The sequence below is a fragment of the Micromonospora sp. II genome (assembly GCF_001709195.1).
In the GTDB taxonomy this organism is placed as follows: Bacteria; Actinomycetota; Actinomycetes; order Mycobacteriales; family Micromonosporaceae; genus Micromonospora; species Micromonospora chalcea.
In genome coordinates this window covers 56089-171431 of sequence record NZ_LYXF01000003.1, presented here as the reverse complement: position 1 = coordinate 171431, position 115343 = coordinate 56089, and the positions used below count along the sequence as shown (strand labels likewise).

The 115343-nt window shown below is 72.9% G+C and carries 108 protein-coding genes, 2 tRNA genes and 3 pseudogenes (2 of these 113 only partly in view); 66 read left to right on the top strand and 47 right to left on the bottom strand.

What is annotated here, in order from left to right; all coding sequences use genetic code 11:
• Positions 1-363: the 5' portion of a hypothetical protein gene (locus A8711_RS00855; RefSeq protein ID WP_083296906.1), read on the bottom strand. It extends 108 nt beyond the left edge of the window; only the first 363 of its 471 coding nucleotides appear in the window; its start codon is at positions 361-363; its stop codon lies off the left edge, out of view.
• A gap of 501 nt (positions 364-864) precedes the next feature.
• Here A8711_RS00855 and A8711_RS32285 point away from each other — a divergent pair.
• A complete protein-coding gene (locus A8711_RS32285) occupies positions 865-1041 on the top strand; it encodes a hypothetical protein (protein WP_166455806.1) in 177 nt (58 codons plus the stop codon).
• A gap of 13 nt (positions 1042-1054) precedes the next feature.
• Here A8711_RS32285 and A8711_RS00845 read toward each other — a convergent pair whose 3' ends face one another.
• A complete protein-coding gene (locus A8711_RS00845) occupies positions 1055-1462 on the bottom strand; it encodes a flagellar biosynthesis protein FlgA (RefSeq protein WP_223201247.1) in 408 nt (135 codons plus the stop codon).
• Positions 1463-1699: 237 nt separating this feature from the next.
• Between A8711_RS00845 and A8711_RS32660 the strand changes: the two genes are divergently transcribed.
• A complete protein-coding gene (locus A8711_RS32660) occupies positions 1700-2104 on the top strand; it encodes a hypothetical protein (protein WP_233607826.1) in 405 nt (134 codons plus the stop codon).
• A 14-nt stretch (positions 2105-2118) separates the two neighbouring features.
• Here the strand turns inward: A8711_RS32660 and A8711_RS32655 are convergent.
• Positions 2119-2325, bottom strand: a pseudogene (locus tag A8711_RS32655) (FmdB family zinc ribbon protein); the annotation flags it as partial.
• Positions 2322-2969, bottom strand: a complete 648-nt coding sequence (locus A8711_RS00835; RefSeq protein WP_069087207.1) for a 5-formyltetrahydrofolate cyclo-ligase — start codon at positions 2967-2969, stop codon at positions 2322-2324. The pseudogene A8711_RS32655 and the gene A8711_RS00835, both read right to left, overlap by 4 nt.
• A gap of 83 nt (positions 2970-3052) precedes the next feature.
• Between A8711_RS00835 and A8711_RS00830 the strand changes: the two genes are divergently transcribed.
• From A8711_RS00830 to A8711_RS00805, 6 genes are all read left to right on the top strand, one after another.
• Entirely contained in the window at positions 3053-5242 is a 2190-nt protein-coding gene (locus A8711_RS00830; RefSeq protein WP_176722723.1) for a diguanylate cyclase, read from the top strand.
• Positions 5243-5251: 9 nt separating this feature from the next.
• Entirely contained in the window at positions 5252-6241 is a 990-nt protein-coding gene (locus A8711_RS00825) for a UTP--glucose-1-phosphate uridylyltransferase (RefSeq protein WP_069087205.1), read from the top strand.
• Positions 6238-7551, top strand: a complete 1314-nt coding sequence (gene glp, locus A8711_RS00820; protein ID WP_069087204.1) for a gephyrin-like molybdotransferase Glp — start codon at positions 6238-6240, stop codon at positions 7549-7551. Before A8711_RS00825 ends, glp begins: the two co-directional genes overlap by 4 nt.
• Before the next feature lie 108 nt (positions 7552-7659).
• Positions 7660-8301 carry a GNAT family N-acetyltransferase gene (locus tag A8711_RS00815; protein WP_030501124.1) on the top strand — a complete coding sequence of 214 codons (642 nt, stop codon included), beginning with the start codon at positions 7660-7662 and terminating at the stop codon, positions 8299-8301.
• A 169-nt stretch (positions 8302-8470) separates the two neighbouring features.
• Positions 8471-9253 (top strand): hypothetical protein, encoded by a 783-nt coding sequence (locus A8711_RS00810; protein WP_176722722.1) that lies wholly within the window; start codon positions 8471-8473, stop codon positions 9251-9253.
• Positions 9254-9446: 193 nt separating this feature from the next.
• Positions 9447-9520 (top strand) — tRNA-Ala (locus A8711_RS00805).
• A 57-nt stretch (positions 9521-9577) separates the two neighbouring features.
• On the opposite strand, the gene A8711_RS00800 is transcribed toward A8711_RS00805, so the two are convergent.
• The 6 genes from A8711_RS00800 to A8711_RS00775 form a co-directional block, all read right to left on the bottom strand.
• On the bottom strand, positions 9578-10273 hold the full coding sequence (locus tag A8711_RS00800; protein ID WP_069087203.1) for a proteasome protein: 696 nt from the start codon (positions 10271-10273) through the stop codon (positions 9578-9580).
• A gap of 122 nt (positions 10274-10395) precedes the next feature.
• Complete coding sequence (locus A8711_RS00795) at positions 10396-10839, bottom strand: DUF3592 domain-containing protein (RefSeq protein WP_069087202.1); 444 nt, start codon at positions 10837-10839, stop codon at positions 10396-10398.
• A 36-nt stretch (positions 10840-10875) separates the two neighbouring features.
• Complete coding sequence (locus tag A8711_RS00790; RefSeq protein WP_069087201.1) at positions 10876-11676, bottom strand: methyltransferase domain-containing protein; 801 nt, start codon at positions 11674-11676, stop codon at positions 10876-10878.
• Between the two features lie 52 nt (positions 11677-11728).
• On the bottom strand, positions 11729-12112 hold the full coding sequence (locus A8711_RS00785) for a hypothetical protein (RefSeq protein WP_176722721.1): 384 nt from the start codon (positions 12110-12112) through the stop codon (positions 11729-11731).
• A gap of 33 nt (positions 12113-12145) precedes the next feature.
• The gene (rox, locus tag A8711_RS00780) at positions 12146-13579 is read right to left on the bottom strand and encodes a rifampin monooxygenase (RefSeq protein ID WP_069087200.1); all 1434 of its coding nucleotides are present in this window, start codon (positions 13577-13579) and stop codon (positions 12146-12148) included.
• 72 nt (positions 13580-13651) lie between these two features.
• The gene (locus A8711_RS00775) at positions 13652-14590 is read right to left on the bottom strand and encodes a helix-turn-helix domain-containing protein (protein WP_069087199.1); all 939 of its coding nucleotides are present in this window, start codon (positions 14588-14590) and stop codon (positions 13652-13654) included.
• A gap of 93 nt (positions 14591-14683) precedes the next feature.
• Between A8711_RS00775 and A8711_RS00770 the strand changes: the two genes are divergently transcribed.
• The gene (locus A8711_RS00770) at positions 14684-15691 is read left to right on the top strand and encodes a saccharopine dehydrogenase NADP-binding domain-containing protein (protein WP_069087198.1); all 1008 of its coding nucleotides are present in this window, start codon (positions 14684-14686) and stop codon (positions 15689-15691) included.
• 55 nt (positions 15692-15746) lie between these two features.
• Here the strand turns inward: A8711_RS00770 and A8711_RS00765 are convergent, their stop codons facing one another.
• The gene (locus tag A8711_RS00765) at positions 15747-16205 is read right to left on the bottom strand and encodes a lamin tail domain-containing protein (protein ID WP_064447599.1); all 459 of its coding nucleotides are present in this window, start codon (positions 16203-16205) and stop codon (positions 15747-15749) included.
• A 289-nt stretch (positions 16206-16494) separates the two neighbouring features.
• On the opposite strand from A8711_RS00765, the gene A8711_RS00760 reads away from it, so the two are divergent.
• From A8711_RS00760 to A8711_RS33085, 3 genes and pseudogenes are all read left to right on the top strand, one after another.
• Positions 16495-18600 carry a cellulase family glycosylhydrolase gene (locus A8711_RS00760; protein ID WP_069087197.1) on the top strand — a complete coding sequence of 702 codons (2106 nt, stop codon included), beginning with the start codon at positions 16495-16497 and terminating at the stop codon, positions 18598-18600.
• Between the two features lie 109 nt (positions 18601-18709).
• Positions 18710-19042: pseudogene (locus A8711_RS33090) on the top strand (alpha/beta fold hydrolase); the annotation flags it as partial.
• A 229-nt stretch (positions 19043-19271) separates the two neighbouring features.
• Entirely contained in the window at positions 19272-19580 is a 309-nt protein-coding gene (locus tag A8711_RS33085) for a hypothetical protein (RefSeq protein WP_369830097.1), read from the top strand.
• Between the two features lie 6 nt (positions 19581-19586).
• Here the strand turns inward: A8711_RS33085 and A8711_RS00750 are convergent, their stop codons facing one another.
• The gene (locus A8711_RS00750) at positions 19587-20051 is read right to left on the bottom strand and encodes a hypothetical protein (RefSeq protein ID WP_069087196.1); all 465 of its coding nucleotides are present in this window, start codon (positions 20049-20051) and stop codon (positions 19587-19589) included.
• A 103-nt stretch (positions 20052-20154) separates the two neighbouring features.
• Here A8711_RS00750 and A8711_RS00745 point away from each other — a divergent pair, with 103 nt between their 5' ends.
• Positions 20155-20610, top strand: coding sequence for a hypothetical protein (locus A8711_RS00745; protein ID WP_124778959.1), 456 nt, complete (start codon positions 20155-20157; stop codon positions 20608-20610).
• Between the two features lie 225 nt (positions 20611-20835).
• On the opposite strand, the gene A8711_RS00740 is transcribed toward A8711_RS00745, so the two are convergent.
• The 4 genes from A8711_RS00740 to A8711_RS00725 form a co-directional block, all read right to left on the bottom strand.
• Positions 20836-21027 carry a hypothetical protein gene (locus A8711_RS00740; protein ID WP_043326835.1) on the bottom strand — a complete coding sequence of 64 codons (192 nt, stop codon included), beginning with the start codon at positions 21025-21027 and terminating at the stop codon, positions 20836-20838.
• A gap of 117 nt (positions 21028-21144) precedes the next feature.
• Positions 21145-21864: a hypothetical protein gene (locus A8711_RS00735; RefSeq protein WP_069087194.1), complete on the bottom strand. Its 720-nt coding sequence runs from the start codon at positions 21862-21864 to the stop codon at positions 21145-21147.
• Positions 21865-21991: 127 nt separating this feature from the next.
• A complete protein-coding gene (locus A8711_RS00730) occupies positions 21992-23224 on the bottom strand; it encodes a DUF4352 domain-containing protein (protein ID WP_069087193.1) in 1233 nt (410 codons plus the stop codon).
• A gap of 75 nt (positions 23225-23299) precedes the next feature.
• Positions 23300-23956 carry a 4'-phosphopantetheinyl transferase gene (locus A8711_RS00725; RefSeq protein ID WP_069087192.1) on the bottom strand — a complete coding sequence of 219 codons (657 nt, stop codon included), beginning with the start codon at positions 23954-23956 and terminating at the stop codon, positions 23300-23302.
• 129 nt (positions 23957-24085) lie between these two features.
• On the opposite strand from A8711_RS00725, the gene A8711_RS00720 reads away from it, so the two are divergent.
• Entirely contained in the window at positions 24086-24355 is a 270-nt protein-coding gene (locus A8711_RS00720; RefSeq protein WP_043326829.1) for a hypothetical protein, read from the top strand.
• 51 nt (positions 24356-24406) lie between these two features.
• On the opposite strand, the gene A8711_RS00715 is transcribed toward A8711_RS00720, so the two are convergent.
• From A8711_RS00715 to A8711_RS00705, 3 genes are all read right to left on the bottom strand, one after another.
• Complete coding sequence (locus A8711_RS00715) at positions 24407-25180, bottom strand: peptidase (protein WP_069087191.1); 774 nt, start codon at positions 25178-25180, stop codon at positions 24407-24409.
• Positions 25181-25182: 2 nt separating this feature from the next.
• Complete coding sequence (locus A8711_RS00710; RefSeq protein ID WP_043326826.1) at positions 25183-26478, bottom strand: VWA domain-containing protein; 1296 nt, start codon at positions 26476-26478, stop codon at positions 25183-25185.
• A 286-nt stretch (positions 26479-26764) separates the two neighbouring features.
• Complete coding sequence (locus A8711_RS00705) at positions 26765-28444, bottom strand: dolichyl-phosphate-mannose--protein mannosyltransferase (protein ID WP_043326824.1); 1680 nt, start codon at positions 28442-28444, stop codon at positions 26765-26767.
• A 92-nt stretch (positions 28445-28536) separates the two neighbouring features.
• Here A8711_RS00705 and rsmI point away from each other — a divergent pair, with 92 nt between their 5' ends.
• Positions 28537-29376: a 16S rRNA (cytidine(1402)-2'-O)-methyltransferase gene (gene rsmI / locus A8711_RS00700; RefSeq protein WP_064447607.1), complete on the top strand. Its 840-nt coding sequence runs from the start codon at positions 28537-28539 to the stop codon at positions 29374-29376.
• 65 nt (positions 29377-29441) lie between these two features.
• Here rsmI and A8711_RS00695 read toward each other — a convergent pair whose 3' ends face one another.
• Positions 29442-30269, bottom strand: coding sequence for a hypothetical protein (locus tag A8711_RS00695; RefSeq protein WP_233514586.1), 828 nt, complete (start codon positions 30267-30269; stop codon positions 29442-29444).
• A gap of 127 nt (positions 30270-30396) precedes the next feature.
• Here A8711_RS00695 and metG point away from each other — a divergent pair, with 127 nt between their 5' ends.
• Positions 30397-32199, top strand: a complete 1803-nt coding sequence (gene metG, locus A8711_RS00690) for a methionine--tRNA ligase (protein WP_043330658.1) — start codon at positions 30397-30399, stop codon at positions 32197-32199.
• A gap of 57 nt (positions 32200-32256) precedes the next feature.
• On the opposite strand, the gene A8711_RS00685 is transcribed toward metG, so the two are convergent.
• The gene (locus A8711_RS00685) at positions 32257-33108 is read right to left on the bottom strand and encodes an alpha/beta fold hydrolase (RefSeq protein ID WP_043326820.1); all 852 of its coding nucleotides are present in this window, start codon (positions 33106-33108) and stop codon (positions 32257-32259) included.
• A 61-nt stretch (positions 33109-33169) separates the two neighbouring features.
• On the bottom strand, positions 33170-34414 hold the full coding sequence (locus tag A8711_RS00680; protein WP_069087190.1) for a hypothetical protein: 1245 nt from the start codon (positions 34412-34414) through the stop codon (positions 33170-33172).
• An 81-nt stretch (positions 34415-34495) separates the two neighbouring features.
• Between A8711_RS00680 and A8711_RS00675 the strand changes: the two genes are divergently transcribed.
• The 6 genes from A8711_RS00675 (at position 34496) to A8711_RS00650 (ending at position 40389) form a co-directional block, all read left to right on the top strand.
• Positions 34496-35401: a TatD family hydrolase gene (locus A8711_RS00675; RefSeq protein WP_064447609.1), complete on the top strand. Its 906-nt coding sequence runs from the start codon at positions 34496-34498 to the stop codon at positions 35399-35401.
• 79 nt (positions 35402-35480) lie between these two features.
• Positions 35481-36350, top strand: coding sequence for a 16S rRNA (adenine(1518)-N(6)/adenine(1519)-N(6))-dimethyltransferase RsmA (rsmA, locus tag A8711_RS00670; RefSeq protein WP_069087189.1), 870 nt, complete (start codon positions 35481-35483; stop codon positions 36348-36350).
• A gap of 84 nt (positions 36351-36434) precedes the next feature.
• A complete protein-coding gene (locus A8711_RS00665) occupies positions 36435-37388 on the top strand; it encodes a 4-(cytidine 5'-diphospho)-2-C-methyl-D-erythritol kinase (RefSeq protein ID WP_064447611.1) in 954 nt (317 codons plus the stop codon).
• 63 nt (positions 37389-37451) lie between these two features.
• Positions 37452-39251, top strand: a complete 1800-nt coding sequence (locus A8711_RS00660) for an ABC-F family ATP-binding cassette domain-containing protein (protein WP_069087188.1) — start codon at positions 37452-37454, stop codon at positions 39249-39251.
• Between the two features lie 97 nt (positions 39252-39348).
• Positions 39349-39804, top strand: a complete 456-nt coding sequence (locus tag A8711_RS00655) for a DUF4383 domain-containing protein (protein WP_043326811.1) — start codon at positions 39349-39351, stop codon at positions 39802-39804.
• A 117-nt stretch (positions 39805-39921) separates the two neighbouring features.
• Positions 39922-40389, top strand: a complete 468-nt coding sequence (locus tag A8711_RS00650; RefSeq protein WP_043326810.1) for a DUF4383 domain-containing protein — start codon at positions 39922-39924, stop codon at positions 40387-40389.
• A 58-nt stretch (positions 40390-40447) separates the two neighbouring features.
• Here A8711_RS00650 and A8711_RS00645 read toward each other — a convergent pair whose 3' ends face one another.
• Positions 40448-41125, bottom strand: a complete 678-nt coding sequence (locus A8711_RS00645) for a TetR/AcrR family transcriptional regulator (protein WP_174534858.1) — start codon at positions 41123-41125, stop codon at positions 40448-40450.
• A 69-nt stretch (positions 41126-41194) separates the two neighbouring features.
• On the opposite strand from A8711_RS00645, the gene A8711_RS00640 reads away from it, so the two are divergent.
• The 9 genes and pseudogenes from A8711_RS00640 to A8711_RS00600 all read left to right on the top strand — a co-directional run bounded on the left by A8711_RS00640 (position 41195) and on the right by A8711_RS00600 (position 49657).
• Positions 41195-42055 (top strand): helix-turn-helix domain-containing protein, encoded by an 861-nt coding sequence (locus tag A8711_RS00640; protein ID WP_069087187.1) that lies wholly within the window; start codon positions 41195-41197, stop codon positions 42053-42055.
• Between the two features lie 15 nt (positions 42056-42070).
• A tRNA-Gln gene (locus tag A8711_RS00635) sits at positions 42071-42142 on the top strand.
• Positions 42143-42218: 76 nt separating this feature from the next.
• Positions 42219-43784 (top strand): annotated as a pseudogene (glmU, locus tag A8711_RS00630) (bifunctional UDP-N-acetylglucosamine diphosphorylase/glucosamine-1-phosphate N-acetyltransferase GlmU); the annotation flags it as partial.
• Between the two features lie 56 nt (positions 43785-43840).
• Positions 43841-44821, top strand: a complete 981-nt coding sequence (locus A8711_RS00625; protein WP_030501163.1) for a ribose-phosphate diphosphokinase — start codon at positions 43841-43843, stop codon at positions 44819-44821.
• Positions 44822-45105: 284 nt separating this feature from the next.
• Positions 45106-45801, top strand: a complete 696-nt coding sequence (locus A8711_RS00620; RefSeq protein WP_013283957.1) for a 50S ribosomal protein L25/general stress protein Ctc — start codon at positions 45106-45108, stop codon at positions 45799-45801.
• A 100-nt stretch (positions 45802-45901) separates the two neighbouring features.
• Entirely contained in the window at positions 45902-46492 is a 591-nt protein-coding gene (gene pth / locus A8711_RS00615; protein ID WP_030501165.1) for an aminoacyl-tRNA hydrolase, read from the top strand.
• Positions 46493-46531: 39 nt separating this feature from the next.
• Positions 46532-47365 carry an inositol monophosphatase family protein gene (locus A8711_RS00610; RefSeq protein WP_069087186.1) on the top strand — a complete coding sequence of 278 codons (834 nt, stop codon included), beginning with the start codon at positions 46532-46534 and terminating at the stop codon, positions 47363-47365.
• Between the two features lie 79 nt (positions 47366-47444).
• The gene (cysD, locus tag A8711_RS00605; protein WP_030501167.1) at positions 47445-48356 is read left to right on the top strand and encodes a sulfate adenylyltransferase subunit CysD; all 912 of its coding nucleotides are present in this window, start codon (positions 47445-47447) and stop codon (positions 48354-48356) included.
• Positions 48356-49657 (top strand): sulfate adenylyltransferase subunit 1, encoded by a 1302-nt coding sequence (locus A8711_RS00600; protein ID WP_030501168.1) that lies wholly within the window; start codon positions 48356-48358, stop codon positions 49655-49657. Before cysD ends, A8711_RS00600 begins: the two co-directional genes overlap by 1 nt.
• Positions 49658-49756: 99 nt before the next feature.
• On the opposite strand, the gene galK is transcribed toward A8711_RS00600, so the two are convergent.
• Positions 49757-50911 carry a galactokinase gene (gene galK, locus A8711_RS00595; RefSeq protein ID WP_069087185.1) on the bottom strand — a complete coding sequence of 385 codons (1155 nt, stop codon included), beginning with the start codon at positions 50909-50911 and terminating at the stop codon, positions 49757-49759.
• Positions 50908-51894: a UDP-glucose 4-epimerase GalE gene (galE, locus tag A8711_RS00590; protein WP_069087184.1), complete on the bottom strand. Its 987-nt coding sequence runs from the start codon at positions 51892-51894 to the stop codon at positions 50908-50910. Before galE ends, galK begins: the two co-directional genes overlap by 4 nt.
• A gap of 177 nt (positions 51895-52071) precedes the next feature.
• On the opposite strand from galE, the gene A8711_RS00585 reads away from it, so the two are divergent.
• The 6 genes from A8711_RS00585 to A8711_RS00560 all read left to right on the top strand — a co-directional run bounded on the left by A8711_RS00585 (position 52072) and on the right by A8711_RS00560 (position 56638).
• On the top strand, positions 52072-53088 hold the full coding sequence (locus A8711_RS00585) for a hemolysin family protein (RefSeq protein WP_233607815.1): 1017 nt from the start codon (positions 52072-52074) through the stop codon (positions 53086-53088).
• Positions 53089-53121: 33 nt separating this feature from the next.
• Positions 53122-54147 carry a tryptophan--tRNA ligase gene (trpS, locus tag A8711_RS00580; RefSeq protein ID WP_043326798.1) on the top strand — a complete coding sequence of 342 codons (1026 nt, stop codon included), beginning with the start codon at positions 53122-53124 and terminating at the stop codon, positions 54145-54147.
• 17 nt (positions 54148-54164) lie between these two features.
• Positions 54165-54752 carry a 2'-5' RNA ligase family protein gene (locus A8711_RS00575; RefSeq protein ID WP_043326796.1) on the top strand — a complete coding sequence of 196 codons (588 nt, stop codon included), beginning with the start codon at positions 54165-54167 and terminating at the stop codon, positions 54750-54752.
• A 56-nt stretch (positions 54753-54808) separates the two neighbouring features.
• Positions 54809-55750 (top strand): YhjD/YihY/BrkB family envelope integrity protein, encoded by a 942-nt coding sequence (locus A8711_RS00570; RefSeq protein ID WP_043326794.1) that lies wholly within the window; start codon positions 54809-54811, stop codon positions 55748-55750.
• The gene (locus A8711_RS00565; protein WP_043326793.1) at positions 55747-56121 is read left to right on the top strand and encodes a GntR family transcriptional regulator; all 375 of its coding nucleotides are present in this window, start codon (positions 55747-55749) and stop codon (positions 56119-56121) included. The genes A8711_RS00570 and A8711_RS00565 overlap by 4 nt, the downstream gene beginning before the upstream one ends.
• A gap of 73 nt (positions 56122-56194) precedes the next feature.
• On the top strand, positions 56195-56638 hold the full coding sequence (locus A8711_RS00560) for a hypothetical protein (protein ID WP_043326791.1): 444 nt from the start codon (positions 56195-56197) through the stop codon (positions 56636-56638).
• A 6-nt stretch (positions 56639-56644) separates the two neighbouring features.
• Here A8711_RS00560 and A8711_RS00555 read toward each other — a convergent pair whose 3' ends face one another.
• The 3 genes from A8711_RS00555 to A8711_RS00545 all read right to left on the bottom strand — a co-directional run bounded on the left by A8711_RS00555 (position 56645) and on the right by A8711_RS00545 (position 60161).
• A complete protein-coding gene (locus tag A8711_RS00555) occupies positions 56645-57007 on the bottom strand; it encodes a VOC family protein (protein WP_043326789.1) in 363 nt (120 codons plus the stop codon).
• A gap of 162 nt (positions 57008-57169) precedes the next feature.
• Positions 57170-58804, bottom strand: a complete 1635-nt coding sequence (locus tag A8711_RS00550; RefSeq protein WP_069087182.1) for a glycoside hydrolase family 13 protein — start codon at positions 58802-58804, stop codon at positions 57170-57172.
• 277 nt (positions 58805-59081) lie between these two features.
• The gene (locus A8711_RS00545; protein WP_043326785.1) at positions 59082-60161 is read right to left on the bottom strand and encodes a LacI family DNA-binding transcriptional regulator; all 1080 of its coding nucleotides are present in this window, start codon (positions 60159-60161) and stop codon (positions 59082-59084) included.
• A gap of 199 nt (positions 60162-60360) precedes the next feature.
• On the opposite strand from A8711_RS00545, the gene A8711_RS00540 reads away from it, so the two are divergent.
• The 12 genes from A8711_RS00540 (at position 60361) to A8711_RS00485 (ending at position 75380) form a co-directional block, all read left to right on the top strand.
• Positions 60361-61614: a maltose ABC transporter substrate-binding protein gene (locus A8711_RS00540; RefSeq protein WP_069087181.1), complete on the top strand. Its 1254-nt coding sequence runs from the start codon at positions 60361-60363 to the stop codon at positions 61612-61614.
• Positions 61614-63257 (top strand): ABC transporter permease subunit, encoded by a 1644-nt coding sequence (locus A8711_RS00535; protein ID WP_043326781.1) that lies wholly within the window; start codon positions 61614-61616, stop codon positions 63255-63257. The genes A8711_RS00540 and A8711_RS00535 overlap by 1 nt, the downstream gene beginning before the upstream one ends.
• A complete protein-coding gene (locus A8711_RS00530; RefSeq protein ID WP_043326779.1) occupies positions 63254-64153 on the top strand; it encodes a sugar ABC transporter permease in 900 nt (299 codons plus the stop codon). The genes A8711_RS00535 and A8711_RS00530 overlap by 4 nt, the downstream gene beginning before the upstream one ends.
• 142 nt (positions 64154-64295) lie before the next feature.
• Positions 64296-66107: a glycoside hydrolase family 13 protein gene (locus A8711_RS00525; RefSeq protein ID WP_069087180.1), complete on the top strand. Its 1812-nt coding sequence runs from the start codon at positions 64296-64298 to the stop codon at positions 66105-66107.
• Positions 66108-66273: 166 nt separating this feature from the next.
• On the top strand, positions 66274-66615 hold the full coding sequence (locus A8711_RS00520) for a hypothetical protein (protein ID WP_043330653.1): 342 nt from the start codon (positions 66274-66276) through the stop codon (positions 66613-66615).
• 277 nt (positions 66616-66892) lie between these two features.
• Complete coding sequence (locus A8711_RS00515; RefSeq protein ID WP_043326775.1) at positions 66893-67963, top strand: BMP family protein; 1071 nt, start codon at positions 66893-66895, stop codon at positions 67961-67963.
• 122 nt (positions 67964-68085) lie between these two features.
• Positions 68086-69741 (top strand): ABC transporter ATP-binding protein, encoded by a 1656-nt coding sequence (locus A8711_RS00510; protein ID WP_069087179.1) that lies wholly within the window; start codon positions 68086-68088, stop codon positions 69739-69741.
• Between the two features lie 173 nt (positions 69742-69914).
• Positions 69915-71102, top strand: a complete 1188-nt coding sequence (locus tag A8711_RS00505) for an ABC transporter permease (RefSeq protein ID WP_369830096.1) — start codon at positions 69915-69917, stop codon at positions 71100-71102.
• A gap of 2 nt (positions 71103-71104) precedes the next feature.
• Complete coding sequence (locus A8711_RS00500; RefSeq protein ID WP_043326769.1) at positions 71105-72385, top strand: ABC transporter permease; 1281 nt, start codon at positions 71105-71107, stop codon at positions 72383-72385.
• A 103-nt stretch (positions 72386-72488) separates the two neighbouring features.
• Positions 72489-73190, top strand: coding sequence for a cytidine deaminase (locus A8711_RS00495; protein WP_069087224.1), 702 nt, complete (start codon positions 72489-72491; stop codon positions 73188-73190).
• Between the two features lie 140 nt (positions 73191-73330).
• A complete protein-coding gene (locus A8711_RS00490) occupies positions 73331-74611 on the top strand; it encodes a thymidine phosphorylase (protein ID WP_043326767.1) in 1281 nt (426 codons plus the stop codon).
• A gap of 88 nt (positions 74612-74699) precedes the next feature.
• A complete protein-coding gene (locus tag A8711_RS00485) occupies positions 74700-75380 on the top strand; it encodes a DUF4272 domain-containing protein (RefSeq protein ID WP_043326765.1) in 681 nt (226 codons plus the stop codon).
• Between the two features lie 6 nt (positions 75381-75386).
• Here A8711_RS00485 and A8711_RS00480 read toward each other — a convergent pair whose 3' ends face one another.
• Positions 75387-76238, bottom strand: a complete 852-nt coding sequence (locus A8711_RS00480) for a putative RNA methyltransferase (protein WP_069087177.1) — start codon at positions 76236-76238, stop codon at positions 75387-75389.
• 3 nt (positions 76239-76241) lie between these two features.
• Entirely contained in the window at positions 76242-76727 is a 486-nt protein-coding gene (locus tag A8711_RS00475; protein ID WP_069087176.1) for a MarR family winged helix-turn-helix transcriptional regulator, read from the bottom strand.
• A gap of 57 nt (positions 76728-76784) precedes the next feature.
• Here A8711_RS00475 and A8711_RS00470 point away from each other — a divergent pair, with 57 nt between their 5' ends.
• From A8711_RS00470 to A8711_RS00455, 4 genes are read left to right on the top strand one after another with little or no spacing between them, the layout of a single operon-like run.
• Complete coding sequence (locus tag A8711_RS00470) at positions 76785-77411, top strand: YitT family protein (RefSeq protein ID WP_069087175.1); 627 nt, start codon at positions 76785-76787, stop codon at positions 77409-77411.
• Positions 77399-77968, top strand: coding sequence for an NADPH-dependent FMN reductase (locus A8711_RS00465; protein ID WP_069087174.1), 570 nt, complete (start codon positions 77399-77401; stop codon positions 77966-77968). Before A8711_RS00470 ends, A8711_RS00465 begins: the two co-directional genes overlap by 13 nt.
• Positions 77965-78378, top strand: coding sequence for a PPOX class F420-dependent oxidoreductase (locus tag A8711_RS00460; protein ID WP_069087173.1), 414 nt, complete (start codon positions 77965-77967; stop codon positions 78376-78378). The genes A8711_RS00465 and A8711_RS00460 overlap by 4 nt, the downstream gene beginning before the upstream one ends.
• A 51-nt stretch (positions 78379-78429) precedes the next feature.
• Positions 78430-79506, top strand: coding sequence for an adenosine deaminase (locus A8711_RS00455; RefSeq protein WP_043326756.1), 1077 nt, complete (start codon positions 78430-78432; stop codon positions 79504-79506).
• Here the strand turns inward: A8711_RS00455 and A8711_RS32650 are convergent, their stop codons facing one another.
• Complete coding sequence (locus A8711_RS32650) at positions 79507-79845, bottom strand: hypothetical protein (RefSeq protein ID WP_223201242.1); 339 nt, start codon at positions 79843-79845, stop codon at positions 79507-79509.
• A gap of 459 nt (positions 79846-80304) precedes the next feature.
• Here A8711_RS32650 and A8711_RS00445 point away from each other — a divergent pair, with 459 nt between their 5' ends.
• The 4 genes from A8711_RS00445 (at position 80305) to A8711_RS00430 (ending at position 85444) form a co-directional block, all read left to right on the top strand.
• Positions 80305-83970, top strand: a complete 3666-nt coding sequence (locus A8711_RS00445; protein ID WP_064447624.1) for a sensor histidine kinase — start codon at positions 80305-80307, stop codon at positions 83968-83970.
• The gene (locus tag A8711_RS00440; protein ID WP_013283992.1) at positions 83967-84371 is read left to right on the top strand and encodes a roadblock/LC7 domain-containing protein; all 405 of its coding nucleotides are present in this window, start codon (positions 83967-83969) and stop codon (positions 84369-84371) included. The genes A8711_RS00445 and A8711_RS00440 overlap by 4 nt, the downstream gene beginning before the upstream one ends.
• A 100-nt stretch (positions 84372-84471) precedes the next feature.
• Positions 84472-84849 carry a DUF742 domain-containing protein gene (locus A8711_RS00435; protein WP_030501200.1) on the top strand — a complete coding sequence of 126 codons (378 nt, stop codon included), beginning with the start codon at positions 84472-84474 and terminating at the stop codon, positions 84847-84849.
• Position 84850: 1 nt separating this feature from the next.
• On the top strand, positions 84851-85444 hold the full coding sequence (locus A8711_RS00430; RefSeq protein WP_030501201.1) for an ATP/GTP-binding protein: 594 nt from the start codon (positions 84851-84853) through the stop codon (positions 85442-85444).
• A gap of 120 nt (positions 85445-85564) precedes the next feature.
• Here A8711_RS00430 and A8711_RS00425 read toward each other — a convergent pair whose 3' ends face one another.
• The 3 genes from A8711_RS00425 to A8711_RS00415 form a co-directional block, all read right to left on the bottom strand.
• Positions 85565-86785, bottom strand: a complete 1221-nt coding sequence (locus tag A8711_RS00425) for an ABC transporter substrate-binding protein (protein ID WP_069087172.1) — start codon at positions 86783-86785, stop codon at positions 85565-85567.
• Between the two features lie 134 nt (positions 86786-86919).
• Positions 86920-89337, bottom strand: a complete 2418-nt coding sequence (locus A8711_RS00420; RefSeq protein ID WP_069087171.1) for a transposase — start codon at positions 89335-89337, stop codon at positions 86920-86922.
• A gap of 40 nt (positions 89338-89377) precedes the next feature.
• Positions 89378-90367 (bottom strand): hypothetical protein, encoded by a 990-nt coding sequence (locus A8711_RS00415; RefSeq protein WP_064447625.1) that lies wholly within the window; start codon positions 90365-90367, stop codon positions 89378-89380.
• Positions 90368-90482: 115 nt separating this feature from the next.
• On the opposite strand from A8711_RS00415, the gene A8711_RS00410 reads away from it, so the two are divergent.
• Complete coding sequence (locus A8711_RS00410) at positions 90483-90824, top strand: PadR family transcriptional regulator (RefSeq protein WP_043326746.1); 342 nt, start codon at positions 90483-90485, stop codon at positions 90822-90824.
• Between the two features lie 48 nt (positions 90825-90872).
• Here the strand turns inward: A8711_RS00410 and A8711_RS00405 are convergent, their stop codons facing one another.
• From A8711_RS00405 to deoC, 10 genes are all read right to left on the bottom strand, one after another.
• Positions 90873-91556, bottom strand: a complete 684-nt coding sequence (locus A8711_RS00405; protein WP_069087170.1) for a permease prefix domain 1-containing protein — start codon at positions 91554-91556, stop codon at positions 90873-90875.
• Between the two features lie 68 nt (positions 91557-91624).
• Complete coding sequence (gene cydC / locus A8711_RS00400; RefSeq protein WP_083296901.1) at positions 91625-93367, bottom strand: thiol reductant ABC exporter subunit CydC; 1743 nt, start codon at positions 93365-93367, stop codon at positions 91625-91627.
• Positions 93364-95043 carry a thiol reductant ABC exporter subunit CydD gene (gene cydD / locus A8711_RS00395; protein WP_069087169.1) on the bottom strand — a complete coding sequence of 560 codons (1680 nt, stop codon included), beginning with the start codon at positions 95041-95043 and terminating at the stop codon, positions 93364-93366. Before cydD ends, cydC begins: the two co-directional genes overlap by 4 nt.
• Positions 95040-96047, bottom strand: coding sequence for a cytochrome d ubiquinol oxidase subunit II (locus A8711_RS00390; RefSeq protein ID WP_069087168.1), 1008 nt, complete (start codon positions 96045-96047; stop codon positions 95040-95042). The genes cydD and A8711_RS00390 overlap by 4 nt, the downstream gene beginning before the upstream one ends.
• Before the next feature lie 11 nt (positions 96048-96058).
• Positions 96059-97306 carry a cytochrome ubiquinol oxidase subunit I gene (locus A8711_RS00385; protein WP_069087167.1) on the bottom strand — a complete coding sequence of 416 codons (1248 nt, stop codon included), beginning with the start codon at positions 97304-97306 and terminating at the stop codon, positions 96059-96061.
• A 103-nt stretch (positions 97307-97409) separates the two neighbouring features.
• The gene (locus A8711_RS00380; protein ID WP_043326742.1) at positions 97410-98315 is read right to left on the bottom strand and encodes a M56 family metallopeptidase; all 906 of its coding nucleotides are present in this window, start codon (positions 98313-98315) and stop codon (positions 97410-97412) included.
• Between the two features lie 9 nt (positions 98316-98324).
• On the bottom strand, positions 98325-98873 hold the full coding sequence (locus A8711_RS00375) for a BlaI/MecI/CopY family transcriptional regulator (RefSeq protein ID WP_069087166.1): 549 nt from the start codon (positions 98871-98873) through the stop codon (positions 98325-98327).
• A gap of 530 nt (positions 98874-99403) precedes the next feature.
• Positions 99404-100228 (bottom strand): aldehyde dehydrogenase family protein, encoded by an 825-nt coding sequence (locus A8711_RS00370; protein ID WP_064447630.1) that lies wholly within the window; start codon positions 100226-100228, stop codon positions 99404-99406.
• The gene (locus A8711_RS00365) at positions 100221-101651 is read right to left on the bottom strand and encodes an aldehyde dehydrogenase family protein (protein WP_064447631.1); all 1431 of its coding nucleotides are present in this window, start codon (positions 101649-101651) and stop codon (positions 100221-100223) included. The genes A8711_RS00370 and A8711_RS00365 overlap by 8 nt, the downstream gene beginning before the upstream one ends.
• Positions 101652-101656: 5 nt before the next feature.
• Entirely contained in the window at positions 101657-102616 is a 960-nt protein-coding gene (gene deoC / locus A8711_RS00360; RefSeq protein ID WP_030501215.1) for a deoxyribose-phosphate aldolase, read from the bottom strand.
• A 136-nt stretch (positions 102617-102752) separates the two neighbouring features.
• Here deoC and upp point away from each other — a divergent pair, with 136 nt between their 5' ends.
• On the top strand, positions 102753-103385 hold the full coding sequence (gene upp / locus A8711_RS00355) for a uracil phosphoribosyltransferase (protein WP_043326733.1): 633 nt from the start codon (positions 102753-102755) through the stop codon (positions 103383-103385).
• Positions 103386-103485: 100 nt separating this feature from the next.
• Positions 103486-104160: a GPP34 family phosphoprotein gene (locus A8711_RS00350; RefSeq protein ID WP_069087165.1), complete on the top strand. Its 675-nt coding sequence runs from the start codon at positions 103486-103488 to the stop codon at positions 104158-104160.
• Positions 104161-104246: 86 nt separating this feature from the next.
• On the opposite strand, the gene A8711_RS00345 is transcribed toward A8711_RS00350, so the two are convergent.
• Entirely contained in the window at positions 104247-105911 is a 1665-nt protein-coding gene (locus tag A8711_RS00345; RefSeq protein ID WP_069087164.1) for a phospho-sugar mutase, read from the bottom strand.
• A gap of 49 nt (positions 105912-105960) precedes the next feature.
• A complete protein-coding gene (locus tag A8711_RS00340; RefSeq protein WP_069087163.1) occupies positions 105961-107982 on the bottom strand; it encodes a serine/threonine-protein kinase in 2022 nt (673 codons plus the stop codon).
• A gap of 203 nt (positions 107983-108185) precedes the next feature.
• Between A8711_RS00340 and A8711_RS00335 the strand changes: the two genes are divergently transcribed.
• Together A8711_RS00335 and A8711_RS00330 are read left to right on the top strand one after the other, a co-directional pair.
• A complete protein-coding gene (locus tag A8711_RS00335) occupies positions 108186-109769 on the top strand; it encodes a methylmalonyl-CoA mutase (RefSeq protein WP_043326726.1) in 1584 nt (527 codons plus the stop codon).
• A 595-nt stretch (positions 109770-110364) separates the two neighbouring features.
• Positions 110365-111624, top strand: coding sequence for an amidohydrolase (locus A8711_RS00330; protein ID WP_043326724.1), 1260 nt, complete (start codon positions 110365-110367; stop codon positions 111622-111624).
• Here A8711_RS00330 and A8711_RS00325 read toward each other — a convergent pair.
• Positions 111581-112582 carry a DUF4349 domain-containing protein gene (locus A8711_RS00325; RefSeq protein WP_069087162.1) on the bottom strand — a complete coding sequence of 334 codons (1002 nt, stop codon included), beginning with the start codon at positions 112580-112582 and terminating at the stop codon, positions 111581-111583. The genes A8711_RS00330 and A8711_RS00325 overlap by 44 nt on opposite strands.
• Before the next feature lie 124 nt (positions 112583-112706).
• On the opposite strand from A8711_RS00325, the gene A8711_RS00320 reads away from it, so the two are divergent.
• The 4 genes in view from A8711_RS00320 to A8711_RS00305 are tightly spaced (at most 42 nt apart) and all read left to right on the top strand, a layout consistent with a single transcriptional unit that may run on beyond the window.
• Positions 112707-113336: an MBL fold metallo-hydrolase gene (locus tag A8711_RS00320; RefSeq protein WP_043326720.1), complete on the top strand. Its 630-nt coding sequence runs from the start codon at positions 112707-112709 to the stop codon at positions 113334-113336.
• A 2-nt stretch (positions 113337-113338) separates the two neighbouring features.
• Positions 113339-114265, top strand: coding sequence for a hypothetical protein (locus A8711_RS00315; RefSeq protein ID WP_069087161.1), 927 nt, complete (start codon positions 113339-113341; stop codon positions 114263-114265).
• A 37-nt stretch (positions 114266-114302) separates the two neighbouring features.
• Complete coding sequence (locus A8711_RS00310; RefSeq protein ID WP_064447637.1) at positions 114303-115043, top strand: hypothetical protein; 741 nt, start codon at positions 114303-114305, stop codon at positions 115041-115043.
• A 42-nt stretch (positions 115044-115085) separates the two neighbouring features.
• Positions 115086-115343 carry the 5' end (the start) of a GNAT family N-acetyltransferase gene (locus tag A8711_RS00305; RefSeq protein ID WP_043326715.1) on the top strand. 705 nt of this gene lie beyond the right edge of the window, so 258 of the gene's 963 nt are visible here — the first part of the coding sequence; the start codon lies at positions 115086-115088; its stop codon lies beyond the right edge, outside the window.

Here is a 115343-nt window from a genome sequence, read left to right as displayed (position 1 = left end):
CATCGCGGCCATGTCCTGCGGCGGAAGCCGGCGGGGCGGCGCCGGCTGGACGTGCACCGGTGGCCGCCAGCCGGGCGGCGGAGGCGTGCTCGGCGGCGGTCCGGCGTAGCCACCGGCAGCCGGGTCACCGGCGGACCGGCCCGGCCAGGGCCCGCCGGCCACCGTCCAGCCGCCGGCCGACTCCGGCTTGGCCCACGGGCTCTCGGTGGCCGCCTCGCGCGACCACGGGCTGTTCGGCCCGGACGCCCCGGAGGTGTCGGCGGCGGTGACTCCCGTTCCAGCGGCGCCGACCCCGGTCGGCTGGCTCCCGGCTTCGCCGGGTCCGGGCGCGTCCCACCCGGCGTGGTCGGCGGGGTGGCTCACGGGTCCGTGTTCGGCCGGGCGGCCCACGGGTCCAGAATCGGCGGGGTCGCCCACAGGCCCTGGGTCGCCCACAGGCCCTGGGTCGCCCACAGGCCCTGGGTCGCCCACAGGCCCTGGGTCGGCCTGGCCGGAGCCCGACCCGCCCGGGCGGGACGCCCCGGCGTCGTTCTCCTCGCCCGCGGCCTGTTGCTCCGGGCGTCGCCAGGTCTCGTCGTCGGGGCTGCCACCGCTCGGCGTCGTCACGCCGTCCGACGCTACCAACGCCCCGGCCGGTCGGCCGCCCGACACCGACACCTCGGCGCGTACCTCTTGCGCGGCGGGGCTCCGACCCGCTGCCGGGCCCGACGAGATCGAGTGGCCGTTCAGGGTCGCGCCCGGTCTGTGTCTGGCTGTTCGGAATCACGGTGCAGTCCGCGCCGGGCTGTTCCCGATCGCAGCCGTGGCGGCGCCGGACGTCGCGGGGTCGAGGTGGCCGCCGTTCCGGCGGTATCGTTGCTGCTCGTGACCGACCCCGGCATCCGGGCACCGCGCGGCGACGACGACCGCGTGGTCGACCTCAGCGAAGACTTCGTGGTGCTGCCCGAACAGACCACCGACGACACCGACCGCGGCTGGGGCGAGCGCCCCGGCGGCAACGACGACTGGCTGCTCGCCGAGCGCCCGCCGCACTGGGACTGACCGCGGCTCCGCGTCACCCGCGTACGACCACGGCGAAGCGGCTGCCCTCCGGCAACCCGACCGCCCGGCGCGCCTGCTCGGGCGGCAGCGCCAGGTAGAGCGCGGAGGACCCGTCGACCGCCCCGGCGGCGCCGACCACGTCGAGCACCAGCGCACGCGGCGCCAGCAGCGTGGGGTCAGCCGACCCGCCGGCGGGCACCACCATCAGATCGACCCGGGCACCTGGACGCAGCACCGCGAGGGCGGCCGGCTCGGCCAGCCGGATCGGCACACCGACCGCACCGGCCGGCAACGCGCGTGGCCCGTCGGGCGGCGGACCGGCCGGCGTCGTCGAGGCGGCCGGGGGAGCCCCGGGTTGGCAGGACGGAGGTGTCTGGAGCACCGCCGCGGCCAGTCCCAGCAGCACCGCGACGAGTGCCACCCGCAGTAGCGTCCGGCGTCGCGGCAATCCGCGCCAGCGGACCGGACGCAACGTCGCCTCGCCACCCGCCACCGCTGCCTCCCACCGTCGGCCAACCTTCCGACCCGCAGGCTAGGGCCGAGCCATCGTCGCCCGCGGCCCCACCGCTTGCCCCTGTGGATAACCCGCCGTCCTGTGCACAACCGCTGCCCGGGCGGGGTCCGGCGCCACCACTTCGGGGAGGTGGTCACATCCGGAGTGGCCGGGGCCGCCAGTTCGGGGAAGTGGCGCTATCTCGGCGAGCTGATGCAGCAACCTCGCCGAGGTGGTGAGCAGCGCGCGAGTGGTCGGGAGCGGGCGCTCCATCGTGCGGGGCGGCCATACGCAACGTGGCCGCCCCGGAAACGGGACGGCCACGAGCGCGAAAGCGTTGGTCAGGAGGAACTGGACGCCGCCGGCGCCTTGCTCGCCGTCGACCCGGAACCCGAACCAGAGCCGGAACCCGAACCGGACGACGACCCCGAAGAAGAGGACGACGACGAACCGGACGAGGTCGAACCAGACGACGTCGAACCGGACGACGAGGACGACTCGGACTTGGCCGGCTTGTTCGCGGCGCTGCTCCCGTTGTCGGACCCGGACGTACGGGAGTCCGTGCGGTAGAAGCCGGAGCCCTTGAACACGATGCCCACCGAGTTGAAGAGCTTTCGCAGCCGCCCCTCACACGCCGGGCACTCGGTCAGCGGGTCGTCCGAGAAGGACTGCACCGCCTCGAGCTGGTGGCCGCACGCGGTGCAGGCGTACTGGTACGTGGGCACGTTCTCCTCCGGATCTTGGCACGGCCTGTTGGCACTCGTGGTATTCGAGTGCCAATGGTGCGTCATGACCCCCGGGTTCGTCCAGCGGAAGCGCCCGGGCCCACACCCGGGACGGCCACCAACCCGTCCGCCGGAGTGATCACACAGTGCACCGGGCGGTCGTGCGGCTGGGCGGGGACCGCCTCGACCAGCTCGCCGTCGTGCAGGAGAGCCACCGTCGGCACGGTGGCGGGCACCCGGGCGAGCGCCCGGTCGTACGAGCCGCCGCCGCGGCCCAGCCGGATGCCCCGGCGGTCCACCGCTACCGCCGGCACCACTACGAGTCCCGCCGCGGCCACTGCGGCGCGGCCCCGGGTCGACGCGGTCGGCTCGCGCATGCCCCGGCCGGCGGCGCGCAGCGACTCCCGCCCGGTGTAGGGGGCCCAGTCCAGGTCCAGGTCGTCGCAGAGCACCGGCAGCAGCAGCTCGGCGTCGGGCGGCAGCGCGGCCCGCAGCACCTCGGGCAGGTCGTCCCCGCCGGGCTCGGAGGCGACCGGCACGTACGCGCTCATCCTGGCCGGTCGCAGCCGGCGTACCAGGGTCACCAGCTCGGCCTGGACGGCGGCCGCCGCGACCGCGCGCTCGGGCGCGGACAGCGACCGGCGGGCGGCGAGCAGCGCGACGCGCATCTTCTGCTTCGCATCGTGCGCTTCATCCGAAAATTCCGGCACGCAACACTCCTGACGCAACGCTTGCCTAATGGTCGCTCTGTGTCAGCATCGCACCAAGGGGCGCGGAACTTCCGGGGGGAAGCTTGACGCTACGCGGGCGGTTGACGGCAGCCTTCCTCGCGGTGGTGCTCGGCCCCGTCCTGCTCGGCGCGCTCTTCGTCGGGGCGACGTTGAGCGCCGTCGACCGGAGCCGCGCCACCGAGCGACTGGGTCTGGCCGCGGCCGGTGTGCGTACCTCGATCGACGCGCTCTGCCAGCAACTGCGCGCGGCGGCCGACGCGGTCGCGCTGGTGGCCGACCCGGTCGCCCGGCCGCGTGCGGCCGACCAGGTGGTCGGCCGGGGGCTCGCCGCCGGCGTGCTGATCGCCGACGCCGCCGGCCGCACCAGCTACGCCACGGCGGGCGGTCCGCCCGGGCGCTGGCAGGACTGCGCGGGCGCCCCCGCCACCCCGATCGGCGCGCTCTCCGCTCAGGTGCGGCTGCGCGACCCGGCCGGCGCCGACCTCGGCGCGGTCGCCGCGGCGCAGCCCGTCGACCGGGCCTTCGTGGCGCGGCTCGCCGCCGTCACCGGCGTCGCGGTCACCCTCCTCGACGCCCCCGGGCAGATCACCCACACGACCGAAGAGCAGGGGGTACGCGCAGCGGTGCTGGCCGCCGCCGGCAAGGCGCGCGGGAACGGCGTGGCCGGGACGGGCGACGGCCGGTACGTGCGCCGGGTGGGCCCGATGCCCGGTCAACCGCTGCCGCTGGTGCTCTCGATTCCCGGCGAGCGCCCACCCGGCCTGTACGGCGCGCTGATCGCGGCGGTGGCGCTGGCCGCCCTGCTGGCCGTGCTGACCGCGTGGCGGCTAGCCCGGGTGACCACCCGGCCGCTGGGCGAGCTGGCCGGGGCGGTGGACCGGGTGGCGCAGGGCGACCTGAGCGCCCGGGTGCCGGTGCGCAGCCGGGACGAGATCGGGCGGCTGGCCAGCGCGTTCAACCGGATGGCCCGGGAGACCGGCAGTTACGTGGCGGCGCTGACCAGCAGCCGGGACCAGCTGCGCAACCACCTCGCCGTGCTCGGCGACACGCTCGCCAGCACGCACGACCTGCAACGCATCCTGCGGGTGATCCTGGACAGCGCGATCGCCGCCACCGGCGCCCGGGCCGGCGCGGTGCTGCTCGTCGACGCCGAGGGCGTGCTCGTCGGCCGGTGCGTCGAAGGGCTGACCGGACGCTGGCCCACGAGCGACCCGGCCGACCCGGCGACGCTGCGGGTCGCGGTCGGCGCCGGGGTGCTCGGCGCGGTCGCCGCCACCGGTGAGCCGCTGCGCGGCCGGTGGACCCCACCCGACGCCCCGACCGGGGAGCCGTCCTGCGAGACGTACGTGGCGGTGCCGTTCGCCACGCCCGGCGGCGCCGAGTCGCGCGGCCCGGACCGGCCCGGCCACCCGCCCGCCGACGGCGACCCGCCCGGCTCGGCCTGCGCCGCGCTCGGCGTGCTCGTGCTCTACGACCGGCTCGGCGGTCCCGAGTTCCACGACGACGACGTGGTGACGCTGCGGACGTTCGCCGGGCACGCGGCGGTCGCGGTGGAGAACGTCCGGGTGCACGAGGAGGCGCAGCGGCTCTCCCTCACCGACCCGCTGACCGGGTTGTGGAACTACCGCTACCTGCGCGAGTCGATCCGCCGGGAGGTGGAGCGGGCGAACCGGTTCGGCCGGATGCTCAGCGTGCTCGCGCTCGACCTCGACCGGTTCAAGCGCGTCAACGACACCTGGGGGCACGCCGCCGGGGACGCCGTGCTGGTCGAGTTCGCGCGCCGGGTACGCGGCGTGATCCGCGAGGTGGACCTCGCGTTCCGGCAGGGCGGCGAGGAGTTCGTGGTGCTGCTGCCGGAGACCGACGCGCGGGGCGCCACGATCGTCGCCGAGCGGCTCGGCGCGGTCGTACGGGACCAGCCGGTGACTGTCGAGGGAAGCACCGACGGGCCGGTGCACGTGCCGGTGACCGTCTCCATCGGCATCGCCGTCTACCCGGACCACGCCGTCGACGGCCAGCAGGTGCTCGACGCCGCCGACGACGCGCTGTACGCGGCGAAGGCCGCCGGACGCGACGGCTACCGGCTGGCCCCCGCGCCCGATCCGGTTCCCACCCAGGAGATCCCGGTGGTGGCCGTGACCGTCAGCCCGCCGGACGGGCTGCCCCGGGCGGGCACGGCGGACGCGCCGGGCACCGTCCAGGGCGGCGCGTCTTCCGGTCCTCACCCGCCGCGGCAGAGCCGTGGCCGATAGTCTCGCGACATGTCGGAGCACTCAGCGAACCCCTCAGCGACCCGCGGTCGCTCCCGCGCGGTCAAGGCCGTGATCCCGGCCGCCGGCCTGGCCACCCGGTTCCTGCCGGCCACCAAGGCGGTTCCCAAGGAACTGCTGCCGGTCGTCGACCGGCCGGTGCTGCAGTACATCGTCGAGGAGGCCGCGCAGGCCGGCATCGACGACATCCTGCTGATCACCGGTCGCGGCAAGACCTCGATGGTCGACCACTTCGACCGCCGGCCCGACCTGGAGGAACGGCTCGCCAAGAAGCCCGAGCTGCTGGCCGAGGTCAAGCGCACCGAGGAACTCGCAGCGATCTACACGGTGCGACAGCCGGAGCAGCTCGGCCTCGGCCACGCCGTCGGGTACGCCGAGTCGCACGTCGGCGACGCGCCCTTCGCGGTGCTGCTCGGCGACGAGTTCGTCAAGCCCTCCGAGCCGCTGCTGCCGGCCATGCTGGAGCTCCAGGCCCGCACCGGTGGCGTGGTGCTCGCCTTCTTCGAGGTCGACCCGGCCGAGACCAGCCGTTACGGCATCGCGTCGGTCGAGCCCGCCGAGTCGGAGTACGGCGACATCGCCGAGGTCGTCAAGGTCACCGGCATGGTGGAGAAGCCCAGTCCGTCCGACGCGCCCAGCAACCTGGCGGTCCTCGGGCGGTACGTGCTCCCGGGGAAGATCTTCGACGCGATCCGGCGTACCGACCCGGGCAGCGGCGGCGAGATCCAGCTGACCGACGCGATGGAGCTGCTGCGTACCGAGGGGGTGCCGGTGCACGCCATCGTCTACCGGGGCACCCGCTACGACACCGGCATGCCGCTGGGCTACCTGCAGACCGTGGTGCAGATCGCGGCCGAGCGGGAGGACCTGGGCGCCGAGTTCCGCAAGTGGCTGGCCGAGTTCGTCAACAACGGCGACGAGACGGTCACGGCGGCGGTCCTCAACGGCATGCGTGACGCGTCCGGCGGTGCCGATACATGACCGCGACGGCCGACGCCGAGGCGGCCGCGAACGAGTTGACGCCGCTCGCCGACTACCTGGGCAGTGTGCTGCGCAGGTTACGCGCGCTGCCTCCACTCGACCTCGACCTGACCCAGGCGTACGGCAACGTGCTCGCCGAGGACGTGGTCGCCCCGCACTCGTACCCCGCCTTCGACCAGGCGGCGGTGGACGGGTACGCCGYGCGCTGGGAGGACATCTCCGGTGGGAGTCGGGGGCCGGGCTACGTCCCGGCCCCCTCCGGTATGCCCGGTGGCCGCAGCATCCGGCTCAACGTCGTCGGTGACCTGGGCGCGGCGAGCTGGCGGCCGGTTCGGCTCACCCCCGGATCGTGCTTCTCGGTCGCGGCGGGCGCGCCGCTGCCGATCGGCGCCGACGTGGTCGTCCCGGTGGAGTGGACCGACCAGGGCATGGCCGCCGTCGAGATCTTCCGCGCCCCCAAACGGGGGTACGGGCTGCGCCGCGCCGGGGAGGAACTGGTCGCCGGCACACTGCTCGCCCGCGCCGGCGCGTACGTCTCACCGGCGCTGGTGGCGGTGTTCGCCGCCACCGGCATCGGGCACGTCGTGGTGCGGCCCAGTCCGCGCGTGGTCATCGTGGCCACCGGCGACGAGCTGGTCGACGTGGGCCGGGGCAGCCAGCCCGGGCAGGTGGTCGACACCAACTCGCACGCGCTCACCGCTGCGGCGGCCGAGGCGGGCGGGCTCGCGTACCGGGTGGGGATCTGCGACGACGACCCGGAGGCGCTGCGCGGCCTGCTGGACGACCAGACGCTGCGGGCCGACCTGATCATCACCACCGGCGGCACCGGTACCGGCCCGGGCGACATGGTGCGCCGCATCCTGTCCCGCCGCGAGGGCGGCCGGGCCGGGCCGGTCACCTTCACAGAGGTGGCCCTCTATCCGGGAACGGCTCTCGGGTTCGGTACGGTCGGCGCCGAGGAGGTGCCGGTGGTGTGTCTTCCCGGTGAGCCCGGCGCGGCGCTGATCGGCTTCGAGGTGCTGGCCCGCCCGGCGATCCAGCTGCTGGCCGGCGCCGAGCCGGTGTTCCGGCCGAGCGTCCGCGCGCACCTGCTGGAGACGGTCTCGTCCCCGGTGGGGCTGCGCGAGTTCCGGCCCGCGCACGTGGCCGAGCGGCGTGGCGGCGGGTACACGGTGCAGCCGCTCGCCGGTGGCCCGTACACGCTCTCCGGCCTGTCCGACGCGAACGGTCTGCTGGTGCTGGGCGAGCGGGTCACCACCGCCGCCGCGGGGTCCACCGTCGACGTGCTCCTGCTGGACCGGCGCCGGTGAGCGCGAGGAGTGAGCTTGCGAGCCCCGCAGTCGCGAGCGAAGGGCAAGCTCGGTGAGCGCGAGGAGTGAGCTTGCGAGCCCCGCAGTCGCGAGCGAAAGGCAAGCCCGGTGAGGTTCTGGCGGGCTCCGGGGTGGCCGGCGGTGCTCGTGGACGGCCCGGTGGTGCTGCGGCCGTACCGGCGCTCGGACGCCGGCGCCTGGTCGGAGATCCGGCGCGCGAACCGCGAGTGGCTGGCGCCGTGGGAGTCGCACGTGCCCGGCGGCTGGTACGAGACCAACTCGCCGGCGGCGTTCCGGCTGGTCCACGCGGACCAGCGCAAGTCCGCGCGCAGCGGCGAGGGCATGCCGTTCGCGGTGTGCCTGCGTGAGGACGGCCGGGAGCGGCTGGTCGGCCACGTCAACATCGGCAGCATCGTGCGGCGGGCGTTCTGTTCCGGGTACGTGGGCTACTGGGTGGACTCCCGGGTGGCCGGCCGGGGCGTGATCCCGACCGCTGTCGCGCTCGCCGTGGACCACGCCTTCGGACCCGGTGGCCTGCACCGGATCGAGGTGAACATCCGGCCGGAGAACATGCCGTCCCGCCGGGTGGTGGAGAAGCTCGGCTTCCGCGAGGAGGCCTATCACGTGCGCTACATGCACATCGACGGCGCGTGGCGCGACCACATCGGATACGCGATGACCGGCGAGGAAGTAGTCGCCGAGGGCGGCTTGCTGGCGCGGTGGCACCGCGTACGTGACAACCGCCGCTGACGCGCCCGCACGGCGCGGCGCACTGTGAACTGGGTCGACGGCCCGTAACCTCAAGTAACTGCAAGCTGCGGCAAGCGCTGCCCGCCCGCATGAAGTGCGCCGTAAACGACGGTCGACGGAACAAGTTGCGGCGGGCGGCGCTCGCCGGAGAACTTTGGTGACGGGAGGGGTGAGGGTGCCCACGTCGGTGCTCCTCGCCGTCCTCGCCGCCGCCGGTCTGCTCGCCCTCGCTCCGGCGCTGGTCCGCCGGTACGACGCCACCGAGCGGCTGGTGGCGGAGCGGGCGCAGTCGACGGCGCGGGTGCTCCAGCGCCAGCGTCGACGGCGCACCGTGCCCGGGCGACGGCCGCTGCACCCGCCGCGCTCCCTCGTGGTGACCCTCAGTGAAGACTCCGACACGGGTAGTCTCGCCCGCCCGGTCTCCGCGCCACCGCTGCGCCGCCGTTCCGGCCGGCTCCGGCCCGTCTCCGCCGTCCCGGCCCAGTCCCGCCGACGGAACTCGCCCCGGCGGCGGCACACCCCGGCGATCTACCGCCGGCGCCGGGTGCTCGCCGCGCTGCTGCTGCTCAACCTGGTGGAACTGGGCGGCGTGGTACTTGTCGGACCCGGGTTCTGGATCAGCGTCTCGGTCACCGGCACGCTGCTCGTTGCGTACGTCGTGCACCTGCGGCAGCGTGCCCTCGCCGAACGTCGGCGGCGGCGCGCGGACGCCCGGGAGGCGGCCTGGCTGGCCGCCCGCCAGGCCGAGGTGCGCCGCGAGCAGGCCCGGCGCGCGGCGGCCCGGCGGGAGGCGCAGCGCCGGCTGGCCGCCCAGCGCGAGGCGGTCCGGCGTACGGCGATGGGGCTGGACCGTCCCGCGGACCTGCCGCCCGCGGCGAGCGGCGGCTCGGTGTCCTACCGGCGGGCGGGTGGCCTGCGCGGACGCCCCTACCAGTCCGGCCGAGGCGCCTGACGCCCTCGCCCGGCGCGGCCCTCGTCGCCCGCGGCGGGCGATCTTGGAAGAAATGGGTCGCTCTGGGAGCCGCTTTCTTCCAAGATCTACGTGGGCGGTGGGGCGGTTCGCGTCGTGGGGGCGCTACCTGTTAGCCTTGTCGCCGGCCCACCCGGTGAAAGCTGGGTGGGACCGACGCCGGTTCGCCGGCGGAGGGGCTGTGGCGCAGACCGGTAGCGCACCTCGTTCGCATCGAGGGGGTCAGGGGTTCAAATCCCCTCAGCTCCACCCAGTTCAAAGGCCGTTTCCCGTGATGGGAGACGGCCTTTTTCGAACCCGCTCGCGTCAGTCGAACAGCTGGTCGAGCGCTTTCTGTTCGAGGTCACGCCAGCGCTGGACGTCCTTCAGCGCCTTGGCGATCTCCTTCTCGTCGAGATGGTGGGCGCCTTCCTCCCGGATGCACGCGACGCTGAACGGCCGGCCGACCGACGGCGAGGTCTGCTCCAGCGCCTCCAGCACCCGCACCACGCCCACCACGCCGTACTCGACGGTGCGCGTGGTCATCCGGAAGTGGGACAGCAGCGCGCCGGCCTGCTGAGCCATCGGCGCGCCGGAGCCGATGGCGTGGAAGCCCACGTCCTCGTAGCGGCCGATGAGCCCGTTCGGGTTGATCTCCACGATCCACGGCCCGCCCTGGCTGAAGCCGGCCGCGAGCAGGTATGCCGACACCCCGCCGCCGGAGCCCTCGCCGGGCACGTCCGGGATGTAGTTCTCGTAGTGCTTCTTGAAGACGGGCAGGACGCGCTCCTGCAGCTCGCCGCCGATGTCCGGCGCTTCGAGGATGGCGGTGGCCGAGTCCTGGAGGAGGGGGCGCAGGTCGTTCAGCACTCCTCGCGCGCCGCTGCCGCCCCAGGCGGCGCAGTCGCCGAGCGGGTGCAGCTTCTGCGCGGGGAAGCTCAGACCGCGGTCGCTCTCGGTGATCTGGGAGTCCGCGCCGATCACCACCCCGTCGCTGCAGACAACGGCGAGTACGACGGTCATGGGGTCCTCCTGTGCAGGGGTGCGGGGTTGGGGCGCGAGGTACCCGGCATCCCGCCTGCCTACACCCGGCAGGGACGTCCGTGTGGCGGCTGACACCGGCCACAAGCCGGCGGTGCCCAGAATCAGACTGGGCGGTCTCGGTGAAGGCGCCACCCGGCAAACCCAGCGCCCGACAGCAGGACGGTGGCGGCCACGAGGTTGAATACCGCGACGCGCTGCGCGCCGTGGTTCTCGGCATCCTCCACCCCCGGCGCGAGGTCCTCGGGGTTGTAGCGGATGCGTACTCGATCGCCCTCGTCGAGCTCGGGGCTGCAACTCGTGCACTCCGCGCTCAGGGGTTCGCCGCTACGAGGTGTGAACTCCACGGTGACCTTGCTGGCGCGTCCATGACGGTCGACGTCGACGACTGTGGCGTCTGTGGTGAGGCCGCGGTTCGCGAGGCCAATCGCGGTCGTGCCGTTATAGAAGGCGGCGCAGCACATGAAGGCGGAAGAAGCGGTGAGGATGATCAACGCGCCAATCAGCTTGCGTTGTCGCGGGTGAAGTTGTTCCCAACTTTCGTCCACGTCGCGATGCTAAGCACCGACGTCAACGGTGATGCGCTACGACGACGGCTCGTGGAAGTAGACGGTGGCCGCGGTGAGGAAGAACGTGACCGCGTACGTGAACCGGCCTGCCTCGACCGCCTCGTCGAACTGCTCCTCGAACGCGCGAGCTTCGGCGGGGTCGAGTACGCCGCGCTGAGCCGCCGTACCGGCCCAACTGCGCAGGCCGAGAACGTTGTCGGCGGCGTTCGGGTTCCGAACCAGCAGCGTCCGGGGCTCGACGGTGACCTCGGCCAGGCCGAGCGTGGCGAGAATGCCGGCGTGCTGGTGAGCCAGGGTGCCGTTGCGGAGCAGGCAGTCAGCCCGGAACCTCAGCACGCGCCGGGCCAGATCCTGGTCGGCGATGTCGAGCACCTGCGTGTCGTAGTCGGGATCCGCGAGAACGATCCGGCCACCCGGGCGGACGACTCTGGCGAGTTCCCTGATCGCCGCGCGGGGATCGTCGAGGTGCTGCACGGTGCGGTCGGCCCAGGCACCGTCGATCGAGTCGTCGAGGAACGGCAGCCGGTGGGCGTCGGCGACGGCGCACCGGGTCAGGCCACGGGCTCGCATGGCGACGGCCATGGTCAGGGAACGATCCACCGTCAGCACGGTGACGTCGTGATCGTCCCTCAGGCGGACCGCGCTCGCCCCGGTGCCCGCACCGACGTCGAGGTAGCGCCGGCCGGACGACGGGCGGAGCAACTCGCGTACCCGCTGCTGGTATGCCTGGTAGAAGGGCTCGCCGCTCAGGCGGTCGAGCACGCCCACCCACGATTTCGGGTCCGGCTGCCGGTCGACATCGGTGAATCCGTGCACGGACTGGAGCCTATTGCGCCGCTGTCAGTTGAACCCGCAGCGCCGACGCGCGTCAGCGGGGCCGCTTGTCCTCGACGTGGACGACGGTCAGCTCATGGCCGTCTCGATCTCGCTTGCTGCGCCCGTACAGACCGACAGCAAGGTCGCTGTCGTCCGAGACCTCGTCCGGGCCGACGTAGGTCAACACGTCGTTGTGATGGCCGTAGACCGCCCAGCCGGGGCCGGGGTCGAGCGTGACGGTACCGAAGTCCGCGGAGGGCGAGCCGACGTGGACGGGGCCGTACTCGCGCAGGATCTCGACGGCCTGTGCGGCGAGGTCGACGCCCGGCGCGGGGTCCGGCAGGACGACGCACGTGCCGTGCGCGAACACGACCCAGGACTTGCCGCTTCCCAGGATGATGCGACGCCAGGTGTCGGCCAGGTTGTCGTCGGACATGAAGCTGATCATTGTCGAGTCCGTGCGCCGTCGCTACCCGCGAACTGTCCCGCCGCCGAACCACCTGGTCAGCGCGCCCTTCAACGTCCGCTGGTCGTCACCCACCCACACCACGTGACCGTCCGGCCGCAACAGCGCCGCGGGCACGTCCAGCTCGTCGCCGGTGCCGGCGACGAGCCCGACCCGGTCGGCCCAGCCGTCCACCGACAGCTTCCCGGTCCCGTCCAGCAACAACCCGCCGCCGGTACGCATCAGCTCGTACAGGCGACCCTGCGGCAGCGGTACGTCGCGCAGCCGCCGCCCGAGGAGGGGATGACCCTCGCCGACGTCGTACCTGACGCTGATCGCCGTGACCTTCTCGATCAGGAAGCGGTTCACCTCGTCGAAGTCCATGAGCTGCGTCAGCACCTGCCGTACCGCCTGCGGTCCGGGCTCGTTGCCGGTCAGCAGCATCTGCGCGCGTGTGTTCGTCAGCACGTCGGCGGCCACCGGGCGCCGCTCGGACTCGTAGGTGTCGAGCAGATCGTCCGGCGCCCACGCGTTCACCTCCGCCGCCAGCTTCCAGCCCAGGTTGAACGCGTCCTGGATGCCGAGGTTGAGCCCCTGCCCGCCCAGCGGCGGGTGGACGTGCGCGGCGTCGCCGGCCAGGAACACCCGCCCGACCCGGTAGTGCTCGGCCAGGCGGGTCGCGTCGCCGAAGCGGGACAGCCAGCGGGGCGAGTGCACGCCGAAGTCGGTGCCCGCGTACGCGGTCAGTTGCCGTTTGAAGTCCTCCAGCGTCGGCGGTGCCGAGGTCACGTCGGCCGCCGGCACGACCACCCGGAACACGCCGGGCCTGCCGGACGGGCCGAGCCCGAACCGCTTCTCGGTGCGGCGTACCTCGGTCATGATCGTGGTGATCTCGTCCGGGGAGGCGGTCACCTCCATCTCGCCCAGCAGCGTGTCGACTGTCGACGGCTCGCCGGGGAATCCGACGCCGAGCAGCTTCCGGACGGTGCTGCGCCCACCGTCGCAGCCGACGACGAACCGCGCCCGCAGCGGCGGCGCGCTCGCGGAGTCGAGGTGGACCGTCACGCCGTCGTCGTCCTGCTCCAGCCCGGTAACCGCACTGCCGCGCCGGATTTCGGCCCCGACCTCGGCCGCGTGGTCGGCGAGCAGCCGGTCGGTGAGCGTCTGCGGGATGCCGAGCACGTACGGGTGGGCGGTGTCCAGATCGGCGGGGGCGGGCTTGTCGATGCCGGCGAAGAACCCCCGGATCGGGTGCTTGCCGCCGTTGTCGAGGAACCGCTCCAGCAGCCCCCGCTGGTCCATCACCTCGATGCTGCGGACGTGCAGCCCGAGCGAGCGCACGTACGGCGGCGGTTCGGGGTCCCGCTCCAGCACGAGCACGCCGACGCCCTGGAGGCGCAACTCGCTCGCCAGCATCATGCCGGTCGGCCCGCCGCCGACCACGATCACGTCGAACACAGCTTCCCCCGTGCCGATTGTCAGGCGACCGTCCCCTCGGGCGGCACGAACCGACCATAGCCGCTGTGCCGGTCAGCCTCGGCGGAACGTCCGGCGGTAGGTGTCCGGCGGCACGCCAACTGTGCGGTGGAAGTGCCGGCGCAGCGTCGTCGCCGTACCCATGCCTGACGCCTCCGCGACGGCGTCGATGCTGTCGTCGGTGTTCTCCAGCAGTTCCTGCGCCCGCCGGATGCGCTGCGTGGCCAGCCACTGCGACGGTGTGGCGCCGGTCGCGGCGGTGAAGTGCCGGACCAGGTTGCGGGTGCTCATGTTCACCTGGCGGGCCAGGTCGGCGACGGTGAGCGGGCGGTCCAGCCGCGCCATCGCCCACGGCAGCAGCGCGGCGAGCGGGTGGTCCTCGCGGGCCGGGACCGGGGTGGTGACGAACTGGGCCTGGCCGCCGGCGCGGTGCGGCGGCACGACCAGGCGGCGGGCGACCGCGTTGGCGACTGTGGAGCCGTGGTCGCGGCGGATCAGGTGCAGGCAGAGGTCGATGGCGGCGGCCTTGCCGGCTGAGGCGAGCACGGTGCCGTTGTCCACGTAGAGCACGTCCGGGTCGACGTGCACGCGGGGGTAGCGGGCGGCGAGCGCCTCGGTGTGCGCCCAGTGGGTGGTGGCGCGCAGCCCGTCGAGGATGCCGGCGGCGGCGAACACGAACGCGCCGGTGCAGAACGAGACCATCCGGGCGCCTGCCGCGTGGGCGGCGCGGACCGCCTCGACCAGATCGGACGGCGGGTCGGCGTCGGTGTCCTCGATCGCCGGGACGATCACCGTGTCGGCGCGGGCCAGGTGGTCCAGTCCGTGGTCGGGCGTGATGGCGAACCGGCCGACGCCGACCGGGCCGGGGCCGCAGACCACCAGGTCGTACCAGGGGTCGGCCAGCCCGGTCGGGTCGCGGACGAAGATCTCGCAGGCCGCGGCCAGTTCGAAGTGCAGCATCCCGTCGGTGGCGGCGAGCGCGATGGTGGCCATGTCCGAAACTGTACGGGCATTGGCGTTTGCGACACTGGCTCGGTGCTCGGCGCCCGGCGAGGATCATTCCAGTCGATCTTCTGAGGGGGCGTCATGCGGGTGGCGGTGTTCGGGGCGTACGGGCACACCGGGCGGTTCGTGGTGGCGGAGCTGCGCGAGCGGGGGTACGAGCCGCTGCCGCTCGGGCGCGACGCCGGGAAGCTGGCGGCCGCGTTCCCGGCGGGGGAGCGCCGGGTGGCGGCGGTGGACGATCCGGGCTCGCTGGACCGGGCGCTGGCCGGGGCGGCGGCGGTGGTCAACTGCGCCGGGCCGTTCGCCTCGACCGCGGGCCCGCTGATCGAGGCCGCGCTGCGCGCCGGGATTCCCTACGTCGACGTGGCGGCCGAGATCGAGGCGAACCGGGACACGTTCGCGCACCACGCCGAGCGTGCCGAGGCGGCCGGCGTCGCGGTGGTGCCCGCCATGGCGTTCTTCGGCGGACTCGGTGACCTGCTGGTCACCGCCGCGATGGGGGACTGGACGGCGGCCGACGAGGCGCACGTCGCGTACGGGCTGAGCAGCTGGCACCCGACGGCCGGGACGGTCGCCTCCGGCGTCGTGTCGCGCGAGCGCCGCGACGGCCGCCGGGTCCGCTTCACCGGCGGGCGACTGGTGTACGCCGACGGCGACCTGCCCCGGCTGGACTGGGAGTTCCCGGCGCCGCTGGGCGTGCGGCCGGTGCTCGGCGAGTTCACCATGGCCGACGTGGTGACCGTGCCGAGTCACCTGGACATCCCGGAGGTGTGCACGTACATGACCGCCGACGCGGCCCGCGACCTGGCGGCGGGGGACGCTCCGGCCGCTGTGGACGAGCGGGGCCGGTCCGCGCAGACGTTCACCGTCGACGTGGTCGTGCGTGCCGGTGACGTCCGGCGGCGGGTGGTCGCGCACGGGCGGGACATCTACGCGATCAGCGCGCCGCTCGCGGTCGAGGCGGTGCACCGTTTGCTCACCGGGCGTACCCGGGCCAAGGGTGTCGCCTCGGCCGGCCGGATCTTCGACGCGCCGGACTTCCTGCGCGCGCTGTCGGACCACCTCACCGTGCGGTCGCTCGCGGCGTGACGGACGGAGACGGCCGGCCCCCCGGATCGGGTGGGCCGGCCGTTTCGCGGCGTGGTCAGCAGCTGGTGTAGCCGCGGCCGCCCTTGCCCCAGCTGCAGCTGTCGACCAGGCTGCCGGAGGGGTTGCGCAGGTAGGCGGTGTCGCCGTCGTTGTTCCAGACGTACGCGGCGCTGCCCCAGTAGCGGTGGGTGCCCTTGTTGGTGCCCTTGCCGGTGTGGATGACGATGCTGTTCCCGGCGGCCACCTTGAAGTCGCCGGTGAACGAGTAGACGTGGCCGGCCTTGTCGCGCACGTAGTAGCCCTTGAGGTTCTGGACCGTCTTGCGCTTGTTGGTCAGCTGGACGTACTCGGCGTTCAGGCTCGCGTTGGAGCGGGTGTCCTTGCCGGGGGAGTCGTAGTACACCTTGGTGATCATGAAAGGCGGCGTGGCGGCCTGGGCCGGAGCGGCGGCGGCGAACGTGCCGGCGAGGGCGATGGTGATCGCCGACGCGATGCCGAGAAGCCTTCTGCGCACGATGTCCCCTTGAGGTCAGAGCGGTGTTGGCGGGCGAGAGCGTAGCGAGGATTCCCGGCCGAAATTGTTCCCACGAGGCGTGTCCGGCGGGTTTCGGACCGGCTGGCGGGTCCGGTGTGGCCGGTCGTCGAACCGGCCCGGTCGGTGGGGTGAGGCCGGGACGCCGGAACGGTTACGCATCCACATATGCCGATTGACAATGTTTGGAATCCAAACTTATTCTCGCGCTGGGCGGGTGCGCGCCCCGCCCTCCCCGTCCACGCGCCCACCCCACCACGAAGGAACCACCATGTTCCGCTCTTTCCGTACCGCCCGATTGCGGGTCGGCCTGGTCGCGGCGACCGCCGCCACACTCGTGGTCGGCACCGCACTGCTGGCGACGAACGCCCAGGCGGCGGCCGGCTGCCGCGTCACCTACACCACCGCCAGCCAGTGGCCCGGCGGCTTCACCGCGAACGTCGACGTGACGAACCTGGGTGACCCGGTAAACGGCTGGACCCTGCGCTGGACGTTCCCGTCCGGCCAGCGGGTCACCCAGGCGTGGAGCGCCACGGTCACCTCCTCCGGCGCCGACGTCACCGCCACGAACGTCGGTTACAACGGCGCGATCGCCACGAACGGCACCGTCTCGTTCGGCTTCAACGGCTCCTGGACCGGCGCGAACACCGCGCCCACCGCGTTCACGCTCAACGGCGTGGCCTGCACCGGCGGCGTCGGCGGAACCACCCCGCCGCCGACCACCACGCCCCCGCCGACCACGCCGCCCCCGACCACCCCGCCGCCCACGACCCCGCCGCCGGCGGGCAACGCGATGGCCGCCGTCGCCGCCATGCAACCCGGCTGGAACCTCGGCAACTCCTTCGACGCGGTCGGCGCGGACGAGACCGCCTGGGGCAACCCGCGGGTCACCGAGGCGCTGCTGGACAACGTCCGGGCGCAGGGCTTCAACAGCATCCGCATCCCGGTGACCTGGAGCAACCACCACGGCGCCGCGCCGAACTACACGATCGACTCCGCCTGGCTCAACCGCGTACGCGAGGTGGTCGGCTGGGCGCTCGCCGACGGCTTCTACGTGGTGCTCAACATCCACCACGACTCGTGGCAGTGGATCAACACGATGCCCACCGACCGCACAGGCGTGCTGAACCGCTACAACGCGCTCTGGACCCAGATCGCCGCCGCGTTCAAGGACTCCTCGCCGAAGCTGACCTTCGAGAGCGTCAACGAGCCGCAGTTCACCGGCAGCTCCGGCGACGCGCAGAACGCCACGCTGCTCAACGAGCTGAACACGTCGTTCCACCGCATCGTCCGCCAGTCCGGCGGAAACAACGCCACCCGGTTGCTCGTCCTGCCGACCCTGCACACCTCCGCCGAGCAGGCCCGGGTGGACGAGCTGGTCAGCACGTTCAACACGCTCAACGACCCGAACCTGATCGCCACCGTGCACTTCTACGGGTACTGGCCGTTCAGCGTGAACGTCGCCGGCGGAACCAAGTTCGACGCGACGGTCCAGCAGGACCTGACCGACCAGTTCGACCGCGTCTACAACGCCTTCGTCACCCGCAACATCCCGGTGATCATCGGCGAGTACGGCCTGCTCGGCTTCGACCGGCACACCGGCACCATCGAGCAGGGCGAGAAGCTGAAGTTCTTCGAGTTCCTCGGCCACTACGCGCGCAGCCGCAAGCTGACCACCCAGCTCTGGGACAACGGCCAGCACTTCGACCGCACGTCGTTCGTGTGGAAGGATCCCGAGCTGTTCGCGCAGATCAAGTCGAGCTGGACCACCCGCTCCGGCACCGCGTCCAGCGACCAGGTGTACGTGCCGCGCACCGGCACGATCACCGCCAAGAGCCTGACGCTCAACCTGAACGGCACCACGTTCCAGGGGCTGCGCCAGGGCACCACCGACCTGGTCAACGGCACCGACTACACGGTCTCCGGCAGCACGCTGACGCTCACCGCGTCGGCGCTCACCCGGCTGGTCGGCTCCCGCGCGTACGGCGTGAACGCCAACCTCCAGGCACGCTTCTCCGCGGGCGTGCCGTGGCGGATCAGCATCATCACGTACGACCCGCCGGTGCTCTCCAACGCGACCGGCACCACCGCCGCGTTCACGCTCCCGGCGCAGTTCCGCGGCGACCAGCTCGCCACCATGGAGGCCAAGTACGCGGACGGCAGCAACGCCGGCCCGCACAACTGGACCTCGTACAAGGAGTTCGACGTGACGTTCGCGCCGAACTACACCGGCAACACGATCGCGCTGAAGCCGGAGTTCTTCGCCGAGGTCAACGACGGTCAGCGGGTCACCCTGACGTTCCACTTCTGGAGCGGCACGAAGCTGACCTACTACGTGACGAAGTCCGGCAGCACCGTCACCGGCACGGTGAGCTGACGGCGACGGCACGGCTCGCGGCGGTGGGCGTCGACACCGCCGCGAGCCGGTCCGGCGGAGTTCCCCGCCGGACCGATGAGTTCCCGGGCCGGCGACGGTCGACAGAGGCATGAACACGCTTACTCTGCAGACGCCCGAGGTCGACCTCGTCTACGACATTCGCACCCCGACCGCCGCCGACGCCGGACACCGTCCGTTGTTCATGATCGGCCAGCCCATGTGCGCCGACGGCTTCGCCACGCTGGCCTCGTACTTCCCGGACCGGACCGTCGTCACGTACGACCCGCGCGGGCTCGGGCGCAGCGTCCGCAAGGACGGCCGCGGCGACGACGTGCCCGAGGTCCAGGCCCGGGACGTACGCGACATCATCGACGCCCTCGGCACGGGACCGGTGGACATGTTCGCCAGCAGCGGCGGCGCGGTGACCGCGCTCGCCCTGGTGGCCGCGTACCCGGACGCGGTGGCCACGCTCGTGGCGCACGAGCCGCCGCTGGTGCAGGTGCTTCCCGACGCCGAGGCCGCCCGGCGGGCCATGGCTGCCTGCCAGGAGGCGTACCAGAAGAGCGGCTGGGGCGCGGGTATGGCGGCGTTCATCGCCATGACGTCGTGGCGGGGCGAGTTCACCCGACGAGTACTTCGCCCAGCCGCTGCCCGACCCCGCCGCGTTCGGCATGCCGACCGAGGACGACGGCAGCCGGGACGACCCGCTGCTCTCCGACCGCGCCGCGGCGGTCACCCGCTTCCGGCCGGACGTGGACGCGCTGCGCGCAGCGCGTACCCGGGTCGTCGTCGCGGTGGGCGAGGAGTCGGCGGACACCTTCACCGGACGCACGTCGGTGGCCGCGGCCGAGCTGCTCGGCGGCAAGGCCGCGGTCTTTCCCAGCCACCACGGCGGATTCCTGGGTGAGGAGATGGGCCACGCCGGGCAGCCGGAGGCGTTCGCGCGCCGGCTGCGGGAGATCCTCGACGGCGCCGCCTGACCGGACTCAGGCGCGGCGCACGTCGGTGACCATGACCGGGTAGGGGCCGGCCGGCATGTCGGCCCCCGCCTGGTCGGCCGGCACCACGTTCTCCATCCGCAGCCGCAGGGTGGCCGGGTCGGCGGTGTCCACCGTGATCCGCCACTGCCATCCGTCGCCGTACCCGGCGCTCAGCTCGACCGCCGCCGCGCCGCCTGCCGTGCCGGTCAGCGTCATCGGCGTCGGCTGCTGGTGCCACGAGTCGCCCCACCAGGCGACGAGCGAGCCCGGCTGCTCGCCGGCGGCGATCACCAGCAGACCGTCCTGCGGCCCGTCGCCCGGATGGCCCCACGAGTACGACACGGTGGTCAGGTGGCCACCGGCGGCGGTCGCGACAATGGCGGTGGCCGGCGACTCGGCGAGCGGATCGGCGGGCATCAGACGGAAACCGCTGGTGCCGGCCCAGGACCCGGTGACGTCAGTGAGAACCATCGCCCCAGGATAGGAACCACCCCCGACACCGCCCGCCGACGCGGATCACGCGGCGCGCCACCGGGCCCGGTCCTCGCCGGCCTTGCGCGTGCACCGCATCAGCGTGCCCTTGACGGTACGGCCGGTCGCGCCGACCGGCGAGCAGAAAGCGCCAGGGTGGACGGCGCCCTGGACGGTGCCGGTGGACGGCCTGGTGGTCCGGGGCGCGCTCGTGGTCCGCTTCGGTGTCGGCTTGGGCGTGGTCCGCTTCGGCTTCGGCCGGGGCGCCGGACGCGCGGTCGCGGTCTGCGGCGACGGCTCGGCGGCCCGCGTCGTCGGCGGAGCGGACGGCGAGTCGGTCGGTGCGGCGACGTTCGAGGGCGAGCCGGACGAGTGGGCGGCAGGGGGCGGATCGGCGCTGCGCGCGGTCGCGGTCGAGGCGGCGCTGATCGACGCGGGCTTCTCGTCCGTCGCGCCGCCGACGGCGGCGATCCCGCCGCCGCAGCAGCACAGCACCAGCACGCCGCCGGACACGAGCACGGCTTTCGTGCCGCCGGAAAGCCGGCGCCACCAGGACTGATTCGGTATCGGCCATGATCTCTGCGGTGATGGCTTGGTCACGCAACTCAGTCTGCTTGCGTCATCAATGATTGCGATTGGTCAACTGGCGCGTTTCGCATCGACGCTCGGCGACCCGTGCCGCCGATCCGTCGAGACACACAAGCCGATCATCGTGGATGACCGGACGCCGAGAGATCTTGGAAGATTTCGGCCCCTATGGCAGCCGTTTGCTTCCAAGATCTGGCTAGGCGGTGAAGTTGTCGTCGGCGTCGCGGGCGTCCTCCTGGATGTGCTCGCCGGGGCGCTTGCCGCGGATCTCGTCCAGTTCCCGCACCCGGTCGGCCTCGGCGTGTTCGTCCTGGTTAAGGTCACCCAGACGGGCCCGGGCCGGACCGGCCAGGTTCTCCAGGTCGTTGTTCGCCCGTTCGACGCTCATGCCGCCTCCCCGGATCGTCGCGTGGCGGCCCTCGCCGCCTGCCACGTCGCGTCCCCGCTGACCCGCACGGCAAACCGCCGCCACCGGATCGGCGTCAGCCCGCATCCGGCCGGCCGGTCATGCGGTCGGCAGGGCCGTGAGCAGCTCCTCGGCGTGCCGCAGCGTGTCGGCCAGCCGGACGCGCGACTCGTCGTCCAGTGGGACCGACCGGGCCTGCCGTACCCGTTCCCGGGCGGCCTCCGGCTCCCCGAGTTGCAGCGCCATCTCGGCCCGGTAGACCAGCGCCTCCACCAGGACGGCGGGGTCGTCGGCCGCGTCGGGCCGGGCCAGCGCGCCGTCGAGGATGCGCGCGGCCTGAGCGGGATTACCGCGCGAGTCGCCCTGCACCACGGCGTTGCCGAGCGTACGGGCGAGCCCGCCCCGGTCGTCGTCGGCGTCGGGCGTCGAGGCCCGGGCCACGAACCGGATCCAGTTGCCGCCCGGATCGACGATGCTGAACCCGGAATGCCCGTCCTGGTTGCGGCGGGGCCGGGGCCGGGTCATCCGGGGTACGCCGGCGACCAGCACCTTGCCGTACGTGGCGCGCATGCCGTCGGCGAAGGCGCGGTGCAGGACGGTCAGGTCGTCGACCACCACCAGGCAGGAGCCGTACGAGTCGGCGGGGTCGAACCCGGCCATCCCGAAGAAGTGCAGGTTGAGGTCCTCCCGGCGCAGGGCCAGGTACGGGTTGGGGCGCTCCTGCCGGTGCGTCACCTCGAAGCCGAGCGCCTGGTAGAAGGGCGCCACGTCGTCAAGTGAGCGGCAGGGCAGCAGCGGGATGGTCGTCTCGTTCGCCATGCTCCGAGCCTGGCCACCGGGAGCGCCCACGCGCACATGGAAATGACCGTTCGGCCGGCGGGCACCGTCCGAACGGTCACCGGGGCCGGTCCGAGACGGACCGGCCCCGGTGCGGGTCAGGCGCGGGTCAGGGCTTCCAGGACCCGGCGGTACGGAAGCGGTGCTTGTACTCGACGACGCCGTTCTGGTCCTTGACGTCGAAGATGAGCTGACCGCTGCGCTTGGAGCCGGCGGGCAGGTTGTTGCCCGAGGTCATCAGCTTGCCGCACCCCGAGAAGGCGCCACCGATGCCGTTCTCCTCGGTGCCGTCCTCGGCCACCCAGGAGAAGTAGAACGGGTTGATCGAACCGGTGCCCTTGGTGATCTCGGCGGTCACGTCGGCGATCAGGAACATGCCCTTCTTCGGGCCGGGCATGATCTCGTTGCAGGCGGAGTTCCGGGTCCGGAAGTTGCCGACGGTGATCTCGATGGTGCCGTCGGTGTCGTTGACGATCAGCTTGTCGCCGGCCGGCATGTTGAAGGTCTTGTCGTCGGTGGTGCCCGGCTGCGGCGTGCCGGTGGGGCCGCCGGTCGGGGTCTGCTCGTCCGGGACGCCGTAGGTGACGCCCGGCGTGGGCAGCGAGTCAACCGCCTCCTGGGCCTTGTTCACGCCGCTGTAGACGGCGAAGATGCCGCCACCGCAGCAGAGCAGCAGCAGGAGCGCCGCGACGATGCCGATCGTGATCCAGACGTTCTTGTTCGACTTCTTGGCCGGCGGTCCGAACGGCGCTCCCGGCTGATACGGCGCGCCGGTGGGCGGGTACGGCTGCCCACCGCCCGGCGGCGGGTAGCCCCCCGGCTGCTGATACGCCGCGCCCGGCTGCTGGTACTCACTGCCCGGGGGCGGGTACGCGGTGCCCGGCTGCTGGTACTCGCCTCCCGGCTGCTGATACGCCGCGCCCGGCGGCTGGTACTCACTGCCCGGGGGCGGGTACGCCGCGCCCGGGGGCTGGTACTCACTGCCGGGCGGCGGGTACGGCGCGCCCGAGGTCGGCGGCGCCGGCGGGAACGCCTGGGTGGGAGCGGGCGGCGGGTACTGCTCACCCGGCCCCGGCTGCGGCGGGTACGGCGCCCCGGAGGCCGGCGGATACGGCGCTCCCGACACCGGCGGCTGCGGCGGCCCCGACACCGGCGGCTGCGGCGTGCCCGGAGGCGGTGGGTAGGGCGCGCCCGAGATCGGGGCCGTCGGCGCGTCCGGGGCGGGCGGCGGCTCGTAGGGGTCGCTCGGCGGCATCGGCGCGGTGGGGAACGCCTGCGTCGGCGGTTCCGGCGGCTGCTGGTTCGGGTCCGGTGACCCGGACGGAGGCTGAGGGTGGCTCACCGTACTCCTTGGGGCGCCTTCGGGATTTCAGTCGGAACGACGGTACAAGCCGGGGTCAACCCGGCCGACAGGGCGTCATCGATGTGGCAGGACGGCGGCGGTGCGGACCAGATCGTCGTCCACCGCGAACCGTCCGGTCACGCGCGACGGCGGGTCGGCCACCGGAGCGGCGGCGAGCCGGGCCGGCTCGATCTCGGCGTGGAACGTGCCCGCCTGCGGGTCGAGCGTGACGCGCGCGTCGGCGAAGCCCAGCCAGGTCCCGACGAGCGGGTGCCAGACCTTGTAGACGGTCTCCTTGGCGCTGAACAACACGGTCGGCCAGGGCATCCCGGCCGGCAGCCGGGCCAGGTCCGCCTCCTCGTCGGGGCGGCACACCTTCCGCCGTACCCCGGGGGAGAGCGGGCGGTGCCGCTCGGCGTCGATGCCGACGGCGCGTACGTCGGCGGCGCGGGCGGCGGCGGCCGCGCAGTAGTCCCGGGTGTGGGTGATCGCGCCGACGACGCCGGGCGGCCAGACCGGGGCCCGGTCCGCGCCGGCCGGCACCGGCGTGGCGGTCAGGCCGAGCGTGGCGAGTGCCCGGCGGGCGCAGACCCGGCCGGCGGTGAAGTCGCGGCGGCGGTGGAGCACCGCGCGCTCGCCCAGGGCGGCTCGTTCGGCCGGGAGCAACTCGCCGGACCAGTCGGCCGGGCCGGCCACCGACACGGCGACCACGGCCGGCAGCAGATCACGCACGTGCGACGGATGACGGAGGCACGCGGTGAACGTACCGTAACGCTGGGGCGTGCGGTGGCGCTGAAGGTGTGTTGCGGGGAGGCAACCGGCCCATCACGACCACGATTCCGAACAGGGAAGGAGCGGCGGATGACGCGTGGCGCGGAGGCACCGGGGAGGCGGGACGGCGAGCACGTGCCGGTGACCCCCGACTGGACCTGCGGCTCGTGCGGTGACGAATGGCCCTGCGCCACGAAACGTCACCACCTGCTGAGCGAGTACCAGGTGGATCGGGCGTCGTTGAGCGTCTATCTCGGCTCCTGCCTGGCCGCGGCCACGCAGGATCTGCGCTCCGTGCCGGTCACCGCGCTCCAGGACCGGTTCATCGGCTGGGTGCCGCGCGGCTCGAGGACGATCTGAGCTCCCGGTGGCCGTCGTGTCGGGTTCACGACGGCCACCGGGAGTGGTCCTTCAGCCGCGGCGGGGCCGCCGGGTGAGCGCGAAGCCCACCACGCCGGCCACGGCGGCGAGCACGCCGCCCACGCCGGTCCACACCCAGCGCGAGCCCGCGTCGGGGAGCCAGCCGGTCAGGTCGGTTTCCTCCTCGGCCACCGGCTCGGGGGTCGGCTCGGCGGCCAGCACGGTGCCGGCCCTGGTGTTCGGCACCAGCGGCGCGGCCAGCTCGCCGTCGTCGCCGGACGCGCCGCCCTCGTCGGTGGCGCCGACGAGCATCTCCACCTCGACCGGCAGGCCGAGGTCGGGCTCGGGCAGGTCGGTGACGGAGAGCCGGACGTAGTAGGTGCCGGGCAGCGGGTCGCCCGACCACGGCTCGGCCCACGGCCGTACCCGGCGCAGCGTGCAGCCGAGCGCCACGCTCGTGGCCGCCGCGTCCGCTGTCGGCGTCTGCGCGCCGGCCGTGCACGCCTGCCGGCGGCGCAGCCCGTCGAAGACGTCGATGGTCCAGGTGGACGCGCCGGTGCTTCGCTTCGGGAATGTGACGGTGGCGGTGATCTCGTGCACCTGCCCGGCGTCGGCCCGGAACGACCAGTACAGGTGGTCGCCGGTCGACGCGCCCACCTGCACCGGCTGCCCTGCGGTGACGGTGGTGGCGGTGAGGAACGAGGTGCCGGCCTTGGTCACAGTGGTCGCGCCGGGTGACGGACTGGGCGCGGCCAGGGCCGCCGCCGGGGTGAGCGCGAGACCGACGGCGGTGGTCGCCGCCGCGGCGCGGATCAGCGTACGCATGCTCAGTTCACCCTCCACGTGTGCACCCACCAGCGGGTGAGCAGTCCGGCGACCAGCCCGGTGAGCAGTCCGGCCAGCGTGAGCAGGAGCAGCAGCACCCAGCCGCGGCCGAGGTCCGGCCCGTCCGGGGCGGGGGAGGCGGCGACCACGTCGACCGTGAGCTCCACCGGCATACCCGGCTGGGTCTGCGTGCCGGGCTTGGCCGCGAAGGAGTTGCTGACCACCAGGCAGACGGTTCGCACGGCCTGCTCCGCGCCGGGGCTCGGCTCCGGGCTCGGGCCGTCGTCGTCCTCCTCCTCGGCGGCCGACCAGCGCAGTCCGGCGGAGACCACGTCGGTGCGCCCGCTTCCGGCGTCGACGCCGCGGACCAGTTCCCGCCCGTCCGGCGCGGTGGCGCGCAGCAGCACGCCGTAGTCCGGGTTGACCGGCCGGTCCAGCGCGACGCTCACCGAGGCGCGCAGCTCCTGGCCGGGCCGCACCGGCACCCGGTACCAGCGGTGCTCGGAGAACGCCTCCCGGTCGCTGTAGACGCCGGGGGCGAGCAGCGGCGCGCCCTGGCACGCCGCGCCGCCGCCGACCACCGCCGGGGTGGCCGTGTACGTGTCCCGGGCCCGGTCGACGAGCTGCTTGATCCGGCCGGTCAGCTCGTCGGCGCTCTGCGCCGCCGTGTAGGTGCCGCCGGTCGCGCCGGCGATGCAGAGCAACTGCTTGCGTACCTTCTCGTCCGGGGCGAGGCCGAGCGTGTCCACGACGAGCCGGGTGCCCTGGGCGGCCAGCTCGCGCGCCACCTCGCACGGGTCGGGCGGGGCGCAGGTGTCCTCACCGTCGGTGATCAGCACGATCCGGCGGGCGGTGCTGCCGGTGCCCAGGTCCTGCGCGGCGGAGCGCAGCGCCAGCCCGACCGGTGTGAAACCGGTCGGTCGCAGCCCGGCGACGGCGGCCTTGGCCTGGGTACGGTCCACCGGGCCGACCGGCACGATCTGCTGGGTGTCCAGGCAGCCCTGCTTCTTGTCCTTGCCCTGGTAGGTGGCGCCGAGCACCCGGATGCCGAGCTGTGTCTCGTCCGGCAGGGCGTCGACCACCTCGTTGAACGCCTGCTGCGCGACGGAGATCCGGCTGCGCCCGTCGATGTCCCGGGCCCGCATCGAGCCACTGACGTCGAGGACCAGCTCCACCTTGGGTGGCTCGGCGACGGGCTCGGAGGTCTCGTCGTCGGCCCCGGCGGGGCTCGGTCCGATCAGCGCGGCGGCCGTCAGCAGTCCGAAGAGGACAATCGTCGATCGTCTCTTGTTGATCACCGGGCGAAGTGTAGTGAGATCCACTTTGGAAGATCATCCGGGTCCGGCGTCCCTCTGCTCCTGCCTGGCGCCGGAGATTGAACCCGTTATGTTCCCGCAGGATGACCCACTGTTAGATGCCGGAGGTGAACCTTTCGGCAGTGGCGTGCCCGTCGCAAATCTGACCGGCCCGCACCCGTTGTGCCCGTGCCGGAGTGTGGTTAAGCTCTGTCTTGCGCGCCCCAATCGCCCGCTTCCCCCGTGGCAGGCGATCGGGGCGCGCTTCTTTGTGCCGGCGCCCGCGCCTCTAGATCCAGCGGCCGTCCAGCCACATCCGCGCCGACCACTCCGCGTACGGCAGCACCCGGCCCACGAAGATCGGGTAGAAGTACGCGAAACAGAGCGCCACCAGCAACACGTAGGCGCCCGCGATGATCCCGCCCACCATCCGCCGATCCCGTAGCTGCTGCGGATCGGGCGGCGCGGCCGTAGCGGTCGTCGCGGTTACCGGCGCCGGAGTGGTGATCGCGCCGAGCACATAGACCACCGCCAGCACCAGGAACGGCACCGCGGGCGCGGCGTAGAAGGAGAACATCGTCCGGCCGTCGAGCGCGAACCAGAACCACGGCAGCAGGCCGGCGGCGATGCTGAGCAGGATCGCGCCCGCCCGCCAGTCCCGCCGGGCCAGGCCGAGCCAGGCGGTCGCGGCGATCGCCGGCAGGAACGACCACCACAGCAGCGGCGTGCCCAGCAGCAGCACCTCCGACGCGCAGCTCGGCGCGCCACAACTGCCGTCCCCGGACCAGTGGAACGCCACCGGGCGGCCGAGCAGCAGCCACTGCCACGGCCAGGACTGGTACTTGTGCGGGTCGTCGAGCTGGGTGTGGAAGCCGTACGAGGCCTTGTGGTATTCCCACAGGTTGTTCAGCGCCCCGATGAACGGGGTGTCGCTCAGCTCCGGGTTGTTCGGGTAGCGCTCGGCCAGGCGGTAGTAGCCCTCGTCGCTGAGCAGCCAGCCCGACCAGGTCGCGACGTAGGTGACCACCATCAGCACGCCGGCCGCGAGCAGCCAGGGCAGCTCGTCCAGCACCGCGTCACGCCACGGACGGCGAACCCCTGCCGAACGGCGGACGCCCACCTCCCAGAACAGCACCAGCAGCGCGAACGCCGGCACGAAGTAGATCGCGCTCCACTTGACCGAGCAGGCACAGCCGAGCAGCACCCCGGCCGCCAGCCGCCACCACGGCCAGTTCCGCCAACCGGACGGAGGCCGCCCGGCCCGCCCCGGGCGGGTCGGGTCGAGCCCGGCCTCCAGGGCCCGCGTCCAGCGCCGTCGCCGGGCGTCCCGGTCGAGCACCAGCGCGCCGAACGCGGCCAGCACGAACAGCAGCAGGAAGATGTCGAGGATGGCCGTGCGGGACAGCACCAGGTGGAACCCGTCGAGCGCGAGCAGCAGGCCCGCCGCGCAGCCCAGCACCGTGGACCGGAACATCCGCCGGCCGATGCGGACCAGCAGCAGCACCGACAGTGTGCCGGCCACCGCCGCGCCGAACCGCCAGCCGAACTCCGGCGACGTCGTGATCAGGTGGCCCGGCACCGAGACGCCGCTGTCCGCGTCCTGGTAGCCGAAGGCCCACTCGCCGATCCCGATCATCCACTTGCCCAGCGGCGGATGCACCACGTACGAGGGGCCGTTGTCCTTGTAGTTCCACTCGACGCCGCGGTCGATCAGCCCGTACGCGTCCTTGGCGTAGTAGGTCTCGTCGAAGACCTTGCCGGGCGGGAAACTGAGCCCCACGAAGCGCAGGATCGCCGCGATCGCCACCACCACGGCTGTGGCCAGCCACGCCTGCCCCCGACCGATGCGGTCGTCGACGGTGGCGAGCCGGCGCCGCACGGCGGCGGGCAGCCCGCCCCCGCTGCCGTCGCCGCGCTCGGCGGTGGAAGGGTCCGGGTTCGCGCTCTGTGCTGTCGACGCACTCGTCACCCGGCGATCGTAGGCTGCGAGGGTGCCCGGTGGCGTCCATCGTCTCCGAAATTGGTACGACCATCGATGAGGGAGCACGCGCCGTGGGGGAAATGTCCGAGGTCGGACGGCTGGTGTTGCTCGGCGCGCCGCTGGGCAACCCGGCCGACGCGTCCGCCCGGTTCCGGGAGGTGCTGGCCGTCGCCGACGTGGTCGCCGCCGAGGACACCCGGCGGCTCACCCGGCTCGCCCGCGACCTCGACGTGACGGTGCCCGGCCGGATCGTCTCCTACTTCGAGGGCAACGAGGAGCGGCGCACCCCGGAGCTGGCCGAGGTGCTCGTCGCCGGCTACACGGTCGCGCTGGTCACCGACGGAGGCATGCCGAGCGTCTCCGACCCCGGATACCGGCTGGTCCGGGCCGCCCTGGACGCGGGCGTGCCGGTCACCGCCGCGCCCGGGCCGAGCGCCGTCACCACCGCGCTGGCGCTGTCCGGGCTGCCCTGCGACAGGTTCTGCTTCGAGGGCTTCCTGCCCCGTACCCCCGGCGCCCGCCGCTCCCGCCTGCGGGCGCTCGCCGCCGAGGACCGCACGCTGGTGTTCTTCGAGGCGCCGCACCGCATCGCCGGCGCGCTGGCCGACCTGGCCGAGGCGTTCGGCGCCGACCGGCCCGCCGCGCTCTGCCGCGAGCTGACCAAGACGTACGAGGAGGTGGTCCGCCGTCCGCTCGGCGAGCTGGCCGAGTGGGCCGCCGACGGCGATCCCCGGGGTGAGATCACGCTCGTCGTGGCGGGCGCGCCGGCCACGCCCGCGGTCCGGCCCGACGACGACACGCTGCGCGCCGCGGTGGCCGAGCGCGAGGCGGCCGGGCTGTCCCGGCGCGACGCGATCACCGAGGTCGCCACCGCGTACGGGCTGCGACGGCGCGAGGTGTACGCGGTGGTGCACAGCTGAAAGGAAGGGCCCCTTCTTAACGCCTGCGGTAGAGGAAGGGCCCCCTTTTAACACCTCACCTCACCTCACCAGGCGGCGGCCAGGAACCCGACGGTGATCAGCGCCGGCCCGGCCAGCGCCAGGCCGACCGCCCAGCGCCGCTGCCGCTCGTCCGCGAGCCGGGTCGCGCCGGTCCACCTGGCGATCCCGGCGGCGCACCCGGCCACCAGCGCCAGCCCGAGCAGCCAGCGCAGGTGCTGTCCGGGGCCGGTGTCCGCGTAGGCGGTCGATCCGTCCGGCCCGGTCATCCGGGCCGGCAGCAGGGTGCCGGTGGCGGTCCGCCCGGCCGGTACGCCACTGACCCGTACGCCGTGGGCCTGGAACCGGTCGCCGTCGGCCAGGAAGATCCCCCGGCAACGCTGGGTGAGCCCGCCGCCCGCGCACTCGGTGATCATCACGGTGCCGCCTGTCGAATGCCCCGCGGCCAGCCAGAACGGCCCCGCGCTCACCCAGGCGAAGAACGCGGCGAGCAGGCTCAACGCCAGCAGCACGGCGAGGCCGACGGGCGGGGTCGGCGGGAGGACCGGGCGGGCCGGCGCCCGCCGGACCGGCGGCCGGGCGGGGAGCGGGTGCGGCTCGTCGCGCAGCGGCGTGCCGTCCCAGTGCACCTCCTCGATCGGCGCCCAGCCGCCCGCCTGCGCGGCCCTGCGCTGCCAGCGGGGCTGCCGCACCGGCACCCGGCTCGGCACCGCGTCCACCGGCGCGCCGGTGGTGGGCTCCACCTCGACCGGCGGGTCCGCCGGGTCGAGCCGGGGCTGCGGCGCGACGGGCGTGCCCGCCGGGGCGGGTCGCGCCCGCCGGGTGGTGGCCGCCGACGGCTCCGGCGCCGCTGGTCTGTTGGTCACGATGTTCATTTCACACCGGTACGCCCGGCTTGCGGTGAAGCTCACGCCGCGTGTCGGCGACAAATCGGACGTACGGCCGGCGCCTGCCGCCCATTGGTTCGCGGCCCGCCCACCGCAATCACTAGGCTTGCTGCTCATGAGTCACGTTCTCGCCGCGGTCGCCTGGCCCTACGCCAACGGCCCGCGCCACATCGGCCACGTATCCGGATTCGGCGTTCCCTCCGACGTCTTCGCCCGGTACATGCGGATGGCCGGCCACGACGTGCTCATGGTCTCCGGCACCGACGAACACGGCACCCCGATCCAGGTGCAGGCCGACGCCGAGGGGGTCACCCCGCGCGAACTGGCCGACCGCTACAACCGGGTGATCGCCGAGGACCTGCGGGCGCTGGGCCTGTCGTACGACCTGTTCACCCGCACCACCACGCGCAACCACTACGCCGTGGTGCAGGAGCTGTTCACCGGCCTGTACCGCAACGGCTACATCGTCCCGAAGGTCACCACCGGCGCGATCTCCCCGTCCACCGGCCGGACGCTGCCCGACCGCTACATCGAGGGCACCTGCCCGATCTGCGGCTACGACAGCGCGCGCGGCGACCAGTGCGACAACTGCGGCAACCAGCTCGACCCGATCGACCTGATCGACCCCAAGTCGAAGATCAACGGGGAGACGCCGGAGTTCGTCGAGACCGAGCACTTCTTCCTCGACCTGCCCGCCCTGGCCGACGCGCTGCGGCAGTGGCTGGACAACCGCGAGGGCTGGCGCCCCAACGTGCTGCGGTTCTCCCGCAACCTGCTCGACGACCTCCAGCCCCGGGCCATCACCCGCGACCTGGAGTGGGGCGTGCCGATCCCGCTGGACGACTGGCGCGACCGGCCGGACAAGCGGATCTACGTGTGGTTCGACGCGGTCATCGGCTACCTGTCCGCGTCCATCGAGTGGGCCCGCCGCACCGGCGACCCGGAGGCCTGGCGCAAGTGGTGGTCGGCGGACGGGGAAGGGAAGGACGCCCGCTCCTACTACTTCATGGGCAAGGACAACATCGTCTTCCACTCGGTGATCTGGCCGGCGCTGCTCGGCGGCTACTCCGGTGAGGGGGCCCGCGACGGCGAGCCGGGCGAGCTGGGCCGGCTCAACCTGCCCACCGAGGTCGTCTCCAGCGAATACCTCACCATGGAGGGCCGGAAGTTCTCCTCCTCCCGCAAGGTGGTCATCTACGTCCGGGACTTCCTGGAGCGCTACGACGCCGACGCGCTGCGCTACTTCATCGCGGTGGCCGGCCCGGAGAGCAACGACACCGACTTCACCTGGGCCGAGTTCCTGCGCCGCAACAACGACGAACTGGTCGCCGGCTGGGGCAACCTGGTCAACCGGTCGGTGTCGATGGCGGCGAAGAACTTCGGCGCCGTCCCGCCGGTCGACCCGGCCGGGCTCACCGAGGCCGACCAGGCGCTGCTGGACACCGCGAAGGCGGGCTTCGCCACCGTCGGCGACCTGATCGCCCGGCACCGGCAGAAGCAGGCCATCGGCGAGGCCATGAAGGTCGTCGCCGAGGCCAACAAGTACCTCTCCGAGCAGGCGCCCTGGAAGCTCAAGGGCGAGGACGACAAGCCCCGCATGGGCACCATCCTGCACGTCGCGCTCCAGGTGGTCAGCGACGCCAACACGCTGCTCACCCCGTTCCTGCCGCACTCCGCCCAGAAGATCCACGAGCTGCTCGGCGGCACCGGCACGCACGCCCCGATGCCGGTGATCGAGGAGGTCGACGACCTCGACGGCGGGCCGTCGTACCCGGTGCTGACCGGTGACTACACGGTCGGGGCGCGCTGGGAGTCCGTACCCCTGGAAGTGGGCCGGCCGCTCGCGGCGCCGAAGCCGGTGTTCCGCAAGCTCGACCCGTCCATCGTCGAGGAGGAGCTGGCCCGGCTGGCCGGCTGAGCACGCGCGCGAACCGCGGCCCCGGGGATCTCCCCGGGGCCGCGATCGTCCGCCGGGTCAGGCGGTCGCCATGCTCGGCTTGCCGATGAACTCCATGATGGCCTTGTTGACCTCGGTGGGATGGGTCCACGGCGTGCCGTGCGGCGCACCCTTCAGCGTGACCAGCTTGGCGTCGGACAGCATGTTCACCAGCCGCTGGCCCGTCACCGGGAACGGCAGCACGTTGTCCTTGTCGCCCTGGATGATCAGCACCGGCACGTCGATGTTCGGCAGGTCACCGCGGAAGTCGGTCTGCCAGGCGTCCACCGAGTCGTGGGTGCCCTTGGCCGACGCCTGCGCGCCGATCTGCCAGTGCGCGTGGTACGCCTCGTCGCTGACCAGCTTCCCCCGGTTCTCACTGGCGTTGAAGAACGCGTCGCAGAACTGGGTCAGGTAGGCGAACCGGTCCTGGATGATCGCCTTCTGGAACCCCTCGAACATGCTCTTGTCGACGCCCTCCGGGTCGTCGGGCGTCTTCAGCAGGTACGGCGCCAACGGGGCCAGCAGGACCGCCCGGTCCACCCGGTCCGACCCGTACGCGCCCAGGTAGCGGGTCACCTCACCGGTGCCCATCGAGTGCCCGACCAGGATCGCGTTGCGCAGGTCCAGCTCGGTCATCAACACGTCCAGGTCGGCGGCGAACGTGTCGTAGTCGTAGCCCATGGCCGGCTGCGCGGAGTTGCCGAACCCACGCCGGTCGTACGTGATCACCCGGTACCCGGCGTTCAGCAGCGGACCGCTCATCTTCTCCCAGGTCGCCCCGTTGAACGGGAAACCGTGGATCAGCACGATCGGCTGACCGGAACCGTGATCCTCGTAGTACAGGTCGATGGGTGCGGAGTTCTCCGTACCGACGGTGACGAAAGGCATGTCGGGATTCCCCCTCAGCGCGGGCTTCTCGGACCCCAACGGCTTCCCGACCTGCCCCCGTCTATTCGTGCCGGGCCGGATAGGGCAGGTCCACCACCCGGTCGTCGGTCAGCTCGCCGCCCGGCGCCCAGACCTCGTACACGCCGCGTTCCAGACACTGAGCGCCGGTGGCGGCCACCGCGTCCGGATCCGGGCGGCGCAGCCGCAACCGCAGCCAGCCGCCCTCCTCCCGCAGCACCAGGCACGGCGCCCCGCGCCAGGTCGCCGTGCGCAGCCGCCGGGCCGGCGTGTCCACCGGGTAGCGGGCCGCCCGGGTCATCGCCAGCACCCGGAACCCGCCCGGCTGGTCGGCCACCGCCTCGTACTCCGAACCCGCGTACGTGCCGACGAGCCGGGTCGAGCGCGGCGCCTCGCCGGTCGGCACGTACTCCTGATCGGCGGCCAGGCCGGGCACCGCGGCGAGCAGGTGCCGCCACTGCGGACCCGCCAGGCGCAGCCAGCCCCGCTGCTCCGCCTGGTAGGTGTAGAGCACCACCTCCACCCCCTCGGCCGGGTAGGCCAGCAGCGTGGCGTTCGCCGGCATCGGCAGATCGGCGAACTCCCGGGTGACGAACTCCGGCACGAGCTGCGCGCTGCTCGGCACGAACCCGGTGCCCAGCACCGGCGGCCCGAGCCGGTCCCGGGGCGGCAACGCCATGAGCCCCCGGTGAGCCTCGCCCACCGGCACGTCGTAGTCGGCCGGGTCGGCGGCCCGCCAGCGCAGCGCGTACGCCACGTCACCGCCCTCGGAGTCGCCCCGCAGCACCGCCATCCCGGCCGGCGTCCGCAGGTGCGCCACGTCGTGCTCCCGGTAGCAGAAGCCGTGCGGCAGCCACCCCCGCACGTAGCCGGCGAGCTGGCGGGCGGAGAGCACCTTCACCATCCGGGTGCCCGGCCGGATCACCGCCGAGGCCCGCACCGCGGCCAACGTCGGGTCACCCGCCGCCCCCGGCTGCTGGCTGAGCCGGTGTACGTACGCCCAACCCCGGTCCCGGTGCACCGGCATCAGCAGCGGCGCGTCCGTCTCGTCGGCCGTCCCTGAGCCCCCGTGCACCGCGTCCACCTCGGTCGCGTGCACGAACCGGCGCCACGGATAGCCGCCCCCGGGCCGGGGACACCACTCGAAGCCGGGCGCCTCGTCGGCGCTGAACAGCTCGTACGCCGCGCCCCGGGCGATCTCCTCGGCCGGGTGCACCCGGCCGGCGTACGTCACGCGCAACCCGGCCCGGTCGGAGGCGGGCCCACCGGCATGGTCGGTGACTGTCACTCCGGGACGCTAAGCCCGCCAGATGTGGGGCGTGTGAACGGCCGGTGGCGGTCCGGGAACGCCGGCCCGCGCCGGTGTGTGATGCTGGCCGCGATGACCGAGCAGACCGAGACCCGCAAGCAGCGCGCCGCCCGCCGGGCCGGGGAGTTCCCGCCCGCACCCGAGCCGCTGCCCGTACCCGTGCCGGACAGCCACACCCACCTCGACATCACCGTCGGCGAGTTCGGCACACCGCCGGGCGGCGCCTCCGGCGACGACCCGGTGGCCGCCGCGATCGCCGTCGCCGCCCGGGCCGGCGTGGACCGGCTGGTCCAGGTCGGCGTGGACGTCGACTCGTCCCGGTGGGGCGCCGACGTCGCCGACCGGTACGCAGCGGTGCTCGCCACCGTCGCGCTGCACCCGAACGAGGCGCCCCGGCTGGCCGACCTGGACGAGGCGCTGCGCGAGATCGAGACGCTCGCCGGCCGGGACCGGGTCCGGGGCGTCGGCGAGACCGGGATGGACTTCTTCCGTACCGGCGAGGAGGGGCGGGCCGCGCAGGAGGAGAGTTTCCGGGCACACATCGCCATCGCGAAGCGGCACGGCAAGGCGCTGGTCATCCACGACCGCGACGCGCACGCCGACGTGCTGCGCGTCGTCGACGACGAGGGCGCCCCGGACACCGTGGTCATGCACTGCTTCTCCGGCGACGCCGACTTCGCCCGCGAGTGCGTCCGGCGCGGCTTCCTGCTCAGCTTCGCGGGCACCGTCACGTTCGGCAGCGCCGCCGCGCTGCGCGAGGCCGCCGCCGTCACCCCGCCCGAGCAGATGCTGGTGGAGACCGACGCGCCGTACCTCACCCCGATGCCGCACCGGGGACGGCCCAACGCGTCGTACCTGATCCCGCTGACCGTCCGTTTCCTCGCCGAGACCACCGGCGCCGACCTGGACACCCTCTGCGCCGCCATCTCCACCAACGGTGAGCGCGCGTTCGGCCCGTGGCGTTAAGAAGGGGCCCCTCCATATCGCGAGGCGTTAAGAAGGGGCCCTTCCTTCCCCTCGGGCGGGGGCGCTTACGCTACGGGGCGTGACCGGACTCCTCGGCCCGGCGGAGATCCGGGAAATCGCCGCGCGCCTCGGCGTCACGCCGACAAAGAAGCTCGGCCAGAACTTCGTGCACGACCCGAACACCGTGCGCCGCATCGTCACCACCGCCGGGCTGACCCCGGACGACGTGGCACTGGAGGTCGGCCCCGGCCTCGGCTCGCTCACGCTCGCCCTGCTCCCGGTCGCCGCGCACGTGCACGCCGTGGAACTCGACCCGGCGCTCGCCGCCGCGCTGCCGGAGACCGCCGCCCGCTTCGCCGGCGAGGCCGCCGGGCGGCTCACCGTCCACCCGGCCGACGCGCTGCGGGTCACCGCCGCCGACCTGGCCGACCCGGCGCCGACCGCGCTGGTGGCGAACCTGCCCTACAACGTCGCCGTGCCGGTCGTGCTGCACCTGCTCGCCGAGCTGCCCACACTGCGGCACGGCCTGGTGATGGTGCAGAAGGAGGTCGCCGACCGGCTCGTCGCCGGTCCCGGCTCCAAGGTGTACGGCATCCCGTCGGTCAAACTCGCCTGGTACGCCCGCTCCCGGGCCGCCGGCAAGGTCCCGCCGAACGTGTTCTGGCCGGTGCCGAACGTCGACTCCGGCCTGGTCGCGTTCACCAGGCGCGAACCGCCCCGGCCGGACGTACCCCGGAAGGCCGTCTTCGCCGTCGTCGACGCCGCGTTCGCGCAGCGCCGCAAGACGCTGCGCGCCGCCCTGGCCGGCTGGGCCGGCGGCGCGGACCGGGCCGCCGCGGCGCTCGCCGCGGCCGGCGTGGACCCGTCCGCACGCGGCGAATCGCTCACCGTGGAGCAGTTCGCCGCCATCGCCGCGTCGGCCCCCGACGGCTCCGCCGCCGAGCAGTAGGCTGGCGCCGTTGCCCGACCCCGCCGAGGAGCTGACCGTGCAGAAGCCGTTCGACATCCGCCCGCGTCCAGGGGAGCGCACCCGGTGACCGAGGCATGGCGACCGGAGGACGAGGACGGGCAGCGGCGCGGGGCCAGCGGCCCGGTCAAGGTGCGGGTGCCCGCCAAGGTCAACCTGCATCTCGGGGTGGGACCGCTGCGCCGTGACGGCTACCACGAGCTGAACACCGTCTACCACGCGATCTCCATCTACGACGAGCTGACCGCCCGGCGCGGCGACACCCTCACCCTCACCATGGAGGGCGAGGGCGCCGGGGAGCTGGCGCTGGACGACACCAACCTGGCGCTGCGCGCCGCGCACGCGCTCGCCGGCTACGCGGGCGTCGCCCCGCACGCCCGGCTGCACCTGCGCAAGCAGATCCCGCTCGCGGGCGGGCTCGCCGGCGGCAGCGCCGACGCCGCCGCCGCGCTCGTCGCCTGCGACACGCTCTGGGGCACCGGGCTGTCCCGCGACGAACTGGCCGGCATCGCCGCCGACCTCGGCTCCGACGTGCCGTTCCTCATCCACGGCGGCACCGCGCTCGGCACCGGCCGCGGCGAGACGGTCAGCCCGGTGCTCGCCCGCCCCACCTCCTGGCACTGGGTGGTGGCGATCGCCGACGGCGGCCTGTCCACCCCGGCCGCCTACCGGGAACTGGACCGGCTACGCGACGCCGGAGCCGCCGGCACCCCGCTGGGCAGCACCGACGCGCTGCTCGCCGCGCTGCGCCAACGCGACCCACGGGTCCTCGCCGCCACGCTCGGCAACGACCTCCAGGACGCCGCGCTGACCATGCGCCCGTCGCTGGCCGAGACGCTCAAGGCCGGCGAGGCCGCCGGCGCGCTCGCCGGCATCGTCTCCGGCTCCGGACCCACCTGCGTCTTCCTCGCCGCCGGCGAGTCCGACGCGGGGCGGATCGCCGCCGAGCTGACCGCCGCCGGGGTGTGCCGGGAGGCCCGCGTCGCGCACGGACCGGTCGCCGGCGCCCGCGTGGTCTGACGCCCCGTACCCTTGACTCAGGCGTCCCGGGCCCCGGGACGCCTGAGTCGTGAAAGGTGGGGAATGGCCAACATCGTCAACCTGGACCGGGTGTCCAAGGGGTACGGCGCCGCCGGGCCGCTGCTCACCGACGTCTCGCTCGGCCTCGACGACGCCGACCGGGTCGGCGTGGTGGGCCTCAACGGCGCCGGCAAGTCGACGCTGCTGCGGCTGCTCACCCGCACCGAGGAACCCGACGACGGCCGCGTCACCCACCGCCGCGACCTGCGCGTCGCCTGGCTGCCACAGCGCCTGGACCTGGCCCCCGACCTCACCGTGCGGGACGTCGTGCTCGGCACCGCCTGGCTCGGCGAGAGCATGGGCGCCGAGCACGAGTGGGCCGGCGACGCGGGCGTGCGCGCCATCCTCGACGGCCTCGGCATGCCCCACCTCGGCCTGGACACGCCGGTCGGCCCGATGTCCGGCGGGGAACGCCGCCGGGTCGCGCTCGCCGCGCTGCTGGTCCGCGACGCCGACCTGCTCGTCCTCGACGAGCCCACCAACCACCTGGACGTCGGTGGCGTCGACTGGCTGGCCCGGCACCTCGTCACCCGCAAGGGCGCGCTCGTCGTGGTCACCCACGACCGCTGGTTCCTCGACGCCGTCTGCACCACCACCTGGGAGGTCGCCGACCAGACCGTCCGGGCGTACGAGGGCGGCTTCGCCGCGTGGACGCTCGCCCGCGTCGAACGGCAGCGCGTGGCCGCCGCCACCGAGGCCCGCCGGCAGAACCTGCTCCGCAAGGAGATCGCCTGGCTGCGCCGCGGCGCGCCGGCGCGCACCTCGAAGCCCAAGTTCCGCATCGACGCGGCGAACGCGCTCATCGCCGACGTCCCGGAACCCCGCGACACCATGTCGCTGCAACGGCTCGCCACCGCCCGGCTCGGCAAGCAGGTGTACGACCTCGAACACGTGCGGCTGCACGCCGGCCCGAAGGAGATCCTGCACGACACCACCTGGCAGGTCGGGCCCGGCGACCGGGTGGCCATCCTCGGGCGCAACGGCGCCGGCAAGACCACCCTGCTACGGATGCTCGCCGGGGTGACCGGCCCCGACGGCGGGCGCTTCGCCGTCGGGCAGACCGTCCGGCCCGCGTTCCTCTCCCAGGAACTCGCCGAACTCCCCGGCCACCTGCGCGTGCTGGAAGCCGTCGAAGAGGTGGCCCGGCGCGTGCAGTTCGGCGACCGGGAGATCAGCGCCGCCCAGCTCGCCGAGATCTTCGGCTTCGACGACCGGCGGCTCTGGACCCCGGTGAGCGACCTGTCCGGCGGGGAACGCCGCCGCCTGCAGATGCTGCGGCTGCTCGCCGGGGAACCCAACGTGCTCCTGCTCGACGAGCCCACCAACGACCTGGACACCGACACGCTCGCCGCGCTGGAGGACCTGCTCGACTCCTGGCCCGGCACGATCGTGGTGGCCAGCCACGACCGCTACCTGATTGAGCGGGTCACCGACGTCGCGTACGGCATGTTCGGCGACGGCCGGCTGGTGCACCTGCCCGGCGGCGTCGACGAGTACCTGGCGCGCGCCGCCGCGGCCGGCGGCCCGGCGCCCGCCGACCTCACCCCGGCCACCGCGGCGCCGGAACGCGAGGGCATGTCCGCCGCCGAGGTACGCACGGCGAAGAAGGAACTCAACCGGCTGGAACGGCAGATCGCCAAGCTGGAACAGAAGGAGGCGGCCCTGCACGAGCAGCTCGCCGCGAACGCCACCGACTACGCCCGGGTCGCCGAGCTGGACGCACAGCTCAAGGAGGTACGGGCCGAGCGGGACCGCACCGAGGAGACCTGGCTGGCCCTGGCCGAGGAGCTGCCGGGCGGCTGACCTGCCGCCGGGGTGGGGGGTGTGCGGCGTCACTGACCGGCGTACGGGACAATCACCGGTGGAACCCTCGTCCGAACGGTCTTTTGGAGACGCAGAGATGGCCCACACCCCCGTCAACCACCCCGCGCGGCCGATCTACCGGGCGATCGGCGGGATCGTTGGTCTGTACTTCGTCGTCTTCGGCGGCCTCGGCGTCATCGCCAGCGCCGGTGGCGATTTCTTCGCCCAGGACGACACCAAGGTTCTCGGCCAGGGCACCAACATGGCGTTCTCGCTGGTGTCGGTGCTCGTCGGCGTGGTGATCCTGGTCGGCACCGCGATCGGCCGCAACCTCGACGTGGCGATCAACCAGTGGCTGGCCTACACCCTGATGGTGATCGGCCTGGGCTCGCTGGCGTTCCTGCAGACCGACGTCAACATCTTCAACTTCTCGATCATGACCGACGTCGTGGTCCTGACCCTGGCGCTGGTGCTCCTGATGGCCGGCATGTACAGCAAGGTCGGCTCCGACGAGGAGCACGAGGCATGGCAGAAGGCCCGCCTGGTGCTCTGATCCCCTCCTCGTACGAAGGCCCGGCGCGCCGCGCGCCGGGCCTTCGGTGTTTTCCGGACGCGAACGGACAACCCAGGCGACAATTGCCCCGAATCAGTCGCACGACTGGAGGGCACCATGGCGCACTTCCCGGTGAACCACCCCGCGCGGCCCCTCTACCGGGTGCTGTCCGGGCTCATCGGCCTCTACATCCTCGTCTTCGGCGTCTACGGCGTCTTCCTGACCTGGGGCGAAGGGCTGTTCGGCCGGGGCAGCAACTGGGCGCTGGGCCTGCGCACCAACCTGGCCTTCTCGCTGGTCTCGGTCGTCTTCGGCGCGGTCCTGCTGGTCGGCGCGTCCCGCCGCACCAATCTCGGCCACTACATGAACCTCACCGCCGGCGTGGTCTTCCTGGTCACCGGCATCCTGATGATGTCGGTGCTGCAGACCTCGGCGAACTTCCTCAACTTCTCGATGTCCACGGTCATCGTGTCGCTGCTGTTCGGGCTGATCCTGCTCGCCACCGGCCTGTACGACAAGGTCGGCACCGCCGAGCACGCCGAGGAGGAACGGCAGCGCCGCTACCACCCGATCGGCGAGCGCTGACGCGGCTGTTGCGCTGACGCGGCTGTTGCGCTGACGCGGCTGTTGCGCTGACGCGGCGTCAGCCCCGGGGGATCGGCCCGGGCTTCGACTCCAGGTGCGACAACCCGTTCCAGGCCAGGTTCACCAGGTGCGCCGCCACCGTCTCCTTGCGCGGCTTGCGCACCTCCAGCCACCAGCGCCCGGTCAACGCCACCATGCCCACGAGCGCCTGGGAGTAGAGCTCGGCGAGCTTCGGGTCGTACCCCCGGATGGAGAACTCGCCCGCCAGGATGTGCTCCACCTGGTGCGCCACGTCGTTCATCACGCTGCTGAAATTGCCGGTCGCCGACATCAGCGGCGACTCCCGGACCAGCACCCGGAACCCGCTGGTCTCCTCCTCGATGTAGGTCAGCAGCGTCAACGCGGCCTGCTCCAGCAGCTCCCGCGGATTGCCCGCGGTCAGCGCCGTGGTGATCCGGTCCAGCAGGGCCCGGACCTCCCGGTCCACCACCACCGCGTAGAGCCCTTCCTTGCCGCCGAAGTGCTCGTAGACCACCGGCTTGGACACCTTGGCGCGCGCCGCCACCTCTTCGATCGAGGTCGCGTCGAACCCGCGCTCGGCGAAGATCTGCCGGGCGATCGAGATCAACTGCTCGCGCCGCTGCGTCGCGGACATCCGCACCCGGGACGGCTTCGCCGCCGGCGCGGGCCGCCGCCGGGCGCGGTCACTGCCGGGAACGTCGGTCACCCGCCCCATCCTGCCAGGCGAGGCGTACGCGGTCCGACCGGACGCCTCGTTGTCGTACGTACGTTCTAAGTTCGGTCCATGGTCGACCCACTCGCCGCCGAGGTGCGCCGCCTGCGTGTCGAGGAGCAGCTCTCCGTCGCCGACATCCGGGCCCGCCTGGGCATCGGCCGCGATCGGGTGTACGCGCTGCTGCGCGGCATCCCGCCGCCTGAGTGGACCCGCCGGCCCCGTGCGCGCGACGACGCCCGCGCTGAGGCGCTGCGGCTGCGCGCGGCCGGCCGATCCGTCAACCAGATCGCGGAGCAGCTCGGCGTGGCGAAGTCGACCGCTTACCAGTGGGTGCGGCACCTGCCGTTGAACCCGGACGACGCGACGGCCGAGCGGCGACGTGCCCATTCACGGGCGATGACGGAGGCGCGCTGGAGCGCGTACCGGGAGTCGCGGGACGCCGCGCAGGCCGCGGAACACGCCAGGTCCGCCGGGGTGGTCGGCGGGCTCGGTGAGCGGGATCTGCTGATGCTGGGCGCCGCGATCTACTGGTGCGAGGGCGCCAAGTCGAAGCCCTGGCGTCGAGCGGTGACGGTCCAGTTCGTCAACACCGATCCGGGGTTGCTGGCCCTCTTCCTCCGCTTCCTCGAAGTGTGCGGCGTAGATCGGACGGTGCCGACCTATCGGGTGAGCATCCACGAGTCAGCGGACGCGGAGGCGGCTGTGCGTTGGTGGGTGAGGCGGCTGCGACTACCTGCCGAGCGGTTTCGCCGCACGGTGCTCAAGCGGCACAACCCGACCACGCTGCGGCGGAACACGGGCGACACCTATCACGGATGTCTCGTGATCACGGTGCCCCGCAGTCGCGAGCTCTACTGGCAGATCGAAGGTATGATCGCCGAGCTGTTCCGGATCACGGACGAGACGCAAGGAAAAGTCGCTGATCCGTAGGTCTTGACATAGCGATGGGGTGTGGGGTAACGGCAACCCGCAGGCCTTTGGAGCCTTGAGCTCCTGGTTCGAATCCAGGCACCCCAGCTCATTCGTCGGATCGCTCCTGGGCGAACGACGTTTGTGTGGCCGGATGCGAATTGTGGCGAGCCGCGTGGTTAGCATGACCGCGAGACTGTCGCCGTCCCGACGGGAGAGCCACGTCGTGTCCCAGCCCCACCTCCGCACCGTTGTCGTGCTCGCCGCCGGTGAGGGCAAGCGGATGAAGTCGTCCCTGCCCAAGGTGCTGCACCCACTGCTCGGCCGTACCCTGCTCGGTCACGTCCTCGCCGCGGCCGGGCCGCTGCGCGCGGACCGCACCGTGGTGGTGGTCGGCCACGGCGCCGACCAGGTCCGGGCGCACCTGACCGACGTGGCCCCGGCGGCGACGCCGGTGCTCCAGGAGCGCCAGCTCGGCACCGGGCACGCCGTCCGCATCGCGCTGGACGCGGTGCCGGACGCGACCGGCACCGTCGTGGTGATCAACGGGGATGTGCCGCTGCTGCGGCCGGAGACGGTTCGGGCGCTCGTCGAGGCGCACGAGGAAGCCGCCGCGGCGGCGACGGTGCTGGCGGCCGAGGTGCCGGACCCGACCGGCCTGGGCCGGATCGTGCGGGACGTGCAGGGGCACCTGGAGCAGATCGTGGAGGAGCGGGACGCCTCGCCCCAGCAGCGCGCGCTGCGGGAGATCAACGCGGGCATCTACGCGTTCGACGCGGCCCGCCTGCGGGAGGCGCTGGGCAAGCTCTCCACCGACAACGACCAGGGCGAGGAGTACCTGACCGACGTCTTCGCGCTGCTGCGCGACGCCGGGGAGCCGGTGGCGGTGCACTGCGCCGCCGACTACGTGGAGACGCTCGGCTGCAACGACCGGGTGGAGCTGTCCGCGCTGCGGCGGCTGCTGCGGGACCGGGTGAACGAGGGCTGGATGCGTACCGGGGTCAGCATCCTCGACCCGCACACGACGTGGATCGACGTGACGGTGACCGTGGAACGGGACGCGGTGATCGACCAGAACACGCAGCTCCAGGGCGCCACCGTGGTCGGCGCGGGCGCGCTCGTCGGCCCGGACACCACGCTCGTGGACACGGTGGTGGGCGCGGGCGCGAGCGTGGTGCGCTCCCACGCGCTCGGCGCCGAGGTGGGGCCGGAGGCCAGCGTGGGGCCGTACGCGTACCTGCGGCCGGAGTCGCGGCTGGGCCGCAAGGCGAAGGTCGGCACGTTCGTGGAGACCAAGAAGACGTCGATCGGTGAGGGCTCGAAGGTGCCGCACCTGTCGTACGTGGGGGACGCGACGATCGGCGACCACAGCAACATCGGCGCGGCCACCGTCTTCGTCAACTACGACGGGGTACGCAAGCACCACACCACCATCGGCAGCCATGCGCGTACCGGAGCGGACAACATGTTCGTGGCGCCGGTGCGGGTCGGCGACGGCGCGTACACGGCTGCGGGTTCGGTGATCACCGGGGACGTGCCGCCGGGCGCGATGGCGGTGGCGCGGGGCCAGCAGCGCAACGTGGAGGGCTGGGTGCTGCGCAAGCGGGCCGGCACGGAGGCCGCGGAGGCGGCGCGGCGGGCCGGTGAGGATGCGCCGGAGTCGGGCGCAGCCGCAAGGGAAGGTGACTGACTCCACGGGGATCGGCGGGCCGTGGGTGGATCGCTGAACCGGGGGCATACTGCAACCGAACACTCCCCGGCCTCACCGCCGCCGGGCACCACCGACATACGGGAGCAGACGGGCCCATGGGCAGCATCGTCGCCGAAAACCGCAAGAGCCTGATGCTCTTCTCCGGGAGGGGTTTTCCGGAGCTGGCCAAGGAGATCGGTGAGGTGCTCGGCGTCGCGCCGACGCCGGCCGACGCGTACGACTTCGCCAACGGCGAGATCTTCGTCCGGTACAAGGACTCGGTTCGTGGTTCGGACGCCTTCGTGGTGCAGTCCGTGACGCACGGCGTGAACACCTGGGTCATGGAGACCCTGATCATGGTCGACGCGCTGAAGCGCGGTTCGGCCAAGCGGATCACCGTGGTGCTGCCGTTCTACCCGTACGCGCGGCAGGACAAGAAGCACCGCGGCCGGGAGCCGATCTCGGCGCGGCTGATCGCCGACCTGCTCAAGACGGCGGGCGCGAACCGCATCCTGACCGTCGACCTGCACACCGCGCAGATCCAGGGCTTCTTCGACGGCCCGGTGGACCACCTGTTCGCCATGGACGTGCTGGCCGAGTACGTGGAGCACAAGTACGCGGGCCGCCCGATGACGGTGGTGGCGCCGGACTCGGGCCGGGTACGTGTGGCGGAGCGCTGGACCGACCGGCTGGGCGGCTGCCCGCTGGCGTTCATCCACAAGACCCGCGATCCGCTCAAGCCGAACCAGGTCGTGGCGAACCGGGTGGTCGGTGAGGTCGAGGGCCGGGTGTGCCTGATCGTGGACGACATGATCGACACCGGCGGCACGATCACCAAGGCGGCGGACATCCTCAAGGAGCAGGGCGCGGCGGAGATCGTGGTCGCCTCGACCCACGCGCTGCTGTCCGATCCGGCGACGGAGCGGCTGAAGAACAGCCCGATCAGCGAGGTCGTGGTGACGAACACGCTGCCGCTGCCGTCGGAGAAGCAGTTGGACAAGCTGACCGTACTGTCGATCGCCCCGCTGCTGGCGCGGGCGATCCGGGAGGTCTTCGACGACGGTTCGGTGACCACCCTGTTCGGTGGCCTGAGCTGAGGAGTGCCGGTCCGGTCGCCGGTGTTCCGGCGGCCGGGCCGATGCCCTGCGGAACCGGCGGCGCGGTGATATGGGGGACTGCCGGAGAGCCGGGAATTCCCTCGGGTAGACTGGTGCGGTTGCCACGGCGAGGGTGCCCGGCGGGCTGCTGACAAGCACCGCACGGAGGCGCCGTCATCGACGCGGTGCTCCGGGCGGTCGTTCATGACCCTAGCCCCAGCGAGCCCCTCGCCCCAGCACCGCCAGACGACAAGCCGCCGCAGCGAAGCATCAGGAGTTTCCCCGTGTCCGAGGTAAAGATCAGCGCCGAGCCCCGTACCGAGTTCGGCAAGGGTGGTGCCCGTCGTACCCGCCGGGCCGGCAAGGTGCCCGCCGTGCTGTACGGCCACGGCGAGAAGCCCAAGCACATCGCGCTTCCGGCGCGGGAGTTCGCCGCCGCGATCCGTAAGGGCGGCGCGAACCAGCTCTTCGCGATCGAGGTCAGCGACGGCACCCAGGTGCTGGCGCTGCCGAAGGCGATCCAGCGTGACCCGATCAAGGACACCTTCGAGCACGTGGACCTGCTGCTGGTCCGCCGGGGCGAGAAGGTCACCGTCGAGGTCCCGGTCCAGCTGACCGGTGAGGCCGCGAAGGACACGCTGATCGTGCACGACCACGACACGCTGTCGGTGACCGCCGACGCGACCAAGGTGCCGGACCACCTGGAGGCGTCGATCGAGGGCGCCGAGCCGGGCACCACGATCACCGCCGCCGACGTCGAGCTGCCGGCCGGCGTCGAGCTGGCCACCGACGAGGAGACCGCTGTCGCCTCGGTGACCGCCGCTCCGACCGCCGAGCAGCTCGAGGCCACCCTCCCCGAGGTCGAGGAGGCCACCGAGGAGGCCGAGGCCGAGGTCGGCGAGGAGACCGCCGAGGGTGCCGAGGGCGCTCCGGCCGCCGAGGGCGAGGAGGCCCCGGCCGAGGCGAAGACCGAGGCCTGACCGGTCCGCAAGGCTGTGCGACAGGCGTCCCCGGTTCCCGGGGGCGCCTGTCGGCGTATCGGGACGGCTGGTCGGGGAAGCGAGCGGGAAGGGGCGTCGGGTGACGGACGAGGCGGGGCCGTGGCTGGTGGTCGGCCTGGGCAACCCCGGCCGGGAGTACGCGAACAACCGGCACAACGTCGGGTTCATGGTGGCCGACCTGCTGGCGGCCCGGGTGGGCGCGAAGTTCGGGCGGCACAAGCGCGCGATGGCCGAGGCCGCGGAGGGGCGGCTGGGGTTCGGCGGGCCGAAGCTGGTGCTGCTCAAGCCGTTGACGTACATGAACCTCTCCGGCGGCCCGGTGGCCGGGTTGGCGCAGTTCCACAAGATCCCGCCGGCGCACGTGATCGCGGTGCACGACGAGCTGGACATCCCGTACGGGCAGGTGCGGGTGAAGTGCGGCGGCGGCGAGGGCGGCCACAACGGTCTGCGTTCGATGTCGAAGTCGCTCGGCACGAAGGACTACGTGCGGGTGCGGTTCGGCATCGGCCGGCCGCCGGGGCGGCAGGACCCGGCTGACTACGTACTCTCGGATTTCTCCCCGTCGGAGCGCAAGGAGCTGGAGTTCCTGGTGGACCGCGCGGCGGACGTGGTGGAGTCGGTGGTTCTCAAGGGCGTGGAGCCGACGCAGAACCTGTACCACGGGGGCTGAGCAGTGGCCGGGGACCGAAGGGCGGGCGACGGGAGCATCATGGGCAGTCCTCCGATGATCGACGGCGGCTTCGCCCGGTGGCTGGCGTCGCGGGCCGGTCAGGCGCTGACGGCGTTGCGGACGGAGATGGGGTTCGCCGACGCGGGCGCGCTCCGGTCGGCCGGGGACAAGGTCTCGCACGACCTGATCCGCACCGAGCTGGCGAAGTGGCGGCCGGCGGACGCGGTGCTGTCGGAGGAGGACGAGGGTTCGCGGCTGGCCTGGACGGCGGAGGTGACGGACGCGGCGTTGTCGCGCCTGAACGCGGACCGGGTCTGGATCATCGATCCGCTGGACGGCACCCGGGAGTACGCGGAGGAGGGGCGCTCGGACTGGGCGGTGCACGTGGCGCTCTGGTCGCGTCACGCGTCGACGCCGCACGGTCTGGTGGCGGGCGCGGTGGGCCTGCCGGCCCAGCACCGGGTGCTCGGCACGGACCATCCGCCGGCGTATCCGCCGATGACAGTGGAGGCGGCCGTGGGTGGCGGCCGGCGGGTCATCCGGTTGGCGGCCAGTCGTAGCCGTCCGCCGGTTTTCCTGACCGATCTGGCAGAGGACGTCGGCGCTCATCTGGTCCCGATGGGCTCGGCGGGCGCGAAGATCGCCGCCGTGGTCACCGGCGAGGTCGACGCGTACATCCACGCGGGCGGTCAGTACGAGTGGGATTCGGCCGCTCCGGTCGCTGTGGCGACGGCCACCGGTCTGCATGCTTCCCGGATCGACGGTTCTGCGCTGAAATACAACGGGGCCGACCCGCGTCTACCGGATCTGCTGGTCTGCCGCAAGGATCTCGCGAGTCGGTTGCTTGCAGCGTTGCAGCGGCATTCCGGGTAACCTGAGCGTTCTTCTTCACGAGTCCGACCTGAAAGGTCTGGAATCCGATGTACGGATCCGTGCGAATCGAGTTCGTGTCATGACGTCCCCCGCCGCGTACCAGGTGTCGCACCTCGACGCCCTTGAGGCGGAGAGCATCTTCGTGATGCGCGAGGTGGTCGCCGAGATGGAGCGGCCGGTGCTGCTCTTCTCCGGCGGCAAGGACTCGATCGTGATGCTCCGGTTGGCCCAGAAGGCGTTCGCGCCGGCCAACATCCCCTTCCCGGTGATGCACGTGGACACCGGGCACAACTTCCCCGAGGTGCTCGACTACCGCGACCAGCGGGTGGCCGAGCTGGGCCTGCAGCTGATCGTGGCGAGCGTGCCGGAGGCGCTGAACAAGGGCCTGGTCCGCGAGTCCGCCGACGGCATGCGCAACCGGATCCAGACGCCGGTGCTGCTGGAGGCGGTGGAGAAGCACCGCTTCGACGCGCTGTTCGGCGGCGCCCGGCGCGACGAGGAGAAGGCGCGGGCCAAGGAGCGGGTGTTCAGCTTCCGCGACGAGTTCGGCCAGTGGGACCCGAAGAACCAGCGTCCGGAGCTGTGGGCGCTGTACAACGGCCGGCACCACCCGGGCGAGTCGATCCGGGTGTTCCCGCTGTCGAACTGGACCGAGCTGGACGTGTGGCACTACATCGCGCGGGAGCGGATTCCGCTGCCGTCGATCTACTACGCGCACGAGCGCGAGGTGATCGAGCGCGACGGCATGCTCTACGCGGTGAACGAGTTCTTCCGGGCCCGCGCCGGTGAGCAGCCGTTCAAGGCCCAGGTGCGGTACCGGACCGTGGGTGACGCCTCCTGCACCGCGGCGGTCCGGTCGGACGCCGACACGGTGGAGAAGGTGATCGAGGAGGTGGCCGCCACGCGGATCACCGAGCGCGGCGCGACCCGTGGTGACGACCGGGTCAGCGAGGCCGCCATGGAGGACCGCAAGCGAGAGGGCTACTTCTGATGAGCGTCGAGACCCTGGCGCCGGCCGAGAGCGACACCGCGCGGCCGATGGACCTGCTGCGGTTCGCCACCGCGGGCAGCGTCGACGACGGCAAGTCGACGCTCATCGGCCGTCTGCTCTACGACACCAAGTCGCTGTTCACCGACCAGCTCGCCGCCGTCGAGGCGGTCAGCGCGGCGCGTGGCGACGAGTACACCAACCTGGCGCTCCTCACCGACGGCCTGCGCGCCGAGCGGGAGCAGGGCATCACCATCGACGTGGCGTACCGCTACTTCGCCACGCCGCGGCGCAAGTTCATCATCGCCGACACCCCCGGGCACATCCAGTACACCCGGAACATGGTCACCGGCGCCTCCACCGCCGACCTGGCGCTGATCCTGGTGGACGCGCGTAAGGGCCTGGTGGAGCAGTCCCGCCGGCACGCGTTCCTCTGCTCGCTGCTGCGGGTGCCGCACCTGGTTCTCTGTGTCAACAAGATGGACCTGGTCGACTGGTCGCAGGAGGTCTACGAGCGGATCGCCGACGAGTTCACCGCGTTCGCGGCGAAGCTCGACGTGCCGGACCTGACTGTGGTGCCGGTCTCCGCGCTCAAGGGCGACAACATCGTCACCCGCTCGGAGAACATGCCGTGGTACGAGGGCCCGTCGCTGCTGCACCACCTGGAGCGGGTGCACATCGCCTCCGACCGCAACCTGGTCGACGTGCGGTTCCCGGTGCAGTACGTGATCCGGCCGCAGTCCACCACCGTCACCGACTACCGGGGCTACGCCGGGCAGGTGGCCTCCGGTGTGCTCAAGCCGGGCGACGAGATCATGGTGCTGCCGTCCGGCTTCACCAGCCGGATCGCGGCGGTGGAGACCGCCGACGGCCCGGTGGACGAGGCGTTCCCGCCGATGTCGGTGACGGTCCGGCTGACCGACGAGCTGGACATCTCCCGCGGCGACATGATCTGCCGGCCGAACAACGCCCCGATGGCCGTGCAGGACATCGAGGCGATGGTCTGCTGGATGGACGAGACCCGCCCGTTGCAGGTCGGCGGCAGGTACGCGATCAAGCACACCACCCGCTCGGCGCGGGCGATCGTGCGTGGCCTGCACTACCGGCTGGACATCAACTCGCTGCACCGGGACGAGACGGTGGGCGAGTTGAAGCTCAACGAGATCGGCCGGGTCCGGCTGCGCACCACGGTGCCGCTGCTGGCCGACGAGTACCGCCGCAACCGCACCACCGGCGGCTTCGTGATCATCGACGAGGCCACCAACCGTACGGTCGGCGCCGGCATGATCGTCGAGGCCGGCTGACCCCTGCTTCGTAAGGAAGGGCCCCTTGTTAACAGCGCGCTGTTAACAAGGGGCCCTTCCTCTACCGCAGGCGTTAATAAGGGGCCCTTCCTTACACCCTCAGCCCAGGCGGGTGACGCCGTCGGCCGGGAGGACCGTGAGCGTGCCGGGGGCGGTGAAGCCGCGCTTCGCGTACGCCTCGGTGACGGCGGCGGCCACCGGGTCGGCGGCCTCGGCGTCGACCAGGGCGAGCACGCAGCCGCCGAAACCGCCGCCGGTCATCCGCGCGCCGTACGCCCCGGCGGACAGCGCCGCCTCGACCGCGGTGTCGATCTCCGGCACGGTGATCTCGAAGTCGTCGCGCATGGAGGCGTGTGAGGCGGTCAGCAGCGGCCCGGTGTCGCGGACCCGGCCGGCGCGCAGCAGCGCGACGGTGTCGAGCACCCGCTGGTTCTCGGTGACGACGTGCCGGACCCGGCGGCGGGTTTCGTCGTCGTCGAGGCGGGCCAGCGCGGCGTCGAGGTCAGTCACGTCGACGTCGCGCAGCGCGGTCACCCCGAGCGTCGCGGCGGCCCGCTCGCAACTGCGGCGCCGGGCCGCGTACTCGCCGTCCGCGTGCCGGTGCGGCGCCCGGCTGTCGATCACCAGCACGGCCAGCCCGGCGGCGTCCAGGTCGAACGGGATCTGCTCGACCTCCTCGGTGCGGCAGTCGAGGAACAGGGCGTGCCCGGCCCGGCCGCGGATCACGGCGGACTGGTCCATGATCCCGGTGGGCGCGCCGACGTAGTCGTTCTCGGCCCGCTGGGCCAGCCGGGGCCACGCCTGCGCGGGCAGGTCCAGGCCGCCGAGGTCGACCAGCGCGGCCAGCACCGCCGACTCGATCGCCGCCGACGAGGAGAGCCCGGAGCCGACCGGCACGTCGGAGGAGACGGCGAGCCGCGCGCCCGGCACGTCGTGGCCGGCGGCGCGCAGCGCCCACACCACCCCGGCCACGTAGGCGGCCCAGCCGTCGACGCCGCCGGGCTCGTCGGCCTCCGCCGCGCCGAACTCGACCGGCTCGTCGTCCAGCTCCGACCAGACCGTCCAGCGTCCGTCCGGGGCGGGCGCGGCGGCGACCACGGTACGCAGCGGCAGCGCGAAGGGCAGCACGAAGCCGTCGTTGTAGTCGGTGTGCTCGCCGATCAGGTTGACCCGTCCGGGTGCCGCCCAGCGGCCGGCCGGCTCGGTGCCGTACCGCTGCCGGAAGCCGGCGGTGGCGCGGTCGGCGACGGTCATGAGGGCTGCCCCGCGACGTGGGCCCGGTAGAACGTCCAGGCGTCGCCGACCATGTCGTGCAGGGTGGGCTTGGCCGGCGTCCAGCCCAGCTCGTCGCGGGCGAGCGCGGAGGACGCGACCAGCTCGGCCGGGTCGCCCTCGCGGCGGGGGGCGACCTCGACCGGCACCGGGTGGCCGGTGACCTCGCGGACCACGTCGACGACCTGCCGGTTGGTGAAGCCGTTGCCGTTGCCCAGGTTGTAGATGCGGTGCCGGCCCGGGGTGGCCGCGTCGAGCGCGAGCAGGTGGGCGCGGGCCAGGTCCTCCACGTGGATGTAGTCGCGTACGCAGGTGCCGTCGACAGTGGGGTAGTCGTCGCCGAAGAGCTGGAGCTTCTCCCGCCGCCCGGCGGCCACGTCGAGCGCGATCGGGATGAGGTGCGTCTCCGGGGCGTGCCGTTCGCCGATGGCCAGCCCGTCGCGCAGGTACGCCCCGGCGACGTTGAAGTAGCGCAGCGAGACGGCGGCCAGGTCGTGCGCGATCGCCTCGGAGGTGAGCGCCATGTCGACGGCCAGCTTGGTCGCGCCGTAGGTGCTGGTGGGGGCCTTGACGGCGGTTTCCGGGATGGGCAGTTCGGTGGGGTTGCCGTAGACGGCGGCGGTGGAGGAGAAGACCATCCGGGGCACCCGGGCGGCGCGGACCGCGTCGATGAGCGCGATCGAGCCGACGGTGTTGGTGTGCCAGTACAGCTCGGGCCGGATCATCGACTCGCCGGCGGCGATGAGGGCCGCGAAGTGCAGCACGCCGTCGTACCCGGCGTCGGGGGTGAGCACCCGGGCGGCCTCGTGCACCGGCAGGTCGACGTGGGTCGCCTCGGGGGCGAGGGCTTCCCGGTGACCGGTGCGCAGGTCGTCCAGCACGGTCACCTGGTGGCCGTGGTCGAGCAGCATCCGGGTCACCACGCTGCCGATGTAGCCGGCGCCGCCGGTGACGAGCAGTTTCACGTCGGTCGTCCTCCTGCCTGGGCCGCGTCCCGCGGCCTTCCCGCGATCACCCTACGGCCGGGGGCGGTGTCGCGGCTGTCGAGTTGAGCCCGCCTCCATTCCATCACAATCCTTCATGACTGAACAGATCCGAACATCGGCCCGAGCGTACGGTGGCCGCTGTCTACCATCCTTCTCATGCGGGAGGGTGGTGGTCCCGGGCCCCGGCGGCGTCCGCCGGGGCGGCTCCGACGCGAACCCGGCCCGCTGGCCCGCACCGTGGCCCGCCTCGTGGTGCGGGCCGCCGACGGCGCCACCCGCCTGGTGACCGACCTGCTCGGCGCCAGCCCGGTCGCCGGCCGGGAGCGGATCAGCGAGGACGAGCTGCGGGACCTGGTCGCGGCGAACACGCTGCTCGACGCCGACGAGCGCCGGATCATCGACGAGGTGCTGCTGGCCGGCGCCCGGCTCGTCCGCGAGGTCATGGTGCCCCGCACCGAGGTGGTCTTCCTCAGCGCGGCGCTGCCGCTGGCCCAGGCGCGGCGACTGGTCCGGGACGACCCGCACACCCGCTACCCGGTGGTCGACGGCACCCACGACGACGTGGTCGGCATGGTGCACCTGCGGGACGTGCTGCTGCGCCCGGAACCCGACCGGCCGCTGGTGGTCGGCGAGCTGACCCGCGAGGTGAAACGCCTGCCGGACAGCAAGCGCGTGCTCGCGGCGCTGACCGAGATGCGCCGGGAGGGCCACCACCTGGCCGTGGTCATCGACGAGTACGGCGGCACCGCCGGCATCGTCACCTGCGAGGACCTGGTCGAGGAACTGGTCGGGGAGATCCGCGACGAGGAGCACGGCCCGCCCGAACCGGAATCCACCGGGCTGCCCGCCGTCGTGGACGGCCGGCTCAACCTGACCGACTTCGCCGAACGTACCGGGGTGCCGCTGCCCGCCGGCCCGTACGAGACGGTGGGCGGGTTCGTGATGGCCGCGCTGGGCCGGYTGCCGGTGGCCGGGGACGAGGTGCCGGTGGCGCTCGACCCGGAAGGCGGATCGGTCCCCGCCGATCCGGCCGGCTGGCTGCTGCGGGTGCTGGCGCTCGACGGCCGGCGGGTGTCCCGCCTGGCGGTCTCCGCCGCGCGGCTGCCCGAGCCCCGGCGTGAGGTGAACAGTCCGCTTCCGCCCGTACCCGCCCGATCCACCGGCCCGTCATGACGGACGCCGGGGCTTGCTGACAGAATTGCCGCCATGTCCGACGTACCCGCCCGCCCGCGCGTCTTCTCCGGCATCCAGCCGACGGCCGACTCGTTCCACCTCGGCAACTACCTGGGCGCGCTGCGGCACTGGGTGGCGTTGCAGGACAGCCACGACGCCTACTACTGCGTGGTCGACCTGCACGCGATCACCGCCGGGCACGACCCCAAGGTGCTCAAGCACCGCAGCCGGGTGGCCGCCGCGCAGCTGTTCGCGCTCGGCCTCGACCCGGAGCGCAGCACGCTGTTCGTCCAGTCGCAGGTGCCCGAGCACCCGCAGCTGGCCTGGGTGCTCGGCTGCATCACCGGGTTCGGCGAGGCCGGCCGGATGACCCAGTTCAAGGACAAGTCGCAGAAGCAGGGCAGCGAGCGGGCCAGCGTCGGCCTGTTCACGTACCCGATCCTGCAGGCCGCCGACATCCTGCTCTACCAGGCGAACGCGGTGCCGGTGGGCGAGGACCAGCGGCAGCACCTGGAGCTGTCCCGCGACCTGGCGCAGCGGTTCAACTCGCTGTTCGGGCGCACCTTCACGGTGCCCGCGCCGCACATCGTGAAGGACACCGCGAAGATCACCGACCTGCAGGACCCGACGGCGAAGATGTCGAAGTCGTCGTCCTCCCCGGCCGGCATCATCGACCTGCTGGAGGACCCGGCCCGCTCGGCCAAGAAGATCCGCTCGGCGGTCACCGACACCGGCCGCGAGATCGTCTTCGACGCCGAGGGCAAGCCGGGCATCAGCAACCTGCTCACCATCTACTCGGCGCTGTCCGGCCGGTCCATCGACGACCTGGTGGCCGCGTACGACGGCAAGGGCTACGGCGACCTCAAGAAGGACCTGGCCGAGGTGGTGCGCGAGTTCGTCACCCCGATCCAGGAACGCACGAACGGCTACCTGAACGACCCGGCCCAACTGGACAAGCTGCTCGCGCGGGGCGCGGAGAAGGCCCGCGTGGTGGCCGACGCGACGCTGCGTGCGGCGTACGAGCGGGTCGGTTTCTTCCCGCCGGTGCGGTTCGAGTAGCGGCCCGGGCGGGACGGGTGACGCAGCCGGAGGCCGGAGGGGTGGCGCGCGACGTGGCGGGCAATGACGCGGCGCCGGGCGGCGCGGACACGATCCAGATCGGGATCGCCGTCGACATCCCCGAGCCGTGGGGCGGGATGCTCACCCGCCGCCGGGTCGAGGCCGGCGACCCGGCGGCCGTCCCCGCGCACGTCACCCTGCTCGGGCCCACCGAGATTCCGGTACGCGCGCTGCCCGCCGTCGAGGAGCACCTGGACCGGGTCGCCGCCGCGCACCTGCCGTTCACGCTGCACCTGCGCGGCACCGGCACGTTCCGCCCGGTCACCCAGGTGGTCTTCGTGGCGGTGGCGGCCGGGATCAGCGAGTGCGAACTGCTGGCCGCCGCCATCAACTCCGCTCCCGAGCTGCGCCGCGAGCTGCGTTTCCCGTACCACCCGCACGTCACAGTGGCGCAGGACGTGCCACCCGAGGTGCTCGACAAGGCGTACGAGGATCTGGCCGACTTCTCCGCGCTGTTCCAGGTGGAGGCGTTCACGCTGTTCTCGCACAGCGGGGCTACCCGGTGGCAGCCCCGGCGCGACTTCCGGCTCGGCGGGGCGAGCTGAACATTCGACCGGCCGGGGCTCCTCCGCCACGGGCGGAGATCAGCGAGGATGACGGGGTGAACGTCTTCGGCCGGATCGAGGCGGCGGTCGGGCGCCGCATCGACGCGGCCCGGGGCCGGTCGTCGGTCTTCGACCACGTGTGGCGGGCCGGGACGCTCTACGCCGACCTGCTCGCCGGGCGGCTCGCCGCCGCCATCGCGTACTACGGCTTCTTCGCCGTGTTCGCGCTCGCGCTCGTCGCGTACTGGGTGTTCGGCGCGGTGCTGCGCGACAACGAGGAGGTCAGCCGCGCGGCCGCCCACTTCCTCGAAGAGAACCTGCCCTTTCTCGACCCGGCGCAGATCGCCGAGAGCAGCAACACCGTCGGCGTGGTCGGCCTGGTCATCCTGGTGTTCACCGGCATCGGCTGGGTGGAGGCGATCCGTTCCTCGCAGCGGCTGATGTACGGCTTCAACCAGCAGCCCGGCAACCTGGTGATGCGGCGGCTGGTCGACCTGGGCGTGCTGGTCGCGGTCTTCGTGCTGCTGTTCGTCTCGGTCGCCGCCGTGGACGCGCTGGAGTCGCTGCTGCGTTTCCTGCTGCGCAGCACCGGCTCGGTGGGCCTGACCACGGTCAGCGCGGTGCTGAGCGTGCTCGTCAACGCCGTGCTGGCCGCCGCGCTGCTGCTCGCAGTGCCCCGGCTGCGGATGAGCCGGCGCCGGCTGCGACCGGCGGTGCTCGCCGTCGCGATCGGCATCACCCTGCTCAACACGGTGGGGCGCTACTACGTGGTACGCACCGAGCGGAACCCGGCGTACACGGTGGTCGCCACCGCCGTGGGCCTGCTGCTCTACCTCTACCTGCTCAACCAGTTGGTGCTCTTCGGCGCGGCGCTCGCCGCTACCAGCCCGTACGGCCGGGTGGTGGACCTGGCCGAGGGCGGCGCCCGGGAGGTGGACGTGGAGGCGGACGTGCTCGACGAGGAAACCGAACCGGGAACGCCGGGAGGGGCGGGATGAGCGCGCGGATCCGGATCGACGCGGCGTCGGCGGTGCCGCCGTACGAGCAGGTGCGCGCGCAGTTCGCGGCGCGGATCGGCGACGGGCGGCTGCCGGTGGGGACCCGGCTGCCCGCGGTCCGGCAGCTCGCGGCGGACCTGGGGCTGGCGGTGAACACGGTGGCGCGGGCCTACCGGGAGCTGGAGGCCGCCGGGCTGGTCCAGACGCGCGGCCGGCACGGCACGGTGGTCGCGCCGGGGCGGGACGACGCCGTCGACCGGTTGCAGCAGGCCGCCGCCGGGTACGCCGCCGAGGCGCGCCGCCTGGGCGTCCCGCCGGAGCGGGCGGTCGCCCTGGTCCGCGCGGCGCTGGACGCCGGCACGCGTGGCTGAGCGTGGTCCCCTGAGCGGGGAGAGTCGAGCCGATGCGTTCCCCGGGCGGATCCCGTCCGACGATGATGGGCCGGTGGGCGCACTCGTGACACTCGACCTGCCGGACGACTCGCCGATGCTCGGCCTGCCGTGGATCATCACGTTCGGCCCGCTCGGCGCAGACGACGAGTGGGAGCCGGTGGTCTGCGGCCCGTACGAGCGGGCGCACGCGCTGGCGCTGGCCGAGGCGGTGGTGGCCGAGGAGCAGTTGATGGCGGTGGTGGAGCCGCTGCTGCCCGCGCTCACGCCGGAGGAGATCCGGGGTGAGATCGCCGCCGCGCAGATCGCCGCCGAGGACGAGGCGGCCGAGATCGACCAGGCTGACCTGTACGGCGACTTCGAGGACGTCATCGACGAGGAGCTGGAACGGGCCGCCGAGCGCGAGCCGGAGCCCGAGCCGGCGAAGGCGCCCGACCGGGAGGAGATCCGGGCCGGGTTCGCCCGGATCGCCGCGCTGCTCACCGCCAAGGGCGGCTGAGGACGCTCAGCGCGGCGGCCCGTCGAGCACGCAGAACTCGTTGTCCTCCGGGTCGACGAGCACCACGAAGCCCTCCGCGCCGGTCTGCCCGACGTCGGCGCGCCGGGCGCCGAGCCCGATCAGTCGCTCGACCTCCGCCGTCTGCCCCTCGTCGGCGACCAGGTCCAGGTGGAGCCGGTTCTTGCCGCGCTTCGGGGTGCCGCTGCCCTGCAACCAGACGGTCGGGCCGGGCCGGCCGGGCGGCGGGTAGAGCTTCGCGTTGCCGTCGTCGCCCTGCGAGACGGTGTAGCCGAGGGCGGCGGACCAGAACCGGGCCATCCGGTCCAGGTCGCTGACATCGAGGGTGTACTGCGCCACGCGTGCGGTCATCCCCTGGTGGTACCCCGGGCTGCCGGGATGGACACCGGCCCCCCGGGAGCGGACTCCCGAGGGGCCGGGACCACCTCACCCCCCACCACAAGGGGTCGGCAGCCCAGCCGCCCGTCGGCGCGGAGCACAACGGACGGCCAGGTCGTTGGCGGGTTACCCGGCTCAGCGCCGTTCGAACCACGCAGCCGCGTCCACCGGCAGGACGTGCCCGTCGCCCCGCTCGGTGAGGTCGGCGCTCGCGACGAGCGGGCGGCCGTGGCCGCTCACCGTCACGTCGGCGCCGCTGATGTTGACCACACAGGTCAGCTCGACGTCCGCGGCGGCGCGGCGGAACGCGAGTACGCCGGGCTCGGTCTCCAGCCAGGTGATGCCGCCGACCCCGGCGAGCGCCGTGTGCTCGTGCCGGATCCGCAGCGCGGTCCGGTACAGCTCCAGCGTCGAGCCGGGCGCACCGGCCTGGGCGGCCACCGACAGCTCCCGCCAGGTCGCCGGCGCCGGCAGCCAGCTCAGCTCGCTGCCGTCGGGCCCGAAGCCGTACGGGGGCAGGTCGCCGCCCCACGGGATCGGCACCCGGCAGCCGTCGCGGCTCTCCCCGGTACGCCGGAACGCCGGGTCCTGGCGCAGCTCGTCGGGGAGGTCCAGCACCTCCGGCAGGCCCAGTTCCTCGCCCTGGTAGACGTACGCGCAGCCGGGCAGCGCGAACATCAGCAGCGCGGCGGCGCGGGCGCGGCGCAGGCCGACCTCGCCGTCGCCGTACCGGGTGACGTGCCGCTGCCGGTCGTGGTTGGACAGCACCCAGGTGGTCGGCGCGCCCACGATCGTGGACTCGGCCAGCGCCGTGTCGATCACCTTGCGGAACGAGTCGGCCGACCAGGTGGCGTCGAGGAAGTCGAAGCTGAACGCCTGGTGCAGCTCGTCCGGGCCGATGTAGCGGGCCAGCCGCTGCGGGGTCTCGGCCCACGCCTCGGCCACCGCCATCCGGCCGCCCGGGTAGCTGTCCAGGATCGGCCGCCAGGCGCGGTAGATGTCGTGCACCTCGTCCTGGTCGAAGTACGGCAGCCGGCCCTTGCCCAGCAGCTCGGACTGGCGCCGGCCGGTGGTCATCGAGTTGAAGCCGACGTCCGGCAGACCCTCGGCCTTGATCATTCCGTGGGCCACGTCGATCCGGAAGCCGTCCACGCCCCGGTCCAGCCAGAAGCGCAGGACGTCCTCGAACTCGGCCCGTACCTCGGGGTGGCGCCAGTTCAGGTCGGGCTGGGCCGGGTCGAACAGGTGCAGGTACCACTGGCCGTCGACCACGCGCGTCCAGGCCGGGCCGCCGAAGATGCTCTCCCAGTCGTTCGGGGGCAGCTCGCCCTGCTCGCCCTTGCCGTCGGCGAACAGGTAGCGCTCACGCTCCGGCGAACCGGGGCCGGCGGCGAGCGCGGCGGCGAACCACGGGTGCGCGCTGGAGGTGTGGTTGGGGACCATGTCGACGATGATCCGCAGGCCGAGCGCGTGCGCGTCGGTGATCATCTCGTCGAAGTCGGTCAGGTTGCCGAACAGCGGGTCGACGTCGCGGTAGTCGGCCACGTCGTAGCCGGCGTCGACCTGCGGCGAGGTGTAGAACGGCGTCAGCCAGAGCGCGTCCACGCCGAGGTCGCGCAGGTAGGGAAGGCGCTGCCGGATGCCCTGGAGGTCACCGACCCCGTCGGCGTTCGCGTCGGCGAAGCTGCGGACGTACACCTGGTAGACGACCGCGGACCGCCACCAGTCGTCGTCGGCGGTCCGTGGCGTGGGGGTGGTGGCGGAGGTCATCGCTGTCGATTCCCGTTCTGTGGTGGCGCAGGGTGTCAGAGCAGAATGCCGCCACAGCCCTGCAAGAGTCAAGCATTCCTTGCGCAAGAAATGACAGCCATCACCCGCGCCGACCCTGCCCCCGTCTCCCGCATCCCGGGACGCCCACCCACCCCCACTGCCGCCGATCCGGTCGATCATGAGGTTGACGGCAGTCTCTGCCCGCTTTGTCCCCGCCAACTTCATGATCGCCGCGCCCTGAGTCGGGCGGGAGGGAGGGGGAGGGGAGTGCGGGGCGTCAGGCGGGGATGGGGAGGGAGGGGGAGGACGGGCTGGCGGGGCGCTGGCGCTTCGGGGGGTCGGCGGGGCGGGTCACCGCGGTCGAGCCGCGTACCACCAGCTCGGGCCGGAACAGGTACTCGGAGTTCGGGGAGGGGTGGCCGTTGATCTCGTCGACCAGGGCCCGCACCGCCGCCACCGCCATGGCGGCCACCGGCTGGCGCACTGTGGTCAGCGGCGGGTCGGTGAACGCCATCAGCGGGGAGTCGTCGTACCCGACCACGGAGACGTCGTCGGGCACCGACAGGCCGCGCTGGCGGGCGGCCCGGATCGCGCCGAGCGCCATCAGGTCCGAGCCGCAGACCAGTCCGGTCACGCCGCGTTCGATGAGCCGGCCGGCGGCGGCCTCGCCGCCCTCGACGCCGAACAGCGACAGCTCGGTCAGCTCGGTCAGCTCGTCGGAGGTGATGTCGGTGAGGCGCCCCATCGCGGCCTTGTAGCCGGCGACCTTGCGCTGCACCGGCACGAACCGGTCCGGGCCGGTGATCAGGCCGATCCGGCGGTGCCCGAGCGCGACCAGGTGGGCGACCGCCAGTTCGGCGGACTCCCGGTCGTCGCAGGAGACGAACGGCGCGGGGATGCCCGGCGCGTACCCGTTGATCATGACGATCGGCAGCGGCCGGGCCAGCAGCGTGCGGTAGCGGTCGTGGTCCGCGGCGGTGTCGGCGTGCAGGCCGGAGACGAAGACGATGCCGGAGACCTGCCGGTCCAGCAGCATCTCCACGTACTCGTCCTCGCGGACGCCGCCTGGGGTCTGCGTGCAGAGCACCGGTGTGTAGCCGGTGGGGGCGAGCGCGGACTCGATGATCTGGGCGAACGCCGGGAAGATCGGATTGTCCAGCTCCGGCACGACCAGGCCGACCAGCCCGGCGCTGCGCTTGCGCAACCGGGCCGGACGTTCGTACCCGAGCACATCGAGGGCGGTGAGGACGGCCTGCCGGGTCTCGGGGGCCACGCCGGGGCGGTCGTTGAGCACCCGCGACACCGTGGCCTCGCTGACTTCGGCCTGTTGGGCGATGTCGGACAGTCGAGCGCGCATGTGCGGCACTTTAGCCCAACGGCAAAGTCTTGCGTACACTTCTGCAAGCCCTTCCATTCTCTGCAACCTCTTGCTAACGTCCCCGCAACATGCGAGAGCAGCGGCGCAGCACCCCTGTGCCGGTCAGCAAGAAATTTCAGAGGTTTCCACTGGCGGGCCGCCCTTCCCCCGGCGGGCCGCCATGACGACAGGAGTACCGATGCGCATCCGTACCGCGGGTGTGGTCGCCGTCCTCGRCCTGGCGCTCGCCGCCTCCGGCTGTGGTGACAGCGGCAGCGACGACAAGCCGGCCGCCGGCGAGTCCGCCAAGGCGACCGGCGGCAAGCTGGTCATCTGGGCCGACGACAAGCGCACGGCCGCCCTCAAGCCGTTCGCCGAGGAGTTCGGCAAGGAGAACGGCGTGACCGTCGAGGTCCAGGCCGTCTCCAAGGACCTGCAGACCAACTTCGTCACCGCCTCGCAGCAGGGCAGCGGCCCGGACGTCGTGGTCGGCGCGCACGACTGGATCGGCAACCTGGTCCAGAACGGCGCCATCGACCCGGTGCAGCTCCCGGCCGAGCAGAAGAGCGGCTTCAACGAGACCGCGATCAAGGCCGTCACGTTCAACGGCCAGCTCTACGGCGTGCCCTACGCCACCGAGAACGTCGCGCTGATCCGCAACACCGAGCTGGCCCCCGAGGCGCCGAAGACGATCGAGGACCTGGTCGCCACCGGCAAGAAGCTCAAGGCCGAGAAGAAGGCCAGCGAGATCCTGTGCCTGCAGTCCGGCCAGAACGGCGACGCCTACCACATCTACCCGCTCTACACCTCCGGCGGCGGCTACCTGTTCGGCACCACGGCGAACGGCGACTACGACCCGAAGGACCTGGGCGTGGGCAAGCCGGAGTCGATCGCTGCCTTCCAGAAGATCGCCAAGCTGGGTGAGAAGGGCGAGGGTGCGCTGAAGCGCTCCATCACCGGCGAGAACTCCATCGCCACCTTCACCGGCAAGAAGTGCGCGTTCCTGGTCTCCGGCCCGTGGGCAGTGGCCGACGCCAAGAAGGCCAACATCTCCTACGACATCTCCCCGGTCCCCGGCTTCGCCGGTGGCCAGGAGGCCCAGCCGTTCGTCGGCGTCCAGGCGTTCTACGTGGCCGCCAAGGGCAAGAACAAGGCCCTGGCCCAGGAGTTCGTCACCAACTACGTGACCAAGCCCGAGCTGGCCGTCGCGCTGTACAAGGCCGAGCCGCGCCCGCCGGCGCTGACCGCCGCCTTCGACCAGGTCAAGGGCGAGGACCCGGACCTGGCCAAGTTCTCCGAGGCCGGCAAGAACGGCCAGGTGCTCCCGGCGATCCCGGCCATGGCCGCGATCTGGGACCCGTTCGGCAAGGCGGAGGCCGCCATCATCGGCGGCGCCGACCCGGCCAAGACGATCACGGCCGCCGGCAAGACCATCCAGGGTCAGATCAAGTAATGAGCGCGCCGCTGTCCGGCCCGGGGTCTGCACCGCAGGCCCCGGGCCGGGAGCCCGCACGCCCCGGGCTCCCGCGCACGTCCCGTACCGCGCGGCAACACGCGCCGATCACCGCGACCGGCCTCGTCGTCAAGGTGGTCCTGCTCGGCCTGGTGGCCGGGATCGCGATCTGGGCGGCCTTCCCGCTCATCGAGGCCGAACACTGGATCGGGCTGGGCATCCTGGTGGCCACCACCGCCGGCCTGTTCTACCTCTACCTGAGCCGCCGGCACATTCCGGCCAAGTACCTGGTCCCCGGCACGCTCTTCCTGATCGCCTTCCAGGTCTTCCCGGTGCTCTACACCGCGAGCACCGCGTTCACGAACTTCGGCGACGGCCACCGCGGCAGCAAGGACGACGCGATCGTCGCCGTGCAGACCTCCTCGGTGAAGCAGGTCCCCGGCTCGACCGAGTACAACCTCACCATCGCCACGAAGGGCGACCCGGCGAGCGGCCCCCTGGTCTTCCTGCTCAGCGACCCGAAGACCAAGGACGTCTTCGCCGGCGACGCGGACGGGCTGCGCAAGCTGGACGCCGCCGACGTCGAGGTGAGCAGCCTCAGCGGCAAGATCACCGCCGCGGACGGCTACACCCTGCTGAACATCGGGCAGGCCAGCAGCCGCAGCGACGCCGTCACCGCGCTCATCGTGCCCACCGACGAGGGCGCCATCCGCTCCAACGGCCTCACCCGGGCCTACGAGGGCAAGGCGATCCGGGCGTACGACGCCGGCTGCGACTGCGTCAAGGACAGCGAGACGGGCAAGACGTGGACCGCCGACGAGGAGTCCGGCTCCTTCGTCGCCGCCGACGGCGAGCGTCTCGCCCAGGGCTGGAAGGTCGACGTCGGGCTGAAGAACTTCAGCACCGTGCTCACCGACCCGAACATCTCCGGCCCGTTCTTCGGCACGCTGGCCTGGAACTTCGCGTTCGCGATCGGCTCCACCGGCCTGACGTTCCTGCTCGGCATGGCCATCGCGCTCGCGCTGCACTCACCCCGGATGCGGGGTACCAACTTCTACCGGGTGCTGCTGATCCTGCCGTACGCCATGCCGTCGTTCGCGATGCTGCTGATCTGGCGGGACATGTTCAACACCGACTTCGGCCTGCTCAACAACCTGTTCGGGCTGGACGTCGACTGGTTCGGCGGCAACTGGTCGGCCCGGATCGCGGTGCTGCTGGTGCAGCTCTGGCTCGGCTACCCGTACATGTTCCTGGTGGCCACCGGCGCGTTGCAGGCCATTCCGCGGGAGCTGACCGAGGCGACCTCGGTCGACGGCGCGTCGCCCTGGCAGTCGTTCCGGTCGGTCACCCTGCCGCTGCTGCTGGTGGCGCTCTCGCCGCTGCTGATCGCGTCGTTCGCGTACAACTTCAACAACGTCAACGCGATCCTGTTCACCACCGAGGGCGGCCCGTTCGCGCCGGACAACCCGACGAACGGCGCCACCGACCTGCTGATCACCTACACGTACCGGCTCGCGTTCGGAGCGCAGGGCGCCGAGTTCGGCCTGGCCGCCACCGTCTCGATCTTCATCTTCGCGATCGTGGCGACGGTGTCGGCGATCAGCTTCCGGCGGACCCGTAAGCAGGAGGAGGTGTACTCGTGACCACAATCGCGCGGAAGCCCACGGCCACCCGCACGCCGGCCCGCCGCTCGCGTGGACGCTGGTTCGCGCAGGTCGGCTGGCGGCACGTGGTGGGCGTGCTGGCGGTGGCGTTCAGCCTCTTCCCGATCCTGTTCGTGATCTCGGCGGCGCTCAACCCGCTCGGCACGCTCTCCTCCACCGAGCTGCTGCCGACCGGCGCGTCGCTGGAGAACTTCACGAACCTGTTCGACCGGACCGCGTTCGGCCACTGGTTCCTCAACTCGCTGCTGCTGGCGGGCGTGGCCAGCTTCGCGTCGATCTTCCTGTCGTCGCTCGCGGCGTACGCGTTCTCCCGGATGCGCTTCGCCGGGCGCCGGGTCGGCCTGCTCGCGCTGCTGCTGATCCAGATGTTCCCGCAGTTCCTGGCGATCGTGGCGATCTTCCTGATCTTCACCACGCTCACCGACCTCTACCCGGCGATCGGGTTCAACACCCCGTGGGGCCTGTTCCTGCTCTACATGGGTGGCGCGCTCGGCGCGAACACCTGGCTGATGAAGGGCTTCTTCGACACGCTGCCGAAGGAGCTGGACGAGTCGGCGACCATGGACGGCGCGTCGCACGTGCAGGTCTTCTTCCGGATCATGCTGCCGCTGGTGGCGCCGATCCTCGCGGTGACCGGCCTGCTCGCCTTCATCGGATCGATCAACGAGTTCATCATCGCCAACGTGTTCCTCACCGAACCCGAGGCGAAGACGCTCGCGGTCGGCATGTACGGCCTGGTGGCCGGCGAGCGCAACAACAACTTCGGGATGTTCGCGGCGGGCACCCTGCTCACCGCGATCCCGACGGTGCTGGTGTTCCAACTGCTCCAGCGCTACATCGTCTCCGGACTCACCTCCGGAGCGGTAAAGGGCTGAGCCTCCTCGGCTCACGCTGCGGCAAGGGCGTCGTGTCGGCGTACACCGGAGCGGTTCTCGGGCGGACCGCCGCGGTCGGGTGAAACCGACCGCGGCGGGTGCCCGCCCCTCTCCCTGTCGGTACGACGCGAAAGGCAGCACCATGTCCCTTCAGCCGCACCACGACGGCTCCGCCACCTACGTCCCGGAGCAGGAGCCCGCGCTCGGGCAGACCGTCCCCGTCTTCGTCCGGGTGCCGGCCGGATCCGGCGTCTCCCAGGTGCACGTGCGCACCACCGGCGACGGCGAGCCGCGCTTCGCCGAGGCGCGGGTCGACCGCACCGACGACGGCGACGTGTGGTGGCGGGCCGATGTCGAGGTCCGCAACCCGGTCAGCAACTACCGCTTCCTGCTCGACGGCGAACGCGGCGCCCGCTGGCTCAACGCCGCCGGCCTGGCCGGGCACGACGTGCCGGACAACGGCGACTTCAAGCTGGTCAGCTACGCCCCGCCGCCGGCCTGGGCCCGGGACGCGGTGATCTACCAGATCTTCCCGGACCGGTTCGCCCGCTCGGCCGCCGCCGACGGCCGGACCGTGCCGGACTGGGCCATCCCGTGTGACTGGGACACCCCGGTCGTCGGCCGCGGCCCGGAGACGCCCCGCCAGTTCTACGGCGGCGACCTCGACGGCGTCACCGAACACCTGGACCACCTGGACCGGCTCGGCGTCAACACCGTCTACCTGACGCCGGTGTTCCCGGCGCGCTCCAACCACAGGTACGACGCGTCGAGCTTCGACACCGTCGACCCGCTGCTCGGCGGCGACGCGGCGCTGGCCCGGCTCGCCGACGCGGTGCACGCCCGGGGCTGGCGGCTGCTCGGCGACATCACCAGCAACCACACCGGCGACGCCCACGACTGGTTCACCGCCGCCGTCTCCGACGTCAACGCGCCGGAACGCGAGCTGTACTACTTCGACCTGCCCGGCTCGGACTACGAGTCGTGGAACGGGGTGAAGTCGCTGCCGAAGCTGAACTGGGGCAGCGCCGAACTGCGCCGCCGGTTCGCCACCGCCGAGGACTCGCTGCTGCGCCGCTGGCTGCGCCCGCCGTACGGGCTGGACGGCTGGCGGGTCGACGTGGCGAACATGACCGGGCGGCGGGGCGCTGACGCGTACACCCACGAGGTGGCGCGGCTGCTGCGCGAGGTGGTGGCCGAAACCCGGCCGGACGGGCTGCTGCTGGCCGAGCACGGCCACGACCACACCGGTGACCTGGACCGCGACGGCTGGCACGGGACGATGAACTACGTCGGCTTCACCGACCCGGTCTGGTCCTGGCTGCGGCACGGCGACGACCCGGTGCCGAACTTCCTCGGCACCCCGGGCGGGGTACGGCGGCGCGACGCGGGCGCGGTGCTCGCCACCATGAACACGTACCGGTCGCTGGTGTCGTGGCGCTCGTACACGCACTCGTGGCAGCTGCTCGGCTCGCACGACTCGGCCCGGATCCGCACCGTCGTCGGCGACGCGGCCCGGCAGGAGGTGGCGGCCGGACTGCTCGCCACCATGCCCGGCACGCCTGTGGTCTTCGCCGGGGACGAGCTGGGCCTGACCGGCACCAACGGGGAGGGCTCGCGTACGCCGATGCCGTGGCACCGGCGCCAGAGCTGGGACCGGCGCACGTTCGAGGCGTACCGGTCGTTGCTGACGCTGCGCCGCGACGAGCCGGCGCTGCGGCACGGCGGCCTGCGCTGGGTGTACGCGGACGCGGACACGCTCGTCTTCCTGCGCGAGGCGCCCACGTCGACGGTGCTGGTGCTGGCGAGACGTGCCCCCGGCACCCCGGTCCGCCTGGCCGGCGTGGGCGCCGCAGAGAACGTCTACGGCAACGCCCCAGCTCTCCACCCCGACGCCGACAACAAGGTGACCCTCCCCGCCGAGGGCCCCACGTTCCAGGTCTGGCGCCTCCGCTGACCCCACGCCCCGCCCCGTCGATCTTGCGGTTTCGGCCCGTGCCGTGCGGCTTTCGCACCGTATGCCGGGGCGGTAACTGCAAGATCGCGGGGGAGGGGTCACGGTATGACGGCAGGTCGGCCGGGTCATTACTACAAAGCGTCGTTGATGGGGGAGGATGGGCCGCGTGGAAGCTCTTCGACTGATTCTTCTCTACGTCCATCTGATCGGTTTCGCGCTGCTGCTCGGCGGCGCGATCGCCCAGTACGTCTCCGGCAAGCTGCGCATCAACGCGGCCATGCTCTGGGGCGCGATCATCCAGATCCTCACCGGCATCGGGCTGTCCGCCCCGCTGCGGGACGGGGACGAGCCGGCCCCGGCGAAACTTGTTACCAAGTTGGTGCTCGCGCTGCTCATCTTCGTCATGGTCTTCTTCTCCCGTAAGCGGGAGACCGTCAACCGCGGCCACTTCCTCGCGATCGTCGGGTTGACGCTGGTCAACGCTGCCGTCGCGGTGTTCTGGCGTTAGTTCGCCGCCAGTCGGGGAAGCTGCGGGAAACGGACGTTCGCGACACCATCGCGCACGCCCACCGGCCGGATAAGTGACCTGCCCCACCCAAGGGTTACACCGGGGTAACGGACGCTCAACAGTCGTGCACGATTGTCGGCCGGTGGGTGGGCGCGGGCGTACGCTCCCGTCCGTAACGTGGGACGCCGGCCGCACATCGCAGGCCGGCGCAAGGGCTGCGCACCGCGCACAACGCGGTGTGCAAGGGGAAGGAGACGTCTTGCGCTCTGTGCGTGGGATGCGGATTGCCTCCGTCATTGCGGCGGGTGGACTCGTGCTGGGCGCTGCCGCGTGTGGTGAGGCTCCGGACGACGACAACAACGCCGGCGGCGACGGCGGCAAGAAGTTCAGCGCCTGCATGGTGACCGACGTCGGCGGCGTCGACGACAAGTCCTTCAACGCCTCGGCCTGGAAGGGCCTGCAGGAGGCGAAGAAGGAGAACGACAAGATCGACATCAAGTACGTCCAGTCGAAGGCCGAGGCGGACTACGAGGTCAACCTGACCGGGTTCGTCAACCAGAAGTGCGACTTCATCCTGGCCGTCGGTGGCCTGATGTCGGACGCCACCAAGGCGGCGGCTGAGAAGAACCCGAACCAGCAGTTCGCGATCGTCGACGCCAACCCGGGTGTGTCGAACGTCTACCCGATGCAGTTCGACACCGCGCAGGCCGGGTTCCAGGCCGGCTACCTGGCCGCCGGGATGAGCAAGTCCGGCAAGGTCGGCACCTACGGCGGCCTGCCGATCCCGCCGGTCACCATCTTCATGGACGGCTTCGCCGACGGCGTGGCGTACTTCAACAAGGCCAAGAGCAAGAACGTCCAGGTGCTGGGCTGGGACAAGGCCACCCAGAAGGGCTCCTTCGCCAACTCGTTCGAGAAGCAGGACGAGGGCAAGAAGGTCTCCGACGCGCTCGTCGCGCAGGGCGCCGACATCGTGATGCCGGTCGCCGGTGGCGCCGGTCTCGGCACCACCTCCGCGGCCAAGGCCTCGGGCGGCAAGTACTCGGTCGTCTGGGTGGACATCGACGGCTGCGAGAGCACCCCGGACTGCTCGGCGATCCTGACCACCGTCGTCAAGAACATCCCGGACGCCGTCAAGGAGGCCGCGCTGAAGGCCGCCAGTGGCGAGAAGCTCCAGGCCACGCCGGGCTTCGTGGGCACGCTCGCCAACAACGGCGTCTCGATCGCCCCGTACCACGACTTCGACAGCAAGGTCCCGGCGGACCTGAAGGCCGAGGTCGACAAGATCAAGGCGGACATCGCCGCGGGCACCATCACCGTCACCTCGAAGGCCCAGCCGACCAAGTGACGGTTCCGCCGGCCGCCGCGATGCGATCATCGGCAGCGGGGGCCGGCGGGCACCAGGTTTGACGATCCGGCCGTCCCGGCGCAACGGGGAAGGTACCCCGAGCGCCGGGGCGGCCGATCAGCTTGACTCCCCCCGACATCCCCACCCGGCGTGGTGGCGGCGCGGCAGGTCGCTACGCTGCACCATCGCTCGCACTCCAGGAGGTTGCGCTGAGACTCGAACTGCGCGGCATCACCAAACGGTTCGGTGATCTGGTCGCCAACGACCACATCGACCTGACGGTGGAGCCTGGAGAGATCCACGCTCTGCTCGGCGAGAACGGCGCCGGCAAGTCGACCCTGATGAACGTGCTCTACGGCCTCTACCAGCCGGACGAGGGCGAGATCCTGGTCGACGGCAAGCCGCTGAAGCTGAAGGGCCCGTCGGACGCGATCGCCGCCGGGATCGGCATGGTGCACCAGCACTTCATGCTGGTGCCGGTCTTCACCGTGGCGGAGAACGTGATGCTCGGCGCCGAGCAGGTCCGGGGGCCGTTCGCCGGCATCCTCGACCGGCGACGCGCCCGCCGCGAGGTCGCCGAGGTGTCCGAGCGGTACAACCTGCGGGTCGACCCGGACGCGGTGATCGAGGACCTGCCGGTCGGCATCCAGCAGCGGGTGGAGATCGTCAAGGCCCTCACCCGCGACGTCGACCTGCTGATCCTCGACGAGCCGACCGCCGTGCTCACCCCGCAGGAGACCGAGGAGCTGCTCGCGGTCATGCGGTCGCTCAAGGCCGCCGGCAAGTCGATCGTGTTCATCACCCACAAGCTGGGCGAGGTGAAGGCCATCGCCGACCGGATCACCGTGATCCGGCGCGGGAAGACGGTCGGCACCGCCGAGCCGAGCGCCAGCCGGGACGAACTGGCCGCGCTGATGGTGGGCCGCAGCGTCCGGCTGACCGTGGACAAGAAGCCGGCCACCCCGGGCAAGCCGGTCCTGGAGGTCTCCGGCCTGGTCGTGGACGACGACCGGCAGGTACGCGCGGTCGACGGCGTCGACCTCACCGTGCACGCCGGTGAGGTGCTCGGTGTCGCGGGCGTGCAGGGCAACGGCCAGACCGAGCTGATCGAGGCGATCATGGGCCTGCGCCCGACGCTCGCCGGCACGATCAGCCTGGACGGCGAGCCGACGCACGGCTGGTCGACCAAGAAGGTGCTCCACGCCGGCGTCGGCTACGTGCCGGAGGACCGCAGCGTGGACGGCCTGGTCAAGGAGTTCTCCGTGGCGGAGAACCTGGTGCTGGACATCTACGACCGGCCGCCCTTCGGCAAGGGCCTGTCGCTGAAGCCCGAGGCCATCGCGAAATCGGCCCGGGAGCGGATCGAGCAGTTCGACGTCCGTACCTCCTCGGCCGACGCCGCGGTCGGCACGCTCTCCGGCGGCAACCAGCAGAAGGTGATCGTGGCCCGGGAGCTGTCCCGGCCGCTGAAGCTCTTCATCGCCGCCCAGCCCACCCGGGGCGTGGACGTCGGCTCGATCGAGTTCATCCACAGCCGGGTCATCCGCGAGCGGGACATCGGCACCGCGGTGATGGTGGTCTCCAGCGAACTGGACGAGGTGATCGGCCTGGCCGACCGGATCGCGGTCATGTACCGCGGCCGGATCATCGGCATCGTCGGCCCGGACACCCCGCGCGAGGAGATCGGCCTGCTGATGGCCGGCATCACCCCGGACGCCGCCACCCCGGACGCCGCCACCGCGACCGAGGGCGGCCCTGGCAACGAGGACGAGGCATGACCAACCCGAACCCCGTCTCGGGCTCGCCGGACAAGGAACCGGCGACCGAGGCGCAGGAGTCGCTGAGCGAGGCCCGGGCGACGCCGACGCAGCCGGCCGGTGACACCGAGCAGACGGTGCCCGCGACCGCGACCGCGAAGAGGCCGGACCCGGCCGGGGAGTCCCGTCCCGGCATGGGCCGGATGTTCCTGGACAACCTCTGGGCCGCCAACACGGTCACCGTGACGGTGCTCGCGGTGCTGCTGGCCATGGTGGTCGGCGCGGTGCTGATCATCGTGTCCGACCCGGAGGTGCTGGCCACCTACAGCTACATCACGGCTCGCCCCACGGACGCGCTGAACGCCAGCTGGACTGTGGTCAGCGAGGCGTACGCGAACCTGTTCAAGGGCGCGATCTTCGACCCGGACGCGGTCGGCTTCACCGCCGTCATGAGCCCGATCTCGGAGACGCTCACCTACGCCGCGCCGCTCGTCTTCACCGGCCTGTCGGTGGCGCTGGCCTTCCGCGGCGGCCTGTTCAACATCGGCGCCCAGGGCCAGGCGACGATCGCCGTCATCCTGGCCGCCGTGGCCGGCTTCGCGCTGCCGCTGCCGCCCGTCGTGCACCTGCTGGTGGCGCTGATCGCGGGCGCGCTCGGCGGCGCGCTCTGGGGCTTCATCCCCGGCATCCTCAAGGCCCGGGCCGGCGCGCACGAGGTGATCAACACGATCATGCTCAACTACGTGGCGGTCTACTTCCTGTCCTGGATCATCGTCCAGAACGGGGTGCAGAACCCGAACCGGTCGGACGCGATCAGCAAGCCGGTCGACTCCACCGCGCAGCTGCCCCGCCTGCTCGGCGACGACCTGCGGGTGCACGCCGGCATCCTGCTCGCGGTGGCGGCCACCTGGTTCATCGCCTGGCTGCTCAACCGCTCCACGCTCGGCTTCGAGCTGCGGGCGGTGGGCGCGAACCCGGACGCGGCCCGCACCGCCGGCATCAGCGTGACCAAGACGTACGTGCTGGTGATGGTGCTCGCGGGCATGCTGGCCGGTCTCGGCGGCTCGACCATGGTGCTCGGCACCACCGCTACCGCGCTGACCCCGCTGGTGATCGCGCAGATCGGCTTCGACGGCATCCTGGTCGCGCTGCTCGGGCGCGTGAAGCCGTGGGGCGTGCTGCTGGCCGCGCTGCTGTTCGGCGCGCTCCAGGCCGGTGGCAACCGGATGCAGTCGTACTCCGGCATCTCGCTGGAACTGGTCACCGTGCTCCAGGCGCTCATCGTCATCTTCATCGCCGCGCCTGCCCTGGTGAAGACGATCTTCCAGCTCCGGGCGGCCCGCGCCGCCCGGTTGCAGACGAGCCTCGCGAAGGGCTGGTGAGCATGTCCACCACCGCTGTCCCCGAGGTCGCCGTTACCGCGGTCGACGAGGGTTTCTGGACCCGTAACCGGAAGATCGGCGTGGTCCTGCTGGCGCTCGGCGTGCTCGCGGCGGTGCTGTTCGGCGCGCTCGCGACCGACCAGCACGCCCGGTTCACGCTCAGCGAGACCGAGGGCGGCGCCGCCCTGGAGATCAACGGTACGGTCGGCGCGATCCTGTTCGGGCTGATCACCGCCGCGGCCGGAGGCGCGCTGCTGGCCGGTGTGCCGAAGCGCTGGTTCGCGCTGCTGCTCGGCGCCGGGCTGGTCGCCTTCGTGCTGAGCTTCCTGTGCTGGCAGGTCTCCGCCGCGCCCGAGGGCCGCAACTTCATGCCGCTGGTCAACGTCGTGCGCGGCACGTTCATCCTGGCCCTGCCGCTGATCTTCGGCGCGCTCGCCGGTGTGCTCTGCGAGCGCTCCGGCGTGGTGAACGTGGCGATCGAGGGTCAGCTCCTGATGGGCGCGTTCTCCGGCGCGCTGTTCGGCAGCATGTCCGGCAGCGTCTGGGTCGGCCTGGTGGCCGCCGCCATCGGCGGCGCGTTCATCTCGTTCCTGCTGGCCGTGTTCTCCATCCGCTACCTGGTCGACCAGGTGGTCATGGGCATCGTGCTCAACCTGCTCGCGGTCGGCATCACCGGCTTCCTCTACGAGCGGCTGATGCAGACCGACGCGGCGAAGTACAACAGCGCGCCCCGGTTCGGCAACTGGGAGATCCCGCTGCTGTCCGACATCCCGCTGATCGGTCCGGCGCTGTTCCGGGGCAACATCTTCCTCTACCTCGGCCTGCTGCTGGTGCTGGTCATCCACCTGGCGCTGTTCCGTACCCGGTGGGGCCTGCGGACCCGCTCGGTCGGCGAGCACCCGACCGCCGCCGACACGCTGGGCGTGAAGGTGCTGCGGCTGCGCTACCGCAACGTGATCCTGGCCGGTCTGGTGGCCGGTGTCGGCGGCGCCTCGTACACGCTGGCGCTCTACTCGTTCACCAAGAACATGATCGGCGGTAAGGGCTTCATCGCCCTGGCCGCGCTGATCTTCGGCCGGTGGAGCCCGACCGGCGCGCTGCTCGCGGCGCTCTTCTTCGGCTTCGCCGACCAGCTCGCCACCTACCTGGGCGCGATCGGCAGCAGCATCCCGAGCCAGTTCCTGGCGATGCTGCCGTACCTGGCGACGATCCTGGCCGTGGCCGGGCTGGTCGGCAAGGTCCGGGCGCCGGCCGCCGACGGCAAGCCGTACATCAAGGGCTGACCGCCCGCCGCGACACCGTGCCCGGCGGGGCGACCCGCCGGGCATCGTCGTCTCCGGCCGCGCCGCGACCGATCGGCGCAAATTGGGCAGAATGGGAGTCGTGATGGAGATCGACTGGGAGCGGCTGCGGGCCGCCGCCACCGAGGTCATGCGGCACGCCTACGTGCCGTACTCGAAGTTCCCGGTGGGCGCCGCCGCGTTCGTCGACGACGGCCGCGTCGTGGTCGGCTGCAACGTGGAGAACGCCGGATACGGCGTGACGCTCTGCGCCGAGTGCGGCGTGGTGTCGCAGCTGCACGCGACCGGCGGGGGCCGGATCGTGGCGCTGTCCTGCGTCGACGCCACCGGCGAGCCGCTGATGCCGTGCGGCAGGTGCCGGCAGTTGCTGTGGGAGCAGGGCGGGCCGGAGTGCCTGGTCGAGTCGAAGGGCGGGCCGCTGCGGATGGCCGAGCTGCTGCCGCACGCCTTCGACGTGGCCGACATCGAGGCGGTGACCGGCGAGCACCCGGTGCCGGTGGTGCCGGACCGGCTGGCCGCCTGGCGGGGCCGGGGCACCGTGTTCGTGCACCCCGACCTCTCGGCCGGACAGCAGGTTTGGACGGCGTACTGGGAGCGGTCCTCCGGCGGCGCCGAGGACGCCGAGACCGGCGTGCTGGAGGAGGGCTCGACCTGGGACGACCCGGCGAGCGCGATCGAGTGGGGGTTGGCGCGTACGCCGCGCGTGGTGGTGGTGGATGCTTCGGGCACTGTCTTCTGGGCCGGTGAGGGTGAGCCTCCGTCGGAGATTCCGGTTCGTTGGGGTTGAGCTGGGGGAATCGGGCCGAGGGTGCCCGGCTCCGGGCGGTCAGGCTTGATCCCTCCGCCGGTCACCCTCGGCCCGATTCCTCGACGGTCACCGTTCGCTGGTGGGTGCGACCAAGCGCGATTACTGATTGGATCTTGTAAGTGAGTGCTTTTACGGCGGTTGACGTCATTCGGGCCAAGCGGGACGGGGGTGTGCTGAGCGAGGGGCAGATCGACTGGGTGGTCGACGCGTACACGAAGGGTCTGGTCGCCGACGAGCAGATGTCCGCGCTGGCCATGGCGATCCTGCTGCGCGGCATGACCGCGCCGGAGATCGCCCGGTGGACCGCCGCCATGATCGCCAGCGGCGAGCGGCTCGACCTGTCGCCGGTGGCCCGCCCGACAGTGGACAAGCACTCCACCGGCGGTGTCGGTGACAAGATCACCCTGCCGCTGACCCCGCTGGTCGCCGCCTGCGGCGCGGCCGTCCCGCAACTGTCCGGCCGGGGCCTGGGCCACACCGGCGGCACGCTGGACAAGCTGGAGTCGATCCCGGGCTGGCGGGCGGCGCTCACGAACGACGAGTTCATCGCGCAGCTCCGCGACGTGGGCGCGGTGATCTGCGCGGCCGGCGACGGGCTCGCCCCGGCCGACCGCAAGCTGTACGCGCTGCGCGACGTCACCGGCACCGTCGAGGCGATCCCGTTGATCGCCAGCTCGATCATGAGCAAGAAGATCGCCGAGGGCACGGGCGCGCTGGTGCTCGACGTTAAGGTCGGCTCCGGCGCGTTCATGAAGAACGCCGACGACGCCCGCGAACTGGCCCGCACCATGGTCGAGCTGGGCGGCGCGCACGGCGTACGGACCGTCGCCCTGCTCACCGACATGTCCACGCCGCTCGGCCTGGCCGTCGGCAACGCGGTCGAGGTGACCGAGTCGGTGGAGGTGCTGGCCGGTGGCGGCCCGGCCGACGTGGTGGAGCTGACGCTGGCGCTGGCCCGGGAGATGCTCCACGCGGCCGGGCTGCCCGACGCCGACCCGGAGGCGGCGCTGCGCGACGGCCGGGCGATGGACGCCTGGCGGACGATGATCCGGGCGCAGGGCGGCGACCCGGACGCGCCGATGCCCACCGCGAACGAGGTCGAGGTGGTCACCGCGGCCGAGGACGGCTGGGTCGCGGAGCTGGACGCGTACGCGATCGGGGTGGCCGCCTGGCGGCTGGGCGCGGGCCGGGCCCGCAAGGAGGACCCGGTGAGCATCCCGTCCGGCGTGGTGCTGCACAAGCGACGGGGTGACCGGGTGCGTGTCGGCGACCCGTTGTTCGAGCTGCGCGCCGAGCACGCCGAGCGGATCCCGGCCGCGCTGGCCGAGGCGCGCGAGGCGGTGCGGATCGCGCCGGACGCGCCGGAGGCGACGCCGCTCGTCATCGAGCGGATCGGCTGAGGGCCATGGTGCCGGGCCGGTCGGAGTCGCTATCCTCCCAGGCCAGGGGGGACCGACCGGCGAGGACCCGAACAGACAGGGACTGACCGTGCGCGTATCCGCCCCCGACCCCCGGGCCGTCCGGGAGGCGAGCCTGGACGAGTTGTCCCGGCTGGGCCTGCCGCTGCCCCCGCCGCAGTTCCCGCTGGTCTGGGAGCCGGGCGACGAGATCGAGCTGCGTCCGACGCCGGAGGTCGAGGCCCGGATCGCGGTGCTGCACGTGATCCTGGCCCGCTGCTTCGGCATGCCCGCGCAGGCGGCGATGAGCTGGCTGCTGGAGTCGCACCTGGTCGATTCGGTGACGCCTCCGGAGTGGCAGTTCGTGATGGGCGGCCGGGGTGACCACAGGTCGTTCGTGCTGCACCACGACGCGCTGTTCTCGCTSGCCTGGGTGCTCGGGCTGGCCAAGGAGCTGGACCCGACGGTGCCGGTGGACGAGCGGCTGGTCGAGCGGATGCCGAACCTGGTGGCGGGGGAGACGTTCGCCCAGTGGCAGGCCCGGATCCTGGCCGCGCCGCAGCACCCCGGGGACGCCGCCGCGCTGCTCGACCTGCACTACTGCCTGGACTGGGCGTACCTGGAGACGGAGAAGGCCGGCGGCGCGCTGCCGGGCCTGGTGGACGCCAACGCGATCGGTCAGCGCCGGTGGGCGCTGGAGTGGGCGGTGGTGCTGCGCGGGCCGTACCACGACGAGCCGCCGGGCTGGGAAGAGGTCGACCTCTCCACCTGAGCCGGGTCAGCGCGGGCGGTGCACGCCGAGCCGGACCGAGAGCGTGACCGGGACCGGCTCGGGCAGCGCGGCGACGCGCGCGGCGAGCCGTTCCGGCTGGGCGTGCCAGGCGCTCGGTCCCATCCCGACGAGCGTGGTGACCTCGGCGCGGGTCAGCGCGAGGCGGGCCCGGTGCCCGGTTGCGGACTCCTCGCTGAAGTGGGCGCCGAGGCTGCCGGCGACCCGGTCGGCTTTGGCCGGGTCCACCCGCAGCAGGTCCAGCGCCTCGACCAGTTCGGCCAGGTGGTCGGCGGCCGGGGTGACGACGAGCAACGCGCCGCCGGGGTCGAGCACCCGGTGGAACTCCGGGCCGTTGCGCGGCGCGAACACGTTCAGCAGCACGGCCACCGACCGGTCGGCCAGCGGCAGGCGCTGCCAGGTGTCGGCGAGCGCGGCGGCGGCCCGCGGGTGGGCGCGGGCCGCGCGGCGCAGCGCCGGCTTGGAGACGTCCAGGGCCAGGCCGGCGGCCTCCGGCAGCGCCGCCAGCACCGCCGCGAGGTAATGCCCGGTCCCGGCGCCGGGCTCGACCACCAGGGGGTACGGGTCGACGCCCGCGACGCGTACCGCTGTGGTCGCGAGCGCGGCGGCGACGGCGTCGTAGTGGCCGGCGGCGAGGAAGTCGGCTCGCGCGGCGACCATCTCGGAGCTGTCCCCGGTGTGCGGGGAACGGCCGGCGAGCAGGTTGACGTACCCCTGCCGGGCGGTGTCGAAGCTGTGCCCGCGGGGGCAGCGCAGGGCGCGGGTGGTGCCGGCGGTGGCGGCGGTCAGCGGTTCGGCGCAGACCGGGCAGCGCAGCCGGGCGAGGATGCGGTCGTCCACGCCTCAGTCCTTCGCTTCCGGGCGGCCGGTGGGGCGGCCGGTGAGGTGGTCGACCACCCGGTGGCTGAGCGTGCCGAGCGCGGCCAGCTCCGCCGGGGTGAGCAGGTCGATCAGGTGCCGGCGTACGGCGGCGACGTGCCCGGGCGCGGCGGCTTCGACGGCCTGGCGCCCGGCCGGGGTGAGCGTGACGACCGAGCCGCGGCCGTCGGTGGCGCACTCCTCCCGGGTGACCAGGCCACGCTGCTGCATCCGGGAGATGTGGTGGGACAGGCGGCTGCGGGACCAGAGCATGCGGTCGGCCAGTTCGCTGAGCCGCAGCCGCTGCTGCGGGGTCTCGGACAGGTCGCTCAGGACGTCGTAGTCCGGCTCGGAGAGGCCGGCGTCCTGCATCAGTTCCCGGGCCAGTTCCAGGTCGAGCAGGCGTCGCATGCGGCGGTAGCCGCGCCACGCGCGGTCCTCCTGCTCGTCCAGCCAACGCGGTTCGTCCACGGACCGATCCTACCGGTGTTGTTGACATGTCACCAAGTTGCGGTCTAGCTTGATGACATGTCAACCAAACTGCCGTCGCGGCTGGTGCGGCTGTTCGCCGGCCTGGGCCTGTTCGGCGTCAGCGTCGCGCTGATGGTCCGCGCCGACCTCGGGCTCGCGTCCTGGGACGTGCTGCACCAGGGGCTCGCCGAGCGCACCGGCCTGCCGATGGGCCTGCTGGTCAACGGCGTGGCGCTGCTGGTGCTGCTGCTGTGGATCCCGCTGCGGCAGCGCCCGGGGGTCGGCACCGTGGCGAACGTCGCGCTCGTCGGCCTGGCCCTCGACGCGACGCTGGCGCTCCTGCCGCCGGTCGCCCCGCTCGCCGGCCGGATCGGCCTGCTGGTCGCGGGCGTTCTGCTCAACGGCCTCGCCACCGCGCTCTACCTCGGCGCCCGCCTCGGCCCCGGCCCGCGGGACGGGCTGATGACCGGCCTGGCCGCCCGCGGCCTGCCGCTCGGCCCGGCCCGCACCGCGATCGAGGTGACGGTGCTGGCCGTCGGCTGGCTGCTCGGCGGCGTCGTCGGCCCCGGCACCCTGCTCTACGCGATCGGCATCGGGCCGATCGTCGCCTGGCTCGTTCCCCGGCTCACCGCGCCGGCCCCGGCCGCCGCCCCGACAGGAGTGACCTCACCATGCCCCGCCTGAACGTCGTCGTCGCCAGCACCCGCCCCGGCCGGGTCGGCCGTCGCATCGGTGACTGGTTCACCGCCGCCGCCGTCCGCCACGCCGGCTTCGACGAGGTGCGCCTGCTCGACCTGGCCGAGGTCGGGCTGCCCTTCCACGACGAGCCGCACCACCCGTCCGAGCGGAACTACGTGCACGAGCACACCCGCGCCTGGAGCGCCGAGATCGACGCCGGGGACGCCTTCGTGCTGGTGATGCCGGAGTACAACTACGGCTTCAGCGCGCCGCTGAAGAACGCGATCGACTACCTCTACCACGAGTGGCAGCACAAGCCGGTGGGCTTCGTCAGCTACGGCATGACCTCCGGGGGCCTGCGCGCGGTGCAGATGATCAAGCAGGTGGTGACCACGCTGAACATGACCCCGGTCAACGACCAGGTGGTCGTCTTCCTCCGGCAGGCGCTGGACGAGTCGGGCGAGCTGCGACCCGACCCCGGCCGCGGGGAGGCCGCCGCGCTGATGCTGGATCAGCTCGCCCGGCTGGCCGCCGCGCTCGCCCCGCTGCGGGTGACCGCATGAGCGCCCGGCTGTGGGAGCTGTTCGGCGAGCGCGGGCGCGGGGTGCTCGTCACCCTGCGCCGCGACGGCCGGCCCCAGCTGTCCAACCTCGACTACCTGGCCGAGCCCGGCCTGATCCGCTGCTCCACCACCGACGGCCGGGCGAAGGTGCGCAACCTGCGCCGCGATCCCCGGGCCAGCTTCCACGTGACCACCGACGACGGCGGGGCGTACGCCGTGGCCGAGGGCACCGTGACGCTCACCCCGCCGGCCGCCGCCATCGACGACGCGACGGTCGACGAGCTGGTCGAGGTGTACCGGCGCATCCGCGGCGAGCACCCGGACTGGGCCGAGTACCGGGACGCCATGGTGGCCGACGGGCGGGTGGTCCTGCGGCTGGCGGTGGAGCGGGTGTACGGCTGGCGGCCCTGAACCGGCCCGGTCCACCGTCGCGCCCGTACCGGGGGTGACTAGGGTCGGAGCATGGTCGCAATCTCGTACGAGGACATCGTCAAGGTCCCGAAGGCGCTGCTGCACGATCACCTCGACGGCGGCCTGCGGCCCGCGACGATCGTCGAGCTGGCCGCCGAGGTCGGCCACGAACTGCCCACCACCGACCCGGCGGCGCTCGGCGTCTGGTTCACCGAGGCGGCGAACTCCGGCTCGCTGGAGCGCTACCTGGAGACGTTCGCGCACACGGTGGCGGTCATGCAGACCGCCGGCGCGTTGCGCCGGGTCGCCCGCGAGTGCGCGCTGGACCTGGCCGCCGACGGTGTGGTCTACGCCGAGGTGCGGTTCGCCCCGGAACAGCACCTGGAGCAGAACCTGACGCTGGACGAGGTGGTCGACGCGGTGGTCACCGGGTTCCGGGAGGGCAGCGCGCTGGCCGCCGAGGCGGGCACCCCGATCCGGATCGGCACGCTGCTCACCGCGATGCGGCACGCCGCCCGGTCGCAGGAGATCGCCGAGCTGGCCGTGCGGCACCGCGACACCGGGGTGGTCGGCTTCGACATCGCCGGCGCCGAGGCGGGCTTCCCGCCCACCCGGCACCTGGACGCGTTCGAGTACCTCCAGCGGGAGAACTTCCACTTCACCATCCACGCCGGTGAGGCGTTCGGCCTGCCGTCCATCTGGCAGGCGATCCAGTGGTGCGGCGCCGACCGGCTCGGCCACGGCGTACGCATCGTCGACGACATCACCCCTGGCAACCCGCCGGTGCTGGGCCGGCTGGCCGCGTACGTGCGGGACAAGCGCATCCCGCTGGAGCTGTGCCCGTCGTCGAACGTGCAGACCGGTGCCGCGGCCTCGATCGCCGACCACCCGATCGGGCTGCTGCGCGACCTGCGGTTCCGGGTGACTGTGAACACCGACAACCGGCTGATGAGCGGCACCTCGATGTCGCGGGAGATGGCGCTGCTGGTGGAGGCCTTCGGCTACGGCTGGAAGGAACTCCAGTGGTTCACCATCAACGCGATGAAGAGCGCGTTCATCCCGTTCGACGAGCGGCTGCGGATCATCGACGAGGTGATCAAGCCGGCGTACGCCGAGCTGATCGGCTGATCACGACTGGCGGGGGTGGCCGGAGAGCAGCGCGGCCACCCCGCGCAGCACCTGACCGGCCCGGGCCGCCTCGGCACCGAGCCCGGTCTGCCGGCGCAGCACGGCCGGCTCGGCGCGCAGCAGCGCGACCCCGCGCCGGAGCAGCACCCGGGGCGCCTTGCGCTGCTCGGCGAGGTCCCGGGCGAGGCGGCGCAGGAACGTCGCGCCGCGTGGGCGGCGCAGCGCGTACGCGCCGGCGAGCACGCCCTGCCGGCGGCACTCGGCCACGATCTCGGCGGCGAAGATCCCCTCGGCGACAAAGATTGGCGATCCGTCGATGTCGAATGGCCGGGTGGCCACCCTGCGGTCCGCGCCGATCGCATAAACCGGCACTTCGGCCTTGCCCTCCCGAGCCAGTCGGGTGATTGTTTGCACCGCCATGTCCGCATCCCAGGACAGTGGGGACTCCCAATCCACCTGTCCGTTCCGACGCGGACACGTAGGGTCGTCGCCGTCCTTGTAGAAGTCGTCCAGGCAGAGCACCGGAAGTCCGGTTCGCTGCGCTATGTATGACTTTCCTGACCCGGAGGGGCCAGCGAGCAGGACAACGCGATGCGGGTGTTCCATTACCTTCAGTGACTCCGGCCAGACGGATAGCTATCAAATTGCATCAACATCTCATCACACCTCCGGTGAGGGACAACCTGGTCTTTCTCTTTGCGGGGCGGCGTGATGGAATCTCGGAGGTCCGACCCGCCGGGTCGGTCGCTCGGCGTTGCCCTCAGGTGACGTCGGGCGCGGTAATGCGAGGGCGGTGACGTGAGCAAACGGCCAACGACGGCGGGCTCCTTCCTGTCGCGGCTGCGCCGGCCGATGAGTCGGCTGCGCGACATGCCGATCTGGTCCAAGCTCGGTCTGATCATGATCGTGCCGACCATCGCCACGGTCGTGGTGGGCACCAGTGGTCTGGTCGACCACCTGGAGACGCTCAACAATGCCAACCGTGCGGGGGACCTGGCCAATCTGATCGGCTACTCGGGTGACCTGATCGACACGGTGCAGGACGAGCGGGTCGGCGCCGTGCTCTTCCTCGGCGCGAAGGAGTTCCAGACCCGGGCGCAGTACCAGGAGGGCTACAACCGGGCCAACCAGCGGGTGGACCAGGCGAAGTCGCCGTACCTGCGGCAGCGTGGCGAGATCGACGACCTGCCGCGCAACTTCGTCGGGCTGCTGGACGCGATCGACACCCAGCTGAAGGACCTCCCGGCGACGCGCAGCCAGGTGCTGAACGGCAAGCTCAAGATCAATGACGCCGACCTGACCTACCGGCAGCTGATCGAGGACCTGCTCGCGATCCGCGACTCCGCCACCCAGCTCGCCGGCGACAACGACCTGAGTGACCGGATGCGCGCGGCGGCCGCTGTCGCCCGGCAGAAGGAATTCCTGACCCAGCGCCGCGTGGTCGTCCACCAGGCGATCACCCAGAACCAGTACACCCCCGCGCTGCGCGAGCAGTTCATCGCCAGCGGCACCGGCCAGTCGCAGGCGTTCGCGACGTTCCAGGCGGTAGCCACCGACCCGGACAAGCTGTTCTACGACCAGACCGTCTCCGGGCCGGACCTGCGCCGGGCGGAGCTCTACACGAGTTTCATCTCGGGCAACAACAGCGGCTCGATGGAGAACGCCCAGTTCGGCGCGGACCAGTGGGACCAGGCCATGGTCGCCAACGCGAAGCTGATGCGGACGGTGGAGTCCCGCCTCGACGGCAACGTGGTCCGGCAGGCCGACGCGCTGCGCTCGGACACCCAGCGCCAGGTGTTCCTGGAGACCGGCCTGCTGCTCACCATGCTGCTGCTGGCCATCCTGTTCGCGTACCTGGTCGCCCGCTCGATGGCCCGCTCGCTGCGCGACCTGCGCCAGGGCGCCCTGGCGGTGGCCCAGTACGGGCTGCCGCAGGCCGTCGCCCGGCTGCGTGACCCGCAGGTGACCGGCCAGCTCACCCCGGTGCAGCTGGCCAACCAGATCGCCGAGCCGCTGCCGGTGCGCAGCAAGGACGAGTTCGGCCAGGTGACCGAGGCGTTCAACGCCGTCCACCTGGAGGCCGTCCGGACCGCCGCCGAGCAGGCCGCCCTGCGGGCGTCCGTCGCGACCATGTTCGTCAACCTGGCCCGCCGCTCGCAGATCCTGGTCGACCGGCTGATCGGCCACCTCGACCGGCTGGAGCGCGGCGAGGAGGACCCGGACCGGCTGGCCGAGCTGTTCCAGCTCGACCACCTCGCCACCCGGATGCGCCGCAACGACGAGAACCTGCTGGTGCTCGCCGGCGCGGACTCCACGCGTGTGCAGCGCGAGCCCGCCGCCCTGATCGACGTGCTCCGCGCCGCCCAGTCCGAGGTCGAGCACTACACCCGGATCGAGTTCGGGGTGATCGACCGGGACATCGAGGTCGCCGCCCACGCGGTGAACGACCTCGTGCACCTGGTCGCCGAGCTGTTCGACAACGCGACCGCGTTCTCCCCGCCCGACTCCCAGGTCATGGTGGAGGCCCGCCGGGTCGGCGACCGTGCCTCCCTCTACGTGGAGGACCGGGGCATCGGCATCAGCCCGGAGCAGCTCCGGGACCTCAACGAGCGGCTGGCCACGCCGCCGCAGGTGGACGTCGCGGTCTCCCGGATGATGGGCCTGGTCGTGGTGGCGCGGCTGGCCGCCCGCCACGGCGTCCGGGTCGAGCTGCGACCGGGCACCGACCGGGGCACCGTCGCCGACGTGACGCTGCCCACCACGGTCCTGGTGCCGCGTGCCCTGGCCGGCCGTGGTCCGGGCGCGCCGGCCCTGCCGCCCGCCGCCCCGCAACAGAGCGGACCGACGCCCGCCTTCGGCGCCCTGGCCGCTTTCGGCAACAACAACCCGCAGAGCCTGCCGCCGGCCCCGCACCCGGGCGCCTCCGGCAACCAGGTCACGCTCGGCGGACGCGCCTTCGACCCGGCGCCGCGCAACGGCTCGGGCACCCCGGCGAACGCCGGTGGCGCTCGCGCCATGCCGGCCTGGTCCGACCTGACCGGCGCCAACCCGGGCGACGGGGACGGCGGGTTCGGCTCCCGGCCCTCGTCCGGTTCCGGGTTCGAGCCGCTGCCCCAGCGGCGCAACCCGGCCGAGGGCGACCCGGGCACCAGCGGCCAGCAGCCGGCGATCCCGCGCCAGCTGCCGAGTAGCCCCGAGGCGCGGCCCTACAGCCCGCCGCCGGTCTCCGCGCCGCCGGTCCCGCCGGTGTCGGCGCCGCCGCTGCCGCCGGTCTCCGGCGCCCCGGCCGCCGGCAACCCGCTGCCGTACCGTCCGGTCTCGGCCGCCCCGGTCTCCGGCGACCCGTTCTCCGGCCGTCCGGTCTCCGCGGCGCCGGTCTCCGGCGACCCGTACACGGGCCGTCCGGTCTCCGCCACGCCGGTCTCCGGGCAGCCCACGTCGGCCGCGCCGGTCTCCGGCCAGCCGGCCGCCGGCTACCAGGTCTCCGCGCCGCCGGCGAACCAGCTGCCGGCGCGACCGGTGACGCCCGGGCCGGGCGTCGGTGCGCCGCCGGTCTGGCCGCCGGTCACTCCGGCCCCGGCCCCCGCGGCGCCGGAACGGCCCACCAGCGGCATGGACATGACCACCGAGCTGCCCCGGGTGCCGCGCACGGAGATGCCGGCCACCGCGCAGCCCGCGACCGGCCAGCCGTCGGCCGCCGGCCCGGCGACGAACCAGCCGGCCGCCACCCCGGCGACCAACCGGCCGGCTGCCGCCCCGGCGGCGCGACCGGGCCCGGCAGCGCAGCAGCAGGGCAACCGCCAGCGGTACGCCGACGAGACGATGGAGCTGCCGATCTTCCGGGAGCTCGAGTCGGCGTGGTTCCGTACCCGCCGGCCCGGGCCCCACGAGGAGGCGGCGGCCCCGGCCCCGACGACGAACGGCGGCGACGCCACCCAGCAGTTCGCCAAGGTGGACACCGCCGGCCGGCCCGTGCCGCAGCCGACACCCGCAACGACAGGTAACGCACCGATGGCACACACTCCGACGGCCGGCGGAGCACCGCGTGACAACGGCGCGGCGAACGGGAACACCCGTCCCGCGTACGGCGGAGGGCTGCCCACCCGGCAGCCGACCGCGTCGCCGCAGTCCTCGCCCTGGCAGACCGCGGCCGACGACGGCTGGCGCGCCGCCTCGGCGGCCACCGAGGTGCCGGTCGCGGAGACCACCCAGAAGGGCCTGCCGAAGCGGAAGCCGATGGCGCAGCTCGTGCCCGGCAGCATCGACAAGCCTTCTGCCTCGGTGCAGCGGCGGACGCCGGAAGGCGTCCGGGGCCTGCTGTCGGCCTACCATCGGGGCGTGCAGCGCGGGCGTAACACCGACAGCAACACGACCGGCCCGGAGGGCACTCCGGGCGGGCAGCAGTCCTCGCAGTCTGGCTCAGGCCCGGTGGCCGGGAGCGGGCAGAAGGAGCAACAAGGATGACTACTACGCAGGATCTCGGATGGCTGCTCGCCAACTTCGCCGACCGGGTGCCCGGTGTGGCGCACGCGGTCGCGGTCTCGGCCGACGGCCTGCTTCTCGCCTCGTCCCGTGACCTTCCGCGGGACCGCGCCGACCAGCTCGCCGCGATCGCGTCCGGTCTGGTCAGCCTGACCCAGGGCGCGGCCCGCTGCTTCGAGGGCGGAGCGGTGTTGCAGACAGTCGTCGAGATGGACAACGGATTCCTGTTCCTGATGTCCATCTCCGACGGTTCGTCGTTCGCGGTGCTGGCGGCGCGGAGCTGCGACGTGGGTCAGGTCGGGTACGAGATGGCCCTGCTCGTGGACCGGGTGGGCGATGCCCTGACGCCGCAGCCGCGCACGGCTGTGGGGATGATGGGCTGAATGACGCGCTGGCCGGTGGGTCAGGTGCGGGAACAACAACGACAGCGACGGATGTCACCGGGGCGAGCCGGTGCCGGGTACGAGGGAGGTGAGCGGCGACATGGCGGATCGTGACGAGCCGACCGGCGCATTGGTCCGGCCGTACGCCGTCACCCGTGGTCGTACCCGTCCCCGGCTCGACATCGCCCTGGAGGCGCTCGTCGAGACGACGGTGCGCGGCCGAGCGGTTGCCACTGGCAATGGTGGCCACGGTCGTGAACACCAGTACATCGCCGCGTTGTGTGACGGACGTGTGCAGTCGCTCGCCGAAATCGCGGCGCGGATGCAGCTTCCGCTCGGCGTGGCCCGGGTGCTCATCGCCGACATGGCGACGGACGGCCTGGTCGCGGTCCACGAGCCGACCATTTTGGACGACTCCGACGACGCGGTGGGCACTGAACTGCTGGAGAGGGTGCTGAGTGGACTTCGCAGGCTCTGACATGTCGCACCGGCCGCCGGCCCCGAGCGGCCGAGTGACGTCGGCGAAGATCGTTATCGCCGGTGGGTTCGGCGTCGGCAAGACGACGCTGGTCGGCTCGGTCTCCGAGATCACGCCGCTGACCACCGAGGCGATCATGACCTCCGCCGGTGTCGGCGTCGACGACACCCGGCAGGTGCCGGGCAAGACGACGACCACGGTGGCGATGGACTTCGGTCGTATCTCGATCGACCGGGATCTGATCCTGTACCTGTTCGGTACGCCGGGTCAGACGCGGTTCTGGTTCATGTGGGACGAGTTGGTTCGGGGTGCGATCGGCGCTGTGGTGCTGGTCGACACCCGGCGGCTCGCCGACTGCTTCGCCGCCATCGACTTCTTCGAGCACCGGCGGCTGCCGTACCTGGTGGCCATCAACTGCTTCGACGGCATGCAGTACCACGATCCGCAGGACGTCCGGGACGCGTTGGCGATCTCCCGCGACGTGCCGGTGGTGCCGTGCGACGCCCGTAACCGGGAGTCCACGAAGCACGTGCTGATCTCGCTGGTCGAGTACGTGCTCACCATGCGGCGCTCGCGGGCCGTCGCACCCGCCTGACCGACGCGCGGAAGCGCCCGGCGGCCTGAGGCCACCGGGCGCTTCTTGCCGTCCGGGGACGGACACGGTACGCGGTCGCCCGGTGACCTCCAGGAAGGAATCGCCGGGCGGCGCTCCGGGTCAGCCGAGACGCGTCCAGCCGCCCCGGTAGACCTGGTAGACGGCGAGCGAGTCGGGTTCCATGCCACCGTGCCGCGCGGCGGTGAACGCGTACCCGCCCGCGATGCCCTGGACCGCCTGCGCCTGGAGCAGCGCCCGCAGGCGGCCCCGGTCCAGGCTCGTCGCCATCCGCGCCGACCACGCGAGGAGCTGGAGGGCGTCCGAGGCGTACGGGGCGAAGCCGGGGCTGCCGCCGTGCCGCTGGGTGTAGCGGGTGGCGAAGTCCCGCCGGGCCAGCTGCGCCGTGGTGGTGGCGGTCACCGCGGAGATGTCCAGGCAGGCCGGGTGCACGGCGTATGCGCCCTCCACGGCGGCGGCGTTGGCCCCCTGCACGGTGTCGTCGGCGACCGCGCCGGCGTCGAAGAAGATCGGGCCGCGGTGCCCGGCGGCGCGCAGCTCCCGTGCCGCGGCGCCGGAGTCCGGCGCGGTGGCCCAGACGACCACGCCGTCCCGCTCGCCACCAGCGACGCGGTCGGCGGCGGCGCGGAAGCGCCGGCCGGTCGCCGGCAGGCGTACCGTGCGGGCCAGGTCGGTGCTGCTGTCCGCGAGCGCCTCCCGCATCGCCCGCACACCCGAGTCGCCGTGCAGCCCGTCGGCGGCGAGCAGGGACACCTTCCGGACCTTCATGGACTCGAACAGCTCCACCAGGCGGCTTGCCATGTCCACGGCGTCCGGCGTGAGCTTGTAGGTGAACGTGCGCTCGTCGAGCGGCAGCACGATGCGGTCACCGTAACCGAGCGAGAGGAACGGCGTCTTGACCTGCTGGGCGGCCGTCGCCAGGGCCACGGAGGTCTCGCCGAGCACGCCGCCGATCAGGGCCTGCGCGCCGGCCCGGGTCAGCTCGGCGGCATGCCGGGCGGCGACCTGCGGGTTGCTGCCGTTGTCCAGGATCTGGAGCCGGACCGACCGGACCAGGTTCCCGACCGGGATGCCGGTGCGGTTGAGCGAGTCGGCGGTGAGCTGCAGGGCCTGCCGCTGGGCGACGCCGAGCACCGATCCCGCGCCGGTCAGCTCCAGGCTCGCCCCGACGATCAGATCCTGGTCGCTCGGCGCGCTGCTGGACGGGCCGTCCTCCGGCCGCTGGCCCTGCGGCGCGCAGCCGGCGAGCAGCACGCTCCCGGCCGCGGCGGCGAGGACGCCCCGCCGGGTGAGCACAGTGGAGTCGAACGCCGGTGTCGCCATTGGAATCGCCTTCCCACCCCGGCGAACAGGCGCCGCCGCTGGTCCGCCGGGTATGTTCCCGGCCGGTCCAGCCCAGCGTCAAATCACCCAGGTGTGGGATGAAACACCCCACTCGTGGGCCTGGCGGACTCTGATCAGGAGCGGTAACCGGCCGAGCGGTACTCGTACTCCCGGTCGTCCTCGCGGTCCCCGGTGTCGCGGGTGAAGTCCCAGCCGCCGGCCGCCTCACGGCCCGGACGGCCGCCCACGGCGAAGCCGCCGATCTCCTGGCCACGCCGCCAGCCCCGGAAGTATCCGGTGGTGTTCTCGGCCAGGCTCGCCGCGTTCCGGACGATCCGCAGGGGACGCTCCTCGCGCAGCGGGGAGCCCGGCACCAGGTTGGCCTGCGGCACCCGCTTCGGCAGGCCGGCCTTGGTCTCCGCGCCGACGGACGGGCGGGCGGCCTGTTCGGCCGCCTGCCAGCCGGTGTCAGCGGTGCTGGACCACTCCAGGTCGGCCTCGTCCCCGTGCCCGACGAACCAGGCGGACTTGGCCTGCGCGAAGATCAGCAGGTCACCGTCGCCGTCGTCGGAGACCGGCGGCGGGCGGTGCTCCTTCGGCGCCGGACGCCGCTCGGGCGGGGCGGTCATGGGCACGCGGCCCGGGTCGCCCTGGTCGACCAGACGCAGCGGCGGCGTGTCCAGCCCGGGATCGGCCTGCCGGCTCATCTCGTCGCGCAGCGCCCGGTCGGCCAGCGGCGGAGGCTCCACCAGCCGCAGCATCGGCGGCTCCTGCGGAAGGTCGTCGGCGAGCCACGGCGGCGTGACCCGGCCCGGGTCGCTCGGCGCGTCCACGCCCCGTCCGTACGGGTAGGTGGTGCCCTCCCGCTCCCGGGCGGTGTCGTCCTCGTTGTTCACGAGCGGCCAGTTCGCCCGGGAACCCGGCGGGGCTGCCTCCGGCGCCGGTGGGCGCGGGGCCGGTGGGCGCGGGGCCGGCACCGGGATGCTCAGGTCGGTGGCGCTGAACCCGCCGGTCGGCGGTTCCTGGTGCGGATTGGTCTTCGGGCGGGGCGGGATGACGGTGCGCTGCCGCTCCGCCCGCGCCTTGTTGATCGCCGCGGTGGTCAGCGTCGGCCGGAACGGCTCGCCGGCCTCGGCCGGCGGCACGGCGCCGCGCGGCGACGGGGCGATCGGGGTGATGCCGGGCGGCGGCGGAGGCGGCGCGGAGATGGGCCGGTTGGTGGGTCCGTCCACCCGCGACGGCAGCGGCGCGCCGGTCGGCTCGGGCCGGGACGGCGGCGCGGAGGCCGGACGGCCCAGCGAGGCAGCCGGAGCCACGGGAGTCACCGGGGCCGGAGCGACCGGCGGAGGCGTGACCGGGGCGGGAGCGACGGGTGGCGGGGCGAGCGGCCGGGGCGTCGTCGTGGCGGCCGGGCCGGAGACCGGCTCGGGCCGGCCGCGGCGCCCGCCGGGAATCGGCTCCGGGCGGCTGCGCCGTCCGGCCGGCTCGGGTGCGCCGGCCGGCTCGGGACGACCACGGTGTGCCGGCTCGGCGGCCGGCTCCGGCTGGACCGGCCGCACCGCGCGCAGGTCGGTGGCCGGGGCCAGCTCGTCGACCTGCTCACCGCGTCGGGCGGCGGCCCGGCGGCCGGTGGCGGGCGCGGGAGCGGTGCGTTCGGCGAGCGCGCCCACGAGCGCGTCGCATCCGGCGTCACAGGTCCGGACCGAGGCGACCGCCTGCCGTACCGTCTCGGCGACGGCGGCGGTGAGCGTCCGGTTGACGGTGGCCCGCCGGGGTGTCTCGGAGATGGCGACCCGCAGCGCGGTCACCGCGTCGGAGATGTCGCCCGCGTCCGCCAGACCCTCGGCGGCCAGCTGCGCGACCACCGCGTCGGCGGTCAGCCCGCCGTCGCGGCCACGGGCCGCGGAACCGGTGAGCATCCCCGGCTCGGGCAGCGCGTCGAGAACCGCGAGGGCGACCCGGTCCGCCGGGTCCGGATACGCGCGCAGCGCGGCCGGGTAGAGCTCGCGGAGCACCTCGCGCAGCGTCACCGCGGCCGAGTGCCGGCCGCTCGCCAGCGCCGCGTGCGCGGCCAGGACCTGCGTGTATCCGGCTAGCTCACGCGGCGCCGGGAGGGTCACCGCGGAGAGCGCGCCGGCCTGCAGCGCGCGGGCCAGCCCGACCGCGCGGCGCTCGGCGGGCGGGGACTGCATCTCCTCCAGGGAGTCGTCGTCGGCGAAGCGCTCGGCGAAGTCGTCGACCGAGTCGTCGTCGGCGATCGCCAGCGGACGGCCGGCGGCGCTCAGCAGCGAGGTGACGATGTGGTCGTCGCTGTCCGCGGCGATGGCCGCGCCGCTCGGACCGCCGGACCGCTCCACCAGCAGCGCGACCAGCTGGGCGTACCCGGCGGCCTCGTCGGCGATCTCACAGACGTGCAGCAGACGGCCTGCGTCGTCGACCACAGCGGACGTCAGCGTCGTTCCGGCCGAAGCCGTTCGGTCGGCCGGATCTGCCGAGGCCAGACCGCAGTACACGCGCACGAGCGCCACGGCGTCGTCCTCCTCCCGGGACACAGGTCTTGCTCTGCCAGAGACTGATGCTCCCCGCTCCGGGTCAGTCGCGCCAGTCCACAACCGCAGAGATCTTGCCGACAATGGTGCGCCAACCCAAACTTGCGGTTTGTGCCCCGATTTTCTTCAGCCGGCGCCGACCCAGGAAACCACCGATTCCGCCGTTGACGGAAGCCCGCAGCGCCTCGTCCAGATCGTCCAGGCTCGAGCCGGCGGAGAGCATGTCCAGCACGGCGGGTAGCCGCAGCGCGTACGCCAGGTCACGGGCGATCTCACCAGCTTCGATGAGTAGCTCGTGGTCCCATGCGTCGTGGCCGCCGCGCAGGTTCTCCACCACCAGGTCGAGTTCGTAGGTGTCCTCGTCCAGCGGGGCGATGTCGGCCGGTTCCAGCCGTTCGGACAATTCATTCCAGCTGTCCAGTTGGGACAGGTCGTTGGGCGCGCCGGAACGGATGAAAGAGACCAATGACTCCGGGGTCTTGAACAGCAGGAGCCGGCCCTTGTGGGTGAGGAAGACCGGCACCTCCTCGTCGCCCGCGGCGTCCTCGTCCTCGTCGTCGTCCTCTTCGTCCTCGGACTCGGCCTTGTCCTCGGTCGCGTCGTCGTCCGCCTCGCCCTTGCGGCGCCCCTTGGCGGCCTTCTCGGCCTTGTCGTCGTCCTCGTCGTCCTCCTCGGCGGAGAGGGCGGCGAACTCCTCGTCGAGGATCACCACCTCCTCGTCGTCCTCGGTCTCGACGACCTGGCGGCGGGCCAGGAAGGGGTCGTCCTGGTCGCGCTCGGCGACGTCGGTCGGGGTCAGCTCGCGCGCCGGCCGGTACGCCCGCAGCGTGAAGCCGGTGCCGGCGGGCAGCGCGATCTCCACCGGGTCGATCCGCACCTCGTCCCAGAGCGCGCGGTCCGCCGGCGGGCGGTCCGCCTCGACCTCGTCGGCTGCGGCGGGCGCGTCGGTGTCGTCGAGCTCGGGCTCGTCGGCGTCGGGCCGTTGGGGCGACTGGCGGGCCACGCTGACCTCCGTGTGCGTTCGGTTGCCCACCCGGCGGCGTCGCGCCGCCGAGTGACTCTGCGCACATACCCTAGTGGGCGAACCGTTGCGGCCGGGAGCCGCACCCCTTGGCGTTCCGGAGGATCGACAAGTAGCGTTGCTACGCATGAAGGCGCAGGCGCTGCACGGACACCTCGACGCGCTGCTGCTCGCCGTGCTGGAACAGGGCCCGCGACACGGCTACGCGATCATCGAGGCGTTGCGTGCCCGCAGCGGCGGGACGCTGGATCTGCCCACCGGCACCATCTATCCGGCGCTGCGTCGGCTGGAGCGGGCCGGGCTGGTGGCGAGCACGTGGAGCACAGTCAACGGCCGGGAGCGCCGCACCTACGAGCTGACCGAGGCCGGTGGCCGGGCGCTGGTGGGGGAGCGGGCCGGCTGGCGCGAGTTCAGCGCCACCGTCGGCCGGTTCCTCGGGGCGGACGAGCCGCCCACGGCCCCGGCCTGAACCCCGCCGGCCGGACCGGTGGGCCGGCCGCTCGGGCGGCCGACCGGCTCAGCCGGCCAACCGCCGCTCGGCGAGCACCCAGCAGCGGGCGGCCCGGACCAGTGCGAACCAGGCCGCGGACACCACCGTCGCCCCGATGATCATCGGGGGCCAGGTGAGCGCGGCGTCCCACAGCCCGACCGACCAGCCGAACAGCGCGCCGCCGGCGGTCACGCCGAGCGCCAGGGCGCCGGTCAGACCGAAACCGATCAGCCGGGCCGGACGGACGAGCCGGGGCGACCCCCACCGGGYGGTGAGCGGGCCGACGAGCAACGCGGCCAGCGCCAGCGCGGCGATCACGCCCCAGATGACGTTCAGCCCGGCGGAGAGCAGCAGGTAGCTCGCCGGCGGCGGGGGACCGCCGCTCCAGCTCGACCCCTGCCAGGTCAGGTCACCGGCGGCGATCAGCACCACCGAGATCAGGAGCGTGCGCAGCGCCAGCCCGCGCAGCGCGCCGGTGGCCAGCTCGGCTTGGAACTCCGGCACGAGCTGCCGGTCGCTGCCGAACTCGGCGACCGCCCGCCGCTCCGCCTCCGCGCGCGGCAGGCCCTCCTCCCGGTACGCCTCGACGGCGTCCTCCAGCGCGTGCCGCGTCTCGGTCAGCAGGTCGGCCTTGAGCCGGTCCGGCCCGTACAGGCGCCCGGACAGCTCGCGCAGCCGGCGGTCGACCACCGCCTCGTCATGGACCCGCATGCGCACAAGCCTGCCATCGGGGGACGGGCTACCGCGTCAGGGAAAACCCCGATCGGATTCAGTGCGCGCTACGGCGTGACCGCCAGGTAGCCGCGTTCGGCCGTCTGCTGCCGCAGCCACTGCTCCCGGTACCACCCGGGGCGTGCCACCAGCTCGTCGTGCCGGCCGCGCTGTACCACCCGGCCGCCGTCGAGCACCACGATCTCGTCCAGCCCGGCCAGGCCGCTGAGCCGGTGGCTGATCAGCAGCACCGAGTGCCCGGCCGGGGTGGCGGCGAGCGTGGAGTCCAGCACCGCGTCGGCGGCGGACGGGTCGAGCCCTTCGGTCGGCTCGTCGAGCACCAGCACCGGCGGGGCGGCCAGCAGCGCGCGGGCCAGCGCGAGGCGCTGCCGCTGCCCGCCGGAGAGCTGCCCGCCCTGCTCGCCGACCACTGTGTCCCAGCCGTCGGGCTGTTCGCGTACCCATTCGAGCAGGCCGGCCGCCCGGGTCGCGGCGACCAGGTCCGCCTCGGTGGCGTCCGGACGGCCGAGGAGCAGGTTCTCCTTGACCGTGGCGTGGAAGACGTACGCCTCGGCGAGCAGGCCGCCGACCACCCGGGGCAGGTGCTCGTCCGGGATCCCGGCCACCGGCACGCCGCCTACGGTGACCCGGCCGGTGTCGGGGCGTACCGCGCCGGTGAGCACGGCGGCGAGCGTGCTCTTGCCGGCGCCGCTCGGCCCGACCACCGCCACCCGCCGGCCGGCCGGCAGGTCGAGGTCGAAATCGGCCAGCGCGGGGGCGGCCCCGGTCCGGTAGCGGACCGTCACGTCGGCGAACCGTACGTCGTGGCCGTCGATCGCGGGCTCCGGCGCGCTCGTCGGCGGCGCCGTGGCGGCGGGCTCGGCCAGCAGGTCGGCCACCCGGGCCAGCCCGGTCCGGAGCTGGGCGCGCTGGCGGGCCGCCGCGACGAGCGCGAGAGCCACCTCCACGGCGGCGAGCGACCCGACCGCGAGGACGCCGACGAGCACCCCGCCGACCCCGGCCCGCAGCGCGACGGCCACCACCGCGGCGGCGGTGAGGCCACCCACGAGTACGCCGGTCGCGTCCACCGCGAAGCCGGTAGCGGCGAGCCGGCGTTCCAGCTTCGCCAGCCGCGCGCCCCGGTTCTCGGCGGCGGCGAGCGCGGCGCCGGTGGCCCCGAACGCGGCCAGGTCGGCGGCGCCGTGGGTGAGGTCGACCGCGTCCACCGCGAGCGCGCCGCGCAGCGGGGCTACCTCGTCGGCGGCGCGGCGGGTGAGTCGGGTGGCCAGCGCGGGCAGCGCCGCGCCGGCCACCAGCAGGCCGATCGCGAGCACACCGGCGGCCGGCGGTGAGATCAGCGCGGCGACGCCGACGGCGAGCACGCTGACCACCGCCGCGGCCGCGCCCGGTACGAGCACGCGCAGGAGCAGGTCCTGGGCCGCCTCCACGTCCGACACCAGGCGGCTCAGCGCGTCCCCGGTACGCCGGCCGGCGTCGCGCCGGGCGGCGAGCGTGGCGAACACCCGGGCCCGTACGTCGGTGATCATGCGGAGCACGGCGTCGTGCCCGGCGAGCCGTTCGGTGTACCGCAGCACGCCCCGGCTGACCGCCAGCGCCCGGACCGCGACGATGGCCACCGTCAGCCGGTCCAGCGGCGGGCGGCCGGCGGCGCTCATCAGCAGCCAGGTGGCGGTGGCCATCAGCGCCAGGCCGGCGAACTCGGTGGCGGCGGCGAGCAGCCCGGCGCCGAGCAGCCGGCTCAGGTACGGCCGGGCCAGGCGCAGCACCGCCCGTTCCGCGCCGGGGATCATCGGGCCACTCCCGGTCCGGTGGCGGTCGGGTGCAGTTCGGTGACCCGGCCGTCCTCGACGCGCAGGATCCGGTCGGCGTCGGCGAGCAGCGCGGGCCGGTGCGCGACGAGCAGCGCGGTACGTCCGGCGACCAGCCGCCGGGTCGCGTCCAGCACGACCGCCTCGCTGGCGCTGTCGAGCCGCGCGGTCGGCTCGTCGAGCAGCACGATCGGCGCGTCCCGCAGGAACGCGCGGGCGAGCGCGACCCGCTGCCGTTGACCGCTGGACAGGCCGTGGCCGCGTTCGCCGAGGCGGGTGTCCAGCCCGTCGGGCAGGGCGTCGACCACCTCGTCCAGCGCGGCGTCGGCGACCGCGGCGGCGAGCACGTCGTCCGGGGTGTCCGGCGCGCCGAGGCGGATGTTGTCGGCGAGCGACCCGGCGAACAGGTGCGCCCGCTGCGGCACCCACGCCAGTTCGCGCCGCCAGGCGTCCAGGTCGACCCCGGCCAGGTCCACGCCGTCGACGGTGACCCGGCCGGAGGTCGGTGCGACGAAGCCGAGCAGCAGGTTGAGCAGCGTGCTCTTGCCCGCGCCGCTGGGCCCGATGACGGCGATCCGGTCGCCGGGCCGGATGGTCAGCGTGACGTCGCGCAGCGCTGTGGTCCGGTCGTACGCGACGCTCACGCCCTCGAAGCGGATCTCGCCCCGGCCGCCCGGCGTGGGACGGCGGGGTTCGGTGGTGGCGGGCGCGTCGGTGGCGGAGAGCGTGAGCGCCTCGTCCAGCGCGGTGAGTCCTTCCATGCTGGCGTGGAACCGGCTGCCCGCCGCACGCAACGGCAGGTACGCCTCCGGGGTGAGCAGCAGCACCAGCAGCGCGGTGGAGAGCGTGAGGCCGCCGCCGAGCAGCCGGATGCCGACCGGCACCGCGACGAGCGCGACGGAGAGCGTGGCGACCAGTTCCAGCACCAGCGCGGACAGGAACGCGATGCGCAGCGTCTTCATGGTGGCCTGGCGGTGGCCGTCGGCCATCCGGCGTACCACGTCGACCTGCCCCTTGGACCGGCCGAACGCGCGCAGCGTGGGCAGCCCGGCCACCATGTCGAGGAAGTGCCCGCCGAGCAGCGACAACCGGCGCCACTGCCGTTCGGTGGCGGCCTGCGCCTGCCAGCCGAGCAGCGCGCCGAAGATCGGGATGAGCGGGATGGTGAGCGCGATGATCAGCGCCGAGCTCCAGTCGGCGAACACGATCCGGGCCAGCACCGCCACCGGCACCGTGACGCTCAGCACGAGCTGCGGCAGGTAGCCGGTGAAGTAGGGGTCCAGCGCGTCCAGCCCGCGCCCGGCCAGCGTGGCGAGCTGCCCGGCCCGCTGCCCGGCGACCCAGGTGGGTCCGTGCCGGCCGACCGCGCCCAGCAGGTCGGCGCGCAGCGCCGCCTTGACCGTCGCGGCGGCCCGCGCCGCCACTGTGCCCTGCGCCCAGCTCACCAGCGCCCGCCCGGCGGCCGCCGCCACGAGACCGGCCAGCGCCGGCCGGTGCAGCCGCCCGTCGAACGCGGTGGCCAGCAGCGTCGCCAGCGCGGTCGCCTGGGCGATCACCAGCAGCGCGGTCAGCCCGCCCAGCGCCGCGAGCACGGCAAGGTCGCGCCGGGCCGCGGGGACCCGACGCAGCAGACGCGGGTCGAACGGGCGGCGGTTCACCAGTACACCGGTGCCCTGCCGTCGATCCGTCCCCGGAACACCCACCAGCACATCGCCTGAAAGCCTAGTAGGGCCGGCACGAGCGGTAACGCGAGCCATCCCAACAGTGCCAGCGTCGGACGGCCGGCGRCCGCCTCGGCCACCGTCAGCGAGGCTGCCGGGTCGGCCGTGGAGACCAGGATCCGGGGCCAGAGCGCGGCCCCGACCAGCGGCGCGGGCAGCGCCAGCGCCGTCGCGGTCGCGGCGAAGGCCACACCGGCCCGGCCCCGCCGCAGCGCCGCGCGGGCCGTCAGCAGCGCGGCCACGAGCGCCAACGGCAGGAGTACGGCCACAGCCGGGCGCGCCACCGCGGCGCGTACCCGATCGGAGAGCACGCCCAGGACGGTGGCCGCGCCGACCGCGACGAGTGCGGCGGGCACCAGGCCGGCGGCTAGCCGGCCGAGGGCCGGGGCCTCGGCGGCGGGCAGCCGGAGCGTGAGGAACGTCGCACCGTGCACCGCCACCAGCGCGAGCAGCGCCAGCCCGGCGGCGGCGACGAACGGGGTGGCGAGATGACCGACACCGACCACGTGCCCGTCGGCGCTCAGCGGCACGCCCTGGAGCAGCCCGCCGAGCACCGCGCCCCAGCCCAGCGCGGCGAGCACGCTGCCGACCACAACCACCCGGTCCCAGCCGGCGCGCGCCGTTCCGGCGACCGGGCGGCTGCGCAACTGCACCCCGGCGGTCACCAGCACCACCCCGGCCAGCGCGGCGAGCACCGCCGGGTAGAAGCCGGAGAGCAGCTCGCCCTCCAGCCGGGGGAACGCGCCGAACAGGATGCCGACGGCCGCCACCAGCCAGACCTCGTTGCCGAGGAAGAACGGCCCGAGCGCGGCGAGCGTGGCTCGGCTGCCCGGCGTCGGGCCGCGCCGGGCCAGCAGCAGGCCGACGCCGTAGTCGTAGCCGCCGAGCACGAGGTAGGTGGCGAAGAAGAGGCCGAGCAGGGCGTACCAGGCGAGTTCCACGGCGGGCTCCCTCAGACGAGCACTGGCTGGTGGTGGGGGTCGGTGTCGGGCGCGGGTGGTCGGCCGAGGGCGGGGTCGTACGCGCCGCGCGCGGCGTGCCGGGCCAGCAGCGTCCAGTTGGTCACCGCGAGCGCGCCGAGCAGCAGGCTGAACCCGATCAGCGAGGCGAGCATCAGCCCCGGCGAGACCGGGGAGACGGCCTGCGCGGTGGGCAGCAGCCCGTACGCGGCCCAGGGCTGGCGGCCGACCTCGCGGGCGATCCAGCCGAGCAGCATCGCCACGAACGGCAGCGGCAGGCCGAGCAGGATCAGCCAGAGCGGGAACCGCAACCGGATGATCCAGTCGCGCCAGAGCAGCGGCAGCAGGAGCCAGAGGGCGCCGAGCGTGAAGCCGATCAGGATCATGAAGCCGAGGCCGACGTTGGAGAGCACCGGCGGATCCCAGTCGCCGGGGCCGAACCGCGCGGTCCAGTCGGCGACGAGCGCGTCGCGCTCCGGCCCGCCGCCGAACTTCGTCGGCTGGAGCTGCGCGACCGGGCCGAACTGGGCGAAGCCGAAGCCCTGGAGCGTGCTGACCGCTAGCGCCGCGGTGACCAGGCCGAGGCGCAGCGAGGTGCGGAACAGCGCGTAGTCGCTGGTACGCCGCAGCAGGTGCCACGCGCTCACCGCGGCCATCAGCAGGCCGCCGGTGACCAGGCTCGCCGAGATCACGTGGCCGAACGCCATGCCGAACGTGGGATTGGTGAGCAGCGCGCCGAAGTCGGTGAGGTGGGCGACGCCGTCGCGGACCTCGTACCCGACCGGGTTCTGCAGCCAGGCGTTCGCCACCATGATCCAGAACGCCGAGGCGTACGCGGTGATCGCCACGCCCCAGAGCAGCGCCAGGTGTACGCCGCGCCGCAGCCGGTGCCACCCGAAGATCCACATGCCGAGGAACGTGGACTCCAGGAAGAACGCCACCAGCGTCTCGATGGCCAGCGGCGCCCCGAACACGTTGCCGACGTAGCGCGACAGCCCGCTCCAGTTCAGCCCGAACTGGAACTCCATCACGATGCCGGTGGCGATGCCGAGCACGTAGTTGATCACGTAGAGCTGGCCCCAGAACCGGGTCAGCCGCTCGTACACCGGTTTGCCGGTGAGGAAGCCGGCCGTCTGCAACCCGACCAGCAGCGTGACCAGGCCGAGCGTGACCGCCACGAACAGGAAATGGATCGAGGTGGTGGTGGCGAACTGGAGGCGGGCGAGGAGCAGCGGATCCACTGTCGTCCTCCCATGGGTCGACTCTCTTGTCGTAGCCAACCTACACGTAGCTTCACTACCTATAGAGGTGTGCGAACCCGGAGAAGTCCCTTAGGGGGCGAGATCAGCTCAGGAACAGGGCGAACGGCAGGGAGACGAGCGTGCCCGCGACGGCGAGCGCCATCGCGCCGAGCACCCGCGGCGGGCGGTCCGCGACGAGCAGCCGCTGCACCCGTACGTCCAGATCGCGGTCGCCGAGACCGAGCGTGCCGGCCGGTTGCACCCGGTGCTCGGCGGCGGCGAACCGGCGCAGCGCGCCCGCCAGCGGCGCGTCCGCGTGCAGCTCCCGGGCCTTGTCGTCGGCGCGCATCTCGACCAGCAACGCCACCCGCGCGTGCGCGTCCCGCACCCACTGGAACCAGGGCAGCGCCCGGCACAACGCGGTGAACGGCAGCAGCACCAGATCGTGCCGCTCCTGGGCGTGCGCCCGCTCGTGGGTGAGCACCGCCGCCAGCTCGGCCGGGTCGAGCAGGTCGAGCGTGCCCGCGCTCACCACCACCCGGGGCCGCACCCCCGGCAGGCAGTACGCCGCAGCGCTCGGGTGGTCGAGCACCAGCGCGCCGGGCACCGTCGGGTCACGCCGGGCCACCAGGTGCAGCAGCTCCCGGTGCCGGCGCTGGGCGCGTACCGCGCCGTGCAGGCTGCGTACCGTCGTGGTGAGCAGCACCACGCCGATGCCGAGACCGACGCCGACCAGGCTGAGGTGCACCGCGCCCACACCGGCCGGAAGCGTGCCGTGGGCCAGGTCGTCGGCCAGCGCCAGCAGCGCCCACCCGGTCGCCCGGTCGTAGACGTCGAGGCCCAGTGCCATCGGCAACCCCATGGCCGACAGGCCGAGCGCCAGCCCGACCGCCTGCCAGCACAGGATCGCCACCCGGGGCGCGCGCCACGTCCAGCGCGCGGCGGCGAGGACCTGCGCGGTCAGCCAGCAGGCCAGAATGGTCGCGGCGAAGTGCAGGGCGTACGCCACGGCGGCCGCCTACCGGTCCGTCGCCTCGTCGAGCGCGGGCCGACCGGGCCGGGGGTCCTCGATCCGGCCGGTCGGTCCGTCCTCGACGGTCGCGGGCCCGGTCGTCCCGGCCTCGGCGGTTGCTGGCCCGGTCGCTCCGGTCTCGGTGGTCGCTGGCCCGGTTGCCCCGGTCTCGACGATCGTGGGCCCGGTCGCTCCGGCCTCGGCGCTGAGCGCGGCGCGGAGCACGTCCGCCTCCGTGCCGGTCACCGAGCGGGCGAAGCGCACCAGCGCGGCGTCCCGGCTGCCGCCGAGATCGAGGGCTTCGAGCATGAGCTGGGCAATGTGCGCCTCGCGGGTGGCGGCGGGGCGGTAACGCCAGGCGCGGCCCTCCCGCTCGCGCTGCACCATGCCCTTGCCGGCGAGCCGGTCGAGCACGGTCATAACGGTGGTGTAGGCCAGTTCGCGGCCGTCCAGGGCGTCGGCGACCTCGCGCACCGTCACGCCGCCCGAGGCGGCTGGTGCCGCGTCCCACAGCACGTCCATCACCGCACGCTCAAGGTCCCCCAGCCGAGTCACCCACCAATCCTACCCCCGGTAGTAGACCCTCTCCGCCGCCCCGGTCCCCGGTTCCRGTCCCCGCCCCGCCCTCCCGAAGATCAACACCAGCTCGGGGAGGTGGTGTGGTCCGAGGCGGGTCGATGCAGCCACCTCCCCGTACTGGTGTCGATCTAGCTCTCCTCGGACGGCCCCGCCAAGATCCACTCCGCCTCGGGGAGGTGGTGCAGTCCCGGGTCGGTTGACGTGGCCACTCCGGGGAAGTGGTGTTGATCTTGTTGGGCGGCGGGGTGAGTGTCGGGGCGTGGCTCGGGTCACTTCGGAGGTTTTGGTGCTGATCCTGTCGGCCTCCTGCGGGGCCTTCGACAAGATCAACGCCAGTTCGGGGAGGTGGTGGCATCCGAGGCGGGTTGATCGGCCCACTTCGCCGTGCTGGTGTCGATCTTGCTCGGGTGGGACCGACGACCGTTCGCGGGAAGAGCGGGAACGGGAAGTGGCGGCAACCCGGGTGGGTGTGCCGCCACTTCGGGCCGGGACCGGACTGCCGTCGGTCAGACGCCCTTGGGGTGCCAGACCGTCTTGGTCTCCAGCAGCGTGGTCATCCGGGTGATGCCGGGATCGGCGTACCAGTCGTGGTCGGCCGGGGCCGGCCGGAGCACCCGCTTGAGGTTCTCCGCGGCCTTGATCTCCAGGTCGGCTGCCAGCTCGGCGTCGGTGACGCCGGTCAGGTCGATCGCGTTGACGTCCATGTGCGCGGCGAGCGTCGGCACGGTCTCGGTCAGCCGGCCGGTGAGGATGTTCACCACCCCGCCGGGCAGGTCGGAGGTGGCGAGCACCTCGGCCAGCGTCACCGCTGCCAGCGGCGCCGCCGGGGAGGCGGCCACCACGACCGTGTTGCCGGTGACGATCGCCGGGGCGATCACGCTCACCAGGCCGAGCAGCGCGGGCTCCTCGGGGGCGGCCACCGCCACCACGCCGGTGGGCTCCGGCGCGGACAGGTTGAAGTACGGGCCGGCCACCGGGTTCGCGCCGCCGTACACCTGGGACAGCTTGTCGGACCAGCCCGCGTACCAGACCCAGCGGTCGATCGCGGCGTCCACCTCGTCGGCCGGTACGCCCAGGGCGACGAACTGCTCGCGCCGGCCCTCCAGCATCTCGGCGACCCGGTAGAGGATCTGACCCCTGTTGTACGCGGTCGCCCCGGCCCAGCCCTTCACCGCGGCGCGGGCGGCCACTACCGCGTCCCGCGCGTCCTTCCGGGAGGCAAGAGACACGTTCGCGGATTGCACGAGATACGACCGTCCCGACTCGCTGCGCGGGAACTTCCCGCCGATGAAGAGCTTGTACGTCTTGCGTACCGCGACCCGCTCAGACATTGAGGTACCCCTCCAGCCCGTGCCGGCCGCCCTCGCGACCGTAGCCCGACTCCTTGTAGCCGCCGAACGGCGACGTCGGGTCGAACTTGTTGAACGTGTTCGCCCACACCACTCCTGCGCGCAGCCGGTCGGCCAGCCACAGGATCCGGGAACCCTTGTCGGTCCAGATTCCGGCCGACAGCCCGTACGGCGTGTTGTTGGCCTTTTCGACGGCCTCCGCCGGGGTGCGGAACGTGAGCACGGACAGCACCGGGCCGAAGATCTCCTCGCGGGCGATCCGGTGGGCCTGGGTGACGCCGGTGAAGATGGTCGGCGCGAACCAGAAGCCGCGCTCGGGCAGCTCGCACGGCGGCGACCAGCGCTCCGCACCCTCGGCGGACCCGGCGTCGGACAGCTCCCGGATGCGGGTGAGCTGCTCGGCCGAGTTGATCGCGCCGATGTCGGTGTTCTTGTCCAGCGGGTCGCCGACGCGCAACTGGGCCATCCGGCGCTTGAGCGACTCCAGCACCCGGTCGGCCACCGACTCCTGGACCAGCAGCCGCGACCCGGCGCAGCAGACGTGCCCCTGGTTGAAGAAGATGCCGTTGACGATGCCCTCGACGGCCTGGTCGATCGGCGCGTCGTCGAAGACGATGTTCGCGGCCTTGCCGCCCAGTTCCAGCGTGAGCTTCTTGCGGGTGCCGGCGACCGAGCGGGCGATGGCCCGGCCCACCTCGGTGGAGCCGGTGAACGCGACCTTGTCCACGCCCGGGTGCTCGACCAGCGCCCGGCCGGTGTCGCCCGCGCCGGTGACGATGTTGACCACGCCGGCGGGCAGGTCGGCCTGCTGGCAGATCTCGGCGAACAGCAGCGCGGTCAGCGGGGTGGTCTCGGCGGGCTTGAGCACGACCGTGTTGCCGGCGGCCAGCGCCGGGGCGATCTTCCACGCCAGCATGAGCAGCGGGAAGTTCCACGGGATGACCTGCGCCGCCACGCCGAGCGGCTTCGGGTCCGGGCCGAAGCCCGCGTGCGGAAGCTTGTCCGCCCAGCCCGCGTAGTAGAAGAAGTGCGCGGCGACCAGCGGCAGGTCGACGTCGCGGGACTCCTTGATCGGCTTGCCGTTGTCCAGCGACTCCAGCACCGCCAGCTCGCGCGAGCGTTCCTGGATGAGCCGGGCGATCCGGAACAGGTACTTGGCCCGGTCCCGGCCCGGCATCGGACCCCAGACCTTCTCGTACGCGGTCCGGGCGGCGCGCACCGCGCGGTCCACGTCGTCGGCGCCGGCCTCGGCGATCTCGGCCAGCACCTCCTCGGAGGCCGGGTTCACCGACTTGAAGCTGCCGCCGGAGGCCGGGTCGACGAACGCGCCGTCGACGAAGAGCCCGTACGAGGGCTTGATGTCCACCACCGAGCGGGACTCGGGGGCGGGTGCGTATTCGAACATCGCGTTCAGTCCAGGGTGAAGTAGTCGGGGCCGGCGTAGACGCCGGTCGTCAGCTTGGTGCGCTGCATGAGCAGGTCGTTGAGCAGGCTCGACGCGCCGAACCGGAACCAGTCCGGGCTCAGCCAGTCGGCGCCGACCGTCTCGTTGACCATGACCAGGTACTTGATCGCGTCCTTGGTGGTCTTGATGCCACCGGCCGGCTTGACGCCGACCTGACGCCCGGTGGCGGCGCGGAAGTCGCGGACCGCCTCCAGCATCACCAGCGTCACCGGCAGGGTGGCCGCGACCGGGACCTTGCCGGTGGAGGTCTTGATGAAGTCGCCGCCCGCGAGCATGGCGAGCCAGGACGCCCGCCGCACGTTGTCGTACGTGGCCAGCTCGCCGGTCTCCAGGATCACCTTGAGGTGGGCGTCCCCGCAGGCTTCCTTGGTGGCCACGATCTCGTCGTAGACCTCGGCGTAGCGCCCGGCCAGGAACGCGCCCCGGTTGATCACCATGTCGATCTCGTCCGCGCCGGCCTCGACCGCCGCCCGCACGTCGGCGAGCTTGATCTCCAGCGGGGCCTGACCGGACGGGAACGCGGTCGCCACGCTGGCCAGGTGCACGCCGCTGCCGCGCAGCACCTCGGCCACGTACGGGACCATCGACGGGTAGACGCAGACGGCGCCCACGTGCGGGCAGCTCGGGTCGGCCGGGTCGGGGCGCAGCGCCTTCGCGGCCAGCGCCCGCACCTTGCCGGGCGTGTCCGCGCCTTCCAGGGTGGTCAGGTCGACCATCCGGATCGCCAGGTCGATCGCCTCGGCCTTGGCAGTGGTCTTGATGGAGCGGGTGCCGAGCTGCGCCGCCCGCTGCTCCGCGCCGACCTGGTCCACGCCGGGCAGGCCGTGCAGGAAGGTCCGCAGAGCGGTCTCGGATCGTCCCAGCTCGGAGAGATCCGACCGGGCCGACGTCGTTGTCGCCGTCATGCCCCGAATAGTACGCACTCGCGAGTCCTGTGATCTTGGTCACGGTGAACGGGTTGCGAGCGTCGTACGTGAGCGGGGTCGCTGGTCGGGCCGCACCCACCGTGCGCCGGTCCACGGAGCGGTAGGTTGAGCGATCGTGGACGTAACCGTCATTGACCATCCGCTCGCCCAGACGCGGCTGACCGCCATGCGGGACGCCCGGACCGACTCGTCGTCGTTCCGGGCGGCGCTGCGCGAACTCACCACCATGCTGGTGTACGAGGCCGCGCGCTCCTTCCCGGTCGAGAAGTACTCGATCCAGACCCCGGTCACCGCCACCGAAGGCAGCCGGCTGGCGAACCCGCCTCTGCTGGTGCCGGTGCTGCGGGCCGGTCTCGGCATGGCCGACGCCGCGCTCGGCCTGCTGCCCGAGTCGTCGATGGGCTTCGTCGGCCTGGCCCGCGACGAGGAGACGTACGAGCCCCGCGCGTACATGGAGTCGCTGCCGCGCGACCTCAGCGGCCTGCCGGTGCTGGTGCTCGACCCGATGCTCGCCACCGGCGGCTCGCTGGAGCACTGCTGCCGGCTGCTCGCCGACCGCGGCTGCACCGACATCACCGTGCTCTGCGTGCTGGCCGCGCCGGTCGGCATCGAGCGGCTGGAGCGCTCCGGCCTGCCGTTGCGCCTGGTCACCGCCTCGATCGACGAGGGCCTGAACGACTCGAAGTTCATCGTCCCCGGCCTGGGTGACGCCGGCGACCGCCAGTTCGGCGGCATGCCCCGTTTCTGAGGCCGGTCCCGGTGCGGAGGGTCGGCCCTCCGCACCGGGAACCGGACTGCCCCGGCGAGTTGGTGCGCGGGGGTGCGGGGAGGCGCTAGCGTTCCGGGCCATGACTGGTGTTGCGCTCGCCGAAGAGCTGCTGCTCCTCGCGTACGACGACGAAACCGGCAAGGCCACCATGCCGCGGATCAGCCTTGACCTGGGCATGGCCGCGGCGGTGCTGGTCGAGCTGGCCCTGGCCGGACGGCTCGCGTACGCGGACGGGAACCTGGCGGTGATCGATCCGGCGCCGACCGGTGAGCCGATCGCCGACGCCGTACTCGCCAAGATCGCCGCGGAGACCCCGCATACACCCTCGTCCTGGGTGCAGCGGCTGCGGCACGGGCTGCGCGACCGGATCCTCACCGACCTGTGCGGGCGGGGCGTGGTCCGGGACGTGGAGGAGACCGAGCTGGACTTCATCCACGTGCACCGCTACCCGGTGGCGGACCCCTCGGTCGAGGCGGACATCCGGCAGCGTCTGGCCGACGCGCTGACCAGCGGGCAGCTCCCCGACGAGCGGACCGCCGCGCTCGCCACGCTCGTCGCGGTGCTGCGCATGGAGCCGGCGCTCGGGCTCACCGGCCCGGCCGCCGAGGATGCCGGGCGCCGCCTGGAGGAGATCGCCGCCGGCGCCGGGTTCTCCGGCTCGGTGAGCCTGGACGACAGCGTGGTGCGCCCGTCGATCAGTCTGGTCATCGCCGCGCTGGGCCAGGCCGTCGACGCCGCCCTGGGCAAGCGGTAAGGAAGGGCCCCCTCTTAACGCCTCCGGTAGAGGAAGGGCCCCTTATTAACGCGAGGCGTTAATAAGGGGCCCTTCCTTACACCCGGTCAGAGGCCGAGGGCGGCGGCGATCTCGTTGCGCAGCTCGGTCACGGCGGCACGCGCGCGCTGCCGGGCCGCCGGCACGTCGCCGCCGGTCACCGGCTCCACCACCTCCAGGTACGCCTTGAGCTTCGGCTCCGTGCCGGATGGCCGGATCACCACCCGGGCCGCGCCGGTGCGCAGGATCACCACGTCCGCGTCGGGGAGCAGGTCGGTCGCCTCGGTCACCGGCTGCCCGAGCAGCGCGGTCGGGGTGGCCGCCCGGATCCGCGCCATCGAGTCCGCGATGACCCGCAGGTCCTCCACCCGGACCGAGAGCTGCTCGGTGTGGTGCACGCCGAACTCGGCGGCCAGCTCGTCCAGCCGGTCGAGGAGCGTACGGCCCTCGGCCTTCAGGCCGGCGGCCAGCTCGGCGACCGTCAGCGCGGCGGTGATGCCGTCCTTGTCGCGTACGTGCTCCGGCGCGACGCAGTAGCCGAGCGCCTCCTCGTAGCCGTACACGAGCGGCTCCCGGCCGCCGCCGGCCCGGACGATCCACTTGAACCCGGTGAGCGTCTCGTCGTAGGGCAGACCCCGGGCCGCCGCCATGGCCCGCAGCAGCGCCGAGGACACGATCGTGGTGGCGTACAGGCCGGTCACGCCACGTCGCATCAGGTGGTCGGCGAGCAGCGCGCCCACCTCGTCGCCGCGCAGCATCCGCCAGGACCCGGCGTCGCGTACGGCCACCGCGCAGCGGTCCGCATCCGGGTCGTTGGCGATGGCGAGATCCGCGCCGGTGCGGTCGGCGAGCGCGACGAGCAGGTCCACCGCGCCCGGCTCCTCCGGGTTGGGGAAGCTGACGGTCGGGAACGCCGGGTCCGGCTCGGCCTGCTCCGGCACCACGCCCGGCACGCCGAACCCGGCGTGCGCGAACGCGGCGGTCAGCACCGCGCCGCCCACCCCGTGCAGCGGCGTGTACGCCACCTTCAGGTCGCGCGGCCCGGTCGGGTCCACCACGGCGGCGGCCTGTTCCACGTACGCGGCCACCAGGTCGTCGCCGAGCACCTGCCCGACCGGGCCGAGCGGCACCTCGGCGAGCGGGCCGACGGCCCGGATGGCCGCCTCGATGCCGGCGTCGGCGGGCGGCACGATCTGCGCGCCGGCGCCCAGCTCACCGCCGAGCTGCGCGCCCAGGTAGACCTTGTAGCCGTTGTCCTGCGGCGGGTTGTGGCTGGCGGTCACCATCACCCCGGCGACCGCGCCGAGCTGCCGGACCGCGAACGCCAGCACCGGCGTGGGCAACGGCCGGGGCAGCAGCAGCGCCGGACGGCCCGCGCCGGTGGCCACCTGGGCGGTGCGCTCGGCGAAGGCCAGCGAGCCGCGCCGGGCGTCGTACCCGATCACCAGCGGGCCCTCGCCGCCCTGGGCGGCGAGCCAGCGCACGAGCCCGGCGGCGGCCTGGGTGACCACGGCGAGGTTCATGCCGTTCGGCCCGGCGCGCAGCGGGCCGCGCAGCCCGGCGGTGCCGAACGTCAGCGGGCCGGCGAACCGGTCGGCCAGGTCGGTCGCCGTGCCGGGCAGCCCGTCCAGGACGGCGCGCAGCTCGTCGCGGTCGGCCGGGTCCGGGTCGTCGGCGAGCCAGCGCTCGGCTCGGACGCGAAGGTCGTCTAGGTCAGTGGTTTCCGCCGCCATTGCCTCTTGATAGCACGGCGGCGGATCACCACTGGCCGTCGGCCTCGACTCAGTTCGCCTCGGTGAGCTGGAACGAGCCGACCATCGCGTCGAAGATCGGCTTGCTCTCCGCGAACCGCGCGTCGGTCGAGGAGAGGTAGAACGAGTAGACCTTGCCGTCCTTGACCACGCCCCGCCAGATGCCGTGACGCATGGACTCACCCTCGCCGCAGGTGTATTCGAGCTGGCCCGCGGTCTGCCCGGCGAGCGGCTGCTCGGAAACCGACACCTCGGTGTAGGGGGCGGGACAGGTCTTGCTCTTGGCGCTGTTCTTGTTCAGGTTCCGCGAGGCGAACTCGGCCCAGCTGATCGAGGTGCCGCCCCACGGCTCGGCGATCACCCGCACCTTGCGGCCCTCGTCCTCGGGGTCGACGTAGTCGACGTAGAGGCCGCCGGTCTGCCGCTGCCAGCCCTTCGGCACCTGGATGGTCACGCCCTTGACGGTCTGCTCCTGCATCTCGGGCGCGGCGGCAGCCGAGTTCGACGGCAGCGTGCCCACGATCGGCGGTGGCGTGTCGTCGCCGCCGCTGGTCAGCGCGATCACGCTCACCAGCAGCACCACGGCGAGGCCACCGGCGGCGGCGAGCTGGACCTTGCGCGGCCACGCCTTGATCCGGCCGAGCAGGCCCTTGGCCGAGCCGAGCGCGCCGCCACCACCGGCGGCCGGAGCGGTGGCCGGCGTGGTCCACGGCTGGCCGGTGCCGGGCACCGACCACTGGTTGCCGCCGCCGTACACCGGCTGGGTGGCGTCGGCGGCACGGCCGTAGACCGGCTGGGTGGTCGGCACCTGCTGGGTGGCGTCCGCGCCGGCGCCCTGGCCGAGCCGGACCGTGGCGTCCGGCGAGATGCGCTGGGTGGCCTCGGGCGCGGGCCCGGACATCGCGCCGGTCGGGGTGTGCAGCGGGCCGGCCAGCGCGTCCGCGCTGGTCTCGTCCAGCGCGGCGTCGCCCGCCGCCGGCTTCTCGCCGGCGGGCCGCTCCCCGCGGCGCAGCGCGGCGAGCCGGTCGGTCAGCGACTCGTCCGGACCGATCATGGCCCGACCGCCGATCTGGCCGCTCGGCTTCGGCTCGGCCGCGATGGCCGGCGGCGTGGTCGGGCGCGGCACCGGCACCACCGCGTACGGGTCGGTGACCGAGTTGACCGCGGTGGCGGTGCTGGTCAGCGGCCCGGCGAGCAGTTCGCGCAGGTTGGCGCGGGCCCGGTGCACGTCCATCCGGCGGGCCGGGTCCTTCTCCAGCAGCCCCATCAGCACGCCGGTGAGCGGGCCGCTGCGCTGCGGCGTGGCGGGCGGGTCCTCGACCACGGCGTGCATGGTCTCGATCGGGTCGCCCTTGTCGAACGGGGGACGGCCCTCGACCGCTGTGTAGAGCGTCACGCCGAGCGAGAACAGATCGCTGGGCGGCCCGAACTCSTGGCCCATGGCCCGCTCGGGGGAGATGAAGTGCGGCGAGCCGAGCACCATGCCCGGCGTGGTGAGCTGCACGTCGGTGGGCATCCGGGCGACGCCGAAGTCGGTGAGCACGCAGCGGCCGTCGGAGCAGATCAGCACGTTGGCCGGCTTGACGTCGCGGTGCAGCACACCGATGGCGTGCGCCACCTCCAGCGCGCCGAGCAGCGCGATGCCGATCTTGGCGACGGCGCGCGGCGCGACCGGCCCGTCCTCGATCACCATGTCGGCGAGGCTGCGGGCGTCCAGCAGCTCCATCACGATCCACGGCCGGCCGCCCTCGGTGACCACGTCGTAGACCTGCACCACGGCCGGGTGCTGGATCGCGGCGGCGGCGCGGGCCTCCCGCAGCGTCCGTTCGTAGAGCGCGTCGCGGTCGCTCGGGGCGAGCCCCGGCGGGAGGACGACCTCCTTGACCGCCACGTCGCGGCGCAGCAATGTGTCTGTGGCCCGCCAGACCGTGCCCATGCCTCCGTTGCCCACCGGGGAGCGCAGCGAGTAGCGACCACCGATGGTGGTGCCGGGCGCCGCGCGTCCAGTGGGGGGACTGGCCGGTCCGCCGCTCCACGTCGGAATCTGAGTCACAGAAAAGCCACCGGGGGATATCGAGGGGGCTGGGACACAACCCCTCTATCTTGCTGGTTCCGACGCCCGATGCGAAACCCGACGCGGCGGGCGTTTACCTACTCGACGGTATGTGGCCGGTTGCTCACCTCCGGTGGTGTGCCGTGGCCAGGTGTGCGGTATCCCTCACCCACCAGGCGGTCAGCGCGTCCTACCATCCGGTAATGAGCGATGCGCGGTCAAGCGAGTCGGGTTTCCCGATCCAGGGCGTCTACACGGCGGCAGACCTTCCGGCGGACCTGGAGGCCCGGCTGGGCGAGCCGGGCGAATTCCCGTACACCCGCGGGGTCTACCCGACGATGTACACCTCCCGGCCCTGGACGATGCGACAGTACGCCGGCTTCGGCACCGCGACCGAGAGCAACGCGCGGTACCACCAGTTGCTGCGCGCCGGGACGATGGGCCTGTCCGTCGCGTTCGACCTGCCCACCCAGATGGGGTACGACTCGGACGACCCGATCGCGCACGGCGAGGTGGGCAAGGTCGGGGTCGCCATCGACTCCATCGAGGACATGCGCACGCTGTTCGGCGGCATCCCGCTGGACAAGGTCTCCACCTCGATGACGATCAACGCGCCCGGCTCGGTGCTGCTGCTGCTCTACCAGCTCGTGGCCGAGGAGAACGGCGTGCCGGGGGCGGCGCTCAACGGCACCATCCAGAACGACATCCTCAAGGAGTACATCGCCCGGGGGACGTACATCTTCCCGCCGAAGCCCTCGCTGCGGCTGGTCGCCGACACGTTCGCCTACTGCCGGGCCGAGGTGCCCAAGTGGAACACCATCTCGATCTCCGGCTACCACATGGCCGAGGCCGGCGCCTCGCCCGCGCAGGAGGTCGCGTTCACGCTGGCGAACGGCGTGGAGTACGTCCGCGCGGCGCTCGCCGCCGGGCTCGCAGTGGACGACTTCGCGCCCCGCCTGTCGTTCTTCTTCGTGGCCCGCACCACGCTGCTGGAGGAGGTCGCGAAGTTCCGCGCGGCCCGGCGCATCTGGGCCCGGCTGATGCGTGACGAGTTCGGCGCGAAGAACCCGAAGTCGATGATGCTGCGGTTCCACACCCAGACCGCCGGCGTGCAGCTCACCGCCCAGCAGCCGGAGGTGAACCTGGTCCGGGTGGCGGTGCAGGGCCTCGGCGCGGTGCTCGGTGGCACCCAGTCGCTGCACACGAACAGCTTCGACGAGGCGATCGCGCTGCCCACCGAGAAGGCGGCCCGGCTGGCGCTGCGCACCCAGCAGGTGCTGGCGTACGAGACGGACCTGACCGCCACCGTCGACCCGTTCGCCGGGTCGTACGTGGTGGAGGCGATGACCGCCGAGGTGGAGGCGGCGGCCACCGAGCTGATGGACCGCGTGTTCGACCACGGTTCGGCGGTGGACGCGATCGAGGCCGGTTTCCAGAAGCGCGAGATCGAGCAGTCGGCGTACCGGATCGCCCAGGAGATCGACTCGGGTGAGCGGGTGGTGGTCGGCCTCAACCGGTTCCAGATCGACGAGGAGGAGCCGTACGAGCCGCTGCGGGTGGACCCGGCGATCGAGGCGGCGCAGGGGGAGCGGCTGGCCCGGCTGCGCGCCGAGCGGGACTCCGGCGCGGTGGAGCGCGCACTGGCCGAGCTGCGTTCCGCAGCCGAGGGCGACGCCAACGTGCTCTATCCGATGAAGGAGGCGCTGCGCGCCCGGGCCACCGTCGGCGAGGTGTGCGGCACGCTGCGCGAGGTGTGGGGGATCTACCGGCCGAGCGATCGGTTCTGACGTTTTCAGGCGGCGGTCCCGTCGGCGCACGCAGGTGCCCGGCGCGGGCCGCCGTCGTGCGTCCGGTAGTGGTCTGAACTGGGCAAACGGGGCCGCTGAGGCGTACCGTTGGTCCCCTCCCGGGCGACGGCGCCCGGCCGGTCACGGCGGGTGGCCGGGCGGTGGCGCCCGGTGCCGCGCGTGTGCGATTCGGCGATTCGGGTAACCGGATCGGATGAACGGGACGGACAGCCTGTGCGGTCGACGGCCGGGCGGTCATGTCACCGTCGGGAGTCTTCCGGCAGCCGACAGTTGTCGCGCAATTGTCCGAGCGGCGGTTAATTGCCGTGACTAATGCGACAATTCGGAACAGCGGCCTGGATATTAGTGGCCGTTGAAACGGTTACGCGTTGTAGGAGGTGGGAGGCGGATGACGGGCTCCGACCGTGATCTACCTGCTGTCCCGCAGATATTCGAGCACTCTCACCAGGGCATTCGTGACGCTGCGCGGTCCGACCGCTACGCGAAAGATGTTGCGCAGCGTCACCGCCGGAGGTCTAGGCTGTCTGCTGTTCTACCCGATGATCCATCCATCTCTAGTGATCGAGAATTCGACGTGACGAGTGCGTTGACGCTGCCTTCCGGCGGCCCGCTGGCGTCGTCCCGGCCCGAGGCGCCGACCGGTTCCCAGCCCCTGCCCTTCGAGCTCGACCATCTCCTCGCGCTGCGCGTGCCCGGCCTGATCGCGACCCGCCGGCACCTCCACTCCCACCCGGAACTGTCCGGCGAGGAGTTCGAGACCGCCGCCCTGGTGCACCGCGAGCTGTCCCTCGCCGGGCTGAAGCCGCGCCTGCTGCCGAAGGGCAACGGCGTCATCTGCGACATCGACGGACGCCCGGACGGCCCGGTGATCGCGCTGCGCGCCGACATCGACGCGCTCCCGCTGGACGACCCGAAGGACGTGCCGTACCGCTCGACGGTGGAGGGCGTCTGCCACGCCTGCGGCCACGACGTGCACACGTCGGTGATGCTCGGCGTCGGCATGCTGCTGGCCCAACTCGCCGACATCGGCCAGCTCGACGGCCGGGTACGGCTGATCTTCCAGCCGGCCGAGGAGATCCTGCCCTGCGGCTCGCTGGAGGTCATCGAGGCCGGCGGTCTGGAGGACGTGGTGCAGATCTTCGCGCTGCACTGCGACCCGAACCTGCCGGTGGGCAAGGTCGGCCTGCGGGTCGGCCCGATCACCGCCGCCGCCGACAACGTCACCGTCCGGCTCACCGGGCCGGGCGGACACACCGCCCGCCCGCACCTGACAGTCGACCTGGTGGACGCACTCGGCCGGCTGGTGACCGAGGTCCCGACCCTGATCAGCCGCCGGGTGCCGGCCAACAGCGGGCTGCTGCTGGTGTTCGGCCACGCCTCGGCCGGCACCCGTTACAACGTCATCCCCTCCGAGGCGTGCGCGGCCGGCACGCTGCGGGTGATGGACCGCGATACCTGGGACGAGGCGCCCAAGATCGTGGCTCAGGTGGTGCGGGACGTGCTCGCGCCCACCGGCGCCACTGTCGATCTGGAATACCTGCGCGGCCGGCCGCCGGTGACGAACGACGCCGGCGCGATCGGCGTGCTCACCGCCGCCACCGCCGCCGCGCTCGGCCCCGACGGCATCGCCGAGACGCCGCAGAGCATGGGCGGCGAGGACTTCTCCTGGTACCTGGAGCACGTCCCCGGCGCGCTCGCCCGCCTCGGCGTGGGCCGCAGCGGGCCCAATGTGGACCTGCACCGGGCCTCGTTCGACGTGGACGAGCGCGCCATCGAGGCGGGCGTACGCCTCATGGTCCAGACCGCGCTGCGGGCACTGGCGGCGGCGCGCTGACCGGAGCGTCGGCCGGACCGGCCGGGCCCGGCGGCATCGGGCCCAGGCCCGGCTGCGGCATCGCGCCCGGGCCGGGCGGCGGCGTCCGCCGGGCCCGCCGGCGCCGCCACAGGAGCAGCAACCACAGCGGTACGCCGATCACCACCGCGAAGGGCAGCACCGCCCCGAGCACGGTCAGCGCGATGCGGGCCGAGGCCCGGAACGCCGTCCACCCGCCGTCCAGCCCGCTGCGGAAGCCCAGATCCGCCTCCTCCTCGGCGGTGCTGGCGTCCTGCCCGAGCAACGTCACGGTGATGGTGGAGAGCGCGGTCAGGTCCGCCAGCCGGCGCTTGCGCGCCTCCAGCGCGGCCAGGTCCGCCTGACGGCTGCCCACCTCGTTCTCCAGCCGGACCAGCTCGTCCACCGAACTCGCCTGGGCGAGCAGCTTGCGGGCGCTCTCCACCCGCGCCCGCTGGGTGGCGATCCGGGCGTCCAGGTCGACCACCTGCTCGGTGACGTCCTCGGTGCGGATCTCCCGGCGCTCCTGGCGGCCGAGGCCGGCGAGCTGGTCGATCACACCGGCGAACTTGTCCGCCGGCACCCGCAGGGTCAGCACCGCCCGGGCCTCGGCGGAGCGGCTCGACCGCCGGTCGCCGCCGACGAACCCACCGGCCGCTGTCACCGCGGTGACCGCCTCCCGCGACGCGGCCTCCACATCGTCCACCCGGATCTGCATCGTCCCGGTGTAGATGATGGACCGCTGGTCGACCCGCAGGTCCGCGCCGCCGGTGCCGCCGGGAGCCGCCTGGTCGCGATCCGCGCCGCCCGCGGCGGGCTGCTCGCGCGCCGCGCCTCCGTCCATGGCCGGCGCGGCCGCGTCGCCGCCGCTGTCCTCGTCCGCGCCGCAGGCGCCCACGGCGAGCGCCGCGACCAGGCCCACCGCCACCAGGGCAAGGCCCCGGAACCGTCGTCCACCCATTCCCCGTACTCCGATCGTCGGCGGCCCCGCCCACCGGGACCGATACCTCGGACGTGGCGCGTGGTCGCGCCGGTTCCGGCAGACTGCGCTGAGGACATCACGATTCGGTATGCGAGGAGTCACGATGCACGTCACCAAGTACTCGCACTCCTGTCTCCGGCTGGAGCACGACGGGGCGGTGCTGGTCGTCGACCCGGGTGGCTTCAGCGAGCCGGAGGCGCTGGACGGGGCGGACGCGGTGCTCGTCACCCACGAACACCCGGACCATGTGGACGTCGCCGCGCTCACCCGGGCGCTGGAGCGGCGGCCGGTGCCGGTGCACGGCCCGGCCTCGCTCGCCGGGGTGCTCGGCGACGCCGCCGAGGCGCTCGTCACCGTCTCGCCGGGGCAGTCGCTCACCGTCGCCGGAGTGCCGGTGCGGACGTACGGCGGGCAGCACGCGGTCATCCACCCGGACATCCCGGTGATCCCGAACATCGGCTACCTGTTCGCCGACGTCCTCTACCACCCGGGCGACGCGCTGTTCGTCCCGGACGACGTGCAGGTGGACACGCTGTTCGCCCCGATCCACGCGCCCTGGTCGAAGTTCTCCGAGGTGGTCGACTTCATCCGCGCGGTCGCCCCGCGCCGGGCGTACGCGCTGCACGACGCGCTGCTCAACGGCAACGGCCTCGGCGTGCTGGACCGGCAGTACACCGCCTTGTCCAAGACCGACTACCGCCGTCTGGAGCCGGGCACCCGGATCGACGTCTGAGCATGGCCGAGGTGCCCGCGGAGGTGATCCGGCAGCTCTACGCCACGCCGCCGGACCGGTTCGTCGCGGCCCGGGACGCCGCCGTCGCGCAGGCGCGGCAGTCCGGCGACCCGCGTACCGCCCGCGAGATCGCCAAGCTGCGCCGGCCCACGGTGGCGGCCTGGCTCGTCAACCTGCTCGCCATCCGCCGGCCCGAGCTGGTCGCCGACCTGAGCCAGCTGGCCGAGTCGCTACGCGCCGCGCAGCGCGACCTGCGCGGCGGCACGCTGCGGGAACTGTCCGCGCAGCGGCGCGCCGTCGTGGGCGCGCTGGTGGCGGAGGTACGCCGTCTCGCCGCCACCGAACCCGCCGCGCCACCGGCCGGGCGGCTGCCGCTGGGCGAGGTGGAGGCGACACTCAACGCCGCGCTGTCGGACACCGAGGTGGCCGAACAGGTACGCGCCGGATGCCTGCTGCGGGCCAGCCACTACGCCGGGTTCGGCGAGGTGCCCCGCCCCCAGCTGCGGCTCGTGACAGGGGGCGAGGAGGCGCCTGTCGTACCGGATCGGGCGGCCGAGCGGGCCGACGCGCGCCGGGCCCGCGACGAGCGGGCGGCGCGGGCCGAACGGGCCGGGCGGCGGCGGACCGCGACCCGGGAGCTGACCCGGGCCCGGACGGACCTGGACCGGGCCGAGAAGGAGCTGGCGGCGGCCGATGCGGCCGAGCGGGACGGCGCCGCGACGCTGGACCGGATCGAGACCGAACTGGCCGAGCTGGAGCGTCGCCGGGCCGTGGCCGAGCAGGAGCTGAGCCGGGCCCGGCTGGCCCGGCGGGGCGCGGAACGGGCGGTCACCGCGGCCCGGCGCCGGGCCGGTGAGGTGGAGGCCGTGTTGGAGGCGCTCGACGCCGAAGAGGGGGATGCCGACACCGGTGACGACCGGGCAGACTGAGCGTGATGAATGGCTACGGTGGAGTGACGGGCGGCCGATGACTCCGGAACAGCTCGCCGCCGCCTGCAAACCGCTGGTGCTCGAACTCGGGGAGGCGTTCGCGCGCTGCCCGTCCACGCTGCGCCGGGCGCGGCTGCTGGGCATCTCCGGGTGGGCCTTCTACATCACCGGACGGGCCGGTGCGCTCGGTGACGTCCGCGCCGAGACCGTCGCCGCGGCGCTGGGCTTCATCGCCCCCGAGGCGGTTACCGACGGCTGGGACGCCGCCGCGCGCACCGTCCCGCCGCTGGAGGTGGCCGCCGCCAACCTGGCCGAGTGCTGCCGGTGGGGCACCGCCCGGCTCGGTGACGGCGCCGAGTCGTCCCGGCTCGCCGCGCTGCTGGGCCGGGCGGTCGAGGCGGCGGACGGCAGCGGCATGCCGCTGTTCGCCGCCTGGCGGGCCATGCCGGTGCCCGATCCGTCGCCGGGCGCCCGGGCGGCGGTCGGCATGCTGCTGCTGCGCGAGCACTTCGCCGGGGCGTACCTGCTGGCGGTACGCGCGGCCGGGCTGACCCCGCTGGAGGCGGTGCTGGCCGGGCCGGAGGGCGAGGCGGGCGCGGCGGCGTGCGGCTGGGCGCCCCCGTACCCGCCGGTCGGGCCGCTGGTGCGACGCCGACTGTGGGCCGAGGCGGTGACCGACCGGCTGGCGTCGGCGGCGTTCCGCGCGCTCAGCACCGCCGAGGGGGCGGAGCTGCTGGGTCTGCTCGGCGCCGCGCGGAAGCGCGCCCGGCGTGGATAAATGGGAGGCGGCCCCGCCGGTCCGGCTGCCAGGATCTGGCCCGTGACGCTCCCCGCCGGCTGGTCGGCCCGCCGCCCGACCCTCGACGACGTGCCCGCGATCCTGGCTGTGGTGCACGCCTCCGACACGTTCGCCGTGGGCTACCCCGACTTCGACGCCGAGGATGTGCGGTCCGCGCTGATCGCGCCGTTCGTCGACCCGGCGCGGGACTCCTGGCTGGTCACCGACCCGGACGGTACGGCGGTGGCCTGGTCGATCCTGGCCAACCCCAGCGGTGTCGGCCGGGAATGGGTGGACGTC

Bases quoted from the DNA above. Each gene is read 5' to 3' on its own strand.
- A8711_RS00825 (WP_069087205.1), top strand. From the start codon at position 5,252: ATGTCGGAGCACTCAGCGAACCCCTCAGCGACCCGCGGTCGCTCCCGC.
- A8711_RS00800 (WP_069087203.1), bottom strand. From the start codon at position 10,273: ATGACCGTCGTACTCGCCGTTGTCTGCAGCGACGGGGTGGTGATCGGC.
- A8711_RS00785 (WP_176722721.1), bottom strand. From the start codon at position 12,112: ATGTCCGACGACAACCTGGCCGACACCTGGCGTCGCATCATCCTGGGA.
- A8711_RS00775 (WP_069087199.1), bottom strand. From the start codon at position 14,590: ATGGCCACCATCGCGCTCGCCGCCACCGACGGGATGCTGCACTTCGAA.
- A8711_RS00770 (WP_069087198.1), top strand. From the start codon at position 14,684: ATGCGGGTGGCGGTGTTCGGGGCGTACGGGCACACCGGGCGGTTCGTG.
- A8711_RS00760 (WP_069087197.1), top strand. From the start codon at position 16,495: ATGTTCCGCTCTTTCCGTACCGCCCGATTGCGGGTCGGCCTGGTCGCG.
- A8711_RS33085 (WP_369830097.1), top strand. From the start codon at position 19,272: ATGCCGACCGAGGACGACGGCAGCCGGGACGACCCGCTGCTCTCCGAC.
- A8711_RS00750 (WP_069087196.1), bottom strand. From the start codon at position 20,051: ATGGTTCTCACTGACGTCACCGGGTCCTGGGCCGGCACCAGCGGTTTC.
- A8711_RS00740 (WP_043326835.1), bottom strand. From the start codon at position 21,027: ATGAGCGTCGAACGGGCGAACAACGACCTGGAGAACCTGGCCGGTCCG.
- A8711_RS00735 (WP_069087194.1), bottom strand. From the start codon at position 21,864: ATGGCGAACGAGACGACCATCCCGCTGCTGCCCTGCCGCTCACTTGAC.
- A8711_RS00720 (WP_043326829.1), top strand. From the start codon at position 24,086: ATGACGCGTGGCGCGGAGGCACCGGGGAGGCGGGACGGCGAGCACGTG.
- A8711_RS00715 (WP_069087191.1), bottom strand. From the start codon at position 25,180: ATGCGTACGCTGATCCGCGCCGCGGCGGCGACCACCGCCGTCGGTCTC.
- rsmI (WP_064447607.1), top strand. From the start codon at position 28,537: ATGTCCGAGGTCGGACGGCTGGTGTTGCTCGGCGCGCCGCTGGGCAAC.
- A8711_RS00695 (WP_233514586.1), bottom strand. From the start codon at position 30,269: ATGAACATCGTGACCAACAGACCAGCGGCGCCGGAGCCGTCGGCGGCC.
- metG (WP_043330658.1), top strand. From the start codon at position 30,397: ATGAGTCACGTTCTCGCCGCGGTCGCCTGGCCCTACGCCAACGGCCCG.
- A8711_RS00685 (WP_043326820.1), bottom strand. From the start codon at position 33,108: ATGCCTTTCGTCACCGTCGGTACGGAGAACTCCGCACCCATCGACCTG.
- A8711_RS00675 (WP_064447609.1), top strand. From the start codon at position 34,496: ATGCTGGCCGCGATGACCGAGCAGACCGAGACCCGCAAGCAGCGCGCC.
- A8711_RS00660 (WP_069087188.1), top strand. From the start codon at position 37,452: ATGGCCAACATCGTCAACCTGGACCGGGTGTCCAAGGGGTACGGCGCC.
- A8711_RS00655 (WP_043326811.1), top strand. From the start codon at position 39,349: ATGGCCCACACCCCCGTCAACCACCCCGCGCGGCCGATCTACCGGGCG.
- A8711_RS00650 (WP_043326810.1), top strand. From the start codon at position 39,922: ATGGCGCACTTCCCGGTGAACCACCCCGCGCGGCCCCTCTACCGGGTG.
- A8711_RS00645 (WP_174534858.1), bottom strand. From the start codon at position 41,125: ATGGGGCGGGTGACCGACGTTCCCGGCAGTGACCGCGCCCGGCGGCGG.
- A8711_RS00640 (WP_069087187.1), top strand. From the start codon at position 41,195: ATGGTCGACCCACTCGCCGCCGAGGTGCGCCGCCTGCGTGTCGAGGAG.
- A8711_RS00625 (WP_030501163.1), top strand. From the start codon at position 43,841: ATGGGCAGCATCGTCGCCGAAAACCGCAAGAGCCTGATGCTCTTCTCC.
- A8711_RS00610 (WP_069087186.1), top strand. From the start codon at position 46,532: ATGGGCAGTCCTCCGATGATCGACGGCGGCTTCGCCCGGTGGCTGGCG.
- cysD (WP_030501167.1), top strand. From the start codon at position 47,445: ATGACGTCCCCCGCCGCGTACCAGGTGTCGCACCTCGACGCCCTTGAG.
- A8711_RS00600 (WP_030501168.1), top strand. From the start codon at position 48,356: ATGAGCGTCGAGACCCTGGCGCCGGCCGAGAGCGACACCGCGCGGCCG.
- galK (WP_069087185.1), bottom strand. From the start codon at position 50,911: ATGACCGTCGCCGACCGCGCCACCGCCGGCTTCCGGCAGCGGTACGGC.
- trpS (WP_043326798.1), top strand. From the start codon at position 53,122: ATGTCCGACGTACCCGCCCGCCCGCGCGTCTTCTCCGGCATCCAGCCG.
- A8711_RS00565 (WP_043326793.1), top strand. From the start codon at position 55,747: ATGAGCGCGCGGATCCGGATCGACGCGGCGTCGGCGGTGCCGCCGTAC.
- A8711_RS00555 (WP_043326789.1), bottom strand. From the start codon at position 57,007: ATGACCGCACGCGTGGCGCAGTACACCCTCGATGTCAGCGACCTGGAC.
- A8711_RS00550 (WP_069087182.1), bottom strand. From the start codon at position 58,804: ATGACCTCCGCCACCACCCCCACGCCACGGACCGCCGACGACGACTGG.
- A8711_RS00545 (WP_043326785.1), bottom strand. From the start codon at position 60,161: ATGCGCGCTCGACTGTCCGACATCGCCCAACAGGCCGAAGTCAGCGAG.
- A8711_RS00535 (WP_043326781.1), top strand. From the start codon at position 61,614: ATGAGCGCGCCGCTGTCCGGCCCGGGGTCTGCACCGCAGGCCCCGGGC.
- A8711_RS00525 (WP_069087180.1), top strand. From the start codon at position 64,296: ATGTCCCTTCAGCCGCACCACGACGGCTCCGCCACCTACGTCCCGGAG.
- A8711_RS00515 (WP_043326775.1), top strand. From the start codon at position 66,893: ATGCGGATTGCCTCCGTCATTGCGGCGGGTGGACTCGTGCTGGGCGCT.
- A8711_RS00505 (WP_369830096.1), top strand. From the start codon at position 69,915: ATGGGCCGGATGTTCCTGGACAACCTCTGGGCCGCCAACACGGTCACC.
- A8711_RS00500 (WP_043326769.1), top strand. From the start codon at position 71,105: ATGTCCACCACCGCTGTCCCCGAGGTCGCCGTTACCGCGGTCGACGAG.
- A8711_RS00495 (WP_069087224.1), top strand. From the start codon at position 72,489: ATGGAGATCGACTGGGAGCGGCTGCGGGCCGCCGCCACCGAGGTCATG.
- A8711_RS00470 (WP_069087175.1), top strand. From the start codon at position 76,785: ATGTCAACCAAACTGCCGTCGCGGCTGGTGCGGCTGTTCGCCGGCCTG.
- A8711_RS00465 (WP_069087174.1), top strand. From the start codon at position 77,399: ATGCCCCGCCTGAACGTCGTCGTCGCCAGCACCCGCCCCGGCCGGGTC.
- A8711_RS00460 (WP_069087173.1), top strand. From the start codon at position 77,965: ATGAGCGCCCGGCTGTGGGAGCTGTTCGGCGAGCGCGGGCGCGGGGTG.
- A8711_RS00455 (WP_043326756.1), top strand. From the start codon at position 78,430: ATGGTCGCAATCTCGTACGAGGACATCGTCAAGGTCCCGAAGGCGCTG.
- A8711_RS00440 (WP_013283992.1), top strand. From the start codon at position 83,967: ATGACTACTACGCAGGATCTCGGATGGCTGCTCGCCAACTTCGCCGAC.
- A8711_RS00435 (WP_030501200.1), top strand. From the start codon at position 84,472: ATGGCGGATCGTGACGAGCCGACCGGCGCATTGGTCCGGCCGTACGCC.
- A8711_RS00430 (WP_030501201.1), top strand. From the start codon at position 84,851: ATGTCGCACCGGCCGCCGGCCCCGAGCGGCCGAGTGACGTCGGCGAAG.
- A8711_RS00425 (WP_069087172.1), bottom strand. From the start codon at position 86,785: ATGGCGACACCGGCGTTCGACTCCACTGTGCTCACCCGGCGGGGCGTC.
- A8711_RS00410 (WP_043326746.1), top strand. From the start codon at position 90,483: ATGAAGGCGCAGGCGCTGCACGGACACCTCGACGCGCTGCTGCTCGCC.
- cydC (WP_083296901.1), bottom strand. From the start codon at position 93,367: ATGATCCCCGGCGCGGAACGGGCGGTGCTGCGCCTGGCCCGGCCGTAC.
- A8711_RS00370 (WP_064447630.1), bottom strand. From the start codon at position 100,228: ATGTCTGAGCGGGTCGCGGTACGCAAGACGTACAAGCTCTTCATCGGC.
- A8711_RS00365 (WP_064447631.1), bottom strand. From the start codon at position 101,651: ATGTTCGAATACGCACCCGCCCCCGAGTCCCGCTCGGTGGTGGACATC.
- deoC (WP_030501215.1), bottom strand. From the start codon at position 102,616: ATGACGGCGACAACGACGTCGGCCCGGTCGGATCTCTCCGAGCTGGGA.
- A8711_RS00350 (WP_069087165.1), top strand. From the start codon at position 103,486: ATGACTGGTGTTGCGCTCGCCGAAGAGCTGCTGCTCCTCGCGTACGAC.
- A8711_RS00345 (WP_069087164.1), bottom strand. From the start codon at position 105,911: ATGGCGGCGGAAACCACTGACCTAGACGACCTTCGCGTCCGAGCCGAG.
- A8711_RS00335 (WP_043326726.1), top strand. From the start codon at position 108,186: ATGAGCGATGCGCGGTCAAGCGAGTCGGGTTTCCCGATCCAGGGCGTC.
- A8711_RS00325 (WP_069087162.1), bottom strand. From the start codon at position 112,582: ATGGGTGGACGACGGTTCCGGGGCCTTGCCCTGGTGGCGGTGGGCCTG.
- A8711_RS00320 (WP_043326720.1), top strand. From the start codon at position 112,707: ATGCACGTCACCAAGTACTCGCACTCCTGTCTCCGGCTGGAGCACGAC.
- A8711_RS00315 (WP_069087161.1), top strand. From the start codon at position 113,339: ATGGCCGAGGTGCCCGCGGAGGTGATCCGGCAGCTCTACGCCACGCCG.
- A8711_RS00310 (WP_064447637.1), top strand. From the start codon at position 114,303: ATGACTCCGGAACAGCTCGCCGCCGCCTGCAAACCGCTGGTGCTCGAA.